Annotated in this window: 104 protein-coding genes, 1 pseudogene and 1 riboswitch; of the genes and pseudogenes, 64 read left to right on the top strand and 41 right to left on the bottom strand. The window is 67.1% G+C overall.

The window, feature by feature from the left end; translation table 11 throughout:
- Positions 1–65: 65 nt before the first annotated feature.
- Positions 66–1061, top strand: coding sequence for a D-2-hydroxyacid dehydrogenase family protein (locus ACSFB7_RS22265; protein ID WP_435474131.1), 996 nt, complete (start codon positions 66–68; stop codon positions 1059–1061).
- Positions 1058–1525, top strand: a complete 468-nt coding sequence (locus tag ACSFB7_RS22260) for a putative immunity protein (protein ID WP_435474007.1) — start codon at positions 1058–1060, stop codon at positions 1523–1525. The genes ACSFB7_RS22265 and ACSFB7_RS22260 overlap by 4 nt, the downstream gene beginning before the upstream one ends.
- A 303-nt stretch (positions 1526–1828) precedes the next feature.
- Here the strand turns inward: ACSFB7_RS22260 and ACSFB7_RS22255 are convergent, their stop codons facing one another.
- Positions 1829–2857 carry an AraC family transcriptional regulator gene (locus ACSFB7_RS22255; protein ID WP_435474005.1) on the bottom strand — a complete coding sequence of 343 codons (1029 nt, stop codon included), beginning with the start codon at positions 2855–2857 and terminating at the stop codon, positions 1829–1831.
- 140 nt (positions 2858–2997) lie between these two features.
- Here ACSFB7_RS22255 and ACSFB7_RS22250 point away from each other — a divergent pair, with 140 nt between their 5' ends.
- The 11 genes from ACSFB7_RS22250 to ACSFB7_RS22200 all read left to right on the top strand — a co-directional run bounded on the left by ACSFB7_RS22250 (position 2998) and on the right by ACSFB7_RS22200 (position 15069).
- A complete protein-coding gene (locus ACSFB7_RS22250) occupies positions 2998–4170 on the top strand; it encodes an isovaleryl-CoA dehydrogenase (RefSeq protein ID WP_187112401.1) in 1173 nt (390 codons plus the stop codon).
- Positions 4171–4324: 154 nt separating this feature from the next.
- A complete protein-coding gene (locus ACSFB7_RS22245) occupies positions 4325–6004 on the top strand; it encodes an AMP-binding protein (protein WP_435474003.1) in 1680 nt (559 codons plus the stop codon).
- Entirely contained in the window at positions 6001–7626 is a 1626-nt protein-coding gene (locus ACSFB7_RS22240) for a carboxyl transferase domain-containing protein (RefSeq protein ID WP_435474001.1), read from the top strand. Before ACSFB7_RS22245 ends, ACSFB7_RS22240 begins: the two co-directional genes overlap by 4 nt.
- The gene (locus tag ACSFB7_RS22235; protein ID WP_435473999.1) at positions 7626–8783 is read left to right on the top strand and encodes a dienelactone hydrolase family protein; all 1158 of its coding nucleotides are present in this window, start codon (positions 7626–7628) and stop codon (positions 8781–8783) included. Before ACSFB7_RS22240 ends, ACSFB7_RS22235 begins: the two co-directional genes overlap by 1 nt.
- The gene (locus ACSFB7_RS22230) at positions 8780–9577 is read left to right on the top strand and encodes an enoyl-CoA hydratase/isomerase family protein (RefSeq protein WP_435473997.1); all 798 of its coding nucleotides are present in this window, start codon (positions 8780–8782) and stop codon (positions 9575–9577) included. Before ACSFB7_RS22235 ends, ACSFB7_RS22230 begins: the two co-directional genes overlap by 4 nt.
- 4 nt (positions 9578–9581) lie before the next feature.
- Positions 9582–10085 carry an SMI1/KNR4 family protein gene (locus ACSFB7_RS22225; RefSeq protein ID WP_435473995.1) on the top strand — a complete coding sequence of 168 codons (504 nt, stop codon included), beginning with the start codon at positions 9582–9584 and terminating at the stop codon, positions 10083–10085.
- 13 nt (positions 10086–10098) lie between these two features.
- Positions 10099–10773: a DUF4126 domain-containing protein gene (locus tag ACSFB7_RS22220; RefSeq protein WP_093246565.1), complete on the top strand. Its 675-nt coding sequence runs from the start codon at positions 10099–10101 to the stop codon at positions 10771–10773.
- Positions 10766–12772, top strand: coding sequence for an acetyl/propionyl/methylcrotonyl-CoA carboxylase subunit alpha (locus ACSFB7_RS22215; protein WP_435473993.1), 2007 nt, complete (start codon positions 10766–10768; stop codon positions 12770–12772). The genes ACSFB7_RS22220 and ACSFB7_RS22215 overlap by 8 nt, the downstream gene beginning before the upstream one ends.
- 59 nt (positions 12773–12831) lie before the next feature.
- Positions 12832–13788 carry a DUF4349 domain-containing protein gene (locus ACSFB7_RS22210; protein WP_435473991.1) on the top strand — a complete coding sequence of 319 codons (957 nt, stop codon included), beginning with the start codon at positions 12832–12834 and terminating at the stop codon, positions 13786–13788.
- A 44-nt stretch (positions 13789–13832) separates the two neighbouring features.
- Positions 13833–14459, top strand: coding sequence for a glutathione transferase (gene yfcF, locus ACSFB7_RS22205; RefSeq protein WP_435473989.1), 627 nt, complete (start codon positions 13833–13835; stop codon positions 14457–14459).
- A 1-nt stretch (position 14460) separates the two neighbouring features.
- Positions 14461–15069, top strand: a complete 609-nt coding sequence (locus ACSFB7_RS22200) for a hypothetical protein (protein WP_435473987.1) — start codon at positions 14461–14463, stop codon at positions 15067–15069.
- 9 nt (positions 15070–15078) lie between these two features.
- Here ACSFB7_RS22200 and ACSFB7_RS22195 read toward each other — a convergent pair whose 3' ends face one another.
- Entirely contained in the window at positions 15079–15393 is a 315-nt protein-coding gene (locus tag ACSFB7_RS22195) for an EthD family reductase (RefSeq protein WP_435473985.1), read from the bottom strand.
- Positions 15394–15642: 249 nt separating this feature from the next.
- Here ACSFB7_RS22195 and tssI point away from each other — a divergent pair, with 249 nt between their 5' ends.
- The 15 genes from tssI to ACSFB7_RS22120 all read left to right on the top strand — a co-directional run bounded on the left by tssI (position 15643) and on the right by ACSFB7_RS22120 (position 30707).
- Entirely contained in the window at positions 15643–18462 is a 2820-nt protein-coding gene (gene tssI, locus ACSFB7_RS22190) for a type VI secretion system tip protein TssI/VgrG (protein ID WP_435473983.1), read from the top strand.
- A 4-nt stretch (positions 18463–18466) separates the two neighbouring features.
- A complete protein-coding gene (locus ACSFB7_RS22185; protein WP_435473981.1) occupies positions 18467–19150 on the top strand; it encodes a hypothetical protein in 684 nt (227 codons plus the stop codon).
- A gap of 151 nt (positions 19151–19301) precedes the next feature.
- Complete coding sequence (locus tag ACSFB7_RS22180; RefSeq protein ID WP_435473979.1) at positions 19302–20222, top strand: 2-hydroxyacid dehydrogenase; 921 nt, start codon at positions 19302–19304, stop codon at positions 20220–20222.
- 421 nt (positions 20223–20643) lie between these two features.
- A complete protein-coding gene (locus tag ACSFB7_RS22175; protein WP_435473977.1) occupies positions 20644–21393 on the top strand; it encodes an IclR family transcriptional regulator in 750 nt (249 codons plus the stop codon).
- Positions 21390–21785 carry a cupin domain-containing protein gene (locus ACSFB7_RS22170; protein ID WP_093246572.1) on the top strand — a complete coding sequence of 132 codons (396 nt, stop codon included), beginning with the start codon at positions 21390–21392 and terminating at the stop codon, positions 21783–21785. The genes ACSFB7_RS22175 and ACSFB7_RS22170 overlap by 4 nt, the downstream gene beginning before the upstream one ends.
- A 30-nt stretch (positions 21786–21815) precedes the next feature.
- Complete coding sequence (locus ACSFB7_RS22165; RefSeq protein WP_435473975.1) at positions 21816–22835, top strand: Bug family tripartite tricarboxylate transporter substrate binding protein; 1020 nt, start codon at positions 21816–21818, stop codon at positions 22833–22835.
- Between the two features lie 136 nt (positions 22836–22971).
- A complete protein-coding gene (locus ACSFB7_RS22160; protein ID WP_435473973.1) occupies positions 22972–24198 on the top strand; it encodes a CaiB/BaiF CoA transferase family protein in 1227 nt (408 codons plus the stop codon).
- Positions 24195–25364, top strand: coding sequence for an acyl-CoA dehydrogenase family protein (locus tag ACSFB7_RS22155; RefSeq protein ID WP_435473971.1), 1170 nt, complete (start codon positions 24195–24197; stop codon positions 25362–25364). The genes ACSFB7_RS22160 and ACSFB7_RS22155 overlap by 4 nt, the downstream gene beginning before the upstream one ends.
- Positions 25365–25530: 166 nt before the next feature.
- On the top strand, positions 25531–26451 hold the full coding sequence (locus ACSFB7_RS22150; protein WP_435473969.1) for a hydroxymethylglutaryl-CoA lyase: 921 nt from the start codon (positions 25531–25533) through the stop codon (positions 26449–26451).
- A gap of 32 nt (positions 26452–26483) precedes the next feature.
- Positions 26484–27131 carry a homoserine/homoserine lactone efflux protein gene (rhtB, locus tag ACSFB7_RS22145; RefSeq protein ID WP_435473967.1) on the top strand — a complete coding sequence of 216 codons (648 nt, stop codon included), beginning with the start codon at positions 26484–26486 and terminating at the stop codon, positions 27129–27131.
- Positions 27132–27161: 30 nt separating this feature from the next.
- Positions 27162–27650, top strand: a complete 489-nt coding sequence (locus ACSFB7_RS22140) for a YbaK/EbsC family protein (protein ID WP_435473965.1) — start codon at positions 27162–27164, stop codon at positions 27648–27650.
- Entirely contained in the window at positions 27647–27913 is a 267-nt protein-coding gene (locus tag ACSFB7_RS22135) for a DUF1289 domain-containing protein (protein WP_435473963.1), read from the top strand. The genes ACSFB7_RS22140 and ACSFB7_RS22135 overlap by 4 nt, the downstream gene beginning before the upstream one ends.
- Complete coding sequence (locus tag ACSFB7_RS22130) at positions 27910–28557, top strand: 2-hydroxychromene-2-carboxylate isomerase (RefSeq protein WP_435473961.1); 648 nt, start codon at positions 27910–27912, stop codon at positions 28555–28557. The genes ACSFB7_RS22135 and ACSFB7_RS22130 overlap by 4 nt, the downstream gene beginning before the upstream one ends.
- Before the next feature lie 180 nt (positions 28558–28737).
- Positions 28738–30432, top strand: a complete 1695-nt coding sequence (locus ACSFB7_RS22125; protein ID WP_435473959.1) for an MFS transporter — start codon at positions 28738–28740, stop codon at positions 30430–30432.
- A gap of 125 nt (positions 30433–30557) precedes the next feature.
- Positions 30558–30707 (top strand): hypothetical protein, encoded by a 150-nt coding sequence (locus ACSFB7_RS22120; RefSeq protein ID WP_176801245.1) that lies wholly within the window; start codon positions 30558–30560, stop codon positions 30705–30707.
- Between the two features lie 16 nt (positions 30708–30723).
- On the opposite strand, the gene ACSFB7_RS22115 is transcribed toward ACSFB7_RS22120, so the two are convergent.
- Positions 30724–31836 (bottom strand): ABC transporter substrate-binding protein, encoded by a 1113-nt coding sequence (locus ACSFB7_RS22115; RefSeq protein ID WP_435473957.1) that lies wholly within the window; start codon positions 31834–31836, stop codon positions 30724–30726.
- A 178-nt stretch (positions 31837–32014) separates the two neighbouring features.
- The gene (locus ACSFB7_RS22110; RefSeq protein WP_435473955.1) at positions 32015–33127 is read right to left on the bottom strand and encodes an ABC transporter substrate-binding protein; all 1113 of its coding nucleotides are present in this window, start codon (positions 33125–33127) and stop codon (positions 32015–32017) included.
- A gap of 186 nt (positions 33128–33313) precedes the next feature.
- Between ACSFB7_RS22110 and uvrA the strand changes: the two genes are divergently transcribed.
- The gene (gene uvrA, locus ACSFB7_RS22105; RefSeq protein WP_435473953.1) at positions 33314–39280 is read left to right on the top strand and encodes an excinuclease ABC subunit UvrA; all 5967 of its coding nucleotides are present in this window, start codon (positions 33314–33316) and stop codon (positions 39278–39280) included.
- A gap of 33 nt (positions 39281–39313) precedes the next feature.
- Here uvrA and ACSFB7_RS22100 read toward each other — a convergent pair whose 3' ends face one another.
- Positions 39314–40267: a LysR family transcriptional regulator gene (locus ACSFB7_RS22100; RefSeq protein ID WP_435473952.1), complete on the bottom strand. Its 954-nt coding sequence runs from the start codon at positions 40265–40267 to the stop codon at positions 39314–39316.
- Between the two features lie 105 nt (positions 40268–40372).
- Between ACSFB7_RS22100 and ACSFB7_RS22095 the strand changes: the two genes are divergently transcribed.
- The 5 genes from ACSFB7_RS22095 (at position 40373) to ACSFB7_RS22075 (ending at position 45994) form a co-directional block, all read left to right on the top strand.
- A complete protein-coding gene (locus tag ACSFB7_RS22095) occupies positions 40373–41368 on the top strand; it encodes a Bug family tripartite tricarboxylate transporter substrate binding protein (RefSeq protein WP_435473950.1) in 996 nt (331 codons plus the stop codon).
- A gap of 8 nt (positions 41369–41376) precedes the next feature.
- Positions 41377–42588, top strand: a complete 1212-nt coding sequence (locus ACSFB7_RS22090; RefSeq protein ID WP_435473948.1) for a M20 metallopeptidase family protein — start codon at positions 41377–41379, stop codon at positions 42586–42588.
- A 143-nt stretch (positions 42589–42731) separates the two neighbouring features.
- Positions 42732–43781: an ornithine cyclodeaminase gene (locus ACSFB7_RS22085; protein WP_435473946.1), complete on the top strand. Its 1050-nt coding sequence runs from the start codon at positions 42732–42734 to the stop codon at positions 43779–43781.
- 31 nt (positions 43782–43812) lie between these two features.
- Complete coding sequence (locus ACSFB7_RS22080; protein ID WP_435473945.1) at positions 43813–44853, top strand: histone deacetylase family protein; 1041 nt, start codon at positions 43813–43815, stop codon at positions 44851–44853.
- Positions 44854–45013: 160 nt separating this feature from the next.
- Positions 45014–45994 (top strand): Bug family tripartite tricarboxylate transporter substrate binding protein, encoded by a 981-nt coding sequence (locus ACSFB7_RS22075; RefSeq protein ID WP_435473943.1) that lies wholly within the window; start codon positions 45014–45016, stop codon positions 45992–45994.
- Here ACSFB7_RS22075 and ACSFB7_RS22070 read toward each other — a convergent pair.
- Complete coding sequence (locus tag ACSFB7_RS22070; protein WP_435473942.1) at positions 45981–46550, bottom strand: TetR/AcrR family transcriptional regulator; 570 nt, start codon at positions 46548–46550, stop codon at positions 45981–45983. The genes ACSFB7_RS22075 and ACSFB7_RS22070 overlap by 14 nt on opposite strands.
- A gap of 88 nt (positions 46551–46638) precedes the next feature.
- Here ACSFB7_RS22070 and ACSFB7_RS22065 point away from each other — a divergent pair, with 88 nt between their 5' ends.
- On the top strand, positions 46639–47898 hold the full coding sequence (locus ACSFB7_RS22065; RefSeq protein ID WP_435473941.1) for an MFS transporter: 1260 nt from the start codon (positions 46639–46641) through the stop codon (positions 47896–47898).
- On the opposite strand, the gene ACSFB7_RS22060 is transcribed toward ACSFB7_RS22065, so the two are convergent.
- Entirely contained in the window at positions 47888–48724 is an 837-nt protein-coding gene (locus ACSFB7_RS22060) for an HAD-IIB family hydrolase (protein WP_435473939.1), read from the bottom strand. The two genes, ACSFB7_RS22065 and ACSFB7_RS22060, sit on opposite strands and share 11 nt — an antisense overlap.
- A gap of 103 nt (positions 48725–48827) precedes the next feature.
- On the opposite strand from ACSFB7_RS22060, the gene ACSFB7_RS22055 reads away from it, so the two are divergent.
- The 3 genes from ACSFB7_RS22055 (at position 48828) to ACSFB7_RS22045 (ending at position 51840) form a co-directional block, all read left to right on the top strand.
- The gene (locus ACSFB7_RS22055) at positions 48828–49823 is read left to right on the top strand and encodes an ABC transporter ATP-binding protein (protein ID WP_435473937.1); all 996 of its coding nucleotides are present in this window, start codon (positions 48828–48830) and stop codon (positions 49821–49823) included.
- Positions 49820–50680: an ABC transporter permease gene (locus tag ACSFB7_RS22050; protein ID WP_435473936.1), complete on the top strand. Its 861-nt coding sequence runs from the start codon at positions 49820–49822 to the stop codon at positions 50678–50680. Before ACSFB7_RS22055 ends, ACSFB7_RS22050 begins: the two co-directional genes overlap by 4 nt.
- Before the next feature lie 356 nt (positions 50681–51036).
- Complete coding sequence (locus ACSFB7_RS22045) at positions 51037–51840, top strand: ABC transporter permease (protein WP_435473934.1); 804 nt, start codon at positions 51037–51039, stop codon at positions 51838–51840.
- Between the two features lie 29 nt (positions 51841–51869).
- On the opposite strand, the gene ACSFB7_RS22040 is transcribed toward ACSFB7_RS22045, so the two are convergent.
- The 10 genes from ACSFB7_RS22040 to ACSFB7_RS21995 form a co-directional block, all read right to left on the bottom strand.
- Positions 51870–52352, bottom strand: a complete 483-nt coding sequence (locus ACSFB7_RS22040) for a hypothetical protein (protein WP_435473932.1) — start codon at positions 52350–52352, stop codon at positions 51870–51872.
- A gap of 38 nt (positions 52353–52390) precedes the next feature.
- Positions 52391–54019 (bottom strand): peptide chain release factor 3, encoded by a 1629-nt coding sequence (locus ACSFB7_RS22035; protein ID WP_435473930.1) that lies wholly within the window; start codon positions 54017–54019, stop codon positions 52391–52393.
- Positions 54020–54101: 82 nt separating this feature from the next.
- Positions 54102–54572: a hypothetical protein gene (locus ACSFB7_RS22030; RefSeq protein WP_435473928.1), complete on the bottom strand. Its 471-nt coding sequence runs from the start codon at positions 54570–54572 to the stop codon at positions 54102–54104.
- Between the two features lie 23 nt (positions 54573–54595).
- Positions 54596–55210: a GNAT family N-acetyltransferase gene (locus ACSFB7_RS22025; RefSeq protein ID WP_435473926.1), complete on the bottom strand. Its 615-nt coding sequence runs from the start codon at positions 55208–55210 to the stop codon at positions 54596–54598.
- On the bottom strand, positions 55207–56277 hold the full coding sequence (locus tag ACSFB7_RS22020; protein WP_435473924.1) for an alpha/beta fold hydrolase: 1071 nt from the start codon (positions 56275–56277) through the stop codon (positions 55207–55209). The genes ACSFB7_RS22025 and ACSFB7_RS22020 overlap by 4 nt, the downstream gene beginning before the upstream one ends.
- Positions 56274–56711: a hypothetical protein gene (locus ACSFB7_RS22015; RefSeq protein WP_435473922.1), complete on the bottom strand. Its 438-nt coding sequence runs from the start codon at positions 56709–56711 to the stop codon at positions 56274–56276. The genes ACSFB7_RS22020 and ACSFB7_RS22015 overlap by 4 nt, the downstream gene beginning before the upstream one ends.
- Before the next feature lie 17 nt (positions 56712–56728).
- Positions 56729–57652 carry an alpha/beta fold hydrolase gene (locus tag ACSFB7_RS22010; RefSeq protein ID WP_435473920.1) on the bottom strand — a complete coding sequence of 308 codons (924 nt, stop codon included), beginning with the start codon at positions 57650–57652 and terminating at the stop codon, positions 56729–56731.
- A gap of 29 nt (positions 57653–57681) precedes the next feature.
- Positions 57682–58182, bottom strand: coding sequence for a TIGR01841 family phasin (gene phaP, locus ACSFB7_RS22005; RefSeq protein ID WP_435473918.1), 501 nt, complete (start codon positions 58180–58182; stop codon positions 57682–57684).
- Between the two features lie 149 nt (positions 58183–58331).
- The gene (locus tag ACSFB7_RS22000) at positions 58332–58973 is read right to left on the bottom strand and encodes a hypothetical protein (RefSeq protein ID WP_435473916.1); all 642 of its coding nucleotides are present in this window, start codon (positions 58971–58973) and stop codon (positions 58332–58334) included.
- 152 nt (positions 58974–59125) lie between these two features.
- Entirely contained in the window at positions 59126–61210 is a 2085-nt protein-coding gene (locus ACSFB7_RS21995; protein WP_435473914.1) for a hypothetical protein, read from the bottom strand.
- 162 nt (positions 61211–61372) lie between these two features.
- A riboswitch (S-adenosyl-L-homocysteine riboswitch) is annotated at positions 61373–61441 on the top strand.
- A gap of 63 nt (positions 61442–61504) precedes the next feature.
- Between ACSFB7_RS21995 and ahcY the strand changes: the two genes are divergently transcribed.
- From ahcY to ACSFB7_RS21975, 4 genes are all read left to right on the top strand, one after another.
- Positions 61505–62944: an adenosylhomocysteinase gene (gene ahcY / locus ACSFB7_RS21990; RefSeq protein ID WP_435473912.1), complete on the top strand. Its 1440-nt coding sequence runs from the start codon at positions 61505–61507 to the stop codon at positions 62942–62944.
- Between the two features lie 8 nt (positions 62945–62952).
- On the top strand, positions 62953–63729 hold the full coding sequence (locus ACSFB7_RS21985) for a TlyA family RNA methyltransferase (protein WP_435473910.1): 777 nt from the start codon (positions 62953–62955) through the stop codon (positions 63727–63729).
- A gap of 10 nt (positions 63730–63739) precedes the next feature.
- Complete coding sequence (metF, locus tag ACSFB7_RS21980) at positions 63740–64564, top strand: methylenetetrahydrofolate reductase [NAD(P)H] (RefSeq protein ID WP_435473908.1); 825 nt, start codon at positions 63740–63742, stop codon at positions 64562–64564.
- 89 nt (positions 64565–64653) lie between these two features.
- The gene (locus ACSFB7_RS21975; RefSeq protein WP_435473906.1) at positions 64654–65259 is read left to right on the top strand and encodes a septal ring lytic transglycosylase RlpA family protein; all 606 of its coding nucleotides are present in this window, start codon (positions 64654–64656) and stop codon (positions 65257–65259) included.
- A gap of 15 nt (positions 65260–65274) precedes the next feature.
- Here the strand turns inward: ACSFB7_RS21975 and ACSFB7_RS21970 are convergent, their stop codons facing one another.
- Entirely contained in the window at positions 65275–66225 is a 951-nt protein-coding gene (locus ACSFB7_RS21970; protein ID WP_435473904.1) for a 23S rRNA (adenine(2030)-N(6))-methyltransferase RlmJ, read from the bottom strand.
- 132 nt (positions 66226–66357) lie between these two features.
- Here ACSFB7_RS21970 and ACSFB7_RS21965 point away from each other — a divergent pair, with 132 nt between their 5' ends.
- From ACSFB7_RS21965 to mdtD, 6 genes are all read left to right on the top strand, one after another.
- Positions 66358–66996 (top strand): hypothetical protein, encoded by a 639-nt coding sequence (locus ACSFB7_RS21965; protein WP_435473903.1) that lies wholly within the window; start codon positions 66358–66360, stop codon positions 66994–66996.
- Positions 66993–68264, top strand: coding sequence for a S1C family serine protease (locus ACSFB7_RS21960; protein WP_435473901.1), 1272 nt, complete (start codon positions 66993–66995; stop codon positions 68262–68264). The genes ACSFB7_RS21965 and ACSFB7_RS21960 overlap by 4 nt, the downstream gene beginning before the upstream one ends.
- Positions 68265–68458: 194 nt before the next feature.
- A complete protein-coding gene (rplM, locus tag ACSFB7_RS21955; protein WP_007827946.1) occupies positions 68459–68890 on the top strand; it encodes a 50S ribosomal protein L13 in 432 nt (143 codons plus the stop codon).
- A 12-nt stretch (positions 68891–68902) separates the two neighbouring features.
- On the top strand, positions 68903–69295 hold the full coding sequence (gene rpsI, locus ACSFB7_RS21950) for a 30S ribosomal protein S9 (RefSeq protein ID WP_062479216.1): 393 nt from the start codon (positions 68903–68905) through the stop codon (positions 69293–69295).
- Positions 69296–69479: 184 nt separating this feature from the next.
- Positions 69480–69845, top strand: coding sequence for an iron-sulfur cluster insertion protein ErpA (gene erpA, locus ACSFB7_RS21945; RefSeq protein ID WP_007827949.1), 366 nt, complete (start codon positions 69480–69482; stop codon positions 69843–69845).
- 90 nt (positions 69846–69935) lie between these two features.
- Complete coding sequence (gene mdtD, locus ACSFB7_RS21940) at positions 69936–71369, top strand: multidrug transporter subunit MdtD (protein ID WP_435473898.1); 1434 nt, start codon at positions 69936–69938, stop codon at positions 71367–71369.
- A gap of 16 nt (positions 71370–71385) precedes the next feature.
- On the opposite strand, the gene ACSFB7_RS21935 is transcribed toward mdtD, so the two are convergent.
- Together ACSFB7_RS21935 and ACSFB7_RS21930 are read right to left on the bottom strand one after the other, a co-directional pair.
- Positions 71386–72510 carry an anhydro-N-acetylmuramic acid kinase gene (locus ACSFB7_RS21935; protein WP_435473896.1) on the bottom strand — a complete coding sequence of 375 codons (1125 nt, stop codon included), beginning with the start codon at positions 72508–72510 and terminating at the stop codon, positions 71386–71388.
- Positions 72511–72551: 41 nt separating this feature from the next.
- On the bottom strand, positions 72552–73898 hold the full coding sequence (locus ACSFB7_RS21930) for a peptidoglycan DD-metalloendopeptidase family protein (RefSeq protein ID WP_435473895.1): 1347 nt from the start codon (positions 73896–73898) through the stop codon (positions 72552–72554).
- A 159-nt stretch (positions 73899–74057) separates the two neighbouring features.
- Between ACSFB7_RS21930 and tyrS the strand changes: the two genes are divergently transcribed.
- A complete protein-coding gene (gene tyrS, locus ACSFB7_RS21925; RefSeq protein WP_435473893.1) occupies positions 74058–75290 on the top strand; it encodes a tyrosine--tRNA ligase in 1233 nt (410 codons plus the stop codon).
- 30 nt (positions 75291–75320) lie between these two features.
- On the opposite strand, the gene ACSFB7_RS21920 is transcribed toward tyrS, so the two are convergent.
- Both ACSFB7_RS21920 and ACSFB7_RS21915 read right to left on the bottom strand, forming a co-directional pair.
- The gene (locus ACSFB7_RS21920) at positions 75321–75938 is read right to left on the bottom strand and encodes an OmpA family protein (protein ID WP_435473891.1); all 618 of its coding nucleotides are present in this window, start codon (positions 75936–75938) and stop codon (positions 75321–75323) included.
- Positions 75935–76462 (bottom strand): FecR family protein, encoded by a 528-nt coding sequence (locus tag ACSFB7_RS21915; protein WP_435473889.1) that lies wholly within the window; start codon positions 76460–76462, stop codon positions 75935–75937. Before ACSFB7_RS21915 ends, ACSFB7_RS21920 begins: the two co-directional genes overlap by 4 nt.
- Before the next feature lie 153 nt (positions 76463–76615).
- On the opposite strand from ACSFB7_RS21915, the gene ACSFB7_RS21910 reads away from it, so the two are divergent.
- Positions 76616–77530 (top strand): cation diffusion facilitator family transporter, encoded by a 915-nt coding sequence (locus ACSFB7_RS21910; protein WP_435473887.1) that lies wholly within the window; start codon positions 76616–76618, stop codon positions 77528–77530.
- A complete protein-coding gene (dtd, locus tag ACSFB7_RS21905) occupies positions 77527–77973 on the top strand; it encodes a D-aminoacyl-tRNA deacylase (protein ID WP_435473885.1) in 447 nt (148 codons plus the stop codon). The genes ACSFB7_RS21910 and dtd overlap by 4 nt, the downstream gene beginning before the upstream one ends.
- On the opposite strand, the gene ACSFB7_RS21900 is transcribed toward dtd, so the two are convergent.
- From ACSFB7_RS21900 to ACSFB7_RS21890, 3 genes are read right to left on the bottom strand one after another with little or no spacing between them, the layout of a single operon-like run.
- Complete coding sequence (locus ACSFB7_RS21900) at positions 77967–78587, bottom strand: class I SAM-dependent methyltransferase (protein ID WP_435473883.1); 621 nt, start codon at positions 78585–78587, stop codon at positions 77967–77969. The two genes, dtd and ACSFB7_RS21900, sit on opposite strands and share 7 nt — an antisense overlap.
- Positions 78587–79045 carry an rRNA maturation RNase YbeY gene (ybeY, locus tag ACSFB7_RS21895; protein WP_435473881.1) on the bottom strand — a complete coding sequence of 153 codons (459 nt, stop codon included), beginning with the start codon at positions 79043–79045 and terminating at the stop codon, positions 78587–78589. Before ybeY ends, ACSFB7_RS21900 begins: the two co-directional genes overlap by 1 nt.
- Position 79046: 1 nt before the next feature.
- Positions 79047–80003, bottom strand: a complete 957-nt coding sequence (locus ACSFB7_RS21890; RefSeq protein WP_435473879.1) for a PhoH family protein — start codon at positions 80001–80003, stop codon at positions 79047–79049.
- 20 nt (positions 80004–80023) lie between these two features.
- On the opposite strand from ACSFB7_RS21890, the gene ruvA reads away from it, so the two are divergent.
- A complete protein-coding gene (gene ruvA / locus ACSFB7_RS21885) occupies positions 80024–80596 on the top strand; it encodes a Holliday junction branch migration protein RuvA (protein ID WP_394479689.1) in 573 nt (190 codons plus the stop codon).
- 47 nt (positions 80597–80643) lie between these two features.
- Here ruvA and ACSFB7_RS21880 read toward each other — a convergent pair whose 3' ends face one another.
- The 8 genes from ACSFB7_RS21880 to ACSFB7_RS21845 all read right to left on the bottom strand — a co-directional run bounded on the left by ACSFB7_RS21880 (position 80644) and on the right by ACSFB7_RS21845 (position 90224).
- Positions 80644–81639: a Bug family tripartite tricarboxylate transporter substrate binding protein gene (locus ACSFB7_RS21880; RefSeq protein ID WP_435473877.1), complete on the bottom strand. Its 996-nt coding sequence runs from the start codon at positions 81637–81639 to the stop codon at positions 80644–80646.
- A 25-nt stretch (positions 81640–81664) separates the two neighbouring features.
- A complete protein-coding gene (locus ACSFB7_RS21875; protein WP_435473875.1) occupies positions 81665–82924 on the bottom strand; it encodes an alkyl sulfatase dimerization domain-containing protein in 1260 nt (419 codons plus the stop codon).
- Positions 82921–84261 (bottom strand): DUF1254 domain-containing protein, encoded by a 1341-nt coding sequence (locus tag ACSFB7_RS21870; RefSeq protein WP_435473873.1) that lies wholly within the window; start codon positions 84259–84261, stop codon positions 82921–82923. Before ACSFB7_RS21870 ends, ACSFB7_RS21875 begins: the two co-directional genes overlap by 4 nt.
- 3 nt (positions 84262–84264) lie before the next feature.
- Positions 84265–85653: a DUF1254 domain-containing protein gene (locus tag ACSFB7_RS21865; protein WP_435473871.1), complete on the bottom strand. Its 1389-nt coding sequence runs from the start codon at positions 85651–85653 to the stop codon at positions 84265–84267.
- Between the two features lie 48 nt (positions 85654–85701).
- Entirely contained in the window at positions 85702–86643 is a 942-nt protein-coding gene (locus ACSFB7_RS21860; RefSeq protein WP_435474129.1) for a Bug family tripartite tricarboxylate transporter substrate binding protein, read from the bottom strand.
- A gap of 95 nt (positions 86644–86738) precedes the next feature.
- Positions 86739–88850, bottom strand: coding sequence for an acetate--CoA ligase family protein (locus ACSFB7_RS21855; protein ID WP_435473869.1), 2112 nt, complete (start codon positions 88848–88850; stop codon positions 86739–86741).
- 22 nt (positions 88851–88872) lie between these two features.
- Positions 88873–89934, bottom strand: coding sequence for a porin (locus ACSFB7_RS21850; protein ID WP_435473867.1), 1062 nt, complete (start codon positions 89932–89934; stop codon positions 88873–88875).
- A 134-nt stretch (positions 89935–90068) separates the two neighbouring features.
- Positions 90069–90224, bottom strand: a complete 156-nt coding sequence (locus ACSFB7_RS21845) for a hypothetical protein (RefSeq protein WP_435473865.1) — start codon at positions 90222–90224, stop codon at positions 90069–90071.
- Here ACSFB7_RS21845 and ACSFB7_RS21840 point away from each other — a divergent pair.
- The gene (locus tag ACSFB7_RS21840) at positions 90223–90831 is read left to right on the top strand and encodes a Crp/Fnr family transcriptional regulator (RefSeq protein WP_435473863.1); all 609 of its coding nucleotides are present in this window, start codon (positions 90223–90225) and stop codon (positions 90829–90831) included. The genes ACSFB7_RS21845 and ACSFB7_RS21840 overlap by 2 nt on opposite strands.
- A 6-nt stretch (positions 90832–90837) precedes the next feature.
- Here the strand turns inward: ACSFB7_RS21840 and ACSFB7_RS21835 are convergent.
- The 7 genes and pseudogenes from ACSFB7_RS21835 to ACSFB7_RS21805 form a co-directional block, all read right to left on the bottom strand.
- Positions 90838–91461, bottom strand: a pseudogene (locus ACSFB7_RS21835) (YdeI/OmpD-associated family protein).
- Positions 91458–92414, bottom strand: coding sequence for a phosphatidate cytidylyltransferase (locus ACSFB7_RS21830; protein ID WP_435473861.1), 957 nt, complete (start codon positions 92412–92414; stop codon positions 91458–91460). The pseudogene ACSFB7_RS21835 and the gene ACSFB7_RS21830 overlap by 4 nt, the downstream one beginning before the upstream one ends.
- On the bottom strand, positions 92411–93139 hold the full coding sequence (locus tag ACSFB7_RS21825; protein ID WP_435473859.1) for a lysophospholipid acyltransferase family protein: 729 nt from the start codon (positions 93137–93139) through the stop codon (positions 92411–92413). Before ACSFB7_RS21825 ends, ACSFB7_RS21830 begins: the two co-directional genes overlap by 4 nt.
- Positions 93136–93588: a hypothetical protein gene (locus ACSFB7_RS21820; RefSeq protein WP_435473857.1), complete on the bottom strand. Its 453-nt coding sequence runs from the start codon at positions 93586–93588 to the stop codon at positions 93136–93138. Before ACSFB7_RS21820 ends, ACSFB7_RS21825 begins: the two co-directional genes overlap by 4 nt.
- On the bottom strand, positions 93578–94936 hold the full coding sequence (locus ACSFB7_RS21815) for a phosphatase PAP2/dual specificity phosphatase family protein (protein WP_435473855.1): 1359 nt from the start codon (positions 94934–94936) through the stop codon (positions 93578–93580). The genes ACSFB7_RS21820 and ACSFB7_RS21815 overlap by 11 nt, the downstream gene beginning before the upstream one ends.
- Entirely contained in the window at positions 94933–96702 is a 1770-nt protein-coding gene (locus tag ACSFB7_RS21810; RefSeq protein WP_435473853.1) for a bifunctional alpha/beta hydrolase/class I SAM-dependent methyltransferase, read from the bottom strand. The genes ACSFB7_RS21815 and ACSFB7_RS21810 overlap by 4 nt, the downstream gene beginning before the upstream one ends.
- A 42-nt stretch (positions 96703–96744) precedes the next feature.
- Positions 96745–97374 (bottom strand): CDP-alcohol phosphatidyltransferase family protein, encoded by a 630-nt coding sequence (locus ACSFB7_RS21805; protein ID WP_435473851.1) that lies wholly within the window; start codon positions 97372–97374, stop codon positions 96745–96747.
- Between the two features lie 171 nt (positions 97375–97545).
- On the opposite strand from ACSFB7_RS21805, the gene ruvB reads away from it, so the two are divergent.
- From ruvB to ACSFB7_RS21790, 3 genes are read left to right on the top strand one after another with little or no spacing between them, the layout of a single operon-like run.
- Complete coding sequence (gene ruvB, locus ACSFB7_RS21800) at positions 97546–98610, top strand: Holliday junction branch migration DNA helicase RuvB (protein WP_124459683.1); 1065 nt, start codon at positions 97546–97548, stop codon at positions 98608–98610.
- Between the two features lie 7 nt (positions 98611–98617).
- Complete coding sequence (gene dmeF / locus ACSFB7_RS21795; protein ID WP_435473848.1) at positions 98618–99568, top strand: CDF family Co(II)/Ni(II) efflux transporter DmeF; 951 nt, start codon at positions 98618–98620, stop codon at positions 99566–99568.
- Between the two features lie 4 nt (positions 99569–99572).
- Entirely contained in the window at positions 99573–99950 is a 378-nt protein-coding gene (locus ACSFB7_RS21790; RefSeq protein ID WP_435473846.1) for a nuclear transport factor 2 family protein, read from the top strand.
- A gap of 280 nt (positions 99951–100230) precedes the next feature.
- On the opposite strand, the gene ACSFB7_RS21785 is transcribed toward ACSFB7_RS21790, so the two are convergent.
- Complete coding sequence (locus ACSFB7_RS21785) at positions 100231–101964, bottom strand: lysoplasmalogenase family protein (protein WP_435473844.1); 1734 nt, start codon at positions 101962–101964, stop codon at positions 100231–100233.
- A gap of 94 nt (positions 101965–102058) precedes the next feature.
- On the opposite strand from ACSFB7_RS21785, the gene ACSFB7_RS21780 reads away from it, so the two are divergent.
- The 8 genes from ACSFB7_RS21780 to ACSFB7_RS21745 all read left to right on the top strand — a co-directional run bounded on the left by ACSFB7_RS21780 (position 102059) and on the right by ACSFB7_RS21745 (position 111490).
- Complete coding sequence (locus ACSFB7_RS21780) at positions 102059–102928, top strand: UDP-2,3-diacylglucosamine diphosphatase (RefSeq protein WP_435473842.1); 870 nt, start codon at positions 102059–102061, stop codon at positions 102926–102928.
- Between the two features lie 105 nt (positions 102929–103033).
- Positions 103034–104263 (top strand): aminoglycoside phosphotransferase family protein, encoded by a 1230-nt coding sequence (locus ACSFB7_RS21775; RefSeq protein WP_435473840.1) that lies wholly within the window; start codon positions 103034–103036, stop codon positions 104261–104263.
- Positions 104264–104348: 85 nt separating this feature from the next.
- Complete coding sequence (locus ACSFB7_RS21770; RefSeq protein ID WP_435473838.1) at positions 104349–105545, top strand: acyl-CoA dehydrogenase family protein; 1197 nt, start codon at positions 104349–104351, stop codon at positions 105543–105545.
- Positions 105546–105555: 10 nt separating this feature from the next.
- Entirely contained in the window at positions 105556–106743 is a 1188-nt protein-coding gene (locus tag ACSFB7_RS21765; protein ID WP_435473836.1) for an acyl-CoA dehydrogenase family protein, read from the top strand.
- Between the two features lie 88 nt (positions 106744–106831).
- Positions 106832–107944, top strand: coding sequence for a CaiB/BaiF CoA transferase family protein (locus tag ACSFB7_RS21760; RefSeq protein WP_435473834.1), 1113 nt, complete (start codon positions 106832–106834; stop codon positions 107942–107944).
- A gap of 17 nt (positions 107945–107961) precedes the next feature.
- Positions 107962–109521, top strand: a complete 1560-nt coding sequence (locus tag ACSFB7_RS21755) for a long-chain-fatty-acid--CoA ligase (RefSeq protein ID WP_435473832.1) — start codon at positions 107962–107964, stop codon at positions 109519–109521.
- Positions 109522–109571: 50 nt separating this feature from the next.
- Positions 109572–110723, top strand: a complete 1152-nt coding sequence (locus ACSFB7_RS21750) for an acyl-CoA dehydrogenase family protein (RefSeq protein ID WP_435473830.1) — start codon at positions 109572–109574, stop codon at positions 110721–110723.
- 140 nt (positions 110724–110863) lie between these two features.
- Positions 110864–111490, top strand: a complete 627-nt coding sequence (locus tag ACSFB7_RS21745) for a LysE family translocator (RefSeq protein WP_435473828.1) — start codon at positions 110864–110866, stop codon at positions 111488–111490.
- Positions 111491–111505: the final 15 nt, after the last annotated feature.

Here is a 111505-nt window from a genome sequence, read left to right as displayed (position 1 = left end):
GAAGCAATTGCTCAGTTAAATTCATTTCTCGCGGGCGCCTGACGCGTCCAGAATCCGCCTTCATGATGAACATCGCGGTACTGGACGACTACTTCGACACCCTGCGCACCCTGCCTTGCTTTCGCAAGCTGGACGGCCACAAGGTCACGGTCTGGAACGACCATGTCGATGATCTGGATGTGCTCGCGCGCAGGCTCGCCGATGCCGACGCGGTGGTGCTGATCCGCGAGCGCACCGCGCTCAGGGCCGCATTGCTCGAACGCCTCCCCCGGTTGCGGCTGATCAGCCAGCGCAGCGTGTACCCCCACATCGACATCGAGGCCTGCACGCGGCTCGGCATCGTGGTGTCGTCGGACCAGCATCCGGGCACTCCTTCGTATGCGGCGGCCGAGCTGACCTGGGCCTTGCTTCTGTCCGCGGCCCGGCAGCTTCCCCAGCAGATGGCATCGCTGCAGCGCGGCAACTGGCAGACCGGCGTGGGGTCCACGCTGCGTGGCAAGACGCTGGGCATCTACGGCTACGGGCGCATCGGCGCCGCCGTGGCGGGCTATGGCGAAGCCTTCGGCATGAAGGTGCTGGTGTGGGCGCGGCCTGATTCGCTGCAACGTGCCCTGGCGGACGGGCGGCAGCCGGCGGCGGACCGCGAAGCCTTCTTCCGCGAATGCGATGCCATCTCGCTGCACATGCGACTGGTGCCCGCCACGCGAGGCATCGTGCGTCGCGAAGACCTGGCGCTCATGAAGCCCAGCGCGATCCTCGTGAACACCAGCCGTGCGGGGCTGATCGAGCCCGGTGCGTTGGTCCAGGCCCTGCAGGCGGGGCGCCCGGGAATGGCGGCGGTGGACGTCTACGAAACAGAACCCCTCACCGATCCGGCCGATCCGTTGATCTCCCTGCCCAACGTGGTGTGCACGCCCCACATCGGCTACGTGACGCGTGAGGAATACGACCTGCAGTTCTCCGATGTCTTCGACCAGATCACGGCCTTCGCCGATGGTCACCCGACCAACGTGGTCAACCCGGACGTGCTGGGCCACATGCGGAGCGTCGCAGGGACATGAACACCGAGCTGCAGCGGCTGGCCGCGGAGGTCGATCTTCAGTCGGAGCGCCAGATGCCGTTGCGCCTGCGTTTCGGCTTTGCGTGCGTACAGCGCGTGCGGCACCTGCTGGAAGCACCGGAGGCCGTGGATGCGCTGGACACCCTCGGCGCCTTCCTCGAAGGCCGGTGCGATGCACAGACGCTGGGGCGTGTGCAGGAACGCATGGCAACCGTCGCGCGCAGCCACCCGGGCTCGGCCTCCATCGATGCATCGGCGCATGCGGCCGTTTCCGCGACCTATGCCGTGTTCCATGCGGTGACGGGGCACGCGCTTCAGGCGGCGGAGTACGCCGCGTACGCCACGGTCTACGCGTATGGCGCCTATGCCTTGTCGGACCCGGACGCGTTTGCGGAAGAGTTTGCTTGGCAGGTCTCGGAGTTTTGTTCTTTGTCGAAGGGCTGTGCTGTTCCCTTTGACGTGTGACGCCTCGCTGGGGGCTTGTTCAGGGCGACGCTCCCGCCGACACGGTGCTCTTTTTCGCGAATGTCCCCCGCTTCGCTCCTCCTTTATTTCGCGAAAAAGAGCCCCGTATCGGCGCGAGCGTTGAACAGAGCAGTCGTTGATCGCTGGATCAATAGCAGCGTGCCCCTGTGCGAATGACACCAGGTGCTCCCCGCAGCGAAATAAAGGAGGAGGGGCGCGCAGCGCCCCGGGGGACATTCGCGGAGGGGAGCACCTGGTGTCATTCGCACGCGCCCTGAACAAGAGCGCCAGCCAAGCGCCTAGCTACAACCCGAGTTGCCGGAAGTCCCGCGGCGCATGCCCCGTCCACTGCAGGAACGCGCGCGAAAAACTCTTCTCGTTGCGAAACCCCACCGCCAGCGCCACCTGCTTGATCGGCCGCGTGGTGCGCCGCAACTGTTCCACCGCCAGCTCGTGGCGCACTTCGTTCTTCAGCGTCTGCAGCGAAGTTCCTTCCTCGTGCAGCTGCCGGTGCAGCGTGCGACCCGACACATTGAGCAACCCAGCCAGCGCCTCGGCCGTGGTCGCCTCGCTCGCACGCGATCGCAGCAGCTCGCGCACGCGCTGCCCCAGCAGGCGGTCGCGTCGGTACTGAAGGATGGTCAGCGGCAGCGCGCGCTTGAGCATGGTGCGCAACGCGCGTTCGTCGCGCTGCAGCGGCAGGGCGAGATAACGCTCGTCGAAGCTGATGCTCGCCTGCGGCGCATCGAAGCGCACCTCGGGCGTGAACATCGGCGCATAGGCGTCGCTGTGCGGCGGCGTTGCGAACGGAAAGGTCGCGTGGCGCAGCGAGATGCGCGAGTCGATGGCCCAGCACATGTAGCCGTGCATGAAGCGCAGGCTGGTCACCAGGCAGAACTCGCGAAAAGCGTCGTCCAGTGCGCGGTTCTCGGTGATGCGCAGGGTGGCCACGCCGCCCGCCACTTCGAGCGCCAGGCCGATGTCTTCGGTCAGCAGGCGGTGGTGGCGGCACCAGCGCTTGATGGCCACGCCCAGGTCGGGCGAGGTCAACGAGGCGCGGCACAGCATGCCGTAGCTGCCCCAGGGCAGCCGCCGCGAGAACCAGCCGAGCGCCTCGTCGTCCAGCTCCTGCATGGCGTGTTCCGACAGCGCCTCGAACTGCGCGGCCGTGACCCGGGCGCCCGGCCGGGCCAGCTCGCGCGGCGCGATCTGTGCCGCCTGCAGGGCCTGCGCCGGATCGATCCCGTAGCGCGCATAGCCCTGCACGATGGCTCGCACGAAGGCCATCGGCGTGACGGCGCGGGCAGGCCGCAAAAACGACGGGGAAGACATGGCTGGGTGATTCAGGCGTGGCGCAATTTGCAACCATTGTGGCGCCAATTGCGGCGCCACGAGGCGTAAGCTGCGATCTTTCAAGCGCCATCCAGCGCGGGTAGCACTGCGCGCCGACCCCTTCAGAGGAGACAACCCACATGCACGATCCCGGCCTGAACTTCGACCTGGGCGACACCATCGACTCGCTGCGCAGCGCGATCCAGGACTTTGCCGCGAACGAGATCGCCCCCCGCGCGGCCGACATCGATCGCGACAACCTGTTCCCGCACGACCTCTGGCAGAAGCTGGGCGAACTCGGCCTGCACGGCATGACGGTGAAGGAAGAGTTCGGCGGCACCGAGCTGGGCTACCTGGCGCACATCGTGGCCATGGAAGAAGTCTCGCGCGCCTCGGCCTCGGTGGGCCTGTCTTACGGCGCGCACTCCAACCTGTGCGTGAACCAGATCCACCGCAACGGCAGCGACGCGCAAAAGAAGAAGTACCTGCCCAAGCTGGTGAGCGGCGAACATGTCGGCGCGCTGGCCATGAGCGAGCCCAACGCCGGTTCCGACGTGGTGAGCATGAAGCTCAAGGCCGAGAAGAAGAACGGCTACTACGTGCTCAACGGCGGCAAGATGTGGATCACCAACGGCGGCGACGCCGACACGCTGGTCATCTACGCCAAGACCGAACCCGAGATGGGCGCGCGTGGCATGACGGCCTTCATCGTCGAGAAGAACTACAAGGGCTTCTCCGCCGGTACCAAGCTCGACAAGCTGGGCATGCGCGGCTCCAACACGTATCCGCTGTTCTTCGACAACTGCGAAGTACCCGAAGAGAACGTGCTCGGCGGCGAAGGCCTGGGCGCCAAGGTGCTGATGAGCGGCCTCGACTACGAACGCGCGGTGCTGTCGGGCGGCCCGCTGGGCATCATGGCCGCGTGCATGGACGCGGTGCTGCCCTTCGTGCACGAGCGCAAGCAGTTCGGCCAGAGCATCGGCGAGTTCCAGCTCATGCAGGGCAAGCTGGCGGACATGTACTCGACGTGGCAGGCCACGCGCGCCTACGTATACGCCGTGGGCAAGGCCTGCGACCGCAACGACCATGCGCGCACCTTCCGCAAGGATGCGGCCGGCGCGATTCTTTACTCGGCCGAGAAGGCGACGTGGATGGCCGGCGAAGCCATCCAGGCGCTGGGTGGCGTGGGCTACACGAAGGATTTTCCGGTCGAGCGGCTGTGGCGCGATGCCAAGCTGTACGAGATTGGCGCGGGCACGAGCGAGATCCGACGCATGCTGATCGGTCGCGAGCTTTTCGCTGAGACGGCCTGAGCTGTTTTTCTCCCCCCCTTCCGGGGGAGGGCAGGGGCGGGGGCTCGCGGCGTTCGATGAGGCATTGCATTCAACCAGCGCTGCTTGCCCCCATCCCAACCTTCCCCCGGAAGGGGAAGGAGCAAGACACACGGAGACAAGGAAGGAATTGGAAATGACTGCAGCAGCATTGACCGAAAGCTACGGCAAGGGCGCCATCGACGTCCCCCTCATCGAGCAACCCATCGGCGACTTCTTCGACGACATGGTTGCCAAGCAACCCGAGCGCGAAGCGCTCATCAGCCGCCATGAAGGCCTGCGCTTCACCTACCGTGAACTGCAGACCGAATCCAACAAGCTCGCCAGCGCGCTGCTGAACCTCGGCCTCGTGCCCGGCGACCGCGTCGGCATCTGGTCGCACAACAATGTGCCGTGGGTGCTGATGCAGATCGCCACCGCCAAGGTCGGCCTGATCCTCGTCAACATCAACCCCGCCTACCGCACCTCCGAGTTGGAGTACGCGCTCAACAAGGTCGGCTGCAAGGCGCTGGTGACGATGGCGCAGTTCAAGACCAGCGACTACCTGGGCATGCTGCGCGAGCTGGGCCCCAAGCGCCTGCCGCTGCTGCAGCACACCTTCTGGATCGACGGCAAGGCGGCTGCGGATGTGCAAGAGCCGGGCATGCAGCGCTTCAGCCAGCTGCTCGCGAGCGGCGATGCGGCCGATGCGCGCATCGCGCAGATCCAGAAGACGCTGAAGGCCACCGACCCCATCAACATCCAGTTCACCAGCGGCACCACGGGCTTTCCCAAGGGCGCGACGCTCACGCACCGCAACATCCTGAACAACGGCTTCTTCATCGGCGAATGCATGAAGCTGTCGCCCATCGACAAGCTGTGCATTCCGGTGCCGCTGTACCACTGCTTCGGCATGGTGCTGGGCAACCTGGCGTGCCTCACGCACGGCTCGGCCATCGTCTACCCGAACGACGGCTTCGATCCGCTCACCGTGCTGGAGACTGTGCAGGCTGAGAAGTGCACCGGCCTGCATGGCGTGCCGACGATGTTCATTGCCGAACTCGACCATCCGCGCTTCAACGAGTTCGACCTCTCGACCTTGCGCACCGGCATCATGGCCGGCTCGCCGTGTCCCATCGAGGTGATGAAGCGCGTGGTCAGCGAAATGCACCTGGGCGAGATCACCATTGCCTACGGCATGACCGAGACCAGCCCCGTGAGCTGCCAGAGCAGCACCGATACGCCGCTGGACCGCCGCGTGTCGACCGTGGGCACCGTGCAGCCGCACCTCGAAGTGAAGATCATCGACCCCGAGACCGGCGCGATCATGCCGCCGGGCCAGTCGGGCGAACTCTGCACGCGCGGCTATTCGGTGATGCACGGCTACTGGGAAGACGAGCCGCGCACGCGCGAAGCCATCGACGCCGAACACTGGATGCACACCGGCGACCTGGCGACCATGGACGCCGAGGGCTACGTCAACATCGTCGGCCGCATCAAGGACCTGGTGATCCGCGGCGGCGAGAACATCTACCCGCGCGAGATCGAGGAGTTCCTGTACCGCCACCCGAAGGTGCAGGACGTGCAGGTGGTCGGCCTGCCCGACAAGAAGTACGGCGAAGAGCTGTGCGCCTGGATCATCGTCAAGCCCGGCCAGAGTGCGACCGACACCGAGATCCGCGACTTCTGCAAAGGCCAGATCGCGCACTACAAGGTGCCGAAGTACATCCAGTTCGTCACCGAATTCCCGATGACGGTGACCGGCAAGATCCAGAAATTCAAGATCCGCGATGCCATGACCGAGCAACTCGGCCTCAAGCAAGAAAAGACAGCATGAGCAAAATCGAAACCAAACTCAACGCCCGCTCGGCGGACTTCCAGGCCAATGCGGCAGCCATGCGTGCGCTGGTCGACGACCTGCACAAGCAGTTCGCGAAAGTGGAGCAGGGCGGCGGCGAGGCCGCGCGCGCCAAGCACACCGCGCGCGGCAAGCTGCTGCCGCGCGACCGCGTGGCCGAGCTGCTCGACCCGGGCACGCCCTTCCTCGAAATCGCGCCGCTGGCCGCGCACGCGATGTACCTCGACGGCAAGGGCGTGGAGTCGGCGCCGGGCGCCGGCATCATCACCGGCATCGGCCGCGTGAACGGTGTCGACTGCATGATCGTCTGCAACGACGCGACGGTGAAGGGCGGCACCTACTACCCGCTGACCGTCAAGAAGCACCTGCGCGCGCAAGAGATCGCCGAGCAGAACCGCCTGCCCTGTATCTACCTCGTGGACTCGGGCGGCGCCAACCTGCCGAACCAGGACGAGGTGTTCCCTGATCGCGACCACTTCGGCCGCATCTTCTACAACCAGGCCAACATGAGCGCCCAGGGCATTCCGCAGATCGCGGTGGTCATGGGCTCGTGCACGGCGGGCGGCGCGTATGTGCCGGCGATGAGCGACGAGTCGATCATCGTGAAGAACCAGGGCACGATTTTCCTGGGCGGCCCGCCGCTCGTGAAGGCGGCCACGGGCGAAGTGGTGACGGCCGAAGACCTGGGCGGTGGCGATGTGCACACGCGCCTGTCGGGCGTGGCCGATCACCTGGCGCAGAACGATCTGCATGCGCTGGCGCTCGCGCGCACGGCGGTGGCGAACCTCAATGCCAAGGCCGCTTCAGAGCCGGCGGCGACTTCAACTGCGCGCGCCCCCGAGTTCCCGCGCGAAGAGCTGTACGGCGTGATCCCCACCGACACGCGCAAGCCCTTCGACGTGCGCGAGATCATCGCGCGCATCGTCGATGGCAGCGAGTTCCACGAATTCAAGGCCCGCTTCGGCGCCACGCTGGTCTGCGGCTTCGCCGAGATCGAAGGCATGCCGGTGGGCATCATCGCCAACAACGGCATCCTGTTTTCGGAGTCGGCGCAGAAGGGCGCGCACTTCATCGAGCTGTGCTGCCATCGCAAGATCCCGCTGGTGTTCCTGCAGAACATCACCGGCTTCATGGTGGGCCGCAAGTACGAGAACGAAGGCATCGCGCGCCACGGCGCCAAGATGGTGACGGCCGTGGCCACTGCCAACGTGCCCAAGTTCACCATCATCATCGGCGGCAGCTTCGGCGCCGGCAACTACGGCATGTGCGGCCGCGCATACAGCCCGCGCTTTCTCTGGATGTGGCCCAACGCGCGCATCAGCGTCATGGGCGGCGAGCAGGCCGCGAGCGTGCTCGCTACCGTCAAGCGCGACGGCATCGAACTCAAGGGCGGCACCTGGAGCAAGGAAGAGGAAGAAGCCTTCAAGGCGCCGCTGCGCCAGCAGTACGAAGAACAAGGCCATCCCTACTACGCCTCCGCACGGCTGTGGGACGACGGCATCATCGATCCGGCCGACACACGCCGCGTGCTGGCGCTGGGCCTGGCGGCCGCGCGCAACGCGCCGATTCCTGAGCCGAAGTTCGGCATCTTCCGGATGTGATGGCGATGCGGCTTGCGCACTTCTTCGGCACGGGCGTCAGGCAGATGGCGGCAGCCCTCGGCCTGGCCGCGCTGGCGGTGTGCGCGCAGGCCTTGGCGGCCACGTTGCCCGAGTCGGTGGTGATGGTGCCGAAGAAGGGCGGGCTGTTCACGACCGAACTTGAAACCACGCTCTACGTGCCCGAGGGCACGGGCCCGTTTCCCATCGCCGTCATCAACCATGGCAAGGCGAATGGCGACCCGAGGTTCCAGGCGCGCTACAAGCCGCTGGGGGCAGTGCGCTTCTTTCTCTCGCGCGGCTATGCGGTGGTCGTGCCGATGCGGCAGGGCTTTTCCAAATCCACCGGCAGCTACATCGGTGGTGGCTGCAACATCGAGAGCAATGGCCGCGAGCAGGCCGGCGATGTGACGGCGGTGCTCGACTACGTGGTCGCGCAGCCCTGGGCAGACAAGTCGCGCATCGTGGTCGTGGGGCAGTCGCACGGCGGCTGGACCACGCTGGCCTTCGGCACGCTGCACTACCCCGGCGTCAAGGGGCTGGTCGATTTCGCCGGCGGCCTGCGTCAAGAGAACTGCGTGGCGTGGCAGAACGGCCTGATCGGCGCGGCCGGCACCTACGGCAAGGAAACGCGCACGCCCTCGCTCTGGTTCTACGGCGACAACGACAGCTACTTTCCGCCCTTCGCGTGGAAGGGCATGCACGAGAGCTATGTGGCGGCCGGCGGCCAGGCGAAGCTGGTGGCCTTCGGAACCTTCGGCGGCGATTCCCACGCCATGTTCGGCTCTCCCGCGGGCGCGCCCATCTGGCAGCCGGAAGTGGCGAGCTTCCTGCGCGAGATCGGCCTGCCCGACCAACCCCTGCCCGAGTTCGCACGCTATGCGGTGGCGGCCGCGCCACCGGCCAGCGGCTTTGCGCCGCTCGACGCAGTCGATCGCGTGCCCGACCAGAGCGCCGCCTCGCTGGGCGGCTACCGCGTCTTTCTCACCAAGACATCGCCACGGGCCTTCGCCGCCAATGCACAAGGCGGCTGGGGCTCCGCCTGGGGCGGCGACGACCCCATGGGCCGTGCGATGGAAAGCTGCGCCCGCAAGGCCACTGCGGGTGAGTGCCACCTCTACGCCGTCGACGACAAGGTCGTCTGGAACCCGACACCATGAACGAATACACCACGCTGCAACTGACGATCGAAGGCGCGGTCGCCCGCATCTGGCTCGACCAGCCCGACGCACGCAACGCCTTCGACGACATCGTCATCGCCGAGCTGACGCGCGCCTTCACCGAAGCCGGCGCCGCGCCGCAGGTCAAGGCCATCGTGCTCGGCGCGAACGGCCCGGCCTTCTGCGCGGGTGCCAACCTCAACTGGATGCGCCGCATGGCCGACTACACCCGTGACGAGAACATCGCCGACGCGGGCAAGCTGGCCGAGATGCTGCGCGTCATCGCCGAGTGCCCCAAGCCGACCATCGCGCGCGTGCAGGGCGACGTGTACGCCGGTGGCATGGGCCTCGTGGCCGCATGCGACATGGCCGTGAGCGTCGACACCGCCTGGTACTGCCTGAGCGAAGTCAAGATCGGCCTCGTGCCCGCGACCATCAGCCCGTATGTGCTGCGCGCGATGGGCACGCGGGCTTCGCAGCGTTACTTTCTCACGGCGGAACGCTTCACCGCCGCCGAGGCGCACCGCGTCGGCTTCGTGCATGAAGTGGTGGCGGCCGATGCGCTCGATGCCAAGGTCGGCGAACTGCTGAAGGCGTTGACCGGCGCGAGCCCCGCCGCCGTGCGCACCTGCAAGCAACTGATTGCCGACGTGGCCGGCCGCGAGATCGATGATGCGCTGATCGCGAAGACGGTCGAAGGCATCGCCGACATCCGTTCGAGCGAAGAGGGCCGTGAAGGCGTGCAGGCCTTCCTGCAGAAGCGCAAGCCATCGTGGCTGGAAGCGAAGGCCTGACGCCATGCCGCACCGCCCGCTGATCGAACGCATGGATGCCTGGCTGGCCGAGAATCGCGCCGGGTATCGCGCCGCGCTTCAGCCGGGCGTGAGCGATGCCCAGCTCGACGCCTTCGAGGCGAAGTTCTCGCTGAAGCTGCCCGAGGCCTTTCGCGCGCTCTATTGCTGGCGCAACGGCCAGCCGGACAGCAGCTTCGACAGCTTCCAGGACAACCGCATGTTCTCGTCGCTCGAAGACATCGCCGACACCAAGGAGATGCTCGACGGCATGATCGGCTTCGACTTCGAAGACCCCGCCACATGGCGGCGCGGCTGGGTGCCGTTCCTGTCGAACGGCGGCGGCAGCTACCTGTGCGTCGATATCGATGCAGAGGGCGGCGGCCAGCCGGGCCAGTTGATCGCCTTCTGGAAAGCCGACGAAGACCGGCCGGTCGAGCACGCCTCGGTGCAGGCCTGGCTCGCGGACCTCGTGGCTTCCATGGAAGCCGGAACGCTCGAGATTTCCTGAGGGCTCATCACTCATGAACACCAGCCTCGACATGCCCCAGCTCATCGCACTGGCCGCCGCCATCGGCTGGGCCAGCGGCGTGCGCCTTTACCTGGTCGTGCTGCTGACCGGCATCGTCGGCTACTTCGGCTGGGTGCCGCTGCCCAGCGGGCTGCAGTTGCTGGCGCATCCGGTGGTGATCGCGGCGAGCGGCTTCATGGTGTTCATCGAGTTCTTCGCCGACAAGATCCCCGGCCTCGATTCGCTGTGGGACGTGGTGCACACCGCCATCCGCATCCCGGCCGGCGCCGCGCTGGCGGCCAGCGTCTTCGGTGCCGACCATGGCGTGATGGCCATCGTGGCGGCGCTGGTGGGCGGCGGCTTCGCGGCCACGGCGCATGCGGCCAAGGCCACCACGCGCGCGGCCATCAACACCTCGCCCGAGCCGTTCTCCAACGTGGGCGCTTCCCTGGTCGAAGACACGATGGTGCCCGCGGGGCTGTGGCTCGCGGTGGCGCATCCCTTCGTTTTTCTCGTGCTGTTCGTGCTGGTGCTTGTGGCGAGCGTGTGGCTCATCCGCAAGAGCTGGCGTTTCCTCAAGGCGCTGTTCGGCCGCGTGGCCCGCATCTTCAGCGGCCGACCCGATCCGGGCGTGGTGCCCGCGTTTCAACTGAAAAAGAATCCTCCGGGAGACACTCCGAATGTTTAAGAAGATCCTGATTGCAAACCGTGGCGAGATCGCCTGCCGAGTGGCCGCGACTGCCCGTCGCATGGCGATTCGCACCGTCGCTGTGTACTCCGATGCCGACGCGCATGCCAACCACGTGCGCGCTTGCGACGAGTCGGTGCACATCGGTGGCAGCGCGCCCAAAGACAGCTACCTGCGCTGGGAAAAGATCCTCGAAGCCGCCAAGGCCACGGGCGCGGAAGCGGTGCACCCGGGCTACGGCTTCCTGAGCGAGAACGAAGAGTTCGCGCGCGCCTGCGCCGAAGCCGGACTGGTCTTCATCGGCCCGCCGCCCTCGGCCATCAAGGCCATGGGCCTGAAGGCCGAGTCGAAGCAACTGATGGAAAAGGCCGGCGTGCCGCTGGTGCCCGGCTACCACGGCCACGACCAGGACCCGGCGCTGCTGCAGCGCGAGGCCGACCGCATCGGCTATCCGGTGCTCATCAAAGCCAGCGCCGGCGGCGGCGGCAAGGGCATGCGTGCGGTCGACAAGGCCGAGGACTTTGCTGCCGCGCTAGCCTCATGCAAGCGCGAAGCCATCAACAGCTTCGGCGACGACGCGGTGCTGATCGAAAAATACGTGCAACGCCCGCGCCACATCGAGATCCAGGTGTTCGGCGACACGCAAGGCAACTACGTCTACCTGTTCGAGCGCGACTGCTCGGTGCAGCGGCGCCACCAGAAGGTGCTGGAAGAAGCGCCCGCGCCCGGCATGACCGAGGCCATGCGCAAGCAGATGGGCGATGCCGCCGTGGCCGCGGCGCGTGCCGTGAACTATGTGGGCGCGGGCACGGTCGAGTTCATCGTCGAGCAGCGCGAAGGCGGCGAGATGAACTTCTTCTTCATGGAGATGAACACGCGCCTGCAGGTGGAACACCCCGTGACTGAAGCCATCACCGGTCTCGATCTTGTCGAGTGGCAACTGCGCGTGGCCTCGGGCGAGCCGCTGCCCGCCAAGCAGGCCGACCTGAAGATCCACGGCCATGCAATCGAGGCGCGCATCTGCGCCGAGAACCCCGACAACAACTTCCTGCCCGCCACCGGCACGCTGCGTGTGTACCGCAAGCCGCAGGCCACGGCCTTCCAGCGCAGCCGCGTGCGCATCGACGACGGCGTGCGCGAGGGCGGCGAGATATCGCCCTTCTACGACTCGATGATCGCCAAGCTGATCGTGCACGGCAGCACGCGCGAAGAAGCACTGGCCCGCCTTGATGCCGCGCTGGCGCAGGTGCAGATCGTGGGCGTGTCGACCAACGTTCAATTCTTGCGCGGCATTCTCGCGACGGAGTCGTTCTCGAAGGCCAATCTCGACACCGCGCTCATCGAGCGCGAGCGCGCCGTGCTGTTCGACCGCGAAACGCTGGGCCTGCCGCTGGCGGCGGCGGCAGCCATCACGCGCACGCTGATCACCGAGTGGCCCGCGAAGAAGATGCCCGACCCCTTTGCGCGCCGCGACGGCTGGCGTTCGCACGGCGAGTACCTGCGCCGCTTCGACTTCGAGTTTCGCGGCGCCGAGCAGATCGCCCTGCTGACCTACAAGCGCGACGGCAGCCTCTGGCTCGAAGCCGGCGGCGTGGAAGGCCTGCTGGTCATCGGCCAGTTCCCCTCGGGCGAGTTCGAGGTCGAGTTCGCGGGCAACCGCCAGACGCTCGACGTGCACCTGGACGGCGCCACGGCCCATGTGTTCGCATCGAAGGGCGCGACGAAGATCACTGCCATCGACCGCCTGGCCCATGCGGGTGACACGCAGGCCGAAGGCGGGCGGCTCACGGCGCCGATGCCGGGCAAGGTCGTGTCGTTTGCGGTCAAGGCCGGCGACAAGGTCAGCCGCGGCCAGCCGCTGGCGGTGATGGAGGCGATGAAAATGGAGCACACCATCGCAGCGCCCGCAGACGGCACCGTGGAAGAACTCATGTTCGCTCCTGGCGAGCAGGTGGCCGAAGGCGACGAATTGTTGCGAATGGCCACGGCAACGGCTTAACCCCGTTGCGGGTCCTGGCCCGTATCAGCTGCGGTAGTCATTCTTTCAAAGGGATTCTCATGCCGCATCGCAAGCCTCTTGTTTCGTCCCGATTCGCCCGTCATCGCACGGGCGTCGTCCTGCTGGCCCTGGTGGCCGCGCTCTCCATCGCCGGCTGCAACCAGAAGAGAGATGCCGAATCGGCTGGCGCGCCACCGCCCCCATCCTCCATGCAGGCCGCCGCTGGCTATGGCGGCATGGCGAAGAAGGAAGCCCGCGTGCGCGCTGCGATGCCGCAGGCCGAATCCGCACCCGCGAGTGCCGACCAGGCGCAGCAGACGCCATTCCAGCGTTACCTTGCCGTGCGGCAGGAACTGAACGTCGAGGTGCCGTCCGAGCAGCTGCCCGACGCATGGGGCAAGGTGCGCGATCTGTGCGACACGCTGAAGTGCGAGCTGCTGTCGTCGTCCCTCCTGCGTGAGACCCCGCAGCAGGTCGGCAAGGCCATGCTCGAAATGCGCGTGGAACCCGCCGACGTCGACAAGCTGCTCAACGGCCTGGCCGGCGTGGCCAAGGTGGTGTCGCAGAACACCACCAGCGAAGACAAGACCTCGGAGGTGATCGACGTCGAGGCGCGCATCAAGAACCGCACCGAGTTTCGCGACAGCCTGCGCCTGATGCTGCGCGACAAGACGACCAAGCGCGACATGTCCGACCTGCTCGAAATACAGCGCACGCTGGCCGACACGCAGGCCGAGCTGGACAGCAGCGCCACGCAGCGCAAGGTGCTGGAGCAGCAGACGAGCAAGCAGCACATCCAGATCCAGTTCACGACGACTCGCGTGCTGGTGCAGGGCGGCCGCAGCTACAACCCGATGATGAATGCGCTGCGCCAGGCGGGATCGGTGCTGGCCGAGAGCGTGGGCGTGCTCATCACCTTCCTGGCGGCTGTGTTGCCGTGGCTGTTGCTGGTGGTGCTGCCGTTCGGCTGGCTGGTGCGGATGCTGTGGCGCCGTCGCCGTTCTAAGATCGCCTGAGGATCACAACCGGGTCCGTCATTAACTTGCAGGAGATTGCCTTGATGGACCCGCTTCGTCTCTATGTGGATGCCCAGTTCGCGAGCCCCTATGCCATGTCGGTGTTCGTGGCGTTGCATGAAAAGGGGTTGCCGTTCGAGATGTCGACGGTCGATCTTGGGGCGCTCGAACACCGGGCGAGCGGTTTCTCGGACCTGTCGCTGACGCAGCGCGTGCCGACGTTGCTGCATGGCGACTTCGCGCTGTCGGAGTCGTCCGCGATCACCGAGTACATCGACGAAGTCTTTCCCGGCACGGCCCTGTATCCGTCGGAACCGCAAAGCAGGGCAAGGGCGCGCCAGCTGCAGGCCTGGCTTCGCAGCGACCTGATGCCGATCCGGCAGGAGCGTGCGACCGAGGTGGTGTTCTACCAGCCTTCGAGCGCGCCGCTGTCCGCTGCCGCGCAGGCATCGGCGAAGACGCTCTTCGACTTTGCGGAAGCCCTGCTTCCCGCCGATGCGGAGAACCTGTTCGGCGCATGGTCCATCGCGGACGTGGACCTGGCGCTGATGCTCAACAGGCTGGTGCTGAATGGCGACGCCGTGCCGCAAAGGCTGGCGTCGTACGCGGGCCGGCAGTGGCAGCGGCCCTCTGTTCAGCGATGGGTGCGGCAAGTGCGTCCGCCGCTCTGAGATGGCTCACGCAAGCGGCTCGAATCGGCGTTTCGTGCTTGCCACTCTTGCTGGCACGCTCTTCGCTGCACCTGCATTCAGCCAGTCGATGCGATCGCTCGAGGGGGAGGCCATCGTGGCATACCTGAATACCTTGGAGCCCGGCGAGCGTGCACTGAAGACACTGGTCGTTGCTCTGACAGCAGCAACAGCTTCGGATGCGATGTTGCCTTCCAGTCCCGACAAGGAGGGCCTCAAGAAGGTGGTGCCACAGGCGACGGACGCTGTGATCGATGATTTCATTCGCGTGTTGGCCGTTGATTCCGCACTGCAAATACCTCTACATCTGGCGCACAGGAACATTCGATTGCAGATGGCCAAAGAGGTTGAGCTCGATCGCATTTTCAAAGCGGCCGGCGGGCAGGGATGGATCAAGTTCTACAAAGCGTATCCGGAGGCGGGCGGCCTCGTTCGCCTATCGCGTGCAGGCCTCGACGAGCGCTCGACTCAGGCGCTCTTTTTCATGTCGATCTCAGGCGGCATGATGAGAGGCACGGGTTTCTTCGTGCTGCTGCACAGGCGATTCGGCATATGGCGCGTCCTCGCCACTGAGCAGGCGTGGGTCAGCTGACGCGCACTGTTATCCCACCATCACTTCGCTGAACTGCACCACCGGCACGATGTCGGTGTAGTTCTTCACGTCGGCCCTGATCTCTTCCCTGTGCGGCCCGAACGCCTTCTGGAAGGCTTCGAGGGATTCGCTGAACACGTGGCAGATGCCGATGTAGGTGGGCGGGGAGCCCGGCGCGCCGCCGCCCAGGCCCTTGTCGATGGTGTACGAGAGGCAGGCGTCGCCCATGCGCGCCTTGATCAGCGGCATGTGCTTGTCGCGGTAGTAGTCGTGGTCGAAGCGGGCGTCGGCCGCGTAGGGGTACATCACGCTGAACTTGATCATGGGTGTCGGTCTCCTGGTTTTCGGCGTTCGAGCATAGGAGAACCACAGAGCAGGCACAAGCAATTGCGGCGAACGGAGGCAAGGTGGTCGCAGCTCGCTCATTTGATTGATCAGCGACCAGCTCTGTGAATTCTTTTGCGAGGGCCTCAGGTTTTTTCTGAACGAGGCGATGGTTTGACCATTGTTTGCAGTGTCCGCGGGGCATTGCGTCAAGACTGCGGCGACCTCTTGCTGTCACACAGGTCGCCGATGTCGAATGCCTCGCGCACACTCTCTGTTCGTTCCCCCGCGATTCCTCTTGTTCTTGGACTGCCTGCGCTGGAGCCCGTGCGGTTGTCGGGGCACGAAGGGCTCGACAGCCTCTTTGCCTACGAGCTTCTCCTCAAGACCCCTGATGCATTGAACCTCGGCGCCTCGGGTGCTGCGGACTTCGATCTGGATGGATTCATCGGCCGGGAGATCGCTTGCTCGATCAAGCTCGATGGCGGCTCTGCCCGCCAGATCAACGCCCTGATCACCGATGCCGGCATGTGGGGCGAGGAAGGGCGGCATGTCCAGTACAAGCTCACGCTGCGCCCCTGGCTGCATCTGGCCACCCTGCGCACCGACTGCAAGATCTTCCAGAACAAGACAGTGGTCGAGATCCTCGATGAACTGCTGGCCGGCTATGCCTTTCCCGTCGACAAGCGCCTGTTCGAGACCTACCCGGTGCGCGACTACCAGACCCAGTTCAACGAGAGCGATTTCGACTTCTTCAGTCGCCTGAGCCAGGAATGGGGCATCAGCTACCACTTCGAACATTCGGAGGGCAAGCACCGGCTGGTTCTGTGCGATGCCATGGGTGCCTATCGGCCGCAAGACAGTGCGATCTACCGTGAAGTCGAGTACCACGCGCCCGGCTGGAAGCTCGATGCCGAGTACATCCACAGCTTCGTGCCCTCCCATCGCCTGACCAGTGGCCGCTACGCGACGAAGGATTACGACTACACCCGCCCCAGGGCCAACCTGAGCGCCGGCCACCGGGATCCCCGTTCCACAGGCCAATCTGATGGCGAGGTCTACCAGTGGCACCACCCCGCCTCGGGCAGCCACTACGCCCAGCCCCGGGCCGGCAGCACGGGGGCCAACAACCCGCAGGAAGAAGGCCGCCACCTGGCCTTGCTGCGCATGCAGGCCCTGCGCACCCATGGGAGCCGTGCCCAAGCCAGCGGCCACCTGCGGGGCATGGTGCCGGGCCGCACCTTCAGCCTGGCCGGGCACCCCCGCGCTTCCGCCAACACCGACTACCTTGTCCTGGACACCCATCTCCTGATCGAAGACGTGGCCCAGGACAGTCAGAACAAGGAGGCAGTGCTCGATCGTGCCCAGCGCTGGCGGGTGAACGTCGACTTCACCGCCCACCCGGCCAAGGAGCCCCTGCGCCCCGCACTGACCCGGCGCAAGCCCGTGTGCAAGGGCCCCCAGACCGCCCTTGTCGTGGGCCCCGAAGGACAGAACCTGTGGACCGACGAGTACGGTCGCATCAAGGTCCAGTTCCCCTGGGACCGCATCGGGCAGAAGAACCTCCACAGCAGTTGCTGGGTCAGGGTCAGCTCACCCTGGGCGGGCAATCAGCTCGGGGCGACCCACATCCCCCGCATCGGGCAGGAGGTGATCGTCAGCTTCATCGGCGGGGACCCGGACCTGCCGCTGTGCACAGGAAGGGTTCACAACCAGGCCAACCAGCCGCCCTGGGCGCTGCCGGGCCAGTCGGCGCTCAGCGGCTTTCGATCCAGAACGCTCACGAGCGAAGGCGGCAACAGCGCCATCGACAACGACAGCCGGTGCGATTCCGCCATGATTGATGCGATGTTGGCCTCCCCGTCGCTGGCAGGCGCGACCGTGGTGCCCACCCCAGCGCAGAAGGCAGCCGACCGGATGCAAAACTTGTGCAGGTCCGAGGTGCAAGAAAGGCTGACCAAAACCATCTGCAAGTTTCCGACCGAATGGGCCAAGGACCAGGTGCGCGAGCGTTGGATGTGGACGAGAAAGAGCGGCAATCCCTACATGCCGTATCCGCTGGAGGACGAGACCGACTTCACGGAGATGACGGACTTCGCGCAAAAGCTGTGCTTCTGGGAAGAACTGCCCGAGGAAGACAAGGCGCGACTGACCATCAAGCACTGGCACTTCCATCCAAGAGCGTTTGTCAATCACTTCAGAAAGTGCGCGTGGCTCAGCGAAGGGGAGTTTCGGCAGTTGCTGCCGCAGTACGCCATGCGTTTGGACAACAGGCGCATTCTGTTGTGGGAGCCAATCAGGCTGAATGGGGCCCGAAATGCAACTATTGCAAATCACCGCACGCCATTGAACATCACACTGCGCAAATGGGGCGTCGATACTCCGCTGCGCAGAGCATCTTTTTTCGGCAACTCCATACAGGAAACTCAATGGTGGGCGCTGTTGGCCGAGGGCTCGGGGTCGACGCTTTGGTATGCCCCTTGGTACGGCCGCGGATTCTTGCAGCTAACAAATCCAGGCAACTATATTGACTACTGGCGATATCGCGGGCGAACAGTCCCTGAGTCGCTACGTGCCGCGTTGGTGGCGGCATACCAGGCCGTTGCAGGAACGCCTCCGGCGAGGCGTAGCAACGCAGGATTGCAGGACTCGAATTTCCCGGCCTTGACTGCGCAAATGCGCGAATGGCGTTCGCATGTCGGCGCAGAAATGACCGGCCGTTCCGGAATGCCGGAAGATGTGTTTGCTCCCGCTGATAGCGCGGGCTACTACTGGGCCAAGAACATCATGTCCATGGAGGCGGACGCCGTACACACCTTGGAACGCGTCCCTATCCAAACAGACCAAGGCGCCAGGATGTACTACCGCAGTTCCGCTTTTTGGCGGGCTTCCGCAACAGTTAACTTACCGGGCGCAGTCAACAGAACCAACTACACCGGCATCAACGGCTTCGATGCCCGCTGTGTTGCCTATGGCTATGCGTTGGCGGTGTTGACAGAAATTCGATTTCCAAGCGCGGCAGGAAACACCGCACTGGAATTTCCAGAGACAAACGTGCCCAGAAGATAAGCGGATGACACTCTACTCATGCAAGCGATCCGCTTCGGCTGCACAGCTTCTCGCCGGACTGCTCCTGGCAATGGCTTTCATGCCTTCCATGGCTCAAATTTCAGAGCCCGATTCACCAATCATCCGCCGGATCAACATGGGACCTGGCTGCGATATTCGGCTTGTCGACTTCTATCGCGGAGAAGCTGAGAGTGGATTGCCGTCGAAAGGACGGTACACAAAAATTCCACCACCCGCCCCATCCTCGTTGAAAGAACTGAAGCTCAGTTGGATCTGCATTTCCAGCGACGACAGCCGCGTAGGATTCCATGGTATGTCTGCGCCCGATCCATACACAGGGCAGTGGATTCTGGATTGGAGTCGAATCATCGGCCGCGCAGAAACTCAGCGTGAGGAGCGATGGCTGTACCGCTGGTACGGCGCCAAATACAAACTGATCCAACTGAAAGCCACGAACTCCAGCGGCTACGCAATCATCGACAGCACACAAACGGATGCCGGAACGCTCCCTGGAAAATCCGACATGAGGGCGCAAGGTGCAGGCCCGGTCCTCTTGTCGTTCTGTCTCGTCCGTCCGCCAAAGGCCTTGTGCGGTGAAGGGCATGTGGGTCAGAGGCAGGACGGCCTCAAGGGTGACCTCACGCCTTATGCCCTGAAGATCATTCGCAGCATTGAATTTGCGGATTGAGCAGTGACCTTCGTCGGGGAGAGCCCTTTTTCTAATGCGAGAGGCGCCGTTTCTACCGGGCAGCGTGTGCGATGACCGTAGGCCACGGATGGTCGAACCACTGTGACGCTCAGAGTGAATGCGGTCACCTGCGAAAACTATGATTCACTCCATGCGAATCACCGTCTACCTCACCGACAACCGCCCAGACCCCTGGATCGAAGGCCTGCAGGCCGAACTCCCCGATGCCGTCATCGAAGCCTGGAAGCCCGGCGCGGCCCAGGCCGACCATGGCGTGGTCTGGGCGCCGCCGCAGCAGTTTCTCGACGAGCAGCCGAAGCTGCGTGGCCTCTTCAACATCGGCGCGGGCGTCGATGCGCTGCTCAAGCTCAAGGTGCCGGCGCACACGCGCATCGTGCGGCTCGACGATGCCGGCATGTCGGTGCAGATGGCCGAATACGTCTGCCACACGCTGATCCGTCATTTCCGCGAGTTCGATGTCTACGAAGCCGACGCGCGCGAAGGCCGCTGGAGCTATCGCAAGCCGAAGCTGCGGCGCGACTTTCCAGTGGGCATCATGGGGCTGGGCGTGCTCGGCGAGCGCGTGGCGAAGGCTGTGGCGCAGTTCGAATTTCCGGTGCTGGGCTGGAGCCGGTCGGCCAAGGCGATCGATGGCGTGCAGGTGTTCAGCGGCGAAGCGCAGTTCGACGAGTTCCTGTCGTCCACGCGCGTGCTGGTCAACCTGCTGCCGCTGACGGAGGCCACGCGCGGCATCCTGAATCGCAAGACGCTGGGCAAACTCAAGTCCGAGGGTTACCTCATCAGCATCGCGCGTGGCGGCCATCTGGTGGAAGAGGAACTGATCCCGATGCTGGATGCCGGCGAACTCGCGGGCGCGACGCTCGACGTGTTCCAGGTCGAGCCGCTGCCGTCTGAACATGCCTTCTGGCGGCATCCCAAGATCACGGTGACGCCGCATGGCTCGGCGCGCACGCTGCGCGAGGAGTCCATCACGCAGATCGCCGGGAAGATCCGTGCGATGGAGCAGGGGCTGCCTGTGAGCGGTGTGGTCGATCCTGTGCGCGGGTACTGACGCGGTACTGCGTTACTGGCCGCCGTTGGGGCGGTTTCTCGGGGTCTTGCTTGCTTGGGGGCGCTACTGTTCAGGGCGGCACTCACGCCGACACGGTGCTCTTTTTCGCGAATCTCCCCCGCTTCGCTCCTCCTTAATTTCGCGAAAAAGAGCCCCGTATCGACGTGAGCGCTCAGAGCACTGGTTGATCGGCGATCACCAGCAGCGTGTCCCTGTGCGAATGACACCGGGTGCTCCCCGCAGCGAAATAAAGGAGGAGGGGCGCGCAGCGCCCCGGGGGACATTCGCGGAGGGGAGCACCTGGTGTCATTCGCACTCGCCCTGAACAGCAGCAGCAGCGCCTAAAACAAGCGCGCCCAGAAAAAGCATCGGCAGGGGAAACCCTGATCACTTTGTTTTTCACAAGTGTGAAAATTAATTCATGGTTGTGAAAACTGCATTCCGCGTCATCGAGATCGTCGAACTCTTCGCCCGGGAGAAGCAGCCCCTTGCGCTGTCCGAGATGGCGCGCCTGCTCGACATGCCCGTGTCGAGTTGCCTCGGCCTCATCCGCACGCTCGAAGAGCAGGGCTACATGTATGAAACCGGCCGCCGCCAGGGCTACTACCCGACCGGCAGGCTGCTCGCGATGGCGCAGGTCATCGCCGCGCACGATCCGGTGCTCGACCGCGTCAAGGCCACGCTCGAAGAGTTGCGCGATGCGGCGCGCGAGACCGTGGTGTTCGGCAAGTTCCGCGACGTGGGCCAGGTGGTCTACCTGGAAGTGCTGAGCGCGCCGCAGGCCATCCGCTATTCCACCGAGTCCGGCGAAACCCGCCCGGCGTACGCCAACTCGCTGGGCCGCGCGCTGCTGTCCACGCTCGCGCCCGATGCGCGCCGCAAGCTGCTTGATGGCATGACGCTCGCGCCGCTGACCGACGCCACGCTCACCACCGCCGACGCCATCGAAGCCGAATTGCAGCGCGGTGCCGCGCGCGGCTGGTACGGCAACCTCGGCGAAAGCATTCCCGACCTGATCGGCCTCGCATGGCCGCTGCGCATCGGCGGCGAGGCTTATGCGATTTCGGTCGCCGGCCCGCGCTACCGCATGGAAGCGCGCATCGAAGACATCGCCGCGATGCTGCGCTCCGCCTGCCTCGCGATCGAACCCAAGACAGAGAACCCCCGATGACCACCACCGCCACAACACCCCGCTACTTCGTTCGGGAAGCCGACATCGCCGGCTACCACCCGGCCAACCACACCGGCACGCTGAACAAGCGGCTGATCGGCCCCGAGACCGTGGGCGCCAAGCAGCTCGAAGTGCTGGTGGGCCACATCCAGAAGGGCAAGGGCGCGCTGCCGCATGCGCACCCCGGTATCGAGCAGGTCTGCTACATGCTCGAAGGCCGCGCGGTCGCCGAGGTGGGCGGACAGCGGCAGGAGCTGCACCCCGGCGACAGCTGCTTCTTTCCGGCCGACGCCATGCACACCTTCACGGTGGTGAGCGACGAGCCGGTGCGCGTGCTGGTGATCTACAGCCCGCCGTACGAGGAATCGCCGGAGCGCGTGATCCGGCCCTGAGCGACGACAACAACCCCGGAGACAAAAACCATGCAGACAACGAAGAACGCGACCGAGCCATCGGTCGCGGTGGCAAGCCGCCGCCGTTTCATTTCCATCGGTGCGGCCACGGGCCTCGTCGGCGCGGCGCCTTGGGCCTTTGCGCAGGACAGTGGCTACCCCAAGCTGCCGATCCGCATCGTCGTGCCCTTCGCGGCCGGCAGCGGCACCGACGCGGTGGCGCGCATCACCGGGCAGATGCTGGGCGAGGCGCTGAAGGGCTCGGTCATCGTCGACAACAAGGCGGGCGCCAACGGCGTGATCGGTGCGGAGGCGGTGGCCAAGGCCGCGCCCGACGGCTACACGCTCTTCATGACGACCAACACCACGCACTCGGCCAACCCGAGCCTCATGAAGCACCTGCCCTACGACCCGGTGAAGGACTTCGCGCCCGTCAGCCGCATGGGCAACCTGCCGTTCATGCTGGTGGTCAACAACGACCTGCCCGTGAAGAGCGTGGCCGAGCTGCTGGCCTGGGGCCGCGCGCATCCCGGCAAGCTGACCTATGCGAGCGGCAACAGCACCGGCATCGTGTGCGGCGCCACGCTCTCGCGCATGAGCGGCGTGCCGATGCTGCACGTGCCCTACAAGAGCACGCCGCCCGCGATTGCCGACCTGATCGGCGGGCAGGTGTCGATGATGGTGGTCGATCTTGCGGCGGGCCTCGCCACGGTGAAGGCCGGCAAGATGCGCGCGATTGCGGTCACCACGCAGGAGCGCACCAAGCTCTTTCCCGAACTGCCGCCGTTGGCCGACACGCCAGAGCTGAAGGGCTTCGACATCACGTCGTGGAACGGCGTGTTCGCGCCGGCCGGCACGCCGCGCGACATTGTGCTGAAGCTCAACAAGGCTTTGTCGGGCATGGCGAACGGCGCGGTGTTTCGCGAGCGCGTGGCAAAGCTGGGCTTCGATGCGTTCGGCAGCACGCCGGAAGAGCTGGGGGCGTTCACTGTGTCTGAGCTGGCGAAGTGGAAGAAGCTGATTCAGGCTGCGGGCATTCAACCCGAATGAGCAGGGCGTTGAATTTGAATTTCTCCCTCCCCTTCCGGGGGAGGGCAGGGGTGGGGGCAAGCGGCGTATCCATTGGGCGCTCTGCCTGCCCCCATCCCAACCTTCCCCCGGAAGGGGAAGGAGCGAAGACCAAGACATGAATACCTCCGGACCTCTTCAAGGCATCCGCATCCTCGACCTCACCGCCGTGGTGATGGGCCCCTACGCCACGCAGACGCTGGGCGATCTCGGTGCCGACATCGTCAAGGTCGAGCCGCCTGCCGGCGACAACCTGCGCGCGGTCGGGCCGATGCGTCATCCCGGCATGGGTGCGATGGCGATGCACCTGAACCGCAACAAGCGTTCGATCGTGCTCGACCTCAAGCAGCCAGAGGGCCTCGAGGCCTGCCTGCGGCTCGCGGCCGGTTGCGATGCGCTCATCTACAACACGCGCCCGCAGGCGATGGCGCGGCTCGGGCTCGGCTACGAGGCCGTGGCCGCAGTCAATCCGAAGATCGTCTACCTCGGTGCCTTCGGCTACGGCGAAGAAGGCCCCTACGCCGGCAAGCCCGCGTACGACGACCTGATCCAGGGCGCCGCCGGCGTCGCTTCGCTGTTCGCGCAGCAAAGCGGCGGCGCGCCGCGCTATGCCCCAGTCACGCTGGCCGACCGCGCCGTGGGGCTGCAGGCGGCCATCGCACTGCTGGCGGCCGTGCTGCATGCGCAGCGCACCGGCCAGGGCCAGTCGGTCGAGGTGCCGATGTTCGAGGCGCTCTCGCAGTTCGTGATGGGCGACCACCTCGGCGGCCACAGCTTCGAGCCGCCGCTCGGCCCCACCGGCTATGCGCGCCTGCTGGCGGAACACCGCAAGCCCTACGCCACGGCCGATGGCTACCTGGGCGTGCTCATCTACAACGACAAGCACTGGCAGGCCTTCTTCGACGTGATCGGCCGGCCCGAGCTGCGCAGCTCGCCGATGTTCGGCACGCACACGGCGCGCGCCGCCAACATCGCCGCGGTCTATGCCTTCGTGGCCGAAGTGATGGCCACGCGCAGCAGCGATGCCTGGATGGCCGCGCTGGAAGCCGCCGACATTCCGGTCGCGCGCCTGCACACCACCGAAAGCCTGCTCGACGACCCGCACCTGCGCGCCGTCGATTTCTTCCCCGAGTTCGATCATCCGACCGAGGGCCGCATCCGCACCCTCGCGCCGGTTGGTCGCTACAGCGCCACGCCCGCCGCCATCCGACGCCCCACGCCGCGCATCGGCGAACAGAGCGTCGAGCTGCTGCGTGAAGCGGGCTACGCGAACGACGAGATCGACCGGATGCTTGCGCGCGGCATCACCGCACAGCCGAACCCACCCAAGGACAACAGCGAATGAATTTCTCCCTCGACGAAGACCAGCGCTCGCTGGTCGCGGCCATCGAACGGCTGTGCGAAGACTTCCCCGCCGACTACTGGCGCGACCACGACGACCGCGCCGTGTTCCCGCACGAGTTCCACCGCGCCGTGGCCGAAAGCGGCTGGCTCGGCATCGCGATGCCCGAGGCACAAGGCGGCGCGGGGCTCGGCATCACCGAGGCGGCGCTGATGATGCGCGCCATCAGCGCGTCGGGCGCGGGCATGTCGGGTGCGTCGTCGGTGCACATGAACATCTTCGGGCTCAACCCGGTGGTGGTGTTCGGCACCGAAGCGCAACGCCAGCGCTTCCTGCCACCGCTGATCGCCGGCACCGAGAAGGCCTGCTTCGCCGTGACCGAACCCGATGCGGGGCTCGACACCACCAGCCTGAAGACGCAGGCGGTGCGCCAGCCGCATGGCGGCTACCTGCTGCACGGCCGCAAGATCTGGATATCGACCGCGCAGGTGGCCGACCGCATGCTGATCCTCACGCGCACCACGCCGATCGACCAGGTGAAGAAGCCCACGCAGGGCCTCACGTTGTTCTACACGCCGCTGGACCGCAGCAAGGTCGAGGTGCGCGAGATCCACAAGCTCGGGCGTGCGGCGGTGGACTCGAACATGCTCTTCATCGACGGCCTCGAAGTGCCGGAAGAAGACCGCATCGGCGAGGAAGGGCGCGGCTTCGAATACATCCTGCACGGGCTCAACCCCGAGCGCATATTGATCGCCGCCGAGGCCATCGGCATCGGCCGCGCCGCGTTGCGCATCGCCTCGCAGTACGCGCAGGAGCGCATCGTGTTCGGCCGACCCATCGGACAGAACCAGGGCGTGGCGCATCCGCTGGCACGTGCCTGGGCCAACCTGGAAGCGGCTGACCTGATGGTCTTCAAGGCGGCCACGCTGTACGACGCGGGCGAGCCCTGCGGCATCGAGGCCAACGCGGCCAAGTACCTCGCGGCCGAGGCGGCGCACGACGCCTGCCAAAACGCGATCCTCACGCTCGGCGGCATGGGCTACGCGAAGGAATACCACGTCGAGCGCCTGCTGCGCGAGAGCTACATCCCGCGCATCGCACCGGTCAGCCCGCAGATGATCCTGAACTTCATCGCCGAGAAGGCGCTGGGGCTGCCGAAGTCGTACTGATCCTTCGCCACTGCCGGTGCACACCCGGCGGCCTGCGCCTGGCACCATTTGCAACCACACAGGCGCGCATTGCTACCTTCCGCGAGTTGTGTACCAAGCAGGGCATTTCCATGTGTCGGACAATGGGTGGCGGTTTCTCATCCTCCCGCGACACAAGAGACATCCCATGAAACTCCCCACCCAAGTCAAGCTTGTCGACGTCGGCCCGCGCGATGGCCTGCAGAACGAAAAGCAGCCTGTTTCCGCCGACATCAAGATCGGCCTCGTGCAACGCCTGCAGGACGCCGGGCTCATGGAGATCGAGGTCACCAGCTTCGTGAGTCCGAAGTGGGTGCCGCAGATGGCCGACAACGCCGAGGTGATGCACGGCATCGTGCGCAAGCCCGGTGTGCGCTACTCGGTGCTCACGCCCAACATGAAGGGCTTCGAGGCCGCCATTGCCGCGCCGCGCGAAGAGTGGCCCGACGAGATCGTGGTGTTCGGCGCCGCGAGCGAAGCCTTCAGCCAGAAGAACATCAACTGCTCGATTGCCGAGAGCATCGAGCGCTTCGCGCCCGTGGTGGCCGCGGCGCTGGAGAAGGGCATCCGTGTGCGCGGCGCGATGTCGTGCACGGTCGGCTGCCCGTATGAAGGCGAGATCGCGCCGGCCAAGGTCGGCTACCTCGCGCAACTGATGAAGGGCATTGGCGTGCAGCGTGTGGACGTGGCCGACACCATCGGCGTGGGCACGCCGCGCAAGGTGCAGGCGGCGATGGAGGCCACGCTGGCGCACTTCGATGTAGCTGCCATCTCTGGCCACTTTCACGACACCTATGGGCAGGCGCTGGTCAACACGCTGGCGGCGCTCGAACTCGGCGTGTGGAACTTCCAGTCGTCCTCGGCCGGCCTCGGCGGTTGCCCCTACGCCAAGGGCGCGACGGGCAACGTGGCGACCGAAGACGTGGTCTACATGCTGCACGGCATGGGCATCGAAACCGGCGTCGACCTCGACAAGCTGATCGACGCGGGCGTCTACATCAGCGAAGCGCTGGGCCGTGAGCCGAACTCGCGCGCGTCGAAAGCCATCCGCACCAAGCGGGCCGGCTGAGCCCACAACAACACACACGCACAGGAGTTTTCGTGGACCTGCATGTCTGGCTTGCGTTTCTGGTGGCCAGTTGCGTCATCGCGGTGTCGCCCGGTTCGGGCGCGGTGCTCAGCATGAGCCATGGGCTCAGCTACGGCGTGCGCCGCACCACCGCGACCATCGTCGGCCTGCAACTGGGGCTGGCGGTGATCCTGCTGGTGGCGGGGCTCGGCGTGGGCGCGGTGCTCACCGCTTCGGCCACCGCGTTCACGGTCATCAAGGTGGTCGGTGCGTGCTACCTGCTGTGGCTGGGCTGGCGCCAGTGGCGCGCACCGGTCGCGGCCGTGGCAGCAGCGGATGGCGGCGCGGCCGAATCGGCGCGCGAGCCCGACCTCACGGCGCCGCAGCGCGTGCTGCGCGGCTTCCTGACCAACGTGACCAACCCCAAGGGCATCGTCTTCATGGCGGCGGTGCTGCCGCAGTTCATCCAGCCCACGCGCCCGCTGTGGCTTCAACTGCTGGTGCTGCTGGCCACGACGGTGATGGTCGACGTCACCGTGATGCACGGCTACGCCTGGCTGGCCGCGCGGCTGCAGGGCATGCTGCGCAGCGTGCGTGCCCGGCGCGCGCAGAACCGCGTCTTCGGCGGCGTGCTGATGGCGATGGGCGCGTTCCTGTTCATGTTCAAGCGCAGCGCCTGACGGCGGCGCACGCTGATAGATTCACAACCCATGTGCGGCTCTGAACTCCACTCCCTCCCCGAAGGCGTCCAGCGCGTCTCCCGCGTGCTGCAGGACGCCGGCCATCCCCATTCGCCACGCATGCTCGACGACGCCTGCCGCACCGCGCAGCAGGCGGCCGATGCGCTCGGCATCTCCGTCGGGCAGATCGCCAAGAGCATCATCTTCCGCCGCAAAAGCGACGAGGCGGCGGTGCTGGTCATCACCTCGGGCGACAAGCGCGTGGACGAGAAAAAAGTCGATGCGCTGGTCGGCAAGACCGGCCGCGCCGATGCCGAGTTCGTGAAGGCGAGCACCGGCTTCACCATCGGCGGCGTGTCGCCCGTGGGGCACGTGACAAAACCCGTGGTGCTGATCGACCGCGAGCTGTTCCGCTTCGACGAAATCTGGGCGGCTGCAGGCCATCCGCACGCGGTGTTCCAACTGAAGCCGCAAGACCTTGAAACGCTCACCGGCGCGCCGGTGGCGGACGTGGTGTGAATTTCGCTGAAGCCGAGACGCTGGCCGATCGCGCGGTGGCCGTGCGCGACCTGCCCGAAGACGTGCCTTCGCCCTGCTCTTCGGTCTGCCGCATGGACCGCCTGAGCGGCTTCTGCGAAGGGTGCCTGCGCACCATTCCCGAGATCGCGGGCTGGAGCAAGATGGAAGACGATGCGCGGCGCCATGTGTGGCGCGCGATAGAGTTGCGGGCCCGGGCCGGCATCTGGCGCATCCCGGAAGAATCCGGAGATACCCACGCATGAAGCACATCGATTTCTATCTCGACTTCATCTCGCCTTACGCGCACCTCGCGTTCGAGCACCTGCCCGAGGCGCTCGAAGGGCTGAGCTACAGCGTGGCCTACAAGCCGGTGCTGCTCGGCGCGCTGCTCAAGCAGCACGGCCAGCTCGGCCCGGCGGAGATTCCTTCGAAGCGAAGCTGGACCTATCGCCACGTGCTGTGGCTGGGGCAAGCCCACGGCATTCCCATCGAGATGCCGGCCACGCACCCCTACAACCCGTTGCCGCACCTGCGCCTTGCGGTATCGACCAGCGACGACGGCGGCATCAGCCGCCTCGTGGCCGAGACCATCCTGCGCAACGTGTGGCGCGGTGGTGAAGAAGCCGGCGATGCCACGCGCCTTGCCGCGCTCACTGCGCAACTGAACCCGAAGCGCGAAGCGGGCAGCGACGAGAGCAAGGCCCTGCTCAAGCGCAACACTGACGAAGCCCTGCAGCTCGGCGTGTTCGGCACTCCGACTTATGTGGTCGATGGCCGGCTGTTCTGGGGCTTCGACGGCCTCGCGATGCTGCGTGCCTATCTCACTGGCGATGCATGGTTCGACGGCCCGCAATGGACCGCCGCCGACCAGCGTCCGTCTCTGCTGCGCAGCAGCAAACCGGGCTGAGTGAAAACCCGGGCAAGGGCCTGATTTCTTACAGGCTGAAACGCGCCGCGCGGGTTTCACCCTAATCCGTAAGCGTCGATTCAGTTTCGCGAAAGCCTCGGGTCAGTCACGCCTCCAAGAATGCCTCACGGTCTCCGGAATCGGGGAACCGCATGAACGCATACAACCAGGAGACGACCAATGGCAGCCACACTAGATTCACGGGGAGTGCCGCATCCGGCCCCCCGGCCCATGTCAGCGGAGGAGAAGAAAGTCATCTTCGCCTCCTCGCTCGGCACCGTGTTCGAGTGGTACGACTTCTACCTCTACGGTTCGCTCGCCGCGATCATCGCCAAGCAGTTCTTCAGTGGCCTGGATGCGGGCGCCGCCTTCATCTTCGCGCTGCTGGCGTTCGCCGCGGGCTTTCTGGTGCGTCCGTTCGGCGCCATCGTGTTCGGCCGCCTGGGCGACATGATCGGGCGCAAGTACACCTTCCTGGTGACGATCCTGATCATGGGCCTGTCGACCTTCATCGTCGGCCTGTTGCCCAGCTATGCGACCATCGGCGTCGCGGCGCCGGTGATCCTGATTGCGTTGCGCATGCTGCAGGGCCTGGCGCTCGGCGGCGAGTACGGCGGTGCGGCCACCTACGTGGCCGAGCACTCGCCGCACGGCAAGCGCGGTGCCTACACCTCGTGGATCCAGACGACGGCCACGCTCGGCCTGTTCCTGAGCCTGCTGGTCATCCTGGGCGTGCGCGAGTTCCTGGGCGAAGCGGTGTTCAACGACTGGGGTTGGCGCATTCCGTTCCTGGTGTCGATCCTGCTGCTGGGCATCTCGGTGTGGATTCGCCTGACGCTGTCGGAGTCGCCCGCTTTCCAGAAGATGAAGGCCGAGGGCAAGACCTCGAAGGCGCCGCTGTCCGAGTCCTTCGGCGAGTGGAAGAACCTGAAGATCGTCATTCTTGCGCTGGTCGGCCTCACGGCGGGCCAGGCGGTGGTCTGGTATTCGGGCCAGTTCTACGCGCTGTTCTTCCTGACGGCACAACTGAAGGTCGATGCGACCACGGCCAACCTGATGATTGCCGCGGCACTGCTGCTGGGCACGCCTTTCTTCGTGATCTTCGGCACGCTGTCGGACAAGATCGGCCGCAAGCCGATCATCATGGCCGGCTGCCTGCTGGCCGTGGTCACCTACTTCCCGGTCTTCAAGATGCTGACCGAAGCCGCCAACCCCGACCTGGCCCGTGCGCAAGCCACGGCCGGTGTGACGGTGACGGCCGACCCGGCGTCGTGCTCGTTCCAGGGCAACCCGGTGGCCCGCGAGATCGACTTCAAGAGCTCGTGCGACATCGCCAAGCGCTACCTCGTGCAGAACTCGGTGAGCTATGAGAACGTGGCCGGCGCGCCGGGCTCGAAGGCCGTCGTGAAGATCGGCGACAAGACGGTCGAAGCGCCCATCGGCAACGTCGTGAACTCCAAGTTCGACGAAGGCTCCGCCAAGGAAATCGCCGCCTTCAAGAAGGGCGTGGCCGAAGACCTGAAGATCGCCGGCTACCCGTCCAAGGCCGATCCCGCGAAGATCAACAAGGTGATGACGATCCTGCTGCTGTTCTGGCTGGTGCTGCTGGTGACGATGGTCTACGGCCCCATCGCCGCGATGCTGGTCGAGATGTTCCCCACGCGCATCCGCTACACCTCGATGAGCCTGCCGTACCACATCGGCAACGGCTGGTTCGGCGGCCTGCTGCCGACCACCGCCTTCGCCATCGTGGCCTCGACCGGCAACATGTACAACGGCCTCTGGTACCCGATCATCATCGCGGGCATCACGCTGGTGATCGGCACGCTGTTCATCCGCGAGACCAAGGACGTGGACATCTACGCCAACGACTGATCTTCAGCCGCACAGGAAGGAGGGCACGGGCCCTCCGTTCAACAAAGAGGCTTCATGCCGGAGGGCATGAGGCCTTTTTCTTGAACGCATCAGCATCATCATCAGCAACCCAGGAGACAACCCCCATGTGGAAGATTGCAGTCGGCTTCGTCATCTTTGCGGCCATCGCCTTGTTCGTGATCTCGAAGGCCGGTGACAAGGTCGACATGTCGGGCGAGAAGCACGGTGGCGACACCACCACGCACGAACCCGCGCCCGCTGCCGCGCCGAAGTAAGGCGCGCGGCGCCTAGCTAGCGCTTGAAGCGGCCGTCGCTGACGATGGAGAGATCGACGTAGTCGATGCCCGTGTGATCGGTCGGCGAATAGCTCACGTCGAGCCCGCCGCCCACGTCGTACTGGAAGTTGTTGAGCGTGGCGATCAGCTTCGCGCGCGTGGGCTTGGGGCCGGTGCGGCGCAGCGCCTCCACCAGCACCTTGGTGGCAACGAAGCCTTCCAGCAGTGCGGGCGACAGGTCGTTCTGGCCCTTGGCCTTGGCGAGCGCCAGCGCTTCCTTGATGAGCGGATGGCCGAACGAACGCTCGTAGGGCAGCACCTGCGTGATGATCACGCCGGCGCTGGCCGAGCCCAGTTCCTTGATGAAGCCCGAGGCCGCGTTGTTCGACAGCGTGATGATCTGCGCCGCCGAGCCGGTGGCCCGCAGCGCCTTGATGCCTTCGGTCACCGCGGTGCCCGAGCCGATCCACAGCACCGCCTGCGCATTGGCCTTGGTCAGTTGCGGAATGATCGCGCTGTAGTCGGGCTTGTTGCGGTCGGCCAGCGCCACCACGGCGGGCTTCAGGTTCGCCTTCTCGAAGCCCTTGTTCGCGCCTTCCATCGCGTCCTTGCCGAAGGAGTCGTCGGCCTGCACCACGGCAATGCGCTGGATGCCGGTGGTCTGCAGGTGCTGCACGGCCTTTTCGGCCTCGCGCTGGTAGGTCGAGCGCACGTTGAAGATGTTCTTCTGCAGCGGCTTGTGCAGCGCCATCGCGCCGGTCGAAGGGCCCACCAGCGCCACGCCGTACTTGTCGAGCAGCGGAATGATGGCGAGCGTGTTGGGCGTGCCCCGGTTCAGCAGCAGCGCCACGACCTTCTTGTCTTCGATGAGCACGCGCGAGTTTTCGAGCGAGCGCTTGGCGTCGAGCCCATCGTCCATGCGGATCATCTCGATCTGCTCGCCATGAATGCCGCCCTGGGCGTTCACCTGGTCGATGACCAGTTGCGAGCCCATGATGGTTTCCTTCACGCTGGCCGCCACCGGGCCCGACAGGTCGGCCGACTGGCCGATCAGGATCTGGGCCGATGCGCCTGGAACCACCGCCGCCAGGAGAAGCGCAGCGGCGCAGGACGTGAACGTCTTCTTCATCGAGCAAAGCCTTTCCGCGAGGCGAGGGCCTCTGTCAGCAGGTGTGTAATGTGTTGCTGAAAGTGACATTCACTTGCTCGCGGAAACCCTGTCAAACCATTGTTTCCAGAGCCTCAAAAAGCAACGGCCCGCCGATTGACCGGCGGGCCGTTGGCAAAGGGTTAAAGAGGGCTGGAACTCAGCGCTTGAACCGCCCGTCGCTGATGATGGCCAGGTCCGCGAAGTCGATCCCGCTGTGGTCCGTGGGCGAGTAGCTCACCTCCAGCCCGCCGCCCAGGTCGTAGCCCCGCAGGCCTTCGAGCGCGGCCACCACCTTGGCGCGCGTGGGCTTGGGGCCGGCGCGGCGCAGTGCCTCGACCAGCACCTTGGCCGAGGCAAAGCCTTCGAGCGCGGCCGGCGACAGTTCCGTCTGGCCCTTGGCCTGCGCGAGTGCGATGGCTTCCTTCACCATCGGCTGGCCGAGCGAGCGTTCGCTCGGGAACACCTGCGTCACGATCACGCCCTTGCTCGCATCGCCCAGTTGCTTGATGAAGCCCGACGATGCGTTGTTCGACAGCGTGACCACCTGCGCCGCCGAGCCCGAGGCGCGCAGCGCCTTGATGCCGTCGACCACCGCGACGCCCGAGCCGATCCACAGCACGGCCTGCGCATTGGCGTCCTTGATGGCCGGCACGATGGCCTTGTAGTCGGGCTTGTCGCGGTCGGCCGGCACCGTGGCGATGGGCTTGGCCTTGCCCTTGGTGAAGCCGGTCATTGCGCCTTCGAGCGCGTCCTGCCCGAAGGAGTCGGTCACGTAGACCACGGCAATGCGCGTGAGGCCGATGGTCAGCAGGTGCTGCACCGCCTTCTCGGCCTCGCGCTGGTAGGTGGCGCGCACGTTGAACACATGCCTTTGCAGCGGCTTGTGCAGCACCATCGCGCCGGTCGACGGGCCGATGAGCGCCACGTCGTACTTGTCGAGCCACGGAATGATGGCCTGCGAATGCGGCGTGCCCCGGCTCATGAAGAGCGCCAGCACTTTCTTGTCCTCGATCAGCGTGCGTGCGTTCTCGCTGGCGCGCTTGACGTCGAAGCCGTCATCCATGCGGATCACCTCGATCTTCTCGCCGTGGATGCCGCCCTGTGCATTGGCCGCATCGATCACCAGTTGCGCGCCGCCGATGGTTTCGTTCACGCTCGCGGCCACCGAACCGGTCATGCCGGCGGTCTGGCCGATCAGGAGCTGGGCCGATGCACCCATGGCCGTCAAAGCCAGCAGGGCGGCGGCGCAAAGCGTGCGCGTCTTCGTCATGTAAACCTTTCAGGAGCGGCCGCCAGCAGCGGCGAAAACGTGTGCAAACAAACGTCGTATTTGTTTCTGAAAGTGTCCCAAATGCCATCCAGACAAACCCCTGCGCGGCCACCAAGCATGTGACGCAGTGCGCGAACACGTCATGAACCACTCCCTAGAATGTTTGCCCCACCCCCCAAGGCATTCATGACACAGGGCTCCATCCGGATTCGCGGCGCGCGCCAGCACAACCTCCAGAACCTCGACCTCGACATCCGCACCGGCGAGATGACCGTGGTCACCGGGCCCAGCGGCTCGGGCAAGTCGAGTCTCGTGTTCGACACCCTCTATGCCGAAGGCCAGCGGCGCTATGTGGAGACCTTCTCCGCCTATGCGCGCCAGTTCCTGGACCGCATGGACAAGCCGGCCGTCGACAAGGTGGAAGGCGTGCCGCCCGCCATCGCCATCGACCAGACCAACCCGGTGCGCTCCTCGCGCTCCACGGTCGGCACGATGACCGAGCTGAACGACCACCTGAAGCTGCTGTTTGCGCGCGCAGCCAACCTGTTCGACCGCGAGACCGCGCTGCCGGTGCGCCACGATTCGCCCGACAGCATCTATGCGCAGATCGTCGAGCGCGCGGCCGCGGCGGGCGATCCGCGGCTGGTGGTCACGTTCCCGGTCGAGCTGCCGGCCAGCACCACGGCCGACGAAGTCACGCAATGGCTGTCGGCCAGCGGCTTCACGCGCGTGCAGTCCGAGCGCGAAGTGGCCACGCCCACCGGGCCGCGCAAGGTGCTCGACGTGGTGGCCGACCGCTTTCGCGTGTCGAGCGGCGAGCGGGCCCGCGTGGTCGAGGCCATCGAGGTAGCGCTCAAGCGCGGCAGCGGCCGTGTCACCGTGCATGCGCTCGCGGCCGACGAGGCTACGCCGCCGGATGTGTGGAAGTTCTCGACCGGGCTGCATTGCCCCGAGAGCGACATCCGCTACACCGACCCGATCCCGTCGATGTTCTCGTTCAACTCGGCCGTCGGCGCCTGCGACACCTGCCGCGGCTTCGGCCGCGTGATCGGCGTCGACCTGGGCCTCGTGATTCCGAACGACAAGCTCACGCTGCGCGCCGGCGCGATCAAGACCATCCAGACGCCCGCGTGGAAGGAAGCACAGGACGACCTGATGCGCCACGCCGAAGCGGCAGGCATTCCGCGCGACACGCCCTGGAACAAGCTCACCGAGGAGCAGAAGCACTGGGTGATCGAGGGCACGCCCAACTACAAGGAAGGCAACTGGAACAAGCAGTGGTACGGCGTGCGGCGCTTCTTCGCCTACTTGGAAAGCAAGGCCTACAAGATGCACATCCGCGTGCTCTTGTCGAAGTACCGCAGCTACACGCAGTGCCCGACCTGCAGTGGCGCGCGCCTGAAGCTCGACAGCCTGATCTGGCGCATCGGCAGCAAGGAAGACGCGGATGCGGTGCTGCCGCCCGAGAAGCGGTTCATGCCGACCGGGACGAAGTGGACGCGCGCGCAGCTTGAGGCGCTGCCGGGGTTGTGCCTGCATGACCTGATGCTGTTGCCCATTGAGCGGCTGCGGCGGTTCTTCGATCGAATGGGTCAGGGAATGGCTCCCTCCCCCGCTGGGGGAGGGCAGGGGAGGGGGCATGCGGCGCTTGCAAGCCCGGCTGCCTCGAATGAGGCCGCGAGCCCCCATCCCAACCTTCCCCCGGAAGGGGAAGGAGCAAGGCAAGGGGAGGCGCAGGCGCTCAAGCTGCTGTTTGAAGAAATCACCACCCGGCTGCGTTATCTGCACGACGTCGGCATCGGCTACCTCACGCTCGACCGCCAGAGCCGCACGCTGAGTGGCGGCGAAGTGCAGCGCATCAACCTCACGACCGCGCTGGGCACCTCGCTCGTCAACACGCTGTTTGTGCTGGACGAGCCCAGCATCGGCCTGCATCCGCGCGACATGAACCGCATCACTGAGGCCATGCTGCGCCTGCGTGATGCGGGCAACACGCTGGTGGTGGTCGAGCACGACCCGGCCGTCATGCTCGCGGCCGACCGCGTGATCGACATGGGCCCCGGCCCCGGCATTCGCGGCGGGCAGATCGTGTTCGACGGCACCACCGACCTGCTGCGCGATGCAGACACGCTCACCGGCCAGTACCTGGGCGGGCGCAAGAAGATCGGCATGGGCTTCAAGCGGCTGGTGAGCGAGAACACGCACCGGCTCATCCTGGAAGGCGTGCGCGAGCACAACCTGCAGAACATCACCGTCGAGTTTCCGCTTGCGCGCCTCGTGTGCGTGACCGGCGTGAGCGGCTCGGGCAAGTCCACCCTCATTCAGGACGTGCTGGCGCCCGCACTCATGCGCCACTTCGGCAAGGCCACGGAAACGCCGGGCGCGCACGACCGCATGCTCGGCGCCGATCACCTGGGTGACGTGGTCTTCGTCGACCAGTCGCCCATCGGCAAGACCGCGCGCTCCAACCCTGCGAGCTACGTGGGCGCGTGGGATGCCATCCGCGAAATCTTCGCCACCGCCGCGCTCTCGCGCCAGCGCGGCTACACCGCGAGCAAGTTCAGCTTCAACTCCGGCGACGGGCGCTGCCCGACCTGCGGCGGCTCGGGCTTCGAGCATGTCGAGATGCAGTTCCTGTCCGACGTGTACCTGCGCTGCCCTGATTGCGACGGCAAGCGCTACCGCCCCGAAATCCTCGAAGTGCGCGTGGAGCGCAAGGGCAAGACCTACAACGTGGCCGACGTGCTCGACCTCACCGTGGCCGAAGCGGCCGCCGTGTTCGATGCCGACCGCGACGTGCTGCGCGTGCTGCAGCCGATCTCCGACGTGGGCCTGGACTACGTCAAGCTCGGCCAGCCCGTGCCCACGCTGAGCGGCGGCGAGGCGCAGCGCCTGAAGCTCGCGGGCTTTCTTGCGGAAGCGGTGAAGAGCGCGACGTCAAGCAAGCAATCGCTCGCGCGCAAGGGCACGCTGTTCCTGTTCGACGAACCGACCACCGGCCTGCACTTCGACGACATCGCGCGCCTGATGCGCGCGCTGCGCAAGCTGCTCGACGCGGGCCATTCGCTGGTGGTGATCGAGCACAACCTCGACGTGATCCGCGCCAGCGACTGGTGCATCGACCTCGGCCCCGAAGGCGGCGAGGGCGGTGGCCTGGTGGTGGCCGAAGGCACGCCCGAGCAACTGCGCGAGAACCGTGCATCGCTCACCGGCGCGGCGCTGGCCGACTACGAACTCGCCATCGGTCCCGAGGCCTACAAGGTGGCCGAGCGCGCGGCACGGCGCTACATCGCCAACGCCAAGACGGCACCCGGCGGCACGGCCATCGAGATCGTGAACGCGCGCGAGCACAACCTGAAGAACCTGAGCGTGAACATCCCGCGCGGCAAGTTCAGCGTGGTCACCGGCGTCAGCGGATCGGGCAAGTCGACGCTGGCCTTCGACATCCTTTTCAACGAAGGCCAGCGCCGGTATCTCGAATCGCTCAACGCCTATGCGCGCAGCATCGTGCAGCCGGCCGGCCGGCCCGAAGTCGACGCGGTCTACGGCATTCCGCCGACCGTGGCGATCGAACAGCGCCTGTCGCGCGGCGGCCGCAAGAGCACGGTGGGCACCACCACCGAGGTGTGGCACTTCCTGCGCCTGCTGTACGTGAAGCTGGGTATCCAGCATTGCATTCACGACGGCGCGGCCGTGCAGCCGCAGACGCCCGACAGCATCGCGGCGCAGTTGATGCGCAACTTCAAGGGCCAGCACATCGGCTTGCTCGCGCCACTGGTGAGCAACCGCAAGGGCGTGTACACCGAGCTGGCCGACTGGGCACGGCCGCGCGGCTTCACGCACCTGCGCGTGGACGGCGATTTCCTGCCGACCACCGGCTTCCCGCGCATCGACCGCTTCAAGGAACACAGCATCGAGCTGCCCGTGGCCAGCCTCGACGTGCTGCCCTCGAAAGAGAACGAACTGCGCGAGGCGCTGACCCGGGCGCTCGAACACGGCAAGGGCGTGGTGCATGTGCTGAGCGATCTCGACGGCCTGCGCGCCGCGATGATGGCCGGCGTGTCGGCCGCAGGCATCGGCCGCGTCGACGTGTTCTCCACGCTGCGCGCCTGCCCGGTCTGCAGCACCAGTTATGCCGAGCTCGACCCGCGCCTGTTCAGCTACAACAGCAAGCACGGCTGGTGCCCCGACTGCGTGGGCACCGGCGTCAAGCTCAGCAAGGACCAGCGCAAGGTCTTCGACGACTCCATCCGCGACGAGGACAACAAGGGCCGCGAACAGACCTTCGCCGAGCCCGAGGTCGAAGACCTGGCCGACACCGCTTGCCCGACCTGCCAGGGCACGCGCCTGAACGCCACCGCACGCGCGGTGAGCTTCGGCGCCTCGCTGGCCGATGGCTCGGGCGGCATCGGCATCACCGAGCTGGCGCGCATGAGCGTGACCGAGGTGCGCCAGTGGTTCGAAGGTCTGGCGCTCAAGGGCCGCGAGGCGGAGATCGCGCGCGACCTGGTGCCGGAAATCAAGAGCCGCCTCGAATTCCTCGAAGAGGTGGGCCTGGGGTATCTCACGCTCGACCGTGGCGCGCCCACGCTGAGCGGCGGCGAGGCCCAGCGCATCCGGCTGGCGGCGCAGCTCGGCAGCAACCTGCAGGGCGTGTGCTATGTGCTCGACGAGCCGACCATCGGCCTGCATGCGCGCGACAACCAGATCCTGCTGAACGCGCTGCACAAGCTCGGCGAGAAGGGCAATACGCTGGTGGTGGTGGAGCACGACGAAGACACGATCCGGCGTGCCGATCACATCATCGACATCGGCCCGAGCGCGGGCAAGCGCGGTGGGCGGCTGGTGGCTGAGGGCTCGGTGGCGGACATCGAGAAGGCGGGCGAGTCACAGACAGGGCGTTACTTGCGCGATGCGATCAGGCACCCATTGCAGACGCGGCGTCTGGTTTCTCTCCCTCCCCCTCTGGGGGAGGGCAGGGGTGGGGGCACGACGGCCTCCAAGAAGGCCGCCGGACGCCCGAACGCCGCGAGCCCCCACCCCAACCCTCCCCCAGCGGGGGAGGGAGCAAGTCAAGGGGACGACGAGGCCAACGCATGGCTCACCGTGCACGGCGCCGACCTGCACAACCTGCAGGACATCACCGCCGTGCTCCCGCTGCACCGCCTCGTGGTGGTCACCGGCGTCAGCGGCTCTGGCAAGTCCACGCTCGCGCGCGACGTGCTGCTGGCCAACGTGCAGGCCATCGTCGTGCAGCGCATGACCAAGGCCGGCCGCGATGCCGATGCCGCCGGCAAGCGCCCGGCCTGGGCCGGCTGCAGCAGCGTCGATGGCTATGAAGCCATCGACCGCGTGCTCGAAGTCGACCAGACCCCCATCGGCAAGACGCCGCGCAGTTGCCCCGCCACCTACATCGGCTTCTGGGACACCATCCGCAAGCTCTTTGCCGACACGCTCGAAGCCAAGGCGCGCGGCTACGGCCCGGCGCGCTTCAGCTTCAACACCGGCGAAGGCCGCTGCCCGGGCTGCGACGGCGCAGGCGTGCGCACCATCGAGATGAGCTTTTTGCCCGACGTGAAGGTGCCCTGCGAGGTCTGCCACGGCGCGCGCTTCAACCCCGAGACGCTGGCCGTGAGCTGGCGCGGCAAGAGCATCGGCGACGTGCTGAAGATGGAAGTGGACGAAGCGGTCGAGTTCTTTGCGGCCATGCCCAACATCAGCCATCCGCTGCAGTTGCTGAAAGACGTGGGGCTGGGCTACCTCACGCTCGGCCAACCCTCGCCCACGCTGTCGGGCGGCGAGGCGCAGCGCATCAAGCTGGTGACCGAACTCAGCAAGGTGCGCGACGACATCACGCGCCGTGGTCAGAAGGCGCCGCACACGCTCTACGTGCTCGACGAGCCGACCGTGGGCCTGCACATGGCCGACGTCGAGAAGCTGATCCACGTGCTGCACCGGCTGGTGAACGGCGGCCACAGCGTGGTCGTGATCGAGCACGACCTCGACGTGATCGCCGAGGCCGACTGGATCATCGATCTCGGGCCCGAAGGCGGCAACGCCGGCGGGCGCATCGTGGCGGCGGCACCGCCTGAAGAAGTGGTGCGGCTGGGCACGCACACCGGCGTGGCCTTGGCGCCGGTGCTGGCGCGCTGACCTGCCGGTCTTGAAGAGGGGCGCGCGGGCGGTTCAGGCGATGGGCGCCTGCGCCGCCTCGCGCAGCGCTTCGAGACAGGCCACCACAGCCTGGCTGTCGCTCTGCGGGCCCCGCAGCACGCCGATGCCCTCGAACTCGCTGTGCAGCTCGAACGCCACGCGTGCGATCAGCCCCCATTGCACGAAGGGCTCGATCAGGCTGCGCGGTATCAGCGACAGCACGCGCTCACGGCGCAGGATCTCCAGCACCAGCGGAAGCGAGGTGGTCGAGATCGGATGCAGCGCGGGCGCGGGTGCGCCGGGATCGAACAGCGCATCGAAGACATCGCGCACGCCCAGTCCCTGAACCGGCAGCGTCCAGCGCGCGGCGCGCAGGTCGTCGAGCGTGGGCCGTGGCTTGCGCGCCAGGGGATGGCGCCGGCCAGCGACGATCCAGGGCACGTCCGGCGCGAGCGGCTCGAACACCAGGGGCGCGGGCGTTTCAGCCGGCCGCCGGCACAGCGCCAGGTCGACGCGACCGGACATCACGTCGGCCTGCAACTGCTCGCCGGGCGCCTCCAGCACTTCGATGCGCAGGCCCGGATGGCGTGCGCCGAACGCGGGCAGCATGCGGCACAGCAGGCCCGATGCGGCGGCAGGAATGGCGCCCACGCGCAGCACGCCGCTCGCGCCCGCCTGCAGCGCATGCACGGTGTCGGCGGAGGCGCGCAGGGCACTCAGCGTGTTGCGGGCCATGGGGACCACGGCGCGTCCCGCGGCCGTGAGCCGCATGCCGCGCACGTGGCGCTCGAAGAGCGGTGTGCCGAGCAGTTCCTCGATGTCGCCGAGCGCCTGCGTCGCCGCCGGCTGGCTCATGCCGATCTGCTCGGCCGCGCGCCGGACGCCGCCCGAATCGGCAACCGACACCAGCAGTTGCAGGTGCCGCAGGCGCCCCTTGGCAAGCAGGCGGGCGTAGAGAACAGACGAAGCGGGCGTGACCGAGGGCATCAAGGGGTATTGATTTTGCTTATGGCTATGGCGATGAATCTATTGGAAACCGATCGATGGCGTCAACATAATCCGACCCACTTTTCGCTCCCACAGAGAAACGCCATGCAGTTTTCACGACGTCGGCTTGCGGCCTTTTCATCCCTCCTGGGTCTTCTCGCGTTCTCGGCCGCAGCGCCGGTCTTCGCGCAGGACGGCTACCCGCAACGCCCGATCAAGCTGGTCGTTCCGTTTGCGCCCGGTGGTTCCACCGACCTCGTGGCCCGTCTCGTGGCCGACAGGATGCAGGCCACGCTGGGGCAGCCGGTGATCGTGGACAACCGCGCCGGTGGCGGCGGCATGATCGGCTCCGAAGCCGTGAGCCGCGCGGATGCCGACGGCTACACCATCGGCATCGGCACCGTGAGCACGCTGACGGTGAACCCGGTCATGCTCAAGGCGAATCGCGTCGATCCGCTCAAGGACCTGGCGCCGATCACCGTGCTGGCCACCGTGCCGTCGGTGTTCATGGTGCATCCGTCGTTTCCGGGGCGCAGCTTCCAGCAGGTCGTGGCCGAGGTGCGCGCCAAGCCCGACAACTACAACATGGGCTCGTCGGGTCCGGGCTCGATCAGCCACCTGCTGATCGAGGCGATGAACGCCGACCTCAAATTCAAGCTGCGCCACATTCCCTACCGTGGCATGGGCCCCGCGCTGACGGCGGCGCTCGCGGGCGAGACCCAGGTTTCCAGCGACCAGTACCCCTCGTCGGCCTCGTACATCAAAAGCGGCAAGCTGCTGCCCTTCGCCGTGGGCGCGCAGCGGCGGCTGGACGCGCTGCCTTCGGTGCCCACGCTCAAGGAGCTGGGCCAGCCCGACCTCAACGAACTCGCCATGACCTGGTTCGGCCTCGTGGCGCCCGCGAAGACGTCGCCCGCCATCCAGAAGAAGCTGCACGACGCGGCCGTTGCGGCGCTGCGCGACCCGACGCTGCTGGCGCGCATGAAGGAGCTGGGCGTGGAGGCCGTCGGCGGTTCGCCCGAAGCCTTCCGCGCGCAGATCGAAAGCGGGCTGGCGCGCAACCGCCGCATCGTGCAAGCCGCCGGCATCAGCCCCGAATGAGCACCGCCATGACCGCAACCAAAGAAACGAACATGTCCCACGCCAGCATTGCAGAAACCGTCGACGCGCAATCGCAGCGCCAGCATGCCGAAGTTGTCGCCATGCGGCGCCATCTGCACCGGCATCCGGAGCTGTCGTTCAAGGAGGTGGACACCGCCAACTTCCTGGAACGCGAACTCGCGGCCATCGAGGGGCTGGAGGTGACGCGCCCCACGCCGACGAGCCTGGTGGCGCGCCTGGTCGGCGGCCGGGCAGGGCGCACGCTCGCCATGCGCGCGGACATCGATGCGCTGCCGCTGCAGGACCAGAAAAGCTGCGACTACGCCTCGTGCAACGCCAACGTCATGCACGCCTGCGGCCACGACGGCCACGCGGCCATGCTGCTCGGCGCTGCCCGCATCCTGGCCGGCCTGCGCGCGCAGGTGCCGGGCGAGGTGCGCTTCTTCTTCCAGCACGCTGAAGAGCAGCACCCCGGCGGCGCCCAGCAGATGGTGGACGCGGGCGTGATGCAGGGCGTCGACCAGGTCATCTCGGCCCATGTGATGTCGACGCTCGACACCGGCCACATCGCCGTGCTCGACGGCCCGGCGCTGGCCAGCTCCGACCGCTTCGTGCTGCGCCTGCACGGCCGTGGCGGCCATGCGGCCAACCCCGACCGCTGCATCGATCCGATCATGATCGGCGCGCAGATCGTCTGCAACCTGCAGTCGATCGTCTCGCGCAACACCGATCCGCACGAGGCGGTGATTCTCTCGGTCACGCGTTTCGACGGCGGCAGCGCCTTCAACGTGATTCCCGACGCGGTCGAACTCTGGGGCTCGGTGCGCTGCTTCAGCGAGCAGGTGCGCGAGCAGGTGCCGGCGCTGGTGGAGCGCATCGCCAACGGCGTGGCGGCGGCGCATGGCGCGCAGTGCACGCTCGAATACATCCGCGGCTACAGCCCGGTGGTCAACGACGCGGCGGTGGCCGAGCGCATGCGCACGGTGGTGCAGCAAGGCATTGCCACGGCGGCGCTCCACGCGATCAAGCCGTTGCCCAACAGCGAGGACTTCAGCGCCTTCCTGAAGCATGCGCCGGGCGCGTACGTCTTCGTGGGCGCGCGCAGCGGTGCCAAGGGCATCGTGCATCCGCATCACCATCCGCATTTCGACTTCGACGAAGACGCGCTGCTGCATGGCGTGCAACTGTTTGCCAACGCGCCCTTCCACCTGAACGCATAGGCCTTTCGAGGGTCTCGCAAGGGTTTTGAAACGGGCGCACAATGGCTCGAACCCTTGGCGCAGGCGCATCCTGAATCAGCCATGGTGGAGTGAACATGTGAGGGGATGAAGCGCCGTGTCGGGGCTACGCAAGGAGCCATGCCATGACCCGCTTCATCGATGTTCACAGCCTGGTCCGCCTGGTGGACGAGACCGGCGTTCCCCAATTCCTCGAGGCCCTGGCCGACGCCCTGCGCGACGACTTCTTGCGCTGGCGCGAGTTCGACAAGAAGGCGCGCGTGGCCAGCCATTCGCACCTGGGCGTGATCGAGCTGATGCCGGTGGCCGACGACGGCGCCTACGCCTTCAAGTACGTCAACGGGCACCCCCACAACACACAGGTCGGGCTGCCTACCGTCATGGCCTTCGGCGTGCTGGCCGAGGTCGACACGGGCTACCCCGTGCTGCTGTCCGAACTCACGCTCACCACCGCCTTGCGCACCGCCGCCACCTCGGCCATGGCGGCGCAGGCGCTGGCACGGCCCGATTCGCGCAGCCTGGCGCTGATCGGCAACGGCTCGCAGAGCGAGTTCCAGGCGCTGGCCTTCCATGCGCTGCTGGGCATCGAGGAGGTGCGCGTGTTCGACACCGACCCGCATGCCACCGACAAGCTGGTGCGCCACCTGTCGGCCTGCACGCCGATGGAGATCGTGCGCGCGCGTTCCGTGGCGGATGCCGTGCGCGGCGCCGACATCGTGACCACCATCACCGCCTACCAGGGCCGTGCGACGGTGCTCACGCCCGACATGATCGAGCCGGGCATGCACATCAACGCGGTGGGCGGCGACTCGCCGGGCAAGACCGAACTGCATCCCGACGTGCTGCGCCGGTCGCGCGTGTTCGTCGAGTACGAGCCGCAGACCCGCGTGGAGGGCGAGATCCAGCAATTGCCCGCCGACTTTCCGGTGCACGAACTGTGGCGCGTGCTGCTCGGCGAAGTGCCGGGCCGCGAGAGCGCGGGGCAGGTCACGCTGTTCGATTCGGTCGGCTTCGCGCTGGAGGACTACACCGCGCTGCGCTACATCCAGCGGATTGCCAGCGAACGCGGCATCGGCCAGCAGATCGCGCTGGTGCCCGAGCTGGACGACCCGAAGGACCTGTTCGGCCTCACGGCCTCAGGCCGGCGCCGGGCGGTGCTGCGGCGTGCGGCATGATCGGCGGCTTCGTCGATCACGCATTCCTTTCATGCTCACCATCTACAACGACCAGCATTCGCTTCACCAGGGCAAAGTCGAGATGTTCCGCGGCGAACTCGTGCCGTGCTTCGAGGTGCCCGCGCGCGTCGACCATGTGAGGCAGGAGCTGGAGCGCCGCAGGCTCGGCGCGCTGCAACTGCCCGATGTCTTCGATGAAGCCTTGCTCGCCAAGGTGCATGCGCCGCGCTACCTGGACTTCATTGCGCATGCGTGGGAAGAGTGGGTGGCGCTCGATCCGGCCAACGCGACGCGCGATGTGCTGCCGTCGTACTGGCCCACGCGCGGCATGCGCACCGACGTGCTGCCCAGGAGCTTTCCGGCGCGCATGGGCTTGTTCTCGTTCGATGCGGGCACGCCGCTGATGGCGGGCAGTTGGGCCGCCGCGCGGCACGGCGCCGCTTGCGCATGGACGGCGGCGCAACGCGTCATCGGCGGCGAACGCTCGGCCTTCGCGCTCACGCGGCCACCGGGCCACCACGCGGGCGTTGATTTCTTCGGCGGCTACTGCTTCATCAACAACGCCGCCGTCGCGGCGCAGGCGCTGCGCGACGCGGGCGTGGAACGCGTTGCCGTGGTCGATGTGGACTACCACCACGGCAACGGCACGCAGGCCATCTTCTACGAGCGCAGCGACGTGCACTTCGCCAGCCTGCATGGCGATCCGCTGACCGACTACCCGTACTACCTCGGCCATGCCGACGAGCGCGGTGCCGGAAAAGGCGAAGGCTTCAACCACAACCTGCCGTTGCCACGCGGCACCGATTTCACGGCCTGGCGCGCGGCGCTGAAAACGGCGCTCGACGGCATCGCTGCGGTGAAGGCGGCCGCGCTCGTGGTCTCGCTCGGCGTCGACACCTTCGAGGGCGACCCGATCTCCGGCTTCAAGCTCAAGAGCGACGACTACCTGCGCATGGGCGAAGACCTGGCGCGCGCCGGCTTGCCGACGGTGTTCGTGTTCGAGGGCGGCTACGCGGTGGAAGAAGTCGGCATCAACGCGGTCAACGTGCTCGAAGGTTTCGCGCAGGCGTAGATAGACAGAGCGGCACGATGGCGGGGCCTGCGCTGACGCACTGGCGACTCCGGCGGCCCGAATGGCCCTGATTTCCCCAGGAAATCAGGGGAGCCCCGATTGCCTTCGCCCAGCGGGCAAGGCCCAATCGGCGCTTTCCAAAGTCAGGATCCAGTCAGCCATGCTCCGCCGCTCATCATTCCTTCGTGCCGCCACGCTCGTCGCGTGCGGCCTCGTTTCTCCGCTGGCGGCCTTTGCGCAGGCTTTCCCCGCCAAGCCCATCAAGCTGGTCATTGCCTTCCCCGCGGGCGGCCCGACCGACATCACGATGCGCCAGCTTGCCGACAACGCCAGCAAGATCCTCGGCCAGCCCGTCATCATCGACAACAAGCCCGGCGCCGGCGGCACGCTGCCCGCACAGGCGCTGCAGACCTCGCAGCCCGACGGCTACACCGTCGCGCAGATTCCGCTCGGCGTGTTCCGCCTGGGCTACACCACCAAGATCAACTGGGACCCGCTCAAGGACATCACCTACGTGCTGAACGTGACGGGCTACGCCTTCGGCATCGTGGTGCCGGCCAACAGCCCGTTCAAGACCTGGGCCGACTTCGTCGCCTACGCCAAGGCCAACCCCGGCAAGCTCACCTACGGCTCCACCGGCAACCTGACCAGCCCGCACCTGACGACCGAGATCGTCGCGCAGAAGGCCGGCATCGAGCTGCAGCACGTGCCCTACAAGGGCAGCGCCGACCTGATGCTCGCGGTGGTCAGCGGCCAGTTGATGGCCGCCGCAGACAGCACCGGCTTCGCGCCGCAGGTCGAGGCCGGCAAGCTGCGCGTGCTGAACACCTGGGGCGACAAGCGCCTGGCCAAGTTCCCCGACGCGCCCACGCTGAAAGAGCTGGGCTACGACGTGGTGCAGAACTCGCCTTTCGGCATCGGCGCCCCCAAGGGCACGCCGCCCGAGGTGGTGAAGAAGCTGCACGACGCCTTCAAGCAGGCGATGGAAGAGCCGAGCTACGTGGCGTCGCTCGGGCGCTACGACATGCTGCCGAACTACATGAGTTCGGCGACGTACACCAAGTTTGCGCAGGACACGGTGGTGCGGGAGAAGGTGGTGATCGAGAAGCTGGGGCTGGCGAAGGAAGTCAAGACGAACTGATCGCAAACAGCTCGCCCACCAGCCGCCCCGCCAACACCGGCTTCACCGGATCGCCCCCAAACACCAGGCGAAAAATGATGGGCGCGATCAGGTGGTCGATCACCTGTTGCGGCTCCGGCGTGCGTTCTCCGCGAGCGCGCGCCTGCTCGACCAGCGCGAGCGCTTCCTTGCGGCGGTTGCGCAGGCAGTCGGTGTCCGAGCCGCCGTTGGCCAGCGCGGCCGCGGCTTTCAGCAGCGAGGTATTGCACGGGAGCGAGAGGTGCACGATGAGTTCGCGTGCCCAGGCTTCCAGGTCCTTGCGCAGCGCGCCGGTGTCGGGCAGCGGCCGGTTCGGGTCCAGCTTGTGCGTGGCCGTCTCGGCCAGCAGCCCCGCCAGATCGCCCCAGCGCCGGTAGATGCTGGACGCGCTGACGCCCGCGCGCTCGGCCACGGCCGGCACGGTGACGCGCTCGCGCCCCTGTTCGGCCACCAGCTCTTCGAGGGCCGTGCGCACCAGCGTCTGCACCTGTGCGCTGCGGCCGCCAGGGCGCTTGTTGGGAAGGGCGAGGTCGTTCATGTCTGGACTTTAACGCAAAGATATTTGCTTTAGAAGAGATGCAGGTCTAGAATCGCAAAAGCTAAAAAAATTGCGTTAAGGATCTGCCATGCCGTCCACCTGCCCCGAACTGGCCGTTGCCACAGCCGCCGTTGCCGCCCGCTCCAAGCCCTGGCGCCTGCCGGCCGGCGTGGCTTTTCCGTTGCTGGCCGCGGTGCTGTTCGCCTTCTTCTTCGCGGCCGCTGCGCCGTCGCCGTTGTTCGTGGTGTTCCAGCACGCCTGGGGCTTCTCGTCGTCGATGCTCACGGTGGCCTTCGCGATCTATGCGATTGCGCTGCTGATCTCGCTGCTGGTGGCGGGCTCGCTGTCGGACCACATCGGCCGCCGGCCGGTGGTGCTGGCCGCGCTGGCGCTGCAGGCGGTGGCGATGGGGCTCTTCCTGTGGGCACACGGCATTGGCGGACTGATCGTCGCGCGCGTCGTGCAGGGCATTGCCACGGGCGTCGCGAGCGGCGCGTTGAGCGCGGCCGTGGTCGAAGCCGCACCGGCCTCGCGCAAGCGGCTGGGCGCGCTGATCACCAGCGTGTCGCCGCTGGCCGGGCTCGCTGTCGGTGCGCTGCTGACGGGCATGGCCGTCAAGCTCACGGGCCAGCCGGTGATGCTGGTGTTCGGCGTGCTGGCGGTCGTGTTCGCCATCGGCGCGGTGGTGGTGTTGTGGATGCCGGAGACCGTCACGCCGCGCGCTGGCGCGCTGGCCTCGCTGGTGCCGCGCGTGTCGATTCCCGTGCAGGCCCGCGCCGAGTTCGCGCGCGGGCTGCCGGTGTTCGTCGTGGTGTGGGCGCTCGGCGGGCTGTACCTTTCCCTTGCGCCGTCGCTGATGCTGCATGTGTTCGGTGTCGACAACGGCGTGGTCAACGGCCTGACGGTGGCGGTGCTCTCGGGCATGGGCGCCATCGCGCCCACGCTGCTCGGTCGCTTTGCCGCGCCCCGGCCGGCCATCGTCGGCATGGCGAGCATCGCGCTGGGCGTTGCGCTGTTGCTGGCGTCGCTTGCCACGCGCTCGCTGGCGCTGTTCTTCATCGGCACCGCGGTGGCGGGCATCGGCTTCGGCGGTGCGTTCTCCGCGCTGGTGCAAACGCTCGCGCCATTGGCGCAATCGCATGAACGCGGCGAGCTGTTCGCCGCGATCTTCGTGGTGAGCTATCTCGCGTTCAGCCTGCCCGCGATGCTGGCGGGCTTTCTGGTCAAGCCGCTGGGCCTGCTGGCGACGGTGGAAGGCTATGCGGCCGTGCTGATCGTGATCGCCGTTGCGGGCGCGTGGAGCCAGTGGGCCGTGCTGCGGCGCAATCGCCGGCCGGTCAAGGGGTAGGGCGGGCCGAGAGAATCGCGCGCGCCGCTTCGGCAAAGCCTGCGCCGCGCTCGCCCTGCGTCAGGTAGCGCGGCAGGTGCGCCAGTTGCGGCACGAAGCGCGCGACGTTCGCCACGCCGATGCTGCTGGCGAAGGTGTGGAACATGAGCTGGTCGTTGGTGGAATCGCCCACGTAGGCCCAGCGGTCCATCTCGTCGTCGAGCGTGCGGCCCCACAGTTCGCGCACGATCCAGCGCGCGCCTTCGAGCTTGTCGTTGTCGCCGTACCAGCCGTTGATGTGGATGCTGCTCACCGTCGCGTGCATGCCTTCGCTGCGCATCAGCGCCACGACCTGCGCGATGGTTTCATCGCTCAGTTGCACGAACTCGCTGTGGTCGATGGCGATGTCGGTCTCGCGGCCGGGCGAGTCGGTGGCGCGACCGGCGCCGGGAACTTCGCGCTCGATGCGCGCCAGCACGGCCTGCATGCGCGCGAAGTGGGTGGCGCGCGTGGCGGCGTCCTGCTGGTAGCGCTTCTCGACCTGGCCATCGGCCGTGGGCAGCAACGCCACCGCGCCGTTTTCCGCCACGATCGCATCGACCGGCCACGTGGTCACGAACGGCAGGCTCCAGCCGACAGGCCGGCCCGTGATGGCCACGACCGCCAGGCCCGCCGCCTTCAGGTCGCCCAGTGCCTGCAGCGCATCGGGCGTGATGGCGCCGTCTGTGGTCAGCGTGTCGTCGATGTCGGTGAACACGCCGACGAGCGCGCTGCGTGCCGGCGCGGCCCATCGGGTCAGCGGCAGCAGGTGGTTTGGCGAGGAGGGCGGGGGGGACGACGCGGGCATGGCAAGGAATCTCTGAAGGGGCCGTGATCGTACCGGGTGGCTTTTGTCGTTTCGTGTAGCATCCCGCCCCCGCCGCGCATTCAAGCCCGGCGCGGCGCCTTCCATGTCTCACATCCTCGTCGACCAACTCCTCAAGACCTATCGCATCTCCGAGCGCGACCCGGGCGTGATGGGCGCGCTGCGCGGGCTCGTGCACCGCCGCCATCGCACGGTGGAGGCGCTGTCGGGCGTGTCCTTTGCGCTCGAACGTGGCGAGCTGCTGGGCTTCATCGGGCCGAACGGCGCGGGCAAGTCCACCACCATCAAGATCCTCGCGGGCATCCTGCGGCCCGACGGCGGACGCGTGGAAATCGACGGCCACGACCCGTTCAAGGACCGCGAGCGGCACGTGGCGCGCATCGGCGTGGTGTTCGGCCAGCGCACGCAACTGTGGTGGGACCTGCCGGTGGGCGACGGCTTCGATCTGCTGCGCGACATCTACCGCGTCGATCCGCAGCGCTACCGCCGCACGCGCGATGAACTGGTCGCGCTGCTGCACCTGGAGCGGGTGCTCGACCAGCCGGTGCGGCAACTGTCGCTGGGCCAGCGCATGCGCGCCGAGATCGCGGCGGCGCTGCTGCACGAGCCCGACATCCTGTTTCTCGACGAACCGACCATCGGCCTCGATGCGCCGTCGAAGCTGGCGGTGCGCGACTTCGTGCGCCGCGCCAACCGCGAGCGCGGCACCACCGTGCTGCTGACCACGCACGACATGCACGACATCGAAGCGCTCGCGCGGCGCGTGATCGTGATCGGCCACGGCCGCGTGCTGGCCGACAGCCCGGTCGAGGCGCTGCGCGCGCAGGTGATGGCCGAACGCCGGCTGGTGGTCGATTTCGCGCAGGGTGCGGAGCTGCCCGCGCAGGTGCCCGGTGCCACGGTGCATTCGCGCGACGGCCAGACGCTGGTGCTCGACTTCGATCCCGCGGTGACCACGGCCCCGGCGCTGATCGCGCGCATCGCGGCAGAGCATCCGGTGGAAGACCTGCGCCTTGAAGGCATGGCCATCGAGGCTGTGATCGCGCGCTTCTACGCCATGCACGGAGCGGCCGAGGCATGAGCAGCGCGCGCACGCACAGTCTGCGAGACGTGGTGCGCCCGTACGTCGCGGCCTTTGCTTCGCGCTTCCTGCAGATGCTGCAGTACCGAACAGCAGCGCTCGCGGGCTTTGCCACGCAGTGCTGGTGGGGCGGCATCAAGGTGATGGTGTTCGCCGCGTTCTACGGCGGGACGGCCATTGCGGGCGCGAGTTCATCGATGTCGCTCGCACAGGCCATCACCTACACATGGCTGGCGCAGGGCATGCTCGTGCTGATGCCCTGGTTGGGCGACCCGGAGGTGGGGCAGGCCGTGCGCACTGGTGCGGTCGCCTACGACCGGCTGCGTCCGGTGGACGCCTACGCGCTCTGGTTCGCGCGCAGCGCCGGCTGGATCGCGGCGCGCCTGTTGCCGCGCGTGGCGCTCATGGCCGCTTTCGCTGCGGTCGCGTTGCCGTTGGTGGGCCTGGGCGATTGGGCCTGGCAGTTGCCTGCGAGTGTGACGGCTGCCGTCGCGTTCCTGCTGTCAGCGCTGCTCGCGCTGCTGCTTTCTACTTCGATGGTGATGCTGCTCAACGTGGCGGCCACGGCGGCGCTGAACGAGCGCGGCATCAATGCGGTGGCAACGCCCGTGGTCATCGTGCTTTCGGGCAACCTGTTGCCGCTCGCGCTGATGCCTGATGGCTGGCAAACCGCGCTGTTGGTTCAACCGTTGGCGGGCCTGATGGACATTCCGGCGCGGTTGTACTTCGGGCAACTGAGTGGTTGGCATGCGCTGGCCGGCCTGGGGTTGCAGTGCTTCTGGATCGCGGTGCTGGTTACGTTGGGCCGGTTTGCGATGGGGCGCACGATGCGCAGTCTTCAGATTCAGGGGGGCTAGGATGGGAATTTCCTGCCTTTCTGCTCTTTGCGTTGTTCGTTTGGGGCTCGGTTGTTCAGGGCGACACTCACGTCGACACGGTGCTCTTTTTCGCGAATGTCCCCCGCTTCGCTCCTCCTTTATTTCGCGAAAAAGAGCCCCGTATCGGCGCGAGCGCTCAGAGCACTGGTTGATCGGCCGCAAGCGCACGGCGTGTCCATGTGCGAATGGCACCAGGTGTTCCCCGCAGCGAAATAAAGGAGGAGCGAAGCGGGGGACATTCGCGGAGGGGAGCACCTGGTGTCATTCGCACTCGCCCCGAACGAACTCCCCCGAGCACAAGAACCCGCACCACAACACAAGGCAGGGCAACTGAAATGGGCTCGCTCCCCCTCTTCTTCCGTCTCGTGCAGGCGTCAGTCGGCGGCCAGGCCCGCTATCCCGCCTCGGCGCTGCTGTTGACCCTGGGCCAGTTCCTGGGCAGTGGCATCGAGGTGGTCGCCGTCTGGGCGCTGTTCCATCGCTTCGGCGACGTGCAGGGCTGGCACATCGGCGAGGTGGCGCTGTTCTACGGTTTGGTGAACTGCATGTTCGCCATTGCCGATGCGCTGGGGCGCGGCTTCGACGTGCTCGGCACTGAGTTCCTGCGCACGGGTGCGTTCGACCGCCTGCTGCTGCGCCCGCGTCCGCTCGCGCTGCAACTGATGGGGCATGACTTCCGCATCAGCCGCATGGGCCGGCTGCTGCAGGGCGTCGGGGTGATGGTGTTCGCCACGTACCAGGCGAACATCGCGTGGACACCGGCCACGGTGGCGGTGGCGCTGTTCGCGCTGGCCGGCGGCATCGCGTTGTTCCTCGGCATCCTGGTGCTGCAGGGCACGCTGGCGTTCTGGACCGTCGAGAGCCTGGAGATTGCCAACGTGCTCACTTATGGCGGCGTGCAGGCGGCGCAGTATCCGCTGGCGCTGTATGCGAACTGGTTTCGCCGTGTGTTGACCTTCGTCGTGCCGTTGGCCTGCGTGGCCTATTACCCGGCGCTGACCATTCTCGGCAAGGCCGACCCGTTGGGCGCGCCGGATTGGATGGGCATGGTGTCGCCGCTCGCGGGCTTCGTGTTTCTGGCCGCCGCCTTCGGTGTGTGGCGGCTGGGGCTGCGGCGCTACGCCTCGACCGGGAGTTGACCCGGCGCAGCGAAGCGCGCCGACGTCACTTACTTCTTCGGCGTGGCCTTCTTGGCGCGATGCTCGGCAAGAAGAATCCCGGCGGTTTCATAGAACGAGAAGATGGAATCTTCGCCGCCGTTGGCAAACTGCTTGGCCACCTTGTTGAACGGGAAGACGATGAATTCGGGCTCGCACTGCAAGGCGACCTGACCTTCGCTTCCGACCCAGGTGCAGCCGTACGTGCGCCGCATGGCCTCGCCCAGGTAGGAGCCCAGGACCTGCGAAATCCCCGAAGCATCAGGGATCTTGGATCGCGTTCTCTCTATGTAGCCGTCGAGCCATTTCACGGATTCAGGCGTGAAATTGAAGTCCACGCCGGAGATCGGGCCGAGCCGGTCTTGAACAGACTTCGCGTTCGCCTCGATGGATGCAATCTGTGCGGGCGTGATGGAAGACGAAGACATCTTGGACGAATCCCGGGCGTTGTTCGAGGGCGACTGTGCCCATGCGGATGGCAGCGGCAGCAGCAAGCTCGCCGCGATCAGCGCAGCACGCAGGTACAACATGCTCAACCCGCGCTCTGCAGCGCCAACCCCGCATGCTCGCGCAGCGGATGGAAATGAATCTTCGGAAAACGTTCCTGCGCCAGCCGCACGTCGTAAGGCGAGGTGCACAAGAAGGCCAGCGTGTCGGCCGCATCCTTGGCCATGCGCACCGGATACGCGTTGACGAATTCGCGCAGCTCGGCCGGGGTGTCGGCAGTGATCCAGCGCGCGCCCGTGTACTGGCAGCCTTCGAGCCGCACGTCGGCGTCGTACTCGGCCTTCAGGCGGTGCTGCACCACTTCGAACTGCAGCTGGCCGACGGCGCCCAGCAGCATTGGGCCGCCGACTTCGGGGCGGAACACCTGGATCGCGCCTTCTTCGCCGAGCTGGGCCAGGCCCTGCTGAAGCTGCTTGGTGCGCAGCGGGTTCTTCAGGATCACCGTCATGAACAGTTCGGGCGCGAAGAAAGGCAGGCCGGTGAACTGCAGGCTCGCGCCGTCGGTGATGGTGTCGCCCAGTTGCACGCCGCCGTGGGTGGTAAAGCCCACGATGTCGCCTGCATACGCCTCTTCGACCGCTTCGCGGCGCTGGCTCATGAAGGTCACGACGCTGGTGGGGCGCAGTTCTTTCGAGGTGCGCTGCACCTTCAGCTTCATGCCCGGCGTGTACTTGCCCGAAGCCATGCGCACGAAGGCGATGCGGTCGCGGTGGTTGGCGTCCATGTTGGCCTGCACCTTGAAGACCACGCCCGCGAAGTCCTTGTCCTCGGGCTGGATTTCCTTCACCACCGGCTGGCGGTTGACCAGCGTGGTGCTGGTGCGCGACTGCGGTTGCGGCGCCAGGTCGACCAGCGCATCCAGCACTTCCATCACGCCGAAGTTGTTCACGCCCGAGCCGAAGAACACCGGCGTCTGCTTGCCGGCCAGGAAGGCTTCGCGGTCCCAGGTCGGCGAGGCACCCGTGGCCAGCTCCATGCTGTCCATGGCGGATTCGAAATCGGCGCCGAAGCGCTTGGTGAGCGTTTCGCGTTCGGTCAGCGCGATGGTCTCGAAGTCATGCGGCAGCCGCTCGCTGCCCGACTCGAACACCGTCATCGTCTGCGTGCGCAGGTTCATGATCCCGCGGAAAGTCTTGCCCTGGCCCACGGGCCAGGTCATGGGCACGCAGGGCATGCCGAGTTCGCGCTCCACTTCGTCCAGGATGTCCAGCGGCTCGCGCACTTCCCGGTCCATCTTGTTGACGAAGGTGATGATGGGCGTGTCGCGCTGGCGGCAGACCTCGATCAGGCGGCGCGTCTGCGCTTCCACGCCGTTGGCCGCGTCGATCACCATCAACGCCGAGTCGACGGCGGTGAGCACGCGGTAGGTGTCTTCCGAGAAGTCCTTGTGGCCGGGCGTGTCGAGCAGGTTGATGACGTGGTCGCGGTACAGCATCTGCATGACCGACGAGGCCACCGAAATGCCGCGCTGCTTTTCGATTTCCATCCAGTCGGACGTGGCGTGGCGCGAGGCCTTGCGCGCTTTCACCGAGCCGGCGATCTGGATCGCGCCCGAGAAAAGCAGCAGCTTTTCGGTCAGCGTGGTCTTGCCGGCGTCAGGGTGGGAAATGATCGCGAAGGTGCGACGGCGGCGGGTTTCAGCAACAAAAGACAAGATGGGCAATCTGCGGGGGAATGCAGCGATTTTAGAAGGCCGCCCCGGAAGAGGTTGCGGCACCCCCGCGATGTGCCCGGTTTCAGCGTTCTTCTGCGCGGTATCCGGCGAAGCGGACGCCGTTGAAGGTGTGGGTGCAGCACGGGCAATTGGGTGTCATCTGCTCGGGGCCCAGTTTCGGGTTGACGATGCGCAACTTGCCCTCGGCATCGACGAACAAGCCGCTGTAATAGCTGGACTCGCCCGCCCTGACGACATCCTGTTTCTCCTCTTCGCGCAGGGCCACGAGCCAGAAGATCGGTTCGGGCCGGTCAAGGCGTGCAACGGCTTCGCGATGGACCTCGTCCCAGTTCGTGCCGACTTTCGAAAGGAGGAATCGGAACAGCGGCGTGTAGTCGAGCCCGCGCTGCCGTTTCCCGTGCATTGCGCTGCGGGTGGCTTCCGAGTGCACGTGGTCCTTCGTGTTTCGGTCGTGCCGGTAGTCGCCGCCGACGTCGTGATGCACGTTTCTCGCTTTGGTGTTCACCTTGCGGTAGAGGGGCTCCTTTTGCATGAGGGCATTGTGCAGGGCCGCGCTCAGGCCCCAAGCGCCTCGTTCATCCCATAAGCCCGCATCTGCGCCTCGAACCGCGCTACGTCGTGGCTCAGCACCACGAGGTCGTGCGTCACGCCCTGCCAGTCCTTCACATGCTTGCCCAGCAGGGCCTCGGGGCGAAAGCCCAGGGCCTGGAAGACGGCGATGGCGCCGCGCTGGTCGACGGTCATGCGTGCGACGAGTTTTTCCGCGCCGCGCTCGATGGCGAGCGCGCAGGCTTCCCGTGCGAGCCGGTGGCCCAGGCCGTTGCCGCGCTGCTCGGGCGAGGCCAGCACACGCAGCTCGGCCACGTGGCTGGACCACGAGTGCGGATCGCGGATCACCGCCGCGCAGCCGAGCACCGTGTCGCCGCGCACGGCCAGCACGCTGTCGATGTCGCCGCGCTCGATGGCGCGAATCCACGCGCCCATCACCTTGGGTTGCGTGATGTCGCGCGGCAAAAAGAGCAGGTCGTGCGCGGGCAGGGCCTGCGCGAAGGCCAGCACGGCGGCGGCGTCGTACGCGGTCATCAGGCGCAGGACGATGTTGCCTTCACTGCTCGTCACGGTGCGCGGATAGGTCCGCGAAAAGGAATCGGAAACGGTGGTGATGGTCATGTCGATCGCACTCCAAGCCATTCGTCGAGTTTGGGCCACAGCCTGCGCACCGCGTTGGCGCCCGCGGCCAGGCTGACGTGGCCGCCCTTGAGCACGATCTCTTCCTTGTCGGCCGAGCCGATGTTGGCAATGAGCGGCTGGCCGGCCTCGTACGGCACGATGTGGTCGTGCTGCGCGAGCGCATGCAGCACCGGCACCTTGATGTTCTCCAGCAGCACCTTGCGGCCGCCGAGCACCAGCTCGTTCTTGAAGAGCTTGTTGTCCCACATCAGCTCTTTGACGGTCTGGCGGAAGTACTCGCCGGCCAGCGGCAGCATCTCGGCGCCCCAGCGGTCGAACATGCGGTAGGACTTTACGAACTCGTCGTTGGCCATGTTGTCCCACAGTTGCACCACGCCGGCGCTGCGGCCCGCGGGGCGCAGCATGTCGAAGGAGGCGAACAGCATCTCGGGTGGCACGTTGCCCACGGTGTCGATCAGGCGGTCGACGTCGAAGTAACGGCGATCCGACCACGCATGAAAGAGCTTCATGCGGCTGAAGTCGATGGGTGTGGTGAAGAGCGCGAGGTTCTTCATCGGCCCGCCGGGGTGCAGCGCCGCGTACATCGTGGACAGCACGCCGCCCATGCAGTAGCCGGCGATGGTCACGTCTTCCTCGCCCGAGTCTTCCTGCACGCGGCGGATGGAATCGGGAATGAAGTCGAGCACGTAGTCTTCGATGCGCAGGCGCTTCTCGTCGGCGCGCGGCGCGTTCCAGTCCATCACGTAGACGTCGTAGCCCTTGAGCAGCAAATACTCGACCATGCTCTGGCCCGGCGCGAGGTCGAAGATGTAGGCGCGGTTGGTGGTGGCCATCACCATCAGCACGGGCACGCGGTAGATCTCGTCGACCAGCGGGCGGTAGTGGTACAGGCTCAGGGTGCCGCGGCGATGGATCTCGTCTTTCGGCGTCAGGCCGACGGCCGGCGCGGCGGAGGTGAGGAAGTCGAGGCCCTTGATGTTGCGCTGGATCGCACGCTCGATTTCTGCGCCGATGTCGGGCAGGGCGAGATCGGCGGGGGGATTCATCGTGCGCGCTTTCTGGCGGGGCGCTTCGTGGGGGCAGCGGGTGTTTTCGCAGCCGCCGCGGCAGGTTGTGCGCCTGGCGGCTGCTTCGTCCGGCGCGGCTTGACGGGCGCGGCGGCCGTTGCAACGGCCACCGGGCTGCGGCCGCCTTCCATCGCGCGGCTGATGTTCGCCAGGTGGTCGTCGATGCGCTGCAACTGCTCGCCCAGCGCCTGGATGTCGGCGCGCGTCGGCAGGTTCAGCAGCGTGAGGTAGCGCGCCATCAGCTCGCCCAGCCCCTTCTGCGCCGTCAATGAGGCGTTCATGCCGCCATGCATGCCCTGGCGGAACGGGTCCGAGGACATGGTCTCGTTGGCGAACTCGTTGGTGCTTTTCTCCCACTGGGCCGTCAGCTCGCGCCACATGGCCATCGGGTCGAGGGACGAGAACTGGGTCATGGAAAAAAGCTCCGTCGTCAGTGATCGCGACGCTGCGCCGTGTGCGCGGCGATGGCGTCGATGATCTGCGGCCACATCGGAATCGGCAGCGCATGGCCCATGCGCGGTATGCGCAGAAGCCGCGCGCCGGGAATGGCATCGGCCACGTCGACGCCGCATTCCACCGGCACCAGCGGATCGACGTCGCCGTGGATCACCAGCGTGGGCACGCGCACGTCGCGCAGCGCGGGCTTGCGGTTGCCCGACGCGAAGATCGCCGCCAGTTGGCGCGCCACGCCGGCCGGGTTGAGCCCGCGCAGGAAGGTGAGCTGCGCGCGCTCGGCATCGCGTGCCTCGTCGAGCGGAAAGGCGTCGGGGCCGCGCAGCACGCGCCACACCTTGGCGTAGTGCGGCAGGTAGGCCTCGAAGGTGGTGGGCGAGGGCGAGAACAGCACCGCCATCGCTTCGGGCGTGGGCGGCGGCAGGCCCGGGCTGCCGGTGGTCGACATGATGCTGGTGAACGAATGCATCCGCTGCGGATGATGGATCGCCAGCTCCTGCCCGATGGCACCGCCCATCGAGGCGCCGACGATGTGCGCGCGCTCGATCTTCAGCGCATCGAGCAGGCCGATGCAGTCGTTGGCCATGTCGCGCAGCGTGTAGGGCGCCTGCAGCGCCTTGCCCGCCATGGCCTGCAGCATCAGCGCCTGGATGTCGGGCACGCCCAGATGCGACAGGTGCGTCGAGTGGCCGATGTCGCGGTTGTCGAAGCGGATCACCCGGTGCCCGCCCGCTTGCGCGAGGCGGGCGCAGAAGGCGTCGTCCCACGCCACCATCTGGGCACCGAGGCCCATGATCAGGATCAGCGGCGGCGCGCCCGGGTCGCCGAAGCTGTCCCATGCGAGTTCGATGCCATTGGCGCGCGTGCGATGTTCGATGTTGTGCTGCGGAACGGCGGTCATGGGGCTGCCGGCTTGCTTGGCTTGTTTGCTTACTTGCGCTGCAGCAGCTTGGTCACTTCGTCCACGTTGGACTGGATGCGCTGGCGCACCACGTCGAAGGCATCGGCCTGCGACTTGGCGGCGAGGTTGGCCAGTTCCTTGATGTCGTCGATGGCGCGCTGGAACGACTGGCGGCCCAGTTCGTCGAGCTTGGCGAGGTTGGCCTTGGCGTCCTTGCCGGGCATTTCCTTGGCCGCCGTCTGCCATTCGGTGATGGCGCTCTTGATCATCTCGGTCTGCCGCTGCACCACGGTCTGCAGGCCCTGGTAGGACTTCTCGTTGGCCTGCATCAGCGCCTGCAGGTCCTTGCGGCCGCTTTCGAGCAGCTTGCCCGCGCCGCCGGTCAGGTTGAGTTCCTGCAGGCGGTCGGTCATGCCCTTGAGGTTCTTCAGCGGGTTGAGCATGTCGGCGGCGCTGGGGCCTGCCGCCTTGGTGCTGCCACTGCTGCTGGCAGTGGTCTTCTTGGCGGCGGCTTTCTTGGCAGTGGCCATGGTGCGGTATCTCCTGTGCGGGTGAACGGGTGGATGGCAAGGACCAGCCGGACGGCAAAAGTCCCTCGCCACGATACGCCGCACCGGCACGGCCAAGCTCACCGCAGCGAAAAAAAGGCCTGCGGGATTTCCCTTGGGTAACCGATGGATTACATCGGCGGCGCGAAGCCGTTGCGCCCGGCCGTCACGCGCAGCGCCGTGGGCGTGCCGTTCTTTTCCTGCGCGTTCACAAGCACCTTGGCGCCGGGCACCAGCAGGGCCTCGGTGCCGGGGCGGAAGGTGACCACGGGCACGTCGGGCGGCACGATCACGGTCTTCTCGCCGCCCTTGTAGGTCAGCCGCAGCTGCTGGCCGCCGTGCACCGATTTCGGTGCGGAGGCAAGGTCCGCCACGGTGGCGTTGGTCATGGTGCTCTGCGGCAGCAGGTCCCACGGGCGATGGCCTTCGCCGGTGCCGCGCGCGGCCTCGGGGAACACCACCACTTCGAGCGCCTTCTGCGTGCCGTCGGCCTGCGGCATGGCGGCGGTGCCGATGAAGCTGCCGCGCTTGATGTCGGACAGCTTGATGCGATAGACCTCCGACACCGCCATGTCGGCCGGCCGCGCAAGGCTGATGACTTCGCCGCCACGGTCCTGCACGATGAGGGTGTTCGCGTCGACGCGCACGAGGGTGCCGCGGATGCGCACGGTCTCGGAGGTCTGGGCGGCTGCGGAGAGCGGCAGAACGGCGGCGGTCAGGCACAGGGCGGCGGTGGCGAGCAGGGCCTTGGGGGCGCCGGATGGAAGCGACATGAGAGCTTTCGAGGATGGGGGGTGAAGGCAATGTACGCCGCTGCGGCCAAACGTGCTGGCTGCCGAATTAGCTGGAAATGAGCACGCGGAATGAAGAAAGGCCGCATGCCGCGCGATGCGGCATGCGGCCTTTGGCCTGCGCCTTCGGAGCGTCAGTCGATCAGGTCGATTTCAATCGCGCCGGCGGTGGCCGGGTTGCGCGAACCGACCATCGCGAAGAGCTTGCTGCTCTGGCTCGCGAAGTGGCCTTCGGGGCCGCTGAACGAGGCCAGGCGCATGTTGAGCGGGCCGATGATGCCCATCGTGGCGAGCGTGGCACTGCGTGTGGCCGACGTGCCGTCGGGAAGCACCTGCGTGCGCGCATAGCTGGTGGCACCGATGGATGTGCTGCCCCAACTGCCGTTGGTGGCGCCGCCGCGCGCGGCGATGGTGGGCCAGGTCGCGCGCTCCGGCAGGCCGATGCGGAACACCGAGGTGGTGGGCGTCGAAGGCACGATGCCGGCCGAGAGATACACGTTGTCGCCGCCGACGCGTGCGATGCCGAAGTTGCCGTTGTCCGACGGATTGGTCACGTTCACGATGTGCCAGGTGTCGACGGTCGGCCCGGCGGACACGGTGTACGTCCGCACCGAGGCTGTGGGGCAGTTGTCGATGCGGTACACCCCGTTGTCGTTGCACAGGTAGAGCGTGGTGCCGCCGTTGGCGACCTGGATCTGGGTGATCGACGAATCCCCGGTGGTGGCCGTCAGGTTGATGCCCAGGCGGTTGTAGACACCGTCGAGCTCGGCCTGTGCCTTGACCAGCGCACGCGAGGCGACGAACGGACGCACCGCGTAGCTGGCCGGCGTGACCTGCGCCACCGCGAACGGGAATGCGCCGACCACCGTGTCCGTCGTCAGCCTGAAGCGCGCCGTGTTCACCGGGCTTGTGATGCGGCTGCTGTCGAAGACGAAGCTGCCCGCCTCGGCGCTGTCAGCCGTGAAGCTGCCGGATGCAGTGGTGCCGGTGTCGTCGGTCATCTCGTAGCGCAGGCTGTCCATGTTCAGCGCCAGCGTCTGCCGCGAGCCGTTGGCGGCGTAGACCTTGTAGCGGCCGTTGCGCGCATCGGGGGCCGTGCCGGTGTCGATCAGGTTGATCTGCACGTAACCCTGCGTGTTCGGATTGCGCGTGCCGACCACCACCGACAGCAAGCCGTTCTGCATCGCGTAGTACTTGCGCGTTCCGCTGCCGTTGACCAGGCGGATGCCTTCGGGCTGCGACGAGAAGGTGCCGCCCACCGGAAGCGTCAGGATGCCGTAGCTGCCATCCGGGTTGGTGGCCGTTCGCACCGAGTTCGCGGTGTCGACGAGGTTGCTGCCCCAACTGCCCTCGGTCGATGCGCCCAGGCCGCGCGTGGTGGGCCAGTTGGGCGACTCGGGCAGGGCGATCCGCATGAACTGCACCGCCGGCGTGGTGCTCAGGCCCGCGCTCAGATAGACGTTCTGGCCCCCGATGCGCGCCATGCGGAAGTTCGCGGTTTCGTTCGCGTTGGCGGTGTTCGTCGCGACCCATGCGTCGTCGGTTCCAGCCGCGACCGTGTAGGTTCGCTTCGAGGCGGCGGGGCAGAGGTCGATCTTGTAGATCACGTTGTCGAAGCAGAACTCCAGCAGCGTGCCGCTGCCCGAAATGCGCATGGCGAGCATCTGCGAATCCGGGCCACCGGGACTGCGCGTGATGCCGAAGCGGTTGTAGGTGCCGTCCAGTTGCGATGCGGTGGTCACGAAGTCGCGTGCGGCCGCGAAGGGCTGTACGGCGTACGTGGCGGGGCTCGAATACGCCGTCTGGAACGGGAACGCACCGACGATGGCATCGGCCGTGACACGGAAGCGCGCCGTGTTCGCCGTAGTGGTGACGCGGCCGCTGGCAAAGACGTAGGTGCCCGGTTCGGTGAAGTCCTCGCTGAAGGAGCCGGATTCCGCCGCGCCGAGGTTGTCGGTCATCGTGTAGCTGCCAGCGTCGAAGTCGACCGACAGCGTCTGCTGCGTGCCGTTGGCCGCGTAGACGCGGTAGGTGCCGCTGCGCGCGTCGGTGTTGTCCTGTGCCTTGGCCATCGCAGGGGCCATCGCGACCTCCGCTTGCGGCTGGGCATTGCCAGCGGCAAGCGGGAGCCCGCCGCCCGGTGCACCGCCACCACCACCTCCGCAGGCCGCCAGCAAGGCGACCAGTCCGCAACCCGCGAGATATCTCGTCACTCTCATGTGGATCCCTCTTCTTTTCAGATGGGCTAGGCAGCGAGCCGGCTGGCTCCTGAACCGAACCCCGGGGAAATCGTAAAAAGAGGTGTCTGTAACGCCGAGGCTGACAAATGCCAGCCCAAACCCCCCGGCTTGGCTCGGCCTTGCGCCCCGTCTACAATCCGCCGTTCCGAGGAGCGTTGCAGCGCCATCAGGCGTGAGGCTCGGACCACATCGCAACCACGCTCACCCGCTGTTCTCGCGGTGAGTTTTTTCCCCGTACGCAGTGGCATCTTTCAAACCAGTTTTGGAGTTCTCATGAGCGCTGTTCTCAAGCCGACCCCCGTTTCGACCGTCAACCAGGCGATCGCCGACCTTTCCCTTGCCGCCTGGGGCCGCAAGGAAATCCGCATTGCGGAAACCGAAATGCCCGGCCTGATGGCCATCCGTGAAGAGTTCTCCAAGGGCCAGGCGCTCAAGGGCGCGCGCATCACGGGCTCGCTGCACATGACCATTCAAACGGCCGTGCTGATCGAGACGCTGCAAGCCCTGGGCGCCGAAGTGCGCTGGGCTTCGTGCAACATCTTCTCGACGCAGGACCACGCCGCCGCCGCCATCGCTGCCGCAGGCACGCCGGTGTTCGCCATCAAGGGCGAGTCGCTGACGGACTACTGGGAATACACGCACGCCATCTTCGACTTCGGCCCCAAGGGTTCGAAGGGTGAAGGCCCGAACATGATCCTGGACGACGGCGGCGACGCCACGCTCTTGATGCATCTGGGCCAACGCGCCGAGAAGGACCTGGGCGTGCTGGCCAACCCGACCAGCGAAGAAGAGCGCATCCTGTACGCCGCGATCAAGGCCAAGCTGGCTGTCGATTCGACCTGGTACACCCGCAAGTCCGCCGAAATCATCGGTGTGACCGAAGAAACCACCACGGGCGTGCACCGCCTGAACGAGATGAGCGCCAAGGGCACGCTGCTGTTCCGCGCCATCAACGTGAACGACTCGGTCACCAAGAGCAAGTTCGACAACCTGTACGGCTGCCGTGAATCGCTGGTGGACGGCATCAAGCGCGCAACCGACGTGATGATCGCCGGCAAGGTCGCTTGCGTGGCCGGCTACGGCGACGTGGGCAAGGGCTCGGCACAGGCACTGCGCGCACTGTCGGCGCAAGTGTGGGTGACCGAGATCGACCCGATCAACGCCCTGCAGGCCGCGATGGAAGGCTACAAGGTCGTGACCATGGAATATGCCGCCGACAAGGCCGACATCTTCGTGACGACCACCGGCAACAAGGACGTCATCACGCACGACACGATGGCCAAGATGAAGGACCAGGCCATCGTCTGCAACATCGGCCACTTCGACAACGAGATCGACGTCGCTTCGATCGAGAAGTACGAGTGGGAAGAAATCAAGCCGCAGGTCGACCACATCACCTTCCCGGACGGCAAGAAGATCATCCTGCTGGCCAAGGGCCGCCTGGTGAACCTGGGCTGCGGCACGGGCCACCCGAGCTTCGTGATGTCGTCGTCGTTCGCGAACCAGACCATCGCCCAGATCGAGCTGTTCACCAAGCCCGACGCCTACCAGGTCGGCAAGGTCTACGTGCTGCCCAAGCACCTGGACGAGAAGGTCGCACGCCTGCACCTGAAGAAGGTCGGCGCCATGCTGACCGAACTGACGGACTCGCAAGCAGCCTACATCGGCGTGAGCAAGAACGGCCCGTACAAGCCGGACACGTACCGCTACTGATCGGGCACATGCGCGCTGATCAACTGTTGGTGGAGCGCGGCCTTGCCGCGTCGCGTTCGCAGGCCGTGCGGCTGATTGCCGGCGGCATGCGCTGGCGCGACGCGGGCACGAGCGACGCGTGGCGCTCGGTCGTCAAGAACAAGGACGACGTGCCCGAGTCCGCCGAGCTGGAACTGGTCGATGCGGCCGAGGCGCGCTATGTGTCGCGCGGCGGCCTCAAGCTCGAAGGGGCACTGCAGGTCAGCGGGATCGATCCCGCCGGCAAGCTGTGCTTCGACGTGGGCCAGTCGACCGGCGGCTTCACCGATTGCCTGCTGCAGCGCGGCGCGACGAAGGTCGTGGGGGTCGATGTCGGCCACGGGCAACTGCATGCGAAGTTGCGCGAGGACGAGCGCGTGGTCGCCATCGAAGGTGTCAATGCGCGGGCCCTCTCGCCGGACGATCTGGAAGAAGAGGGCGAGTCGCGTTTCGACCTGATCGTTGGCGACCTGTCGTTCATCTCGCTCACGCTGGTGCTGCCGGCTGTCGTCGAGTTTTTGGCCGATGACGGCCGCCTGCTCCTGCTGGTCAAGCCGCAGTTCGAACTGCAGCCCGGACAGGTCGGCAAAGGCGGTATCGTGCGCGACGAGTCGATGTATGCGGTGGTCGAAAAGCGCCTGCGCGACGCCTGCGAGGCGCTCGATCTGCGCGTGCTGCAGTGGTTCGACAGCCCGATCGCTGGCGGCGACGGCAACCGCGAATTTTTCATTCATGCCGTTCGCGCGGACGCAGCGAACGGTTCTTAAGGGGACGCAGGTGCGCCTTCCGCTGAGCTTCGAATTCTTTCCGACCAAGACGCCTGAAGGCGCGGTCAAGCTGCGCGCCGTGCGTCAGCAGCTGTATGTGCGCAAGCCTCAGTTCTGCTCGGTCACGTATGGCGCGGGCGGCTCCACGCACCACGGCACTTTCGGTGCGGTGCAGGAAATATTGTCCGAAGGCGTTGATGCAGCGAGCCATTTCTCGTGCATCGGCGCCACGCGCGCCACGGTGCGCGAGCAGCTCGCCGAGCTGAAGGCCATGGGTGTCAAGCGCCTGGTGGCATTGCGCGGCGACCTGCCGAGCGGCTACGGCATCGGCGGCGAGTTTCTCTATGCAAGCGACCTCGTGTCCTTCATCCGCGAAGAGACCGGCCGCGACTTTCACATCGAGGTGGCTTGCTACCCCGAAATTCATCCGCAGGCACGTTCGCCCGAAGCCGACCTGCAAGCCTTTGCCGCGAAGGTGAAGGCGGGAGCCGATTCGGCCATCACGCAGTACTTCTTCAGCCCCGAGGCCTACTTCCGCTTCGTCGACGACGCGCGCAAGCTGGGGCTCGACACGCCCATCGTGCCCGGCATCATGCCGATCACGAGTTCGACGCAACTGATGCGTTTCTCGGACGCCTGCGGCGCCGAGATTCCGCGCTGGATCCGCCTTCGGTTGCAGGGCTTTGGCGACGACACGGCATCGATCAAGTCCTTCGGACTCGACGTGATCACCGACCTGTGCGCGCGCCTGCGCGACGGTGGCGCACCGGCGCTGCACTTCTACACGATGAACCAGTCGGCGGCGACGCTGGCTTTGCTGGAGCGCCTCGATTGAGGGGCGGCGCGGCCGGAGCGGCGGGTACGCTGCGCGAAGGGCTTCGTTGGGCCCTCGTCGCTGCGACCTGCGTTCTTGCGGGCTGCGCCATGCCACCGGCCACCGAGGGAGCGGCCGATGGTCAATTGAAGCCCCTGGCACGCGCGCTCGCGGTGCCGCCGGGCGTGCCCGCGCGCTCCGACGTGCCTTCGGTGCGCTACGACCTGGCCGTGTCGGGCACGGGCGAGTTGACGCCCGATGACGGCGTGCCCGGCGACGACGGCCCGCGCGACATCTTCGAGCGCGGCGGTGCCTCCTGGTACGGCATCCAGTTCCATCAGCGCAAGACCGCCAGCGGCGAGCGCTTCGACATGACCGCCATGACGGCGGCCCACAAGACCCTGCCTTTCAACACGCGCGTCTGCGTGCGCAGCCTCGTGAATGGCAGCGAAGTGCTGGTGCGCATCAATGACCGTGGCCCCTACGCACTGGGCCGCGTGATCGACCTGAGCCGCGCGGCGGCCGATCGCATCGGCCTGACCGGGCTGGGCATCAAGCAGGTGGCGCTGACCGTCGTCGACCGCGAGGGCATGCGCTGCGGCGGCCTGTCCGTGGAGCCGGGCGATGCACAGGCGCCCGCGCCGGTGGCCGATCGCGCCAAGGCGCCGGCTCCCGCACGGCGCAAGGCGGCCGTGCCGCCGCGCCGTCGCCGATAAAAAAACCGCTCGGCTTCAGCCGCCCGAATCGAGCGAGAAGGTGGCGTGCCGGTCTTGCGCCAGGCGCTCCGCCAGTTGCGGCAGCGCGGCCGCAAGCAGCGGCTTCAGCGTGTACGGCGGATTGATCAGGAACATGCCGCTGGCCGGCAGGCCCGGGCGGTGCGTTTCGCCCGAGGCATCCGTCGTGATCTTGCTGGACTTGACCGTCAGCGTGGCGTGCAGCCACGACTTGCCGGCCTTGGTCGCCATCGTCTTCAGGCGCCGTGGCAGGTCGTGCGCCTCGGGGCGCGGAATGATCGGATACCAGACGGCGTAGGTGCCGGTGGCAAAGCGCTTGAGCGCCTCGGCCGCGAAGTCGAGCACGCGGGCGTAGTCGCTCTTGATCTCGTAGCTCGGGTCCATCAGCACCAGCGCGCGGCGCGAGGGCGGCGGCAGGAACTTGGTGGCGCTGCCGAAGCCGTCGTCGCGCAGCACGGCGATCTGGCGGCCGGCTTCGAGTTGGGCGATGTTGGCTTCGAGCGTGCGCGAATCGGTGGGGTGCAACTCGAACAGCTTGAGCTTGTCGTGGTCGCGCAGCAGGTGCTGCACGATGAACGGCGAGCCCGGGTAGATGCGCGCGCCGCCCTTGGGGTTGAAGTCGTGAATCACGCCGAGGTAGCGCGCGATAGCGTCGGCCAGTGGGACTTCGGCTTTGGGTGCTACCTTTTTTGCAGCAGACTTCGCAGCAGGGACGGGCGTGACGGGCTCTTTCTTTTCTGCAAGCAGGCGCAGGATGCCGTCGGCCGCTTCGCCGCTGGTGCCTGCGTAGTCGCCGTCAAGGCGATACAGGCCGGCGCCGGCGTGGGTGTCGACGACCGTCAGTGCGGCCTCTTTTTCGAGCATGTGGTCGAGCGTGGCAATCAGCACCGTGTGCTTGAGCACGTCGGCATGGTTGCCGGCATGGAAGGCGTGGCGGTAACTGAACATGGGAGTGGACCTGAATAGTGAGGAGGGGGTGGAGCGCTAGACTCTCGCGCCGCAACATTGAATTACAAAGAGGGGGCATCGATGCGAGGAGCCGGATGGCGATTTTGGGGCCTGTGCGTCGGCGCGGGCGTTTTGTCTATTTTGACCGGCTGCGCGTCCGTCACCCACGGCACCACGCAGAACGTGAAGATCGAGACCATGACAGCCGAGGGCAAGGTGGTCAATGGCGCGAAATGCCTGATCACCAACGACCGCAATGATGCGGTGATGCGCTCCGGCGACAGCGTGCCGGTGCGACGCTCCAGCGCCAACCTGTCCATCGAATGCAGCCAGCCCGGATTCGCACCTGCCAACGGACAGGCCGTGTCGCGCGCCAACGTAGGCATGGCGGGGAACATCCTGATTGGCGGCCTGATCGGCGCGGCGGTCGATGCGGGCACGGCCGCGGGCTACAACTATCCGAGCTGGATCCAGTTGATCTTCGGTGAAGTGCGCAATATCGACCGCAGCGCGCAGTCGGGCGACTCGCCGACCTCCGGCGTTCGGATCGGAGCGACCGAGATGGCAGCGGCGCCGAAGGTTGTGGCGGCGAAACCGACCGAGGAGCCGCGCCCGGCGCTCACGGCGCCGGCTCCGGAGTCGCAGCCTCTCAAGGTGGTGGCGCCCGCTTCCCCCGCCCCGCCGCCCGTGCCTTCGCCTGCGCCGCAACCGCGGCCCGAGACGCGCGTGTCGATGGATGACCTGAACGGCTTGCTGCCGGCCAAGCCATGAGCGGGCCGGTGAAGTCCCTGTCGCTGCCGGTTCGCGCAGCAGCCCTGTTCCTGGGGCTGGCCCTGGCGGCGGGCGCGGCTGCCGCGCTGGAGCCGGAGGCGCTGTTCAGCAAGGTGTCGGGCAGCGTCTGGTCGATCCGCACTTTCGACGCCCAGGAGCGCCCCTTGCGCGCAGGCAGTGCGGTGGTGATCGCGCCCGGGCGCCTTGTCACCAACTGCCACGTGCTGGCCAAGGCGAGCAACTTCGTCATCAAGCAGGACAACGTGACCTACGGCGCGACGCTGGAGTTTCCGGACCCGGCGCGTGACCTGTGCCAGATCAAGGTGGCCAACTTCACCGCCCCTGCGGTCGCGCTGGCGCCGGCGGGCAGCGCGCGCGTGGGGCAGCGGGTGTATGCCATCGGCAATCCGCGCGGGCTGGAGAACACTTTGAGCGAAGGCATCCTGTCGGGCCTGCGCGGCGGCGGTGGTGACTCGGAAGCGCGGCTGCTGCAGACCACCGCGGCCATTTCGCCCGGTTCGAGCGGCGGCGGGCTGTTCGATAGCGAAGGGCGCCTGCTCGGCATCACCAGCTTTGCCGCGCGCGACGGCGGCAGCCTCAATTTCGCGATGCCGGTCGAGTTCCTGGCGGAACTGCCGGCGCGCGCCAAGGCGATGCTGGAGGCGCGAGCCCGAGAGCCGGCCGGTGCCCGCCAGGCGGGCGGCGGCGGCGAGATGGCGTTGACGGAGCCGCTGCGCGCCGGCGATGCGCTCGAGTACGTGCGCACCGACAAGCTGACCGGCAATCGCTCGACGGTGATCTACCGGCTCGACCGGATCAGCGGCGACGAGCTGTCGTTCAACATGGGCGGGCGCGTCGAAAAAACCGACGGGCAGCTCGTTTCAGTCACTTTGCCGACCGGCGGGCTGTTCGACTCCGCCTCGCCTCCGGGCGGCTGGGTCCGCAAGGACGTGCAGCCCGGCTCCCGTTGGCATCTGGATTACCTGGCGACGTCCGGCGACAGGCTGCGGCATGAGCTGGACGCCTCGGTAGGGGCTGAACGCCAGTTCCGGGTGGGTGGCGTTGAACTCAACGTGCTGCGCGTCACCTTCCAGGGCTGGATCTACGCCTCCTATGGCACTGGCGCTTCGCTGGTCGGCACGCCTTTCAACGCGTCGGTTCTGTACAGCCCGGAATTGGGGCGGGTCGTCAGGTTCGAGGTCGAGCACCGGCGCGGCAATGCCAGCTCCACGAGCGAGACCCTCGAACTGGTGCGTATCCAGCGCTGACACGCCGCAATGGCGGGAAATTGGCCAAAAGGGCGATTCTTCGTATAATCGAGGGCTTCGCAGCGATTTTGTAGCCCCGCGGCGAGGAGCATTCACCCGCTTGCGGGCGTGCAAAACCCACCTAAGAGATTCCCATCAGAGGAACGCCGACCGTGGAAAAGGGCTCGCCAAACCCTCTTCAAAGAGAAAAACTCATGACCAAAACGTTCAGCGCCAAGCCCGCTGACGTGACGCACGAGTGGTTTGTGATTGACGCGACCGACAAGGTCCTCGGACGAGTAGCCAGCGAAGTTGCTCTCCGTTTGCGCGGCAAACACAAGGCCATTTACACGCCTCACGTCGATACCGGTGACTTCATCGTCATCATCAACGCCGCGCAACTGCGCGTCACCGGCGCCAAGTCGATCGACAAGGTGTACTACCGTCACTCGGGCTATCCCGGCGGTATCACGGCGACCAACTTCCGCGACATGCAGAACAAGCACCCGGGCCGCGCCCTGGAAAAGGCTGTCAAGGGCATGCTGCCCAAGGGCCCGCTTGGTTACGCGATGATCAAGAAACTCAAGGTGTACGGTGGTGCAGAGCACCCGCATACCGCCCAACAGCCCAAAGTGCTGGAACTGTAAGGAGCCTTGAGAATGATTGGTGAATGGAACAATGGCACCGGCCGTCGCAAATCCAGCGTCGCCCGCGTGTTTCTGAAAAAAGGCACCGGCAAGATCACGGTCAACGGCAAGGACATCCAAGCGTTCTTCGGCCGCGAAACCTCGATCATGATTGCCAAGCAGCCCCTGGCGCTGACCAACAACCTCGAAGCTTTCGACGTGATGGTCAACGTGAACGGTGGCGGCGAATCGGGTCAAGCCGGCGCCACGCGCCACGGCATCACCCGTGCCCTGATCGACTACGACGCTTCGCTGAAGCCCGTCCTGAGCCAAGCCGGCTTCGTGACGCGTGACGCACGTGAAGTCGAACGTAAGAAGGTCGGTCTGCACTCCGCCCGTCGTCGCAAGCAGTTCAGCAAGCGCTGATCCTGTTCCTTGCGAACACAAAAGCCGCCTTCGGGCGGCTTTTTCGTTGCCAGCACTTGGTGCGCGAGGCATCCGACCCCACTTGCGTCGGGGTGCACGCCGCAGTGCGCCTGCCGGAATTGCGGCATTGCAGTAGCATTCGTTCCATTGGCCGCCTGTTCGGCCCCCCAGGAGTAACCACCCCATGAGCGCCGTAGCCGAAAACATCCAGACCCAGATGCCCGAGCCGATTGTCTTTACCGACAGCGCGGCAGCCAAGGTGGCCGACCTGATCGCCGAAGAAGGCAACCCCGACCTGAAGCTGCGCGTGTTCGTGCAGGGTGGCGGCTGCTCCGGCTTCCAGTACGGCTTTACCTTCGACGAGATCACCAACGAAGACGACACCACCATGACCAAGAATGGCGTGTCGCTGCTGATCGATGCCATGAGCTACCAGTACCTGGTCGGCGCCGAGATCGACTACAAGGAAGACCTGCAAGGCGCCCAGTTCGTGATCAAGAACCCGAACGCCACCAGCACCTGCGGCTGCGGATCGAGCTTCTCGGCCTGATGCCTGGATGCTGCTGATCCAGCCCCCTCAAGAAGCCGCCTCCGGGCGGCTTTTTGCTGCCCGTCGTCTTTTCACCTTTCCCCTTCTCCCATGACCTCCGAGGCAGCCGTTCCCGTCGATCCCGCCCGCAAGAGCCTGCTGTGGCTCGTGGCCGTCGGTTTCTTCATGCAGACGCTCGACGCCACCATCATCAACACGGCGCTGCCGGCGATGGCCGCGAGCCTGGGCGAAAGCCCGCTGCGCATGCAGTCGGTGGTGGTGGCCTACGCGCTCACCATGGCGATGCTGATCCCCGCCTCGGGCTGGATTGCCGACCGCTTCGGCACGCGGCGCATCTTCTTCTCGGCCATCGTGCTGTTCGCGCTCGGCTCGGTGCTGTGTGCGCTGTCGCACAGCCTGGGCCAACTGGTGGCGGCGCGCGTGGTGCAGGGGCTCGGCGGGGCGCTGCTGCTGCCCGTGGGGCGGCTGTCGCTGCTGCGCACGGTGCCGCGTGGGGAGTTTCTCCAGGCGATGAGTTTCGTGGCCATCCCGGGGCTCATAGGGCCCTTGCTGGGGCCTACGCTGGGCGGGTGGCTGGTCCAGTACGCCTCCTGGCACTGGATTTTCCTGATCAACGTGCCGGTGGGGCTGGCGGGCTGCATCGCCACGCTCAAGTACATGCCCGACCTGCGCGGCGTCGTGCCAAAGCGCTTCGACAGCGTCGGCTACGCGATGCTGGCCTTCGGCATGGTGGCGATATCGCTGGCGCTCGACGGCGTTTCCGGGTCGGGGCTGCGCCAGGGCGGCGTGATGGTCGTGCTGATCTTCGGCTTCGCGAGCGTGGTGGCTTACTGGTTGCGCGCGGCGCGCACGCCCGAGCCCTTGTTCGCGCCCTCGCTCTTCAGCGTGCCGACGCTCAGCATCGGGCTGATCGGCAACCTGTTCTCGCGCCTGGGCAGCAGTTGCATGCCCTTCCTGGTGCCGCTGCTGCTGCAGGTGTCGATGGGCTATTCACCGGTGCGCGCCGGGCTGATGATGCTGCCGATCGCACTGGCCGGCATGGCCATGAAGCGCTTTGCCACGCCGCTGATCACGCGCCACGGTTACCGCAGGGTGCTGGTGGTCAACACCGTGCTCGTGGGGCTCACGATGGCCAGCTTCGGCCTGACGGCGCCGGGCCAGCCCATGGTGCTGCACGTGCTGCAGCTGTTGGCCTTCGGCGCGGTCAACTCGCTGCAGTTCACCGCCATGAACACCATCACCCTGAAGGACCTGGACGGCAGCATGGCGAGCAGCGGCAACAGCCTGCTGTCGATGGTGCAGATGCTGGCGATGAGCCTGGGCGTGGCGGCGGCGGGCGCTGTGCTGGCGGGCTACAACGGCATCTTCGGCACCGAGACGGCGGCGCACACGCTGGATGCCTTCCAGGCCACTTTCGCGAGCATGGGGCTGATCACGATCGCTTCTGCGCTGATCTTCTGGCATTTGCCGGGTGAAGTGCGCGCGGCGCATCCGGCGCAGCCGGAGGTTTCCGGCCAGGGTTGAAGCCGCCAGCGGGCGTTCAGGCGGGGTAGATCGCGCCCAGCACCCGGGCGCCGCGTGCGCCGGTCACGCTCGCCAGATTGCCGGGCTCGCGCCGCACGGTGGCGCGGGCCAGCCAGGCGAAGGCTGCCGCTTCGACCTGCTGGGGTGGCAGGCCATGGTCACTCGATGCCGCCACGTCCACGCCGGGCAGCAGCACCCGCAGGCGTTCGAGCAGGTGGTCGTTCAATGCACCGCCACCGCAGACGATCAGCAATTTGCTATCTTTTCCGTAGTGACGAACGTCCGCTGCACAAGCGCTAGCGGTCAATTCGGTCAGCGTCGCTTGCACATCGGCCGGCGCCATCGCCGTGGTGCCGAGCTGTGCGGCCAGCCAGGTCGGGTTGAACAGGTCGCGGCCCGTGCTCTTGGGCGGCGCCTTGGCGAAATAAGGATCGGCCAGCAACTGCGCAAGCAGGCCCGGCAGCACCTGCCCGCTGGCCGCCCACTGGCCGCCACGGTCGAAAGGCTGGCCGAGGTGGGTCTGGCACCAGTGGTCCATCAGCGCGTTGCCAGGGCCGCAGTCGAAGCCGCGCACGATGGCGCCGTCCGGCGCGTTGGTGGCCGGCAGCAGGCTCAGGTTGGAGATGCCGCCGATGTTCAGCACCGCGACGGTTTCGTCGGCGCGTGCGAACAGGGCGCGGTGAAAGGCCGGCACCAGCGGCGCGCCCTGGCCGCCGGCGGCGAGGTCGCGGCTGCGGAAGTCGCCGACCACGTTGATGCCCGTCAGTTCGGCCAGCAGCGAGGGGTTGTTGATCTGCAGCGTGTAGCCGACTTCGTCGAATTCGATCGGCCGGTGGCGCACCGTCTGCCCGTGGGCGCCGATGGCAGTGACGGCCTCAGCAGTCGTGCCGCTGTCCGCCAGAAGCTGATGGACCACGCCGGCATAAGCCCGGGCGAGTCCGTTGCTGGCGAGCGCCGCGCGATGCAGTTCGTTGTCGCCCGGCGTGTTCAGCGCCAGCAGTTCGGCCCGCAGTGACACGGGAAACTGGGCCGTCGCGTAGGCCTGCACCGCGATGCGGCCGTCGGAAAGATCGGCGAGCACGCCGTCGACGCCGTCGAGCGAAGTGCCCGACATCAGGCCGATGAAAAGTTCGGCGGCCATGATGTTCTGGGGGAGGTTGGAAAGCCGCGCGGCGGCGAGATTCAGTCCGCGCTGGCCTGGATGACCGAGAACGCGGCCGCCAGCTCGGTGCGGGCGCCCACGGCGATGCGCTCGAAGGCCGGGCGCAGTGCCGCGGTGATCGGCGCGCCGCCTTCCTGCGCGATGGACGCCGGGTCTTGATAGACGCCGCCCACGCGGAATTCGAAGTGCAGGTGCGGGCCCGTGGCCCAGCCCGTCGAACCCACCGCGCCGATGGCCTGGCCCTGGCTCACGCTCTGGCCGGCCTTGACGTCGATGCGGCTCAGGTGCGCATACGCCGTCTGCTGGTTGTTGCGGTGGTTGATGATGATGATGTTGCCGTAGCCGTTCTGCGTGCCCGCGAAATCGACCGTGCCGTCACCGACGGTACGCACCGAGGTGCCCGTGGGCGCCGCGTAGTCGATGCCGTTGTGCTGGCGCCAGCTGTTCAGGATCGGGTGCATGCGCATCGCGAAGCCGCTCGACACGCGCGAGAACTCGACCGGCGTGGCCAGGTAGGCCTTGCGCAGGCTGTCACCGTTCGGGCGGTAGTAGCTGCCCTTCTGGTTGGCGCCCGGGGGCTGGAACCAGACGGCCTGGTGCACCTTGCCGTTGTTCTCGAACTCGGCCGACAGCACGCGGCCGCTGCGCAGCGCCTGCCCGTCGGCCTCGAGTGTTTCGTAGACCACGGCGAAGCGGTCGCCCTTGCGCAGCGCGCGCACGTCGACGTCGCCCGCGAAGATGTCGGCCAGCTGGCTCGCCACGGCATCGGGAATGCGCGAGTCGTCGGTGGCTGCGAACAGAGAGGTGCGGATCGTGCCGCTGGCCAGGCGCGTGCCCGGCGTCAGCGTGTCGCGCTCGGTCACGCCGGCAAAGCCGGTTGGCGTGCGCTCGATGACGAAGCGCTTGAAGCCGCCGTCGCCGTCGGGAATCCAGCGGGCGCTGAGCTTCTTGAGCTGGTTTTCCTGCGTGGCCTCGGCCGTCACGGTGCGGCCGGCGCGCGAGAACAGCGCGTTGCGGGCTTCGGGACTGCTGCGCACGAAGGCCGTGGCGGTGGGGTCGGAAATGCCCAGGCGCTTCAGCAAAGCTTCGGCCGTGTCGCTGGAGCGCGTGACATCGGTGCGAAACAGCGTGAAGCTGAAGTTTTCGAGCGACGCGGTCTGGTCCGCGAAAGACACGGGGGCCGTCGCTTCGAGGATCTGGTGGACCGGGAGGTCGGAAGCGTCAGGACCCAGCGAGGCCACCGCGAGGGTGCCGGCGCTCAGCAGGGCCGCCGCGATGATCGCGGTGATCTGCTTGGGGTAGGTCCGGAACGTATAGGCCACGCGAGAAGCGAGAAGCTCCTCGGCGGCAAGAATGCCGTTGATCAAACTTTGAATTCCAGCTCAGGTTCTGCAAATCCGTGCTGCAAGGCCCAGTACGTTCAGGGCGGCAGGAGACGGTGCGGAAAAAGCGCCGCTTAGAATTCGGCGCTTGAAAAGTCGGGCTGAGTATAGCTTCGGCATCTAAAAAGTCAGCCAAAAAAGCCTATGAATGCCGATTCTGTTACATCCGCCAGCCTCTCGGATGGTGTAAGACAAGCACTCGAAATATCCCTCCGCGGCGCTGACGAGCTGCTGCCGCAGGATGAGTGGGTGCGCAAATTGCAGCGGGCCGAAGCCTCCGGCGCCCCCTTGCGCATCAAGCTGGGCCTGGACCCGACCGCTCCCGACATCCACATCGGCCACACGGTCGTGCTGAACAAGATGCGGCAGCTCCAGGATCTGGGGCATCGGGTGATCTTCCTGATCGGTGACTTCACCAGCACCATCGGCGACCCCTCGGGGCGCAACAACACCCGGCCGCCGCTCACCCGCGAGCAGATCGAGGCCAACGCCCAGACTTACTACAAGCAGGCCAGCCTCGTGCTGGACCCTGAGAAGACCGAGATTCGCTACAACTCCGAATGGAGCGACCCGCTGGGCGCCCGCGGAATGATCCAGCTCGCGGCCAAGTACACGGTCGCCCGGATGATGGAGCGCGACGACTTCAACAAGCGCTTCAAGGCCGGCCAGTCGATCTCGGTGCACGAGTTCCTCTACCCGCTGATGCAGGGCTACGACTCGGTCGCGCTCAAGAGCGACCTCGAACTGGGCGGCACGGACCAGAAGTTCAACCTGCTCGTCGGCCGTCATCTCCAGCAGGAATACGGGCAAGAACCGCAGTGTATACTCACTATGCCGCTGCTGGAAGGGCTTGATGGCGTCGAGAAGATGTCCAAGAGCAAGAACAACTACATCGGCATCAGCGAAGACGCCAACACCATGTTCGCCAAGGTGCTGTCGATTTCCGACGACCTGATGTGGCGCTGGTACACGCTGCTGAGCTTCCAGTCGCTGGCGCAGATCGAGGCGCTCAAGGCCGAAATCGCGGGCGGCCGCAATCCGAAGGATGCGAAGGTCGCGCTGGCCAAGGAGATCACCACGCGCTTCCACAGCGCGGCGGCGGCCGAGACGGCCGAGCAGGATTTCGTCAACCGCAGCAAGGGTGGCGTGCCGGACGAGATTCCCGAGGTGTCGCTGTCTGGCGCCCCGATGGGCATCGGGCAACTGCTCAAGCAGGCGAACCTGGCGGCTTCGGCGGGGGAAGGCAATCGCCTGATCGACGGCGGCGGCGTGCGGGTCGATTCGGCGGTGGTCAGCGACAAGGGACTGAAGCTGCCTGCGGGCAGCTACGTGGTCCAGGTCGGCAAGCGCAAGTTCGCGCGCGTGACCCTGAGCTGATCGATGGAGAAGGCCCCGTGGGGCCTTCCATCAACGGACTTCGATGGTGACGCGCCGGTTGCGCGGCTCGTCCACGTCGTCGGCCGTGGGCACCGCCAGTTCGCGTTCGCCCCGGCCCACCGCCTCGATGCGGCTCGCCGGGAACTGGCGCTCCACGAACAGTTGAACCACTTCCTGCGCCCGGCGGCGCGAAAGCTCGTCGTTCTGTTCGACGGTGCCCTTGGTGTCGGTATGGCCCGTCACCACGATGTCGCCGCCGCTGCGCGACAGCGCCGCAGCCAGCGCCTCGGTCATGATCTGCTGCGACGCAGGCGTCAGCGTGGTGCCGCCCAGTTCGAAGTACACCGTGTAGCGCTGCGGCAGGGGCGGGCGCATGTCGAACAAGGGCTTGTTCTCCGCCTGCACCTTCGCTGCATCGGCCCGGTCGACAACCGGCGCACCCTTGGCGCCCACGGCCGCCGTGGCGCGCTGGTAGGGCTGCGAGAGGACTTCTTCGCCGTCCTTGGCGCGCACCACCACGGCGGAAGGCTTGCCGTCAGCCTGGGGCAGCAGCACCACGCGCGTGCCCGGCGTCGAGCATGCGGCGAGCAGCAGGGCCACCAAGGCGGTGGCAAGAAGCGAGGCGCAGCGCGATGTCTTCATCTTCATGGCTGGCCGTCCGCCTGCACGATGAAGTCGGTGCCGCGGATGCCGATGGTGGCGGTCTGTGTCTCGACCCGCACCGCGTCGGGGTTCGTCTTGCCGATCAGGCCGGTGATCATCCGCATCGAGCCGCGCAGCAGCGAAACCAGCATGCCGCCTTCATGGGTGGTGCCGTCGAAGTGGAATTCCTTCAGGTCCAGCCGCGACGAGGGGCCGACCACCAGGGTCGTGTCGTCGCGCAGCACCACGGCGGCGGAGGAGTCGGGGCCGGTCACGATCCGGTCGACGGCGCCCAGCGCGTCACCGGGGTTGGCCGGGCGCGTGGTGCCGGTCGCGCCGAGCAGTTGCACGTTGCCGCGCACGGACTTCACGAAACCCGCGCGGAGGTCGGCGGGTGCGGCAGATGCCACGGCGGGCGCTGCAACGGTTGCAGCGGGCGTTGCGGGTGCGGGGGGCGGTGTCTGGGCTTGGGCCAATGTGGCTGAGCCCACAATGGCAAGACCGCCCAGGGCGATCAAGAAATTTTTCATCGTCTGGCTCTCTGCGATTGGAATGTTTCGCAATGGTCGTAAATGTTAATGCGAAGGCGTTACATATGGACACGAGGCCGATAATTCACTCGGTTCTTGCGGCCTTTTACCGCTTTTCGCGTGGCGTTCTGCCCAAAACCCGACCAAATTTGCATGACGTTGAACCCTAAAACGCTGCTTCGTGTGTCAGTCGTCGTTGCCTTGATCACCATCGTGCTCAAGGGGTCGGCCGGCTACATGACGAATTCGATGGGCCTGATCTCGGACGCGATGGAGTCCTTCGTCAACCTCGCCAGCGCCATGTTCGCGCTGGCCATGGTGACCATCGCCGAGCGCCCGGCCGACGACGACCACCCCTACGGCCATCACAAGGCCGAGTATTTTTCCTCGGGCTTCGAGGGCTTCCTGATCGTGGGTGCCGCCATCGCGATCCTGTGGGTTTCCATCCAGCGGCTGCTGTCTCCCCAGCCTCTTGAGCAGTTGGGTTGGGGCCTGGCGCTGTCGGTGATCAGCTCGGGCTTCAATGCGGCGCTGGCCTTCGTGCTGTTCCGCGCGGCGCGCACGCACCGCTCGATCGCGCTGGAGGCCGACGGCCGTCACTTGATGACCGACGTCTGGACTTCGGCCGCCGTGGTCATCGGCATCATCGGTGTGCATTTCAGCGGCTGGCTGTGGCTCGATCCGCTGCTCGCCATCGGCGTGGCGCTCAACATCGTGCGCGAGGGCGTCAAGCTGGTGTGGCGCTCGTCGCAAGGACTGATGGACGAAGCCCTCGACCCCGAGACGATTGCCACCGTGCGCGCGACGCTCGACGCCTTTGCCGCGCGCCAGCCCGAAGGCAACCGGCTGCGCTTCGACGACATGGTGACGCGCGGCGCCGCCCAGCGCCGCTTTGCCGACCTGCACATGCACGTGCCCGGCGACTGGACCCTGCAACGCGCCGCGAACATGCGCGACGAACTGGAGCAGGCCCTGATGGACGCCGTGCCCGGCCTGCGCGTGACCATTCAACTGCTGCCGCTGACCATGGAAGCGCGCGCCACCCAACTCGAGGAACATCACCCATGAAAGCCGTGCTCCAGCGCGTGGCCCACGCCCGTGTCGACATCGCGGGCCGCACCGTCGGTGCTATCGACGCGGGCCTGCTCGTGCTGCTGTGTGCAGAGCGCGGCGACGTCGATGCGCTGGCCGACCGCATGCTCGCGAAGATCCTCAAGCTGCGCATCTTTTCCGACGACGCCGGCAAGATGAACCGCAGCGTGCAGGACATCGGCGGCGGCCTCCTGGTCGTGAGCCAGTTCACGCTGGCCGCCGACGTGAGCGGCGGCAACCGCCCCAGCTTCACCCAGGCCGCGTCACCGGACGAAGGCCGCAGGCTGTACGACTACTTCGTGGTGCAGGCGCGCGCCGCGCATCCGGTGGTGGCGACCGGCGAGTTCGGCGCCGACATGCAGGTGCACCTGCTCAACGACGGGCCGGTCACGATCCCGCTGCAGATGACTGGTCAATAAGGCAGCGGTTCGAGCACCGCTTCCCACGCGACCTTCGGGTGCGTGTAGCGATCGATCGTGACCTCTTCGAGATGGCGCATGCGCCAGCCGTCGGCAAAGAGCCGTTCCACCGCGGCGCGGTCGAAGAAGCGCTTGGGAAAACCGTCGAACAGGTAGAAGCAGTCTTCATCCCTGCCGGTCACCGACGATGGGCCGCGTCCTCCGTAGTGCAGGTCGTTGACCGAATTCAGTCGGCACAGCAGCACGCCACCTGGACGAAGCACGCGATGAATGCGCTGGACCAGTTTCAGCGTCGCATCCCACTCGAAGTAGTGCAGCGACAGGCTGGCCAACACCGCGCCCACGGTGGCATCGGCGGGCAGCGGAAAGGGCTCACGAAAATCCTGGCAGTGAAACTGCGCACCGGCCGGCACCCGCACACGAGCCTGCGCCACCGCTTCGTGCGACAGCTCGACCGCCACGACATGCAGGCCCGCATCGACCAGCGTGGCGCTGTCGCGACCCTCTGCGCAGCCCAGTTCGAGCACCGGGCTGTCACCCGCCCGTTCCACCAGCAGAGGCAGCCACCGCGCCAACCAGGGATCGGTGTCCGCGCCCACCGCTGCCGTCGTCATCACTTGCCGTAGGGATTGCGAATGCCCAGGCCCGCAAGAATCTCGATTTCGTACGCTTCCATTTCGTCGGCGTCGGCTTCGCTGGTCTCGTGGTCCCAGCCCTGCGCGTGCAGCGTGCCGTGCACCAGCAGGTGCGCGTAGTGCGCGGCCAGCGTCTTTCTGTTTTCCTTTGCCTCGCGCGCGACCACCGGCGCGCACAGCACCAGGTCGGCCATCACCAGCGGGTTGTTCGCATAGTCGAAGGTCAGCACGTTGGTGGCGTAGTCCTTGCCGCGAAACTCACGGTTCAGGCGTTGCCCTTCTTCGGCATCGACGATGCGCACGGTGATCTCGCCGTCGATATCGAGCGCATGGCGAATCCAGCGCGTCACGCTGTGGCGCGGCAATGCGGCGCGATGCCGTTCGACGCCTTTGAAGCGACCGAACTGCAGCGACAGGGACAGTGCGGGAAGCGCCATCTCAGTGAGCCCCCGTACGCTTGCGCTGCCCGTCATAGGCGTCCACGATCTTCGCCACCAGCGGATGCCGCACCACGTCCGCGCTCGTGAAGTGCGTGATCGCGATGCCACTCACGCGCTTGAGCACACGTTCCGCATCGATCAGCCCGCTCAGTTGCTGCTTGGGCAGGTCGATCTGGCTCACGTCACCCGTCACCACCGCACGCGCGCCGAAGCCGATGCGCGTGAGGAACATCTTCATCTGCTCAGGCGTGGTGTTCTGTGCTTCGTCCAGGATCACGAAAGCGTTGTTCAGCGTGCGTCCGCGCATGAAGGCCAGCGGCGCGATTTCGAGCGCGTTGCGCTCGAAGGCCTTCTGCACCTTCTCGTAGCCCATCAGGTCGTACAGCGCGTCGTACAGCGGGCGCAGGTACGGGTCGACCTTCTGCGTCAGGTCACCGGGCAGAAAGCCCAGCCGCTCGCCCGCTTCCACGGCCGGCCGCGTGAGCACGATGCGCTGCACCGCCGCGCGCTCCAGCGCATCGACCGCGCAGGCCACGGCCAGATAAGTCTTGCCGGTGCCGGCCGGACCGATGCCGAAGGTGATGTCGTGCTTGGCGATGTTGTCCAGGTACAGCGCCTGCGTGGGCGTGCGCGCGCGCAGGTCGGGGCGGCGGGTGACGAGCATGGCCGCGTCGTCGTCGCCCTCGACCATCGAGCCGTCGCCGGCCAGCGTGAGCTGCACCACGGCCGGGTCGATCGTGCGCTGGGCGATCTCGTAGAGCGCCTGCAGCACGTCCATCGCGCGCTGCGCGCCGGCCTTCGGGCCGTCTACCTTGAACTGTTCATGGCGGTGCGCGATCTTCACGCCCAGGGCTTCCTCGATGCGGCGCAGGTGTGCATCCAGGGGGCCGCACAGGTGACCGAGGCGCGAATTGTTCAGTGGGGTAAAGGTGTGTCGCAGAATCACGCCGGACATTTCAAGGAAAAAGGGCACCCATGATAGGCAAACTCACCGGCACGCTGGCCGAACGCAATCCACCGCAGGTGGTGGTGGACTGCAACGGAGTCGGTTACGAGGTCGATGTGCCGATGAGCACGTTCTACAACCTGCCGAACGTCGGCGCGAAGGTGTCGCTGCTCACGCACTTCGTCGTGCGCGAGGACGCGCAGATTCTCTACGGCTTCGGCACCGCCGAGGAGCGCGGGGCTTTCCGCCAGCTCATCAAGATCACCGGCGTGGGCCCGCGCACCGCGCTCGGCCTGCTCTCGGGCATGAGCGTGGGCGAGCTGGCACAGGCGATCACCACGCAGGAGCTGGGCCGGCTCGTGAAGATTCCCGGCATCGGCAAGAAGACCGCCGAGCGGCTGCTGCTGGAGCTGAAAGGCAAGCTCGGCGCCGACATCGGCATGCCCGCGCATGCGACCTCCGATGCGCAGACCGACATCCTGCAGGCGCTGATCGCGCTGGGCTACAGCGACAAGGAAGCCGCGCTCGCGCTCAAGGCGCTGCCCAAGGAAGCGACGGTGAGCGAGGGCATCAAGCTCGCTCTGAAGGCCTTGGCCAAGTAAGCGGGCCCGGCGCGCGGCCCGGGCTTGCGGTCCAGCCGCCTATTCGCCTATTCGAGCGTCAACCCGATGTCCTTCACCAGCACGCTCCAGTCGTGCAGGTCTTTCTGCATCGTCGCGGCGAACTGCTCGGGCGTGTTCTGCGGCAGGTCGGTGAAGTTCAGCTCGCGCAGCCGCTGCACCACGGCCGGGTCCTTCAGCACCTGGTTCACCGCCAGGTTGAGCTTCTTCACGATGGCCGGCGGCGTCTTTGCGGGCGCCAGCAGGCCGTACCAGGAGTAGTTCGTGAAGGGGTAGCCGGCCTCGGTCATCGTCGGCACGTCGGGCAGCATCGGAATGCGCGAGGGGCCGCTGTTGGCCAGCGCCTTCAGGCGCCCGGCGCGCACCAGTTCCACCGTGGACGACATGTCGGCAAAGGCCGCATCGACCTGGCCACCCATCAGGTCCTGCACGCAGGGGCCGCTGCCCTTGTAGGGCACATGCATCAACGCCAGGCCCGCCTGCTTCTTGAGGCTTTCCATCGCGAGGTGGCCGCCGGAGCCGTTGCCCCACGAGCAGTAGCTGAGCTTGTCGGGCCGCGCCTTGGCATAGGCGACGAATTCCTTGAGCGTTTTCACCGGCAGGTCCTGGCGCACCAGCAGCAGGTTGCCGCCGCGCCCGATCTGCGCCACCGGCGCGAAGTCCTTCAACGAGTCGTAGGGCAGCTTCTTGTAGAGGCTGGGGTTCACCACCATCGCCGCGGCATAGGTGAACAACAGCCGGTAGCCGTCGGGTGCGCCGCGCGCCACGAGGTCGGTGCCCAGGATGCCGTTGGCACCCGGCCGGTTGTCGATGATGAAGGTCTGCTTCATCGTCTTGCCGAGCGCGTCCGCGATCAGCCGCGCGATGGTGTCGGTGCCGCCCGCTGCCGACGTGGGAACGACCAGCGTTACCGGCTTGTCGGGGTAGGCCTCGGCGCCTTGTGCGTGGCTGGCTGTCGCCATCCATGCGGCGAGCGCGCCGCAGGCCAGTGCGCGCACGCGGTGTCGCAGGAATGTGGTTGTCATGTTTTCTTGTCTCCTGGGATGTGCGTCAGTGAATGCCGAAGCGCGCCTGCGTTCCCTGCTCGATCATGTCCGCGCCGACGCGATACAGGTTGCGCGACACGTAACTGGGCACCTGCCGTGCGCGTTCGCGCAGCCATTCGGCCTTGAGCGAGCGCGCCTCCACGATCTCGGGCGCGTCGCCCCCGGCGGTGGCCAGCAGGTCGATCACGTGGAGCGCAAGCTGCCAGTTGCCGCCCTGCGCCAGCGTGCGCGCATGCGTGATCACGCCGCGCTTGTCGGTGATGGCATCGGCCACGGCCTGCCCGATGGCTTCGGGCGCCTCGGGGTGCAGCGATGTCGGGTTGCGGTCCCACCAGCCGTTCTCCGAACGGTAGATGTCGCGCACGATGTAGCCGGGGTCGCCGTAGCTGGGCTTCATCCAATCGACACCGAACAGTTCGTCGGGAAAGCGGATGCGCGCCAGGATGCCGCGCTCGTTCAGCCCTTCGTTCATCAGTCGCACGACTTCGGCACGCAGCCAGCGCAGCGCGCGGGCGGTGTGCGTGAGCACGTGCCGCACCTGTTCCTCGCCTTCGAGCGTGGCACCGAACTCGCGCACCGCCTTGCGGGCACCGAGCGCCGCCAGCGCATCGAGCGTGTCGGCCCAGCGCACCGTGTCGCGCATGGTGCGAAAGGGCGTGCCGATGTTGGGGATCGAGTCGATCAGCGCCGCGCCGCCGTAGAGCACGCGCTGCGAGGGGCTCCACAGCGCGATCGCGTCATCGGTTTCCGACGGCGCCCAGCGCAGCTCGACGCTGCGCTCGCCGTGGCCGATCTGCAGGCGGTCGTCGAAGGTCTCGGTCGGCGCGTGCATGGCGAGCCGGTGGTCGAAGAAGCCCGCCGGCCGGTTGAATTGGATCTCGGCCATGCGGTGCTGCAGCGCTGCCGTCTCGCGGTAGCGCGCATAGCGCCGCGGCACGTTGCGGTGCGCGATGACGCGCGGCGGCGCATCGCCGCGCTGCGCGGCATGCGCCAGCCACATCGGCACGCCCGAGTTGTAGCCCACGTGCCCGTGGCTGTAGCACAGCGCATGCAACGGCGCATTGCTGAGCTGGCGCACCGCATCGATCATCCCCTGCGTCACCGGGCCGCCGGGGCCGGCGTCGATCACCACGAGGCCGAGGTCGGTCTCGGCCACGAACGACTGCCCCTGTCCGCGCAGGATGTGCAGGCCCGGCGCCACCGTCTCGGTGCCCGTGCCGACGATGAGGAAGGGCTTCTCTTGTTCCGCCGTGTTCGTGCTCATGCGGCCTCCCCGGTGCGGACCAGCGCCGGCAGCGCATAGCGACCGTCCAGCATTTCCGCGCGTGGCACATAGGCGCGCAGGCAAAGATAGAAATCGCCTTCGGGCGCGGGCAGCCAGTTCGCTTGCGCGGCTTCGCCCTCGGGGCGCGCATGCTGGATGTGCAGCGTGAGCCCGCCGTCGGCGTCGCGGCGCAGCGCGGGCGTGCGGTCGCCGATGGCGTAGCGGTCGATGGGGTTGTCGACCAGCATGTAGTCGCGGCTGTCGTACATCGTGAGCGACCAGAAGGCTTCGACCGGCGGCATCGCATCGGGCGCGAACCGCAGGGTGTAGCGGCCGCTTCCGTGCAGCTTGCGGCCCGAGGCGTCGTGCCAGGCCAGCGGATAGGTCGCCTCGCGGCTTTCGAGCATGCCGATGTACTTGAGCGCGACCAACGCGCGCGCCATATGGTCGTCGCCGAAGCTGCCTTCGACCAGCGGCATCTGCGCCCAGCCGGTGGAAGACGTGGCGCCGGACTGCGCGTTGCGCAGCCGTGGCAGCACGGCATCGAGTGCGTCTTGCAGCACGGCGCGCTGCGCTTCGTCGAGCGCGCCGGCATCGGGCCCGAGACCGAGCGCGGCGAAGCGGGCGATCAACCCGGCGTCGCGCGCGGGCGGTGGGTTCTCGCGCAGTGCGCGGTTCACCTGCGTCGCGAAGTGCTCGGCGGTCAGCGGCGCTTTCGGATCGCAGGCCGGATCGAACGGCTTCGGCTTTGACGGCTTGCCGGCCTGCCAGTCGCCGAGCGCGCGAACGAGAAAGCCATCCTGCAGCGCATTGACCGCAGGCACGTCCCGCAGCCCGTCAACCAGGATGCGGCCGATGATCCACAGCCAGCGCGTGGACGCTTCGATGTGCGCGCCGGGCTCGCGGAATGCAGCCGGCAGCTCGCCGCGCCAGCCCGGCGGCGTGACGAGGAACGAACGCGCGCCCGTGCCCGTGAGCCGCTGGCCGATGTGCGCGAAGGGGTTCGTGTAGAAGTCGAGCAGGCCCAGCACGTAGTAGCGCCCGGCCGTGTCCGGCACGTCGATCACGAGCGGGCCATCGCCCAGGTCGAGCCATGCGTTGGTGTAGAGCGTGTCGTTGTTCGGCGTCACCACGCGGCTCTTGCCCGCGCCCAGCAACTGCCGCGCGTGCGTGAACACGTTGCACCAGCGCCGGGGCTTGGGTGCCTCGCCGGCGGTGTCGGTGCGCTGCGGCGAGGTGGCCGCCCGCATGCGGCTCATCTCGAAGAGCGGAAAGGCGTAGACGACGGCTTCTTCGGCCAGCGTGTGCAGTGGTCCGGTATCGGTGTTCGCTTGCATGGATCAGCCTTGTTGTGCCTGCAGCGCGGGAATGCGCCAGCTCTGCACGCCTTCGCGCGGGTAGTACATGCGCAGGATCAGATAGAAGCGGCCGGCCGGCGTGGGCAGCCAGTTGGCGGTGTCGGTGGGGCGTGCGTGGCTCAGCACGATCTCCAGGCTGCCATCCGCTGCGCGCTTCAAACCGGGCGTGCGGTCGCCGATCGCATGGCGCCTGATCTCGTTGGGGTAGAGAAAACGGTCGGCATCGTAGAGCGTCACCGACCAGAAGGCATCCGCCGGCGGCAGGTCGTCGGCCTCGAAGCGCATCGCATAGCTGCGCTGGCCGTCCAGCGGCTCCTGCTTCGCGTCGTGGTGCGCGGCGGCGTACACCGCCTCGCTGGTGGCCAGCGCGCCCAGGCCCAGGTAGGCGGTGCGGGCGCGGCCGAGGAATTCATTGCCGTAGCGTCCGGTGGAAGGCGTCATCGACCACGGCTTGGGGCGGCGGTTGCGGCCCGCGGCGCCGACCAGTTGCACGCCCTCGGCGAAGCCTTCGATCAGGCCTTCGCGCGCGGGTTCGTCCAGCGTGTCCCACGAGAACGCGGCGTCCGGCCGCAACCCGACCTGGCCGAACCACGCCACCAGCGCGCGGTCTTCCACACGGCCCGGCGCCTCGGCGAGCTCCCGGCACATGTTGGTGAAGAAGCGCGGCGCCACCTGCGCGGCCGGCTCGTCGTGCTCGAAGGCGGCGGCCATGGCATCCACGGGCGGGCCGGCCCAGTGCTCGACGGCGGCCGGGCGGCCTTGCAGCGTTGTGCCGGGGGCGGGCGCCAGCTTGATCTCGGACTGCAGCGCGCGAGCAGCCGGCCAGTCGCTCTCATCCCCGACCAGAATGCGGCCGATGAGCCAGACGAGATCGGTCGGGCAGTGCACCACGCGGTGGCCGGCGAGCGATTCCGGCACCGTGCCGCCGGGGCCGACGAGCACCACCGTCTCGCCCTCGGGGTTGCAGTTGCGCGGCCCCAGGTTCTCGAAGTTCTCGGTGTACGCGTCGTACAGCGGCAGCACGAAGTAGCGCCCCGGATGGCGCGCCGACGCGGGCACCGTCAGCAGCATCGGCCCGTGCGCCAGGTGCACCCACGCGATGGTGTAGAGCAGGTCGTTGGCGGGCGTCACCACATCGCGGTCTTCGTCGGTGGAAGGGCGCGGCGCGTGGTGCAGCGTGTTCAGCGGCGCGCGCACGTCCGAGCCGTGCGATGCACCGGCGCGGCGCTCGCCCTGCGGCGCGGTCTGCATCGCGCAGGTGCGGTAGGTCTCGGTGAGCGGGTAGCCGTAGACGAAGGCCGCCAGGCCGATCGAGCGGGCGAGTGCCTTGCGCGCGAGGGCGACGGCGAGTTGGGGTTCGGGAGCGTTCATGGGGAAGGTCTCGTTGCTGGAATTCATGGAGATGCGGATGGACGGCGCTCAGTCGAGCTTCACGCCCGTGGCCTGCGTGAGCCGCAGCGTCACGGGAAGAAAGGCCTTGTAGGCAGCGGTGGCCTCGGCCGGCAGGTTGCCGACCGGCTCGGCGCCCAGTTCCTCGATGCGCCGGCTGACCTCGGGCTGGCGGATCACCGCGCTGACTTCGCGCCCGAGTCGTTCGACCACCGCATCGGGCGTCTTCGCCGGCGCCATCAGCGAGGTCGGTCCGGTGAGCGCATAGACCTCGTCGGCGTAGCCCTGCTCGGCGAAGGTCGGCACGTCGGGCAGCGCCCTGGCGCGGCGCGGGCCGACGACCGCCAGCGCGCGCAGCTTGCCGGCCGCGATGTACGGCTGCAGCGTGGTGATCGAGCCCACGGTCATGTTGATGACGCCGCCGATCAGGTCGACCGCCATCGGGCTCTCGCCCTTGTAGGGCACGTGCAGCGTCTGCAGGCCGTAGGTCTTGTCCATGTAGACCTGGATCTGGTGCGGCTGCGTGCCCGGCCCCCACGAGCCCATCGTGTACTTGCCGGGCGCGGCCTTCACCGTGGCGATCAGGCTCTTGAAGTCTTTCGCGGGCACCGACGGATGCACCGCCAGCACGGTGCGCGTGGTGGCGATGTCCGAGACCATGCGCAGGTCGGTGCGCGGGTCGTACGGCAGCTTGCTGTAGAGCACCATGTTCGCAGTGACCGGGCCGGGGACAGTCAGCAGCAGCGTGTAGCCGTCGGGCGCGCTCTTGGCGACGTAGTCGGTGCCGATGATTCCGCCTGCGCCGCTGCGGTTCTCGACCACCACCGGCTGGCCCAGCCGCTTCGACAGCCCCTCGGCCACGATGCGCGCGAGGATGTCGGTGGAACCGCCCGCCTGGTACTGCACGATGATGCGCAGCGGCTTCGACGGAAAGGCGCTCTCCGCCAGGGCGCCGCCCGCGGCAAGGGCCATCGCCGCGCCGATGCCGAGCACGCGCACAAGTGTGGCGGCCGTCGCGCGTTGCTTCTTCGATGTCGTCATGCGATCTGTCTCCGGTGGTTGTTCGTTCATGTGCCGCGCCCGACGACCAGCGCATCGACCGCCACGCAGCCGCCATCGGCCAGCGGCCGTGCGATCAGCGGGTTGATCTCGGCGCTGTCGAGCGAGTCGCCGGCGCGCAGCGCAAAGTCGGCCAGCGCGCACAGCGCATCGGCGATCGATCCGAGGTCGACCGGCGCACGGCCGCGCGCGCCGTCGAGGATCGCGAAGGCACGCAGCCCGCGCACCATGGCCAGCGCGTCGTCGCGCGTGATCGGCAGCGCGCGCAGCGACACGTCGCGCAGCGTCTCGACGTGGATGCCGCCCAGGCCGAACATCAGCACCGGGCCGAACACCGGGTCGCGGTGCACGCCCGCGATGCATTCGACGCCGCCGGTCAGCATGCGTGCCACCAGTGCACCCTCGAGCCGCGCATCGGGCCGCGCGCTGAGGGCATGGTCGCGCGTGCGCTCGAAGGCCGCGCGCGCCTGCGCCGCGCCGCGCAGGCCGAGCGCCACGCCGCCGACGTCCGACTTGTGCGGGATGTCCGCGCTCACGATCTTCACCACCACCGCATCGCCGATGGCTTCGGCTGCTGCCGCGGCTTCGTCAGCGCTGCGCACCACGCGGTGTGCCACCACGGGCACGCCGGCTTCGGCGAGCAGTGCGAGTGCGTCGGGTTCGGACATCGCGCCGGGTGCGAGCTTGAGCGGATTCGATGGAGGCGCGGAGTCTGTCGAAGGCGCCGCGCCCGTCTTCAGCCCTGCCAGCGCGGCAATCGTGCGAATGCCATCCGAGGGATCGGCGAACACCAGGCAGCGCATCGCCTCCAGCTCGGCGCGGCGTTCCGGCGCCAGCAGCGTGCTGATTGCGAGCAGCGTGTTGGGGTAGGCCTCGCGCAGCGAACTGACGAGCCCGCGCAGCACGGGCCAGAACGCATCCGATGCGCCTGCCGCAGCCAGGAAGCCCATCCACGACGCGAAGCCGCGGTCGTCGAGCATCACGCGGGCGCTGCGCTCCAGCAGGCTCATGTCGTTGGTGACCTGCCCGGTGATGTCGACCGGGTTGCGCGGCGCCGCGAAGGGCACCCAGCTGCGCAGCGTGTCTTGCGCGGCGTCGCTCAGCGGCTGCACGTCCAGACCCTGCGCCGAGGCCTCGTCGGCCATCAGCGCGCCCACGCCGCCCGACAGCGTGAAGAGACCGATCGAACGGTCGCGCGGGCGCCCCGCCACGGCCGCGCTGTGCGCCAGGTCGAAGAACTCGGTGAGGTTGCGCGCACGCAGCACGCCGTACTGGCGGAACACCGCGTCGTACACCGCATCGTCACCTGCGAGCGCGGCGGTGTGGGAGGCCGCCGCCTGCGCGCCCAGCGCCGTGCTGCCGACCTTGACCATCACCACCGGCTTGCCGTGGGCTTGCGCCAATGCCAGCGCGGCGCGCAGCCGAGGGCCGTCGCGGCAGCCTTCCATGTAGCCCATGATCACGTCGGTGGCCGGGTCCTGCGCGAGCCAGGCCAGGCAGTCGGCGAACTGCACGTCGGCCTCGTTGCCGGTGGTGGCCCACAGCGACAGGCCGACGCCGCGCGCCCGCGCCATCGAGTACGCATAGGCGCCGAACGCGCCCGACTGGCTCACCAGCCCGATGCGCCCCGCCGCCACGCGGCCGACGGCGGGCGCCGGCGAGAAGGTCGCGTAGACGTTGCGCGCGATGTTCATGAAGCCCAGGCAGTTGGGTCCGATGAGCCGCACACCCGCTGCGCGCGCCTTGTCGCCGAGCCGCACCTGCGCGGCGGCACCCTCGGCGCCGATCTCGGCAAAGCCCGAGGAGAACAGCACCACCCCTTTCACCTTGGCGGCAATGGCGTCGTCGAGCGCACCATCGACCAGCGCGGCGGGCACGGCGAGGATGGCCAGGTCCACCGGCTGGCCGATGTCGCGCAGGCTCGGCCATGCGGGCAGGTCCTGGATGCGGTCGGCATTGGGGTTGACCGGATAGAGCGCGCCGTCGAAGCCGAAGCGGCGCTGAAAGTCGACCGGAATGCCGCCGATCTTCTGTGGGTTGGACGAGGCGCCGACCACCGCGATGGAGCGCGGTGCGAACAGGGCCGACAGCGATTCGGCCTGGGAAGTGAAGAAATCCATGGAGCGAGTGGAAGAGGGCGTTTCAGAAGTTGTGGCGGATGCCGGTGGCGATCACGCGCACGCCGTTGCCGCTGTTGGGTGCGACCGCGATGGTCGCGAGCGTGGCCGAGGCGCCGTGCCGGTTGAGCAGCCGCAGCCAGCGCGCATAGAGCACCGTGCGCTTGCTCAGGTAGTAGTCGTAGCCCAGCGTCCACGCCAGTTGCGAGCGGTCGGTGTCGGCCACCTTGCGCTGCATGGCCTCGAACATCAGGTTCGACGAAGGCGTCACGTTGTAGGTGGCGCCCAGGCTCGCGAGCTTTGCGCTCGGAACGTTGGGCAGGCTCGACGTGTTGCGCACGTAGTTGGCATAGAGCTGCAGCCCGATGGCCGGCAGTTCGTAAGCGCCGCTCAGCGCTTGGTAGGTGGTGGTGGCAGGCGAGGCCACGGGCGCCGCGGCCGAGCCCGAACGCGCGCGCTGGAATGCATAGGCGATGTAGTAGGGCTTGCTCGCCCAGCCCACGCTGCCGCCGTAGAAGTTGCCGCTCTGGCGGCTCGGCGCGCTCGATTCACCGGGTGCGTAGGCGATGTCCGCGAAGAAGTCGCTGCTGGCCGGCGTGCGGTAGCGCACCATGTTGCTGGCGCGGGCCGCGAAGGGCGTGAGGCCCGGTTGCGCATCGGTGGCGGCCACGAGGTTGATCGGCGAGAACACGGAGTTCACGCCGTACGGGTCGGCCTTGAACAGCGCATAGAACATCGGCGTGTACATGCGGCCCGCGTCGATCTGCCCCCACGGCGCCGAAAAGCCGACGAAGGATTGGCGGCTGAACGTGAGGGCCGGCCCGGGCAGCGTGCCGCTGCCGGTGTCGGGTGCAACGCCGCTTTCGAGCGTGAAGTGCACGCCCAACCCGCCGCCAAGGTCTTCGGTGCCGCGAAAGCCGATGCGCGACGCCGTCTGGCCGCCGTCTTCGAGCCGCACCGACGAGGTGTGGCCCGACTTGGCCTGCGCCATGTAGAGGTCGACGGTGCCGTAGACCGTCACGCTGCTCTGCGCCAGCGCGAGCGAGGAGGCCGCCAGCGCGAGGCCGGCGGTGCTTGTCTTCTTCATGTGGTCTTGTCTCCGGTGTGGCTTGCCGCATGCGGGTGCATGCCGGTGCCGCTTGTGTGCTTGTCGATGTCCGGTGCTTACGATAGAAACGACAGCCCCCTGAATCTGTCAACGCTTTGACAGATTCGCGAACATCACGGCAGGGAGAACCCGCTGGCCCGCTCGACCCCATCCACCCCCAGAGACGCTGAAGAAAGCACCGCGCTGCTCGAACGCGCGCTGCGCTGGAACGAACTGTTCTCGCGCTGGCCCGACGCGCGCCGCACCGAGCTGATGAAGTCGGCGCGCATGGAGCGCTACAGCCGGCGCACGCAGGTTCTGGCGCACGACCGCCACCGGCGGGAGCTGCTGGTGGTGGTGTCGGGCTGCCTGGAAATCAGCAGCATGAGCACCCACGGGCGCAAGTACGTCAACGCCCTGCTCGGCCCCGGGCAGGTGGCGCCGCTGGTGCGCCTGCTCGACGACGTGCCGCTGGCCTACGACTACCACGCGCACGAAGACTCGGTGATCGTCCACCTGCCCTGCGATGCCGTGATCGCGGTGCTCGATGCCGAGCCGATCCTGTGGCGCGACGTGGCCAAGCTGGGCCTGCAGCGCCAGCGGCTGAGCATCGTGCTGCTGCAGAACCAGATGCTCAATTCCGTGCACGGCCGCGTGGCCGCGACGCTGATGAGCCTGATCCACTTCTACAGCGGGCAAGGGGGACAGGGGGAGGGCGATTCGACCCCGCTCGTGCGCCTCTCGCAGCACGACCTGGCGGCCATGCTCGGGCTGTCGCGTCAGACCATCAACAAGGAACTGGGCCGGCTGCTGGCCGAAGGCGTGATCGACATGAGCTACAAGCGCATCCGCGTCATCGACGCCGAACGGCTTGCGCGCATCGCGGCAGGCACCTGAGCGATCTCAGGGGTGGATCTTCTCGCCCTTGGCGAGCATCTCGACGAACTGCGCGATGCGCCGGGCCCGCGTCTCGGGCTTCTTCGCGCCCTGCGTCCTGAACAGGATCGAGAAGCGGTTGCGCGCATCCAGCCTGGCGAAGAACGCGGCGGCTTTCTTGTTGGCATCGAGCGCCGCCTGCAGGTCGGGCGGCACGGTGGCGGTGCTCGATGCCTCGTAGGCCGCGTCCCAGCGCCCGTCGGCCTTGGCACGCTCCACCTCGGCCAGCCCGGCTGGCTGCATGCGGCCTTCTTCGATGAGCTTGAGCGCCTTGGCGCGGTTGATCTGCGACCAGATGCTGCGCCTGGTGCGCGGCGTGAAGCGCTGCAAGAAGTAATGCGCGTCGTCGCTCTTGCGCTGGCCGTCGATCCAGCCGTGGCACAGCGCGACTTCGAGCACGTCGACATAAGCCACCGTGGGAAAGCCGCTGTCCTTCTTCGCCATGCGCAGCCATACGCCGGCGGCGGTTGCATGGTGGCGCTTGAGCCAGCGCGCTCAGCCGGCCACGGTGGGGCAGTCGACCGGCGTGTCGTGCGCGACCCGCTCGGGAACAACCGCCGCCGTGGTCGCCTTGGCGCGCGCCGTGCTCATGGCACCCACCAGTAGCGCAGCGCGTGGAAGTAGATCGGCGCGGCGAAGATCACCGAGTCGAGCCGGTCGAGCATGCCGCCGTGGCCCTCGATCATCGAGCCCCAGTCCTTCACGCCACGGTCGCGCTTGATGGCCGACATGACCAGCCCGCCGAAGAAGCCCATGAGGCAGATGGTGAGCGCCATCAGCGCGGCCTGCCACGGGTTGAACGGCGTGGCCCAGTAGAGCGCGGCGCCCAGCGCGGTGGCGCTCGCCACGCCGCCGATCAGGCCTTCCCAGGTCTTGGAAGGCGACAGCTCGGGCGCCACCTTGCGCTTGCCGAGCAGCTTGCCCCACACGTACTGCAGCACGTCGCTGCCCTGCACCACGATCACGAGGAAGGCGATCAGCAGCAGGTTGCGGCCCTCGAAGCCCGGAATCTGCAGCGTGAGCAGTGCGGGCACGTGGCTGATGCAGAACACGCACACCATCAGGCCCCACTGGATCTTCGAGGTGCGCTCCAGAAAGCGCTGCGTGTCGCCGCCCATCGTCGCAAGAATGGGCAGCAACAGGAAGGCGTAGACCGGGATGTAGATCGAGTAGAGCCCGTACCAGTCGATCCAGATCAGGAAGTACTGGCCCGGCAATGCGACGAAGAAGGCCAGCGCGATCGCCCCGTGGTCGCCGCGCCGCGTGTAGGCCAGGCTGATGAACTCGCGCAGCGCATAGAACGAGATCAGGTAGAACAGCACGATCACGCCGCCCTTGCCGAGCGCGAAGGCCACGCCGATCACCGCCACCATCACCCACCACGCATTGACGCGGGCGTTGAGGTTGTCGATCACCGAATGCGGCTGGCCCTGCGCCACCCGCCACCTGAGCAGCGCGCCGATGGCCGAGGCCAGCACCAGCACGCCGAAGACGCCACCGAAGAGCTTGAAGGTGGTCCAGGCGAAAGGGGACATTTCGATCATGATGCGGTGCCCTCGGCCTTGTCGTTGCGGTCGTATTCGGGGCGAAGGTCCAGCATGGCGGTTCGCGCGCGGGCGATGAAGGTGTTCTTGTCTTCGCCTTCTTCCAGCTTGATCGGTGCGCCGAAGCGCACCGTGCAGGCCAGTGGAATCGGCACCAGCGTGCCCTTGGGCAGCACGCGCTTGAGGTTCTCGATCCACACCGGCACCAGCCGCACGTTGGGGCAGGCGCGCGCCAGGTGAAAGAGCCCGCTTTTCAGCGGCAGCAGGATGTCGTCGCCCGTGTTGCGCGTGCCCTCGGGGAACATGATGAGCGAGTCGCCGCCTTCCAGCGCGTCCTTCATCTGGTCGACCGGGTTGCCGCCCTGGCCCGAGCCGTCGCGCCGGATCATCAGCGCGTTGAACACGTCCTTGCCGATGAAGTTGCGCAGCTTCGAGGCCTCCCAGTAGTCCTGCCCCGCGACCGGCCGCGTGAGCGCGCGCAGGTCGGGCGGCAGCGTGGCCCACAGCAGCACGAAGTCGCCGTGGCTCGTGTGGTTGGCGAAGTACAGCGTCTGCTCGGCCTTGGGCGTGGTGCCCGACCAGATCGCACGCACCCCGGTCAGCAGGCCGGCCGCGCCGATGATCAGCTTGCCCGCGACGATGGCCGCGCCGCGCCGCAGCGCGGTGCTTTCGGGCGCTTGGGCGGGCGCGCCGTCGTTCTTTTTGTTGTTGTCTTCTTCGTTCAAGAGATGTCCTGTGTCATCAAGGCAAGGAGGAACATGGCGCTCTGGCAGGCGATCACGATGGCGTGGCGTTGCATGAGCTGCCGGGTGCCGCGCACGCGGTCGTCGAGCGGTCGCGTGGCGTGTTGCGACGGCGGCGCCTCGCGCAGCCCGAGGGCCGACAGCGCCTTGTCGAGTGCGTCGAGCGAGGCGACGGTGTTGCGCGCGAGGCCGTCGAACAGCGCCTCGTCGAAGCGCAGCCGGAACGCGAAGTAGCGCTCCAGCGCGCCGAGGATCAGGACCGCGCCGAAACCCATGGTGGCCGTGGTCGAGAGCGAGCGCAGCGTCAGCGCGAGCACCAGCGCCGAGATGCAGGTGAGCGCGAAGCCCCAGAGGGCCAGCGGCGTGGTGGCGCGCAGCAGGCCCGCCAGCGCGGCGCAGGTGGTGCGGTCGTTGTTGTTGTCATCGGTCATGGGGCGGTACCTCCGGCAAAGGCTTGAACGGCTCCAGCGACACCCGCCACGCGCCCCGCAGCACGATCTGCGGCCGTGCGCGGCGCACCGTGTCTTCGGCCTCGGCAGGGCCGCCGACCGGCCCGTAGCGGCCCAGCCAGGCGATCACCGCCGCAGCGCTGCGCGAGAAGCCGAGCGCGCAGCAGACCCACACTGTGGCACCGTCCGCGTTCCGGCGCTGGCCTTCGATGACCGCCGCCGCGCGCTGCAGCCGCACCGTCGGCGGCACGACCAGATCGAGCAAGGGCACGCAGTGCGCGTGCGGCACGCCGGCAGGCGTCTGCAGCTCGGCGCACAGGCTCACCAGCCGGGGCTGGCCGGCGGCCAGCCATTCGGCATGCGTCGGCCGGCGGCCCAGGCGAATGCCCGGAATCACCTCGACCGAGGCCGGCAGCTTGCGCGTCCAGAGCCATGCATTGAACGCCGCGCCGAGGCGGTAAGGCGCGAACAGCCAGCGTGCGGCCCAGCCCATGCGGCCCTGTCCGTTCATCTGGAAGCCGCGTGCGCCGAAGCCGATGTAGTTGAGCGCTACGAAAGCGAGCGATGCAGCGGGCCATGCGAGCCACAGCCACACCCCGCCGCCATACAAAGCCACAGCAAGGAACAGCACCGCACCCACCGCATAGAAGCCCGCGAGCTTCCAGCGTTGCGCATCGCGCGCGAGTCGCCACGCACGCGGCATCGACACCACGCGCTCCAGCGGCCACAGCCACACGCACGCCAGGCCGAGCAGCGCGCCGGTCGGAATGTCGATGAAGTGGTGCTGCCACGTCGTGAGCACCGAGGCGCAGATCGCGAAGGCCCACACATGCAGCACCACCCGCGCCCAGAGCAGGCGCGGTCCGCGCAGGAACTGCCGATACCAGTCCCAAAGGATCACCGCCAGCGCGATGTGCAGCGAAGGCGCCTGGTTGAACGGTTGGTCGAAACCGCGCAGCGCGTTGAACAGGAAGGCCGGCGCGCCATCGACAGCCGGCTGGCCGAAGCTGAAGTGCAGCGGCCAGACGATGAAGCAGGTGCAGGCGATCAGCGTTGCGGTAACGAGCCGCAGCGCATGACGGTCCAGCGTGTGCCTGCTGCGCGCGAGAAAGAGCGACAGCGCGTAGAAGACGTTGATCGTCCAGTACGGAAAGATCGTCCACGGCCAGAACGGCACGTGCCGCTCCCAGTCGAAAGCCATCGACGGCACGTTGGCGCGCGTGGTCGCCCACCAGTTGGCGAAACCGTAGGTCGCATAGAACAGCGGCCCCAAAAACACCAGCCATGCGGCTGCGCGTTTCCAAGGACGCTGTGCCAGCCAGGCTTTCATCGCCCGGTACGCACCGCCAGCGACACAGTGAAGATGCCCCACTCATCGACCCGCTGGTCGATCTTGCGAAAGCCCGCTTCCTCCACCAGTTGGTCCATCTCGACCTGCGTGCGGCGGCGCATCACCCAGGCTTCGCCCTGGCGGTGGCTGGTGAGTGCGCGCGCGATCATTTCGAGTTGCGGATGCCACGGCTGCCCGGTGTAGACGAGGTAGCCACGGTCTTCCACCGCATCGCCCACGCCCGCGAGCGAGCGCTTGACCATTTCGTTGTCGGGGAACAGCTCGTAAAGGCCCGACACCACCGCCAGCGTGGGCCGCGGCGTGACGCTGGCAAGGCTGATGCGGTCGAAGGCATCGGCCTGCACGAACTGCGCGATGTCTTCCAGGCCCTTCTCGGCGATGAGCGCACGGCCGTCGCGCACGTTGATGTCGCTGTAGTCGCGCAGCAGGATCGACGCGGCCTTGACCGGGCTGGCCTGCACCGCGTCGAGCACGTAGCGGCCATGGCCGGCCGCGATGTCCATCACGCGCACCTCGCGGTGCATTTCGGCCAGCCGCTCCATCGCGATGCGCAGCAGCTCTTCGACGTGGATCTTGCGTTGGCGGATGCCGCGCCAGCCGATGGAGTTCAGGTAGGTGTTGTCGATGGAGCGGCCCAGCGCGCCCTTGCCCTCTGGGTGGTTGCGGTAGACGTAGTCGAGCGTGCTGCCCGAGTCGAAGCCGGTCGCGTGGCCGAGCGCGATGCCGCTCGACAGCGCGCCGCCCACGCGCAGGCCGCCGCGCGTCATGGCCCAGTAGGCGCCGCGCGGCGACAGGGGCGAGAGCGGTTCGGCCAGCGCGCGCGATTCATCGGCGGTGTCGCCGCTCAGGTGTGCTTCGCGGCGGTCGACGGGTACGGCCGGCTCGTCGAAGCGCTGCAGGATGAATTCGCGGATCGACGCCACGGCGGGCGCGCGGTCTTTCTCGCCCAGCGTGTCGTGGAAGAAGCCCGGCAGTTCGGTCTTGGTCTTCACCGCGCTGCCCAGCCGCTCGAAGAACTGGTGCTGCGGCTTGTGGTGCACCACCCAGTCGGCGCCCGAGATCAGCAGTTGCACCGGCAGCGTGATCGCGTTGGCGTCGGCCACCACGCGGTCGGCCGCTTCGTACAGGCCCAGCAGGATGTTGACCGCGATGGGCCGCGAGATCAGCGGATCGCTCTCGTAGCTGGCGATGCGCTGCGGGTCGTGCGTGAGGAACTTCGCCTTCACGTAGCTGTTGACGAAGAACAGGCCGCGCAGCTTGTGCATCAGCCCCAGCCCGGCGCGCGCGAACGGCACGTAGAGCTTGACCTTGAAGGCCGGCGAAGCCAGCGTGAGGCCGCGCACCTTGGGTGCGTAGTCGTGCGCCCAGGTGGCGATCAGCACCGCGCCCACGCTCTGCGCGACGACGTGGATGTCCTGCTCGGGCACGCCGTGCGCGCTGCCGATGTGCTGCACGAAGGTCTGCACGTCGCGCACCGAGGTGCCGAAGCTCGGGCTGTAGCCGCGCTGGCCGGGCGAGCGGCCGTGGCCGCGTGCGTCCCAGGCGAAGAAGTCGAAGTCGGGCAGGTCGAGTTCGTCGACCAGGTGCGCCATGCGCGCGCCGTGTTCATGGCCGCGATGGAACAGCACGATGGCGCCGCGCCGCGTGGCGCCCGTGGCGGGCCAGTGGCGGTAGAACAGTGATTCGCCGTCGTGCGTCTGGAAATGAAGTTCGTTCGGAATGCGTGGGGTGATGTTGTTGGTCATTGAGTCCCTGTGAATTTGTGTTGTTCTGTCTTGTCGTCTTGTTCAGCGGCCACCACCGGCCGTGCTGGCCGCATCGGCTTCGGCCAGTGCGCGGCGGATGCGGTTGACGGTGGTCCAGGCCACGAGCACGGCGACCAGCGGCATGAGCCATGCCGTCCAGCCCGGCAGCGGCCAGCCCAGCGCGACGTAGAGACCGAGCGCGCCGAACACGAAGGCCCGGTCGCTCTTGCCCAAGGGGCCGTCGTAGCGGCGCGAGGCGCCCACCGTCGGGCCCAGCGCGCCGGCGAATTCGCTCAGCCCCGCCAGCACGATCACCGTGCCGATCCAGAACGGGCTGAACGGCAGCACCAGCGCAAAGGGCAGGTAGAGCGCGGCATCGGAGACCACGTCGGTCAGTTCGTTGAGAAAGGCGCCCAGCCTGCTTTGCTGGTTGTGCTCGCGCGCCAGCATGCCGTCGATGGCGTTGAAGGCCATGCGCAGGAACATCCATGCGGGGATGAGCCCGAAGGCCGCGAGCGAGGGCGCCGCGAAGAAAAGCCAGAGCCCGAGCACGACCGATACGACGCATGCAGCCATCGTGACCTGGTTGGCGGTGACACCCATCGCATGCAGGCGGACCACCAGCGGCCGCAGCAGGGCCTGGAAACGTGGCTTCAGTTCGTAGATGGACACGTGCTGGCCTTCCCCTCGTTAGTTATGTGGCCGAAGCATTCTGCCAGTGAAGAATGGCCCCCACGCTCGGCACTTCGTGTCCTCGCTGCCCCCCCGAGGGGGCCGCTCGCTTGCTTGGGGCGGCCCGGCGCGGCGCTCGGCACTAAACTCGCAAACGCAAACCCCCCTCAAATGACCATCCAGACCGACGACTTCGCGCCCGCCCCCCAACGCGTGGTGTCCGCAGCCCCCGCTTCGCCCAACGAAGAGGCAATAGAGCGGGCCTTGCGCCCTAAGCTGCTCGACGAATACGTCGGCCAGGCCAAGGTGCGCGAGCAGCTTGAAATCTTCATCGGCGCCGCGCGCAAGCGCAAGGAGGCGCTCGACCACGTGCTGCTGTTCGGCCCGCCCGGCCTGGGCAAGACCACGCTGTCGCACATCATCGCGGCCGAGCTGGGCGTGAACCTGCGCCAGACCTCGGGCCCCGTACTCGAAAAGCCCAAGGACCTGGCGGCGCTATTGACCAACCTCGAGCCCAATGACGTGCTCTTCATCGACGAGATCCACCGCCTGAGCCCGGTCGTCGAAGAAATTTTGTACCCCGCGCTGGAGGACTACCAGATCGACATCATGATCGGCGAAGGCCCCGCGGCGCGCAGCATCAAGCTCGACCTGCAGCCCTTCACGCTGGTCGGCGCCACCACCCGCGCCGGCATGCTGACCAACCCGCTGCGCGATCGCTTCGGCATCGTTGCGCGGCTGGAGTTCTACACGCCCGAAGAGCTGGCGCTGATCGTGACCCGCAGCGCGCGCCTGCTGAAGGTGGAGACCGACGAAACCGGCGGCTTCGAGATCGCCCGCCGTTCGCGCGGCACGCCCCGCATCGCCAACCGCCTGCTGCGCCGCGTGCGCGACTACGCCGAAGTGAAGGGCAACGGCCGCATCACCGAAGACATCGCGCACAAGGCGCTGGCCATGCTCGACGTCGATCCGCAGGGCTTCGACCTGATGGACAGGAAGCTGCTCGAAGCCGTGATCCACCGTTTCGACGGCGGTCCGGTCGGGCTGGACAACGTGGCCGCCAGCATCGGCGAGGAGCGCGACACCATCGAGGACGTGATCGAGCCCTACCTCATTCAACAGGGCTACCTGCAACGCACGCCGCGCGGGCGCATCGCCACGCTGGCCGCCTACCGCCATCTTGGCGTGACGCCGCCTTCGAGCCGTTCGGACGGCCAGGACCTTTTCGGAGCTTGAGAGAACCATGCACACCCATGACCTGAGCGCCTGGCAGCACGACCACCACTTCGGCGCCGGCAACGTTTCGGCCGAACGCAGCACGCGGCTGGTGATGTGGATCACCGCCGTGATGATGGTCATCGAGATCGGCGCCGGCTGGTGGTTCAACTCGATGGCGCTGCTGGCCGACGGCTGGCACATGAGCTCGCACGCGCTGGCCATCGGCCTGAGCGCTTTTGCCTATGCAGCCGCGCGGCGCTATGCCCGCGACCCGCGCTTTGCCTTCGGCACCTGGAAGATCGAAGTGCTGGGCGGCTTCGCGAGCGCGCTGGTGCTGCTGGGCATCGCGGCGCTGATGGTGGTGGGCTCGCTGGAGCGGCTGTGGTCGCCTTCGGCCATTCACTACCCCGAGGCGATCTCGGTGGCGGTTCTGGGGTTGGTGGTCAACCTGGTCTGTGCGCGGCTGCTGGGTGCGACGCACCATGGCCATGACCACGGGCATGACCATCACGATCACGGCGACCACGACGGCCATGGCCACGACCTGAACCTGCGCTCCGCCTACATCCACGTCGTGGCCGACGCCGCCACCTCGGTGCTCGCCATCGCGGCGCTGCTGGGCGGATGGTTCTATGGCTGGGCCTGGCTCGACCCGGCGATGGGCATCGTCGGCGCGGTGCTGGTCGCGGTCTGGGCCAAGGGGCTGCTGAAGGAAACCGGCAAGGTGCTGCTCGACCGCGAGATGGACCACCCGGTGACAGCCGAGATCCGCGAAGGCGTCGAAACCACCCTGGCCGATTCGGAAACCCGCGTCGCCGACCTGCACGTGTGGCGCGTCGGCCGGGGCGCCTATGCCTGCGCGCTCACGGTCGTGACGCACTCGCTCACGCTGACGGCCGACGAGGTGCGCGCGTGCTTCTCGATGCACGAGGAAATCCGCCACTCGACGGTGGAAATCCAGCGCTGCGTGGACTGAGCCGATGGTGCTTCATTCCTCCGCTGAGGCTGTGGTTCAGCGCCAGTTGGATGCCTACAACGCGAAGGACCTTCAGGCGTGGCTGGCCACCTATGCCGAAGATGCTCGGCAGTACGAACTGGCGGGGAAGCTGCTGGCCTCCGGGCACGCGGAGTTGCGGGCCCGCACCGAGGTTCGCTTCACCGAGCCTGATCTCCATGCGCATCTGCTGCAGCGCTCGGTCATGGGCAATGTCGTGGTCGACCATGAAGTGGTGACGCGCAACTTTCCCGAGGGTGTGGGCAGCGTGGAGATGGTCTGCATCTATGTGGTCAGGGACGGCCTGATCCAGACGGCATCGTTCGAGATCGGTCCACCAACGATGGGCCAAAAACCCGCATAGCCGCGTTCCGGGTCTTGCTCCTTCCCCCTCTGGGGGAAGGCTGGGATGGGGGCAGGCAGAGCGTGCCCAGTGGATACGCCGCTTGCCCCCACCCCGGCCCTCCCCCGGGAGGGGAGGGAGAAAGACAAAGTCGAAGACCGGGGCGCGCACGCCGCACGATGTTTTGGGTCTTGCTCCTTCCCCCTCTGGGGGAAGGTTGGGATGGGGGCAGGCAGGGCGTGCCCAGTGGATGCGCCGCTTGCCCCCACCCCGGCCCTCCCCCAGCGGGGGAGGGAGAAATTCAGGGACCAGGCCTTGCGTGCCGCACGATCAACACCTGCGCCACGTAATACGTAGCCAGCACCCACAGCGCCGCCAGCGGCAGCGGCATCACGAACCGGTTCGTCGCCAGCAGCGAATCGCTCAGCATGAAGAAGCACGCGCCTACCGCCACCCATCGCGCGGACGGATCGGTGTCGTGCAGCACCGCAGCCCGCCCGATGGCCTGCGCCGCCATGCAGGCGATCACCGTCACATAGACACCGACCGGAATGCGCAAGGCCGGCGGCAATCCGCCGTGCCAGAGAAACGCATACATCGCGACGCCGATCAGCAGCGTCGCCGCCAGCACGCCGCGCCGCGGGAACATGCCGACGCCGATGCGAAAGAGCGCGATGTACGCCAGGTGCGCGAGCAGGAAGGCCACGAGGCCGGGCACGAAGAAACTGGCCGGTCCCATCAGCAGCACGTCGCCCGCCAGCGAGCCGACCAGCCCCGCGAGCAGCAGCGCATCGAAGCGACCCACCCCACCAGCCTTCATCGCGCGCCGCGCCGCGAAGAAGATGGCGATCGACAGTGCCAGCGGCTTGAAGATGTGATGCAGCCACGCGATGTCCAGCGCCGCGCTTGCGGTGGCAAAGGCCGCTGCTTCCACCAGCAGCACCTCGGTGACCGACAGGCGCCCCTGCAGCGCGCCGCCGATGGCCCACAGGCACGCCGTCAGCGCGGCCAGCCAGACGGCCGACTGCTGCAGCGGCATCGCATCGGAAAACCAGAGGAAGACAGCCACGCCCGCCAGCATCAGCACGAACTGCAGGCCCGCGAACCACTGCACGCCGGCGCTGACCGGCGGCTCGTAGCGCGTCACCTTGGTGATGTCGAAGGCCGGCTTCGGAAAACGCGCCGCCACATCGGCCGGCCGCCACCCCGGCGGCTTGAACCACACGCGCAGCTTGTCGGCCCAGCTCTTCGCATGCCATGAGTCCTTGGCCAGTGCCCAGTACACCTCGGCGTTGGCCCACAGCGGGTCCCAGCTGCGCAACTCGCCGCGCGTGCCGTAGACGCAGCGTTCGTCTTCCTCGCGGAAGGTGCCGAACATGCGGTCCCACACGATCAGGATGCCGCCGTAGTTGCGGTCCAGGTAGTTGTCGTTCACGGCGTGGTGCACGCGGTGGTTCGACGGCGAGCAGAACCAGCGGTCGAACCAGCCGAGCTTGCCGACCTGCTCGGTGTGCACCCAGAACTGGTAGAGCAGGTCGATGAGCGACACGATGGCGAACACCACCGGCGGCACGCCCGCCACCGCCATCGGCAGATAGAAGATCCAGCCGAACAGCGCGCCGCTCGATGTCTGTCGCAGCGCGGTCGACAGGTTGTAGTGTTGGCTCTGGTGATGCACCACATGCGCGGCCCACAGCACGGCCGACTCGTGGCCCATGCGGTGCAGCCAGTAGTAGCAGAAGTCGTAGAACACCAGCGCCAGCAGCCAGCCGTACCAGGTGGTCCAGAAATCGCTGTCGGGAAACAGCGCCACCGCCGAATACACGGCGGTGTAGATGCCGATGCGCAAGAGGCCGGTGAGCACCGCGCTGATCTGGCTCAGCATGCCCAGCCCGATGCTGTTGACCGCATCGGCCAGGCGATAGGTGTCCTGCCCCGTGCCCCGGCGTGCGCGCACGCGGCCGACCGCGAATTCGATCGCTATCAGAAGAAAGAACACAGGGGTCGCGAAAACGATGATCTGGCCAGGGCGCATCGCGCGATTGTGGCGTTGCCGCCGGGCCACACGTCACCGGGATGTCACGGGGGCGCCATCGTCCGGTCACGTGGCAGTGGGAGCCTACCCGTCCATGCAACGCGACGACGCTTTCATCCGCGCATGGCGCGACACCGCGACCCGGGACCTCGACCCGGAGGACGAAGATCGCGCGCGACCACCGCTGCACTTTCGCACGCTGTGGATCTCCGACCTGCACCTGGGCACGCCCGGCTGCCAGGCCCGCGCGCTGCTCGACTTCCTCAAGCACACCGAGTGCGAGACGCTCTTTCTGGTCGGCGACATCATCGACGGCTGGCAGCTCAAGCGGCACTGGTACTGGCCGCAGGCGCACAACGACGTGATCCAGAAGCTGCTGCGCAAGGCACGCAAGGGCACGCGCGTGATCTTCATTCCGGGCAACCACGACGAGTTTGCGCGCAAGTACCTGCACCACAACTTCGGCGGCATCGACGTGGCCGAGGAATGGATCCACGAGACCGCCGACGGCCGCAAGCTGTGGATCATTCACGGCGACCTGTTCGACGGCGTGATCCAGTGCGCCAAGTGGCTCGCCTACGTGGGCGACTCGCTCTACGAATTCACGCTCAAGCTCAACCGCCACCTGAACTCGCTGCGCGCGCGCATGGGGCTGCCGTACTGGTCGCTGTCCAAGTACCTCAAGGGCAAGGTCAAGCGCGCCGTGAGCTACGTGGGCGACTTCGAGAACGCCGTGGCGCGCGAGGCCCGCAAGCGCGGCGCGCAGGGCGTGGTCTGCGGCCACATCCACCATGCCGAGATGCGCGACATCGACGGCATCCTCTACTGCAACGACGGCGACTGGGTCGAGAGCCTGACTGCCCTGGCCGAGCATGCGGACGGCACCCTGGAGATCATCGACTGGGCGCAGCACATGCCGGTGCCGTCGAAGGTGCCGGCGCCGCGCGAAGCGGTCGCGGCCTGAAAAAGAGACGGCCCCACGGCCTCTCTGGAGGCTGCTCATAATCTGCCGAGGCCGCGCAGATGGATATCTTGTCTGGCGCCAGGCCTTCCCCCAACAAGGCCTTGCATGACATCCGTTGTCCCCCTTCCCACGCCGAAGCCGCGAACGGCCCGACTCGTCCTGGTGACGCCCGACGGCACCGTGGTCGGCAGCCTGCCGCCGGTCACCGTCTCGACCCCTTGGTGGCAAGAGGCTGAACCGGTCGTCAGCGCGGTTCGCGAACAGCACGGCATCGAGGTCACGATCCTGCGGCTGCTGGCGGCTCAGGGCGAGCGGCCCCATGGCGGCCCGGTGACCTACCTCGCCGAAGTCGCGCAGCCGGTGCCCGCCGAGCCGTGGCACGGAACGCTCGACGAACACCCGCTGCGGCATCCCTACGCGCAGCCCGGTGGCCCGGCCGCCGACCTGGCGTGGGCGCTGAAGGTGCTGGCCGGACACGGCATGCATCCCGTGGGCGCGCCGGTCCAGATCCGGAGCTGGAATCTCTCCAGCCTCTGGCGCATTCCGGTCGAGGGCCAGCAGGTGTGGCTGAAGGTCGTGCCGCCTTTCTTCGCGCATGAAGGGCGGCTGCTGACACGGCTGGCGGACCAGCCCGTGCCGCGATTGTTCGGGCACGACGGCGGCCGCATTCTTCTGGCAGAAATCCCGGGGGAAGACCTGCACGAAGCCGAGCTGCCCGTGCTGCTGGACATGGTGACGCTGCTGGTCGGCCTGCAGCATGCGTGGCTGGGGCGGGGCGATGAACTGCTCGCGCTCGGCCTGCCGGACTGGCGGGCTCCGGCGCTCACGGCGGTGATCACTTCCGTGGTCGATCGCACGGCGAGTGCGCTCTCTTCGCAGGACCGTTCGGTGCTTGCCGATTTCCTGGCCGACCTGCCCCGGCGCTTCGCCGAGGTCGCCACCTGCGGCCTTGACGACACGCTCGTTCACGGCGATTTCCACCCCGGCAATGTGCGCGGCACGCCGCAGGCGATCACCTTGCTCGACTGGGGCGACAGCGGTGTTGGGCATCCGCTGCTCGACCAGCCGGCCTTTCTGAGCCGCGTGCCGGGCGATGCTCTCGGCACCGTCCGCGCGCACTGGCTGCAGCAGTGGCGGCAGGCCGTTCCGGGGAGCGATCCCGAGCGCGCCGCAGCCTTGCTGGCCCCGGTCGCTGCAGCCCGTCAGGCGGTGATCTATCAGCACTTCCTCGACCACATCGAGCCGGCGGAGTGGCCTTATCACGTCGTGGACCCTGTCGAATGGCTGCAGGAGACGGCCGTGCTGCTGCGCAAAGAGGCCAAGGCCGGCGCCTGAGCCGGCGTTTCTTCGTCCGATCCGACGATACCGGGGGCGGGGTTCCGGGCGCACACTGTCCGGTGCATTCCAACGGGACGACACCATGGCCTGGACACTCAGCGCGGCGGAGACCGCATTCCGAGACGAGGTGCGCGATTTTCTCGCGCGCGAACTGACACCCGAGCTGCGCGCGGCCGGCCGCCGATGCTCCGGCATCTTCACCGACTACGAATACGGCAACCGCTGGCACCGCATCCTGGCCAAGCGCGGCTGGAGCGTGCCGCACTGGCCCGTCGAACACGGCGGCACCGGCTGGACGCCGATGCAGCACTACATCTTCGCGAGCGAGCTGGCGGCAGCCGACGCACCGCCGCGCGCGCCCATGGGCCCCGGCATGGTCGCGCCGGTGATCATCGCCTTCGGCACCGAGGCGCAAAAGCGCGCATGGCTGCCCGGCATCCGCTCGGGCGAGGACTACTGGTGCCAGGGCTACTCGGAGCCGCAATCGGGCTCCGACCTCGCCTCGCTGCAATGCAAGGCCGTGCGCGATGGCGACCACTACGTCATCAACGGCACCAAGATCTGGACCACGCATGCGCAATACGCCAACCGCATGTTCTGCCTGGTGCGCACCACCTCGGGCGGCAAGCCGCAGCAGGGCATCAGCTTCCTGTGCTTCGACATTCCCGCGCCGGGCATCACCATCCGGCCGATCATCAGCATCTCGGGCGACCACGAACTCAACCAGGTGTTCTTCGACGACGTGCGCGTGCCCGCCGAAGGGCTGATCGGCGAAGAGAACCAGGGCTGGACCATCGCCAAGTACCTGTTGCAGCACGAGCGCGGCGGTGCGTGGGCGCCCATGCTGCGCGCACGGCTGCGCCGCCTCAGCGCGGCGGCCGATGCGGCGTTCGCAAGCTCCGGCCGCGACAGCGATGAGGCCAACGACATGGCCCTGCGCCTGGCCGAGATGGACTGCGCCATCGACGCCGTCGAAGCCACCGAACTCCAGTCGCTGCGCGCGCAGGCACGCGGTGAACCGCACGGCATTCGCCCATCGATGGGCAAGGTGCTCGGCTCCGAACTGCGCCAGCGGCTGACCGAACTCGGCGTCGAAATTGCCGGCCATTACGCCGCCGCCAACCTGCCGCTGGACGACGGCCTTGCGGGCGAGCTGCCAATTCCCGAAGAAGCCGTGTTCTCGATGTCGGCCTACCTCAACGACCGCGCCGCTTCCATCTACGCCGGCTCCAACGAGGTGCAGCGCAACATCGTCGCCGCCCACCTGCTCGCCCGCTGAGGTCATCGCCATGCACACAACACGCACCGAACAGGACGACACCCTCGCGATGCTGCGCGACAGCCTCGCGCGCTACCTCGACAACCACCACGGCTTCGAGCAGCGCCTGCATGCGCTGGCCCGCGCTGACGATGCGCCGCCGCCGTTCTGGCAAGGCCTCTCGCGCGAGCTGGACCTGCTGGGCGCGGCCTTGCCTGAATCGCACGGCGGAATGGGTTTCGGCATGGCCGCGCACCTCGCATTGGTGGAAACGCTGGGCGGCGCGCTCGCGGCCGAGCCGTATCTGTCGACGGTGGTGATCGGCGCGGGCCTGCTGCAGCACCACCCTGGCGCGCAGGCTGATGCGCTGCTCGCGCGCGTCGTCGCGGGGCAGGCCGTGCTGGCCTTTGCGCACAGTGAGCCGCAAAGCCGCTATGACCGCGCTGACGTGCAGACGCGTCTTGTGCGCGAAGGCGACGGCTTCCGGCTCGATGGCCACAAGGCGGTCGTGCAGGCCGCGCCGTGGGCCAGCCACCTGATCGTCACGGCGCGCAGCAAAGGCGGCCCTCGCGATGCGGACGGCCTCTCGCTGGTCGTCGTACCGAAGGACACGAAGGGCCTGCGCCTGCGCGCCTACCCGACACGCGACGGCGGCCGTGCCGCGGACATCGTCTTCGACAACGTGCGATTGCCCGCCGATGCCTTGCTCGGCACCGAAGGCGCAGCGCTGCCGCAGATCGAGCAGGCGCTCGACGAAGCCACGCTCGCCATCTGCGCCGAATCCATCGGCGTCATGCGGCGCCTGATGCGCGACACGCTCGACTACGTGCGCCAGCGCAAGCAGTTCGGCGTGCCGATCTCCAGCTTCCAGGTGCTGCAGCATCGCCTGGCCGACATGCACATGGCGTTGGAGCAGGCCGCCGCGCTCACCGCGAGCGTGGGCGAAACCATCGATACCGCGACGGCGCATGAGCGCGCCCGCGCCGTGTCGTCCGCCAAGGTGGCCGTCGCCAAGGCATGCAAGGCCGTGGGCCAGGGCGCGGTGCAACTGCACGGCGGCATGGGCATGACGGAAGAGCTGGCGGTCGGCCACTACGTGCGCCGCGCCACCCTCATCGAAGGCCAGTTCGGCCCGGCCTCGTGGCACCTGCGCCGCGTGGCGCGGCTTCGCGCCGCGAACGCCGCGAACGACGCGATCGACACTAACGACGTGCGGTAGCCACAACCCGCGCGCCGCATTCGTCGCTTTCGACGATGCAGCGCCATCGCCCCCGCGCCAAGATCGCTCCACGCAACAGGAGACAAACATGGCAGGCCCATTGCAGGGACTTCGGGTGATCGAGATGGCGGGCATCGGCCCCGGGCCTTTCTGCGCGATGCTGTTCGCCGACATGGGCGCGGAGGTGATCCGCATCGAGCGCCCCGGCACACGCACCGCGCCGCACGACATCCTCGCGCGCGGGCGCAGCACGCTGCAGGTCGACCTTCGCGCGGAGGGCGCGGCGCAATCGGTGCTCGACGCCATCGCCAAGGCCGACGTGCTCATCGAGGGCTTTCGCCCCGGTGTCATGGAGCGGCTGGGCCTGGGCCCCACCGAGTGCCATGCGCGCAACCCGCGCCTTGTGTACGGCCGCATGACCGGCTGGGGCCAGCACGGTCCGCTGGCGCATGCGGCGGGCCACGACATCAACTACATCGCCATCAGCGGCGCGCTGCACGCCATCGGCCGCGCGGGCGAGCCGCCCGTGCCGCCGCTCAACTACGTGGGCGACTTCGGCGGCGGCGCGATGCTGCTGGCCTTCGGCATTCTGGCCGCGCTGCACGAAGCGAAGGGTTCGGGGCAGGGCCAGGTGGTCGATGCCGCCATGACCGACGGCGCGGCGCTGCTGTCTTCGATGATGTACGGCTTCAAGTCGGCCGGCCAGTGGAGCAACCAGCGCGGCGAGAACATGCTGGACGGCGGCGCGCACTTCTACGACACCTACGCCTGCGCCGACGGCAAGTACGTGGCCGTGGGCGCCATCGAGCCGCAGTTCTACGCGCTCATGCGCGAGCGCTGCGGCATCGCCGACGACCCGGCCTTCGACGCGCAGATGGACGCCGACCGCTGGCCGCTGCTCAAGCTGCGCATGGCCGATGTGTTTCGCACCCGCACGCGCGACGAATGGTGCGTGCTGCTCGAAGGAAGCGACGCCTGCTTCGCCCCCGTGCTCGATTGGGACGAGGCGCCCGAGCATCCGCACAACGTGGCGCGCGGCACCTTCGCCAACGTGGGCGGCGTGGTGCAGCCCGCGCCCGCGCCACGCTTCAGCCGCACCGCGCCGGTGTTGCCGCCGGCCAAGGCGCACGACGACGGCCAGGCCGTGCTGCGCCGCTGGGGCGTGGCCGCCGAAGCCATCGTGCCCCTGGGCGTCGCCTGAACAAACAGGAAGAGCCCATGTTCCTCACCCAACCCCTGCACAAGGGCCGCCGCGAGAAGGGCAAGGCCACCGCCGTGGTCTGCGGCAAGCAGCGGCTGAGCTATGGCGAGTTCACCGACCGCGTTTCGCGGCTCGGCGCCGTGCTCAAGCAACTCGGCATGCAGCCGGGCGACCGCGTCGGCATGATGAGCCTCAATTCGCACCGCTTCGTCGAATACTTCTTCGGCACCTGGTGGGGCGGCGGCGTCATCAACCCCGTCAACATCCGCTGGAACCCGAAAGAGGTCGCCTACTCGCTGGACGACTGCGACACCCGCATCCTGCTGGTCGACGATGTCTTCGCACCGATGGCCGGCGAGCTGCGCAGGCTCTCGGCCTCGCTGCGCACGGTGGTCTATTGCGGCGATGGTGCCGTGCCCGAAGGCATGCTCGGCTACGAGGCGCTGCTGGCCGATGCCGCGCCCATCGACGATGCACCGCACACCAGCGACGAGCTGGCCGCCGTGATGTACACCGGCGGCACCACGGGCCAGCCCAAGGGCGTGATGCTCACGCACGGCAGCCTGTGCATCAACGCACTGGGCACGGTGGCAGCATTGCCGCGCGACACGCAGGACGCGGTGGCCATCGTCGCCGCGCCCATGTTCCATGTGGCCGGTTGCGGCATCGCGCTGCAGAGCATGCTGCGGCTGGTGCCCGTGCATGTGGTGCCGGTGTTCGACGAGCTGGCGGTGTTGCAGACGCTGCAGTCGGCGCGCGTCACAGAAATGTTTTTGGTGCCGACCATGATCAAGCGAGTGATCGAGCATCCGCGCTTCGCGGAGTTCGACCTGTCGGCCCTGCGCCTGCTCTCGTACGGCGCGGCGCCCATCGACGCAGCGCTGCTCGACCAGGCCATGCGCGCCTTTCCGGGCACCGCGTTCGCGCAGGTCTACGGCATGACCGAGCTGTCGCCCGTGGTCACGGCGCTCCCGCCGCATTGCCACCAGCCCGGCCCGAACCGCGAGCGTTTGCTGCGCTCGGCCGGCACGCCCATCACCATCGCCGAAGTCCGCATCGTCGACGGCGAAGACAACGAGCTGCCCTTCGGACAGGTCGGCGAGATCGTCGCGCGCGGGCCGATGGTCATGGCGGGTTACTGGAACAAGCCGGAGCAAACCGAAGCCGCGTTGCGCGGCGGCTGGATGCACACCGGCGACGGCGGCTACATGGACGAAGAAGGCTATGTCTTCGTGGTCGACCGCATGAAGGACATGATCGTGAGCGGCGGCGAGAACGTGTATTCGGCCGAGGTCGAGAACGCCATCGCCCAGTTGCCGCAGGTGCTGATGTCCGCCGTGATCGGCGTGCCCGACGACAAGTGGGGCGAGCGCGTGCATGCGGTGATCGTGCGGCGCGAAGGCATGGCGCTCGATGCCGAGGCCGTCATCGCGCACTGCCGCGACCAGATCGCCAGCTACAAATGCCCGCGCAGCGTGGAGTTTCGTGATGCGCTGCCGCTGTCGGCGGCCGGCAAGCTGCAGAAGTTTCAATTGCGCGAACCCTTCTGGGCCGGCAAGGCACGCCGCGTCGGCTGACGCATCGACGCACCGGCGCCCGACAAAGAACACAACCCAAGGAAACCATCATGCCCATCGACTTCCGCCGCTCCTGGAGCGACGAAGACCTGGAGCTGTACCGCGACAACGTGGTGCGCTTCGTCGAAACCGAGGTGCTGCCGCACGACGAAGAAGCGCGCAAGCGCGGCCACGTGGGCCACGAGGTCTGGCGCAAGGCCGGCGCGCTCGGCCTGCTGTGCGCCGACATTCCCGAGGAATACGGCGGCGCCGGCGGCGACTTCCGCCACGAGGCCGTGGTCTACGAAGAGATGTCGCGCCGCGCGCTCAGCGGCATGGCCACGTCGGTGCATGCCATCGTGGCGCATTACTTCCTGAACCACGGCACCGAGGAGCAGAAGCGCCACTACCTGCCGCGCATGGCGCGCGGCGAGCTGGTCGGCGCCATCGCCATGACCGAGCCCGGCGCCGGCTCCGACCTGCAGGGCGTGCGCACGCGCGCCGAGAAAATACCGGACGGCGGCTACCTCATCAACGGCTCCAAGACCTTCATCACCAACGGCTACCTGGCCGGTGTGGTGCTGGTGGTGGCCAAGACCGATCCGGCGCAGGGCGCCAAGGGCACGTCCATCCTCATCGTCGAAACCGAGGGCTGCAAGGGCTTTCGCGTGGGCCGCGTGCTCGACAAGATCGGCATGAAGGCGCAGGACACCTCCGAGCTTTTTTTCGACGACGTGCGCGTGCCGGCCGATGCGCTGCTGGGCGGGCAGGAAGGGCAGGGCTTCTTCCAGCTCATGAGCGACCTGCCGTACGAGCGCACCATCATCGGCCTGAGCGCGCTCGCGGCCATGGAAGGCGCCTACCAGGCCACGCTGGACTATGTGCGCGACCGCAAGGCCTTCGGCAAGCCGATCGCCGAATTCCAGAACACCAAGTTCAAGCTGGCCGAGATCGCCACGCAGATCAAGGTGGGCCGCGCCTTCATCGACCGCTGCGTCGAAGACCTGGTGGCCGGCACGCTCGACACAGCCACGGCTTCCATGGCCAAGCTGTGGGGCTCCGAAACGCAGGGCCGCGTGATCGACGAATGCCTGCAGCTCTTCGGCGGCTACGGCTACATGAGCGAATACATGGTCGCGCGCATGTACGCCGACGCGCGCGTGCAGCGCATCTACGGCGGCACCAACGAGATCATGAAAGAGGTGATTTCGCGGGCGTTGTGAAGTGAAGGGCTGAGGCTTCAAGCAGGACAAGGGGTTTTCAGCGCCGGCAATCGCGGAACCACTGGATGTACACGCAGTGGCTGGCAGCGCACAGGAGGAAACGCTAGGCTCGGGGTTCAACGCCTCAAGTCGGCCACCAGATGATCTCCACACTCCTGACGATTGCCTTGCTTCACTGGCTCGTGCTTGCCACGCCCGGTGCCAATGTGCTTCTCGTGTCCCAGCTCGCAGCGAGCGGCCATCGCAAGAGCGCCTGTTTCGCGGGCTTCGGCGTTGCAGCCGTGGCCGTGACCTGGGCCGTGCTCGCCATACTCGGCGTGAACGCATTCTTTGCCTCGCTCCCGAAGCTGCGTTTCGCACTGCAGATGGCAGGCGGCATCTATCTTTGCTACGTCGCGATCCGCCTGTGGCGGTCCGCCGCATCCGAGATGGGAGGGCACAGCAAACCGCTCGCGCCATGGGTGGCATTTCGCCTTGGTTTTCTGACCAACATCATGAACCCGAAGTCGGCCTTGTTTTTCGGCAGCATCTTCGCGACGGTGCTGCCTCACGAGCCGAGCGCCTTGCTTTCTGCCGCGGCCATTGCATTGGTTTTTGTGAATGCGCTGCTGTGGCACACATTCCTGGCCGTGGCCTTCTCGCACCCGAGAGTGCAGGCGGCCTACGGCCGGAATCGTCGCTGGTTGAATCGAATCGCCGGTGCACTTGTCGGGGCGTTTGGTTTGCGCCTGTTGATTGCGACCACCAACGAAATGCGGTCGCGCTGAGGCAAGGCGCGCTGG

It is taken from the genome of Variovorax raffinosi, assembly GCF_051216615.1.
Lineage (GTDB): Bacteria > Pseudomonadota > Gammaproteobacteria > Burkholderiales > Burkholderiaceae_C > Variovorax.
This window is presented reverse-complemented; position numbering and strand designations above follow the sequence as displayed.

Excerpts from the sequence above, each read along its gene's own strand:
- ACSFB7_RS21790 (WP_435473846.1), top strand. The coding sequence starts at position 99,573 with ATGGTGCTTCATTCCTCCGCTGAGGCTGTGGTTCAGCGCCAGTTGGAT.
- ACSFB7_RS22010 (WP_435473920.1), bottom strand. The coding sequence starts at position 57,652 with ATGACCGCCGTTCCGCAGCACAACATCGAACATCGCACGCGCGCCAAT.
- rpsI (WP_062479216.1), top strand. The coding sequence starts at position 68,903 with ATGATTGGTGAATGGAACAATGGCACCGGCCGTCGCAAATCCAGCGTC.
- ACSFB7_RS22260 (WP_435474007.1), top strand. The coding sequence starts at position 1,058 with ATGAACACCGAGCTGCAGCGGCTGGCCGCGGAGGTCGATCTTCAGTCG.
- ACSFB7_RS22070 (WP_435473942.1), bottom strand. The coding sequence starts at position 46,550 with ATGAACGACCTCGCCCTTCCCAACAAGCGCCCTGGCGGCCGCAGCGCA.
- ACSFB7_RS21900 (WP_435473883.1), bottom strand. The coding sequence starts at position 78,587 with ATGACGACGGCAGCGGTGGGCGCGGACACCGATCCCTGGTTGGCGCGG.
- ACSFB7_RS22255 (WP_435474005.1), bottom strand. The coding sequence starts at position 2,857 with ATGTCTTCCCCGTCGTTTTTGCGGCCTGCCCGCGCCGTCACGCCGATG.
- ACSFB7_RS22100 (WP_435473952.1), bottom strand. The coding sequence starts at position 40,267 with ATGCCCTCGGTCACGCCCGCTTCGTCTGTTCTCTACGCCCGCCTGCTT.
- ACSFB7_RS22215 (WP_435473993.1), top strand. The coding sequence starts at position 10,766 with ATGTTTAAGAAGATCCTGATTGCAAACCGTGGCGAGATCGCCTGCCGA.
- ACSFB7_RS22080 (WP_435473945.1), top strand. The coding sequence starts at position 43,813 with ATGCTCACCATCTACAACGACCAGCATTCGCTTCACCAGGGCAAAGTC.
- dtd (WP_435473885.1), top strand. The coding sequence starts at position 77,527 with ATGAAAGCCGTGCTCCAGCGCGTGGCCCACGCCCGTGTCGACATCGCG.
- ACSFB7_RS22180 (WP_435473979.1), top strand. The coding sequence starts at position 19,302 with ATGCGAATCACCGTCTACCTCACCGACAACCGCCCAGACCCCTGGATC.
- ACSFB7_RS22120 (WP_176801245.1), top strand. The coding sequence starts at position 30,558 with ATGTGGAAGATTGCAGTCGGCTTCGTCATCTTTGCGGCCATCGCCTTG.
- ACSFB7_RS21960 (WP_435473901.1), top strand. The coding sequence starts at position 66,993 with ATGAGCGGGCCGGTGAAGTCCCTGTCGCTGCCGGTTCGCGCAGCAGCC.
- ACSFB7_RS21810 (WP_435473853.1), bottom strand. The coding sequence starts at position 96,702 with ATGACCAACAACATCACCCCACGCATTCCGAACGAACTTCATTTCCAG.
- ACSFB7_RS21985 (WP_435473910.1), top strand. The coding sequence starts at position 62,953 with ATGCGCGCTGATCAACTGTTGGTGGAGCGCGGCCTTGCCGCGTCGCGT.
- ruvB (WP_124459683.1), top strand. The coding sequence starts at position 97,546 with ATGACCATCCAGACCGACGACTTCGCGCCCGCCCCCCAACGCGTGGTG.
- ACSFB7_RS21890 (WP_435473879.1), bottom strand. The coding sequence starts at position 80,003 with ATGTCCGGCGTGATTCTGCGACACACCTTTACCCCACTGAACAATTCG.
- rplM (WP_007827946.1), top strand. The coding sequence starts at position 68,459 with ATGACCAAAACGTTCAGCGCCAAGCCCGCTGACGTGACGCACGAGTGG.
- ACSFB7_RS21970 (WP_435473904.1), bottom strand. The coding sequence starts at position 66,225 with ATGTTCAGTTACCGCCACGCCTTCCATGCCGGCAACCATGCCGACGTG.
- ACSFB7_RS22245 (WP_435474003.1), top strand. The coding sequence starts at position 4,325 with ATGACTGCAGCAGCATTGACCGAAAGCTACGGCAAGGGCGCCATCGAC.
- ACSFB7_RS21840 (WP_435473863.1), top strand. The coding sequence starts at position 90,223 with ATGGAGCGCTACAGCCGGCGCACGCAGGTTCTGGCGCACGACCGCCAC.
- ACSFB7_RS22090 (WP_435473948.1), top strand. The coding sequence starts at position 41,377 with ATGACCGCAACCAAAGAAACGAACATGTCCCACGCCAGCATTGCAGAA.
- ACSFB7_RS22115 (WP_435473957.1), bottom strand. The coding sequence starts at position 31,836 with ATGAAGAAGACGTTCACGTCCTGCGCCGCTGCGCTTCTCCTGGCGGCG.
- tssI (WP_435473983.1), top strand. The coding sequence starts at position 15,643 with ATGTCGAATGCCTCGCGCACACTCTCTGTTCGTTCCCCCGCGATTCCT.
- ACSFB7_RS22165 (WP_435473975.1), top strand. The coding sequence starts at position 21,816 with ATGCAGACAACGAAGAACGCGACCGAGCCATCGGTCGCGGTGGCAAGC.
- ACSFB7_RS21785 (WP_435473844.1), bottom strand. The coding sequence starts at position 101,964 with ATGCGCCCTGGCCAGATCATCGTTTTCGCGACCCCTGTGTTCTTTCTT.
- ACSFB7_RS21780 (WP_435473842.1), top strand. The coding sequence starts at position 102,059 with ATGCAACGCGACGACGCTTTCATCCGCGCATGGCGCGACACCGCGACC.
- ACSFB7_RS22075 (WP_435473943.1), top strand. The coding sequence starts at position 45,014 with ATGCTCCGCCGCTCATCATTCCTTCGTGCCGCCACGCTCGTCGCGTGC.
- ACSFB7_RS21920 (WP_435473891.1), bottom strand. The coding sequence starts at position 75,938 with ATGAAGATGAAGACATCGCGCTGCGCCTCGCTTCTTGCCACCGCCTTG.
- ACSFB7_RS22095 (WP_435473950.1), top strand. The coding sequence starts at position 40,373 with ATGCAGTTTTCACGACGTCGGCTTGCGGCCTTTTCATCCCTCCTGGGT.
- ACSFB7_RS21860 (WP_435474129.1), bottom strand. The coding sequence starts at position 86,643 with ATGGCCCTTGCCGCGGGCGGCGCCCTGGCGGAGAGCGCCTTTCCGTCG.
- ybeY (WP_435473881.1), bottom strand. The coding sequence starts at position 79,045 with ATGGCGCTTCCCGCACTGTCCCTGTCGCTGCAGTTCGGTCGCTTCAAA.
- erpA (WP_007827949.1), top strand. The coding sequence starts at position 69,480 with ATGAGCGCCGTAGCCGAAAACATCCAGACCCAGATGCCCGAGCCGATT.
- ACSFB7_RS22210 (WP_435473991.1), top strand. The coding sequence starts at position 12,832 with ATGCCGCATCGCAAGCCTCTTGTTTCGTCCCGATTCGCCCGTCATCGC.
- ACSFB7_RS21995 (WP_435473914.1), bottom strand. The coding sequence starts at position 61,210 with ATGAGAGTGACGAGATATCTCGCGGGTTGCGGACTGGTCGCCTTGCTG.
- ACSFB7_RS21855 (WP_435473869.1), bottom strand. The coding sequence starts at position 88,850 with ATGGATTTCTTCACTTCCCAGGCCGAATCGCTGTCGGCCCTGTTCGCA.
- dmeF (WP_435473848.1), top strand. The coding sequence starts at position 98,618 with ATGCACACCCATGACCTGAGCGCCTGGCAGCACGACCACCACTTCGGC.
- ACSFB7_RS21765 (WP_435473836.1), top strand. The coding sequence starts at position 105,556 with ATGCACACAACACGCACCGAACAGGACGACACCCTCGCGATGCTGCGC.
- ACSFB7_RS22195 (WP_435473985.1), bottom strand. The coding sequence starts at position 15,393 with ATGATCAAGTTCAGCGTGATGTACCCCTACGCGGCCGACGCCCGCTTC.
- ACSFB7_RS22185 (WP_435473981.1), top strand. The coding sequence starts at position 18,467 with ATGACACTCTACTCATGCAAGCGATCCGCTTCGGCTGCACAGCTTCTC.
- ruvA (WP_394479689.1), top strand. The coding sequence starts at position 80,024 with ATGATAGGCAAACTCACCGGCACGCTGGCCGAACGCAATCCACCGCAG.
- ACSFB7_RS22160 (WP_435473973.1), top strand. The coding sequence starts at position 22,972 with ATGAATACCTCCGGACCTCTTCAAGGCATCCGCATCCTCGACCTCACC.
- ACSFB7_RS22000 (WP_435473916.1), bottom strand. The coding sequence starts at position 58,973 with ATGTCGCTTCCATCCGGCGCCCCCAAGGCCCTGCTCGCCACCGCCGCC.
- ACSFB7_RS22025 (WP_435473926.1), bottom strand. The coding sequence starts at position 55,210 with ATGACCATCACCACCGTTTCCGATTCCTTTTCGCGGACCTATCCGCGC.
- ACSFB7_RS22020 (WP_435473924.1), bottom strand. The coding sequence starts at position 56,277 with ATGAATCCCCCCGCCGATCTCGCCCTGCCCGACATCGGCGCAGAAATC.
- ACSFB7_RS21830 (WP_435473861.1), bottom strand. The coding sequence starts at position 92,414 with ATGATCGAAATGTCCCCTTTCGCCTGGACCACCTTCAAGCTCTTCGGT.
- ACSFB7_RS22175 (WP_435473977.1), top strand. The coding sequence starts at position 20,644 with ATGGTTGTGAAAACTGCATTCCGCGTCATCGAGATCGTCGAACTCTTC.
- ACSFB7_RS22235 (WP_435473999.1), top strand. The coding sequence starts at position 7,626 with ATGGCGATGCGGCTTGCGCACTTCTTCGGCACGGGCGTCAGGCAGATG.
- ACSFB7_RS22055 (WP_435473937.1), top strand. The coding sequence starts at position 48,828 with ATGTCTCACATCCTCGTCGACCAACTCCTCAAGACCTATCGCATCTCC.
- ACSFB7_RS21845 (WP_435473865.1), bottom strand. The coding sequence starts at position 90,224 with ATGCGCGCCGACTTCATCAGCTCGGTGCGGCGCGCGTCGGGCCAGCGC.
- yfcF (WP_435473989.1), top strand. The coding sequence starts at position 13,833 with ATGGACCCGCTTCGTCTCTATGTGGATGCCCAGTTCGCGAGCCCCTAT.
- ACSFB7_RS22240 (WP_435474001.1), top strand. The coding sequence starts at position 6,001 with ATGAGCAAAATCGAAACCAAACTCAACGCCCGCTCGGCGGACTTCCAG.
- ACSFB7_RS21750 (WP_435473830.1), top strand. The coding sequence starts at position 109,572 with ATGCCCATCGACTTCCGCCGCTCCTGGAGCGACGAAGACCTGGAGCTG.
- ACSFB7_RS22150 (WP_435473969.1), top strand. The coding sequence starts at position 25,531 with ATGAAACTCCCCACCCAAGTCAAGCTTGTCGACGTCGGCCCGCGCGAT.
- ACSFB7_RS21870 (WP_435473873.1), bottom strand. The coding sequence starts at position 84,261 with ATGCAAGCGAACACCGATACCGGACCACTGCACACGCTGGCCGAAGAA.
- ACSFB7_RS22085 (WP_435473946.1), top strand. The coding sequence starts at position 42,732 with ATGACCCGCTTCATCGATGTTCACAGCCTGGTCCGCCTGGTGGACGAG.
- ACSFB7_RS21880 (WP_435473877.1), bottom strand. The coding sequence starts at position 81,639 with ATGACAACCACATTCCTGCGACACCGCGTGCGCGCACTGGCCTGCGGC.
- ACSFB7_RS22110 (WP_435473955.1), bottom strand. The coding sequence starts at position 33,127 with ATGACGAAGACGCGCACGCTTTGCGCCGCCGCCCTGCTGGCTTTGACG.
- ACSFB7_RS22225 (WP_435473995.1), top strand. The coding sequence starts at position 9,582 with ATGCCGCACCGCCCGCTGATCGAACGCATGGATGCCTGGCTGGCCGAG.
- ACSFB7_RS22200 (WP_435473987.1), top strand. The coding sequence starts at position 14,461 with ATGGCTCACGCAAGCGGCTCGAATCGGCGTTTCGTGCTTGCCACTCTT.
- ACSFB7_RS21820 (WP_435473857.1), bottom strand. The coding sequence starts at position 93,588 with ATGACCGATGACAACAACAACGACCGCACCACCTGCGCCGCGCTGGCG.
- uvrA (WP_435473953.1), top strand. The coding sequence starts at position 33,314 with ATGACACAGGGCTCCATCCGGATTCGCGGCGCGCGCCAGCACAACCTC.
- ACSFB7_RS21915 (WP_435473889.1), bottom strand. The coding sequence starts at position 76,462 with ATGAAAAATTTCTTGATCGCCCTGGGCGGTCTTGCCATTGTGGGCTCA.
- mdtD (WP_435473898.1), top strand. The coding sequence starts at position 69,936 with ATGACCTCCGAGGCAGCCGTTCCCGTCGATCCCGCCCGCAAGAGCCTG.
- ACSFB7_RS21975 (WP_435473906.1), top strand. The coding sequence starts at position 64,654 with ATGCCACCGGCCACCGAGGGAGCGGCCGATGGTCAATTGAAGCCCCTG.
- ACSFB7_RS22130 (WP_435473961.1), top strand. The coding sequence starts at position 27,910 with ATGAAGCACATCGATTTCTATCTCGACTTCATCTCGCCTTACGCGCAC.
- ACSFB7_RS22155 (WP_435473971.1), top strand. The coding sequence starts at position 24,195 with ATGAATTTCTCCCTCGACGAAGACCAGCGCTCGCTGGTCGCGGCCATC.
- ACSFB7_RS22230 (WP_435473997.1), top strand. The coding sequence starts at position 8,780 with ATGAACGAATACACCACGCTGCAACTGACGATCGAAGGCGCGGTCGCC.
- ACSFB7_RS21815 (WP_435473855.1), bottom strand. The coding sequence starts at position 94,936 with ATGAAAGCCTGGCTGGCACAGCGTCCTTGGAAACGCGCAGCCGCATGG.
- ACSFB7_RS21935 (WP_435473896.1), bottom strand. The coding sequence starts at position 72,510 with ATGGCCGCCGAACTTTTCATCGGCCTGATGTCGGGCACTTCGCTCGAC.
- ahcY (WP_435473912.1), top strand. The coding sequence starts at position 61,505 with ATGAGCGCTGTTCTCAAGCCGACCCCCGTTTCGACCGTCAACCAGGCG.
- ACSFB7_RS21775 (WP_435473840.1), top strand. The coding sequence starts at position 103,034 with ATGACATCCGTTGTCCCCCTTCCCACGCCGAAGCCGCGAACGGCCCGA.
- ACSFB7_RS21865 (WP_435473871.1), bottom strand. The coding sequence starts at position 85,653 with ATGAACGCTCCCGAACCCCAACTCGCCGTCGCCCTCGCGCGCAAGGCA.
- ACSFB7_RS22045 (WP_435473934.1), top strand. The coding sequence starts at position 51,037 with ATGGGCTCGCTCCCCCTCTTCTTCCGTCTCGTGCAGGCGTCAGTCGGC.
- ACSFB7_RS22030 (WP_435473928.1), bottom strand. The coding sequence starts at position 54,572 with ATGCAAAAGGAGCCCCTCTACCGCAAGGTGAACACCAAAGCGAGAAAC.
- ACSFB7_RS21755 (WP_435473832.1), top strand. The coding sequence starts at position 107,962 with ATGTTCCTCACCCAACCCCTGCACAAGGGCCGCCGCGAGAAGGGCAAG.
- ACSFB7_RS21910 (WP_435473887.1), top strand. The coding sequence starts at position 76,616 with ATGACGTTGAACCCTAAAACGCTGCTTCGTGTGTCAGTCGTCGTTGCC.
- ACSFB7_RS21875 (WP_435473875.1), bottom strand. The coding sequence starts at position 82,924 with ATGAGCACGAACACGGCGGAACAAGAGAAGCCCTTCCTCATCGTCGGC.
- ACSFB7_RS22220 (WP_093246565.1), top strand. The coding sequence starts at position 10,099 with ATGAACACCAGCCTCGACATGCCCCAGCTCATCGCACTGGCCGCCGCC.
- ACSFB7_RS22125 (WP_435473959.1), top strand. The coding sequence starts at position 28,738 with ATGGCAGCCACACTAGATTCACGGGGAGTGCCGCATCCGGCCCCCCGG.
- ACSFB7_RS22065 (WP_435473941.1), top strand. The coding sequence starts at position 46,639 with ATGCCGTCCACCTGCCCCGAACTGGCCGTTGCCACAGCCGCCGTTGCC.
- ACSFB7_RS22250 (WP_187112401.1), top strand. The coding sequence starts at position 2,998 with ATGCACGATCCCGGCCTGAACTTCGACCTGGGCGACACCATCGACTCG.
- ACSFB7_RS21745 (WP_435473828.1), top strand. The coding sequence starts at position 110,864 with ATGATCTCCACACTCCTGACGATTGCCTTGCTTCACTGGCTCGTGCTT.
- ACSFB7_RS22050 (WP_435473936.1), top strand. The coding sequence starts at position 49,820 with ATGAGCAGCGCGCGCACGCACAGTCTGCGAGACGTGGTGCGCCCGTAC.
- ACSFB7_RS22140 (WP_435473965.1), top strand. The coding sequence starts at position 27,162 with ATGTGCGGCTCTGAACTCCACTCCCTCCCCGAAGGCGTCCAGCGCGTC.
- ACSFB7_RS21850 (WP_435473867.1), bottom strand. The coding sequence starts at position 89,934 with ATGAAGAAGACAAGCACCGCCGGCCTCGCGCTGGCGGCCTCCTCGCTC.
- ACSFB7_RS21770 (WP_435473838.1), top strand. The coding sequence starts at position 104,349 with ATGGCCTGGACACTCAGCGCGGCGGAGACCGCATTCCGAGACGAGGTG.
- ACSFB7_RS22265 (WP_435474131.1), top strand. The coding sequence starts at position 66 with ATGAACATCGCGGTACTGGACGACTACTTCGACACCCTGCGCACCCTG.
- tyrS (WP_435473893.1), top strand. The coding sequence starts at position 74,058 with ATGAATGCCGATTCTGTTACATCCGCCAGCCTCTCGGATGGTGTAAGA.
- ACSFB7_RS22170 (WP_093246572.1), top strand. The coding sequence starts at position 21,390 with ATGACCACCACCGCCACAACACCCCGCTACTTCGTTCGGGAAGCCGAC.
- ACSFB7_RS21760 (WP_435473834.1), top strand. The coding sequence starts at position 106,832 with ATGGCAGGCCCATTGCAGGGACTTCGGGTGATCGAGATGGCGGGCATC.
- ACSFB7_RS22015 (WP_435473922.1), bottom strand. The coding sequence starts at position 56,711 with ATGACCCAGTTCTCGTCCCTCGACCCGATGGCCATGTGGCGCGAGCTG.
- phaP (WP_435473918.1), bottom strand. The coding sequence starts at position 58,182 with ATGGCCACTGCCAAGAAAGCCGCCGCCAAGAAGACCACTGCCAGCAGC.
- ACSFB7_RS22060 (WP_435473939.1), bottom strand. The coding sequence starts at position 48,724 with ATGCCCGCGTCGTCCCCCCCGCCCTCCTCGCCAAACCACCTGCTGCCG.